The 112,723-nt window shown below is 74.6% G+C and carries 103 protein-coding genes (2 of these 103 cut by a window edge); 54 read left to right on the top strand and 49 right to left on the bottom strand.

Translation table 11 applies throughout. The annotated features are described in order from the left end of the window. Positions 1–629, top strand: the end of a protein-coding gene (gene hutU / locus ACFQ8E_RS12450; protein WP_430550872.1) for a urocanate hydratase. Its footprint begins 1,051 nt before the window's first position; the window shows 629 of its 1,680 coding nt (coding positions 1,052–1,680); its start codon lies beyond the left edge, outside the window; the stop codon is at positions 627–629. A gap of 2 nt (positions 630–631) precedes the next feature. Next, positions 632–1,909: an imidazolonepropionase gene (gene hutI, locus ACFQ8E_RS12455; RefSeq protein ID WP_430550873.1), complete on the top strand. Its 1,278-nt coding sequence runs from the start codon at positions 632–634 to the stop codon at positions 1,907–1,909. 185 nt (positions 1,910–2,094) lie between these two features. On the opposite strand, the gene ACFQ8E_RS12460 is transcribed toward hutI, so the two are convergent. Beyond that, the gene (locus ACFQ8E_RS12460) at positions 2,095–3,030 is read right to left on the bottom strand and encodes an arginase family protein (protein WP_430550874.1); all 936 of its coding nucleotides are present in this window, start codon (positions 3,028–3,030) and stop codon (positions 2,095–2,097) included. Between the two features lie 451 nt (positions 3,031–3,481). On the opposite strand from ACFQ8E_RS12460, the gene ACFQ8E_RS12465 reads away from it, so the two are divergent. Further along, a complete protein-coding gene (locus ACFQ8E_RS12465; protein ID WP_430550875.1) occupies positions 3,482–4,933 on the top strand; it encodes a dicarboxylate/amino acid:cation symporter in 1,452 nt (483 codons plus the stop codon). Positions 4,934–5,002: 69 nt separating this feature from the next. Here the strand turns inward: ACFQ8E_RS12465 and ACFQ8E_RS12470 are convergent, their stop codons facing one another. From ACFQ8E_RS12470 to ACFQ8E_RS12500, 7 genes are all read right to left on the bottom strand, one after another. Further along, the gene (locus tag ACFQ8E_RS12470) at positions 5,003–5,494 is read right to left on the bottom strand and encodes a hypothetical protein (protein WP_430550876.1); all 492 of its coding nucleotides are present in this window, start codon (positions 5,492–5,494) and stop codon (positions 5,003–5,005) included. Between the two features lie 73 nt (positions 5,495–5,567). Then, complete coding sequence (locus ACFQ8E_RS12475) at positions 5,568–6,266, bottom strand: response regulator (RefSeq protein ID WP_430550877.1); 699 nt, start codon at positions 6,264–6,266, stop codon at positions 5,568–5,570. Beyond that, positions 6,263–8,794, bottom strand: coding sequence for an ATP-binding protein (locus ACFQ8E_RS12480; RefSeq protein WP_430550878.1), 2,532 nt, complete (start codon positions 8,792–8,794; stop codon positions 6,263–6,265). The genes ACFQ8E_RS12475 and ACFQ8E_RS12480 overlap by 4 nt, the downstream gene beginning before the upstream one ends. Positions 8,795–8,796: 2 nt before the next feature. Continuing rightward, positions 8,797–9,423 (bottom strand): K(+)-transporting ATPase subunit C, encoded by a 627-nt coding sequence (gene kdpC / locus ACFQ8E_RS12485; RefSeq protein WP_430550879.1) that lies wholly within the window; start codon positions 9,421–9,423, stop codon positions 8,797–8,799. A 32-nt stretch (positions 9,424–9,455) separates the two neighbouring features. Beyond that, positions 9,456–11,654: a potassium-transporting ATPase subunit KdpB gene (gene kdpB, locus ACFQ8E_RS12490; protein WP_430550880.1), complete on the bottom strand. Its 2,199-nt coding sequence runs from the start codon at positions 11,652–11,654 to the stop codon at positions 9,456–9,458. Between the two features lie 2 nt (positions 11,655–11,656). Beyond that, on the bottom strand, positions 11,657–13,330 hold the full coding sequence (gene kdpA, locus ACFQ8E_RS12495; RefSeq protein WP_430550881.1) for a potassium-transporting ATPase subunit KdpA: 1,674 nt from the start codon (positions 13,328–13,330) through the stop codon (positions 11,657–11,659). Further along, positions 13,330–13,419, bottom strand: a complete 90-nt coding sequence (locus tag ACFQ8E_RS12500; RefSeq protein WP_430550882.1) for a potassium-transporting ATPase subunit F — start codon at positions 13,417–13,419, stop codon at positions 13,330–13,332. The genes kdpA and ACFQ8E_RS12500 overlap by 1 nt, the downstream gene beginning before the upstream one ends. Before the next feature lie 305 nt (positions 13,420–13,724). On the opposite strand from ACFQ8E_RS12500, the gene ACFQ8E_RS12505 reads away from it, so the two are divergent. Beyond that, the gene (locus ACFQ8E_RS12505) at positions 13,725–14,468 is read left to right on the top strand and encodes a class I SAM-dependent methyltransferase (protein ID WP_430550883.1); all 744 of its coding nucleotides are present in this window, start codon (positions 13,725–13,727) and stop codon (positions 14,466–14,468) included. 52 nt (positions 14,469–14,520) lie between these two features. On the opposite strand, the gene ACFQ8E_RS12510 is transcribed toward ACFQ8E_RS12505, so the two are convergent. Then, the gene (locus ACFQ8E_RS12510; protein WP_430550884.1) at positions 14,521–15,057 is read right to left on the bottom strand and encodes a DUF4822 domain-containing protein; all 537 of its coding nucleotides are present in this window, start codon (positions 15,055–15,057) and stop codon (positions 14,521–14,523) included. A gap of 171 nt (positions 15,058–15,228) precedes the next feature. On the opposite strand from ACFQ8E_RS12510, the gene ACFQ8E_RS12515 reads away from it, so the two are divergent. After that, positions 15,229–15,963: a hypothetical protein gene (locus tag ACFQ8E_RS12515; RefSeq protein ID WP_430550885.1), complete on the top strand. Its 735-nt coding sequence runs from the start codon at positions 15,229–15,231 to the stop codon at positions 15,961–15,963. 19 nt (positions 15,964–15,982) lie between these two features. Here ACFQ8E_RS12515 and ACFQ8E_RS12520 read toward each other — a convergent pair whose 3' ends face one another. Then, positions 15,983–17,695, bottom strand: a complete 1,713-nt coding sequence (locus tag ACFQ8E_RS12520; protein ID WP_430550886.1) for a carboxyltransferase domain-containing protein — start codon at positions 17,693–17,695, stop codon at positions 15,983–15,985. Beyond that, complete coding sequence (locus tag ACFQ8E_RS12525) at positions 17,696–18,472, bottom strand: LamB/YcsF family protein (protein ID WP_430550887.1); 777 nt, start codon at positions 18,470–18,472, stop codon at positions 17,696–17,698. A gap of 233 nt (positions 18,473–18,705) precedes the next feature. Between ACFQ8E_RS12525 and ACFQ8E_RS12530 the strand changes: the two genes are divergently transcribed. The 5 genes from ACFQ8E_RS12530 to ACFQ8E_RS12550 all read left to right on the top strand — a co-directional run bounded on the left by ACFQ8E_RS12530 (position 18,706) and on the right by ACFQ8E_RS12550 (position 24,457). Then, positions 18,706–20,874, top strand: a complete 2,169-nt coding sequence (locus ACFQ8E_RS12530) for a PASTA domain-containing protein (protein ID WP_430550888.1) — start codon at positions 18,706–18,708, stop codon at positions 20,872–20,874. Continuing rightward, entirely contained in the window at positions 20,871–21,440 is a 570-nt protein-coding gene (locus tag ACFQ8E_RS12535; RefSeq protein ID WP_430550889.1) for an aminoacyl-tRNA deacylase, read from the top strand. Before ACFQ8E_RS12530 ends, ACFQ8E_RS12535 begins: the two co-directional genes overlap by 4 nt. A 121-nt stretch (positions 21,441–21,561) precedes the next feature. Next, positions 21,562–21,930: an STAS domain-containing protein gene (locus ACFQ8E_RS12540; RefSeq protein WP_430550890.1), complete on the top strand. Its 369-nt coding sequence runs from the start codon at positions 21,562–21,564 to the stop codon at positions 21,928–21,930. A 4-nt stretch (positions 21,931–21,934) separates the two neighbouring features. Further along, complete coding sequence (locus tag ACFQ8E_RS12545) at positions 21,935–23,131, top strand: winged helix DNA-binding domain-containing protein (RefSeq protein WP_430550891.1); 1,197 nt, start codon at positions 21,935–21,937, stop codon at positions 23,129–23,131. Positions 23,132–23,179: 48 nt separating this feature from the next. Further along, on the top strand, positions 23,180–24,457 hold the full coding sequence (locus ACFQ8E_RS12550; RefSeq protein WP_430550892.1) for an FAD-binding protein: 1,278 nt from the start codon (positions 23,180–23,182) through the stop codon (positions 24,455–24,457). Positions 24,458–24,470: 13 nt separating this feature from the next. Here the strand turns inward: ACFQ8E_RS12550 and ACFQ8E_RS12555 are convergent, their stop codons facing one another. Next, a complete protein-coding gene (locus tag ACFQ8E_RS12555; RefSeq protein ID WP_430550893.1) occupies positions 24,471–24,896 on the bottom strand; it encodes a hypothetical protein in 426 nt (141 codons plus the stop codon). A 100-nt stretch (positions 24,897–24,996) separates the two neighbouring features. Here ACFQ8E_RS12555 and ACFQ8E_RS12560 point away from each other — a divergent pair, with 100 nt between their 5' ends. Genes ACFQ8E_RS12560 through ACFQ8E_RS12585 form a run of 6 tightly spaced genes read left to right on the top strand, consistent with a single transcriptional unit; the run spans position 24,997 to position 29,725 of the window. Further along, positions 24,997–25,299, top strand: coding sequence for an urease subunit gamma (locus ACFQ8E_RS12560; RefSeq protein ID WP_430550894.1), 303 nt, complete (start codon positions 24,997–24,999; stop codon positions 25,297–25,299). Further along, positions 25,296–25,826 (top strand): urease subunit beta, encoded by a 531-nt coding sequence (gene ureB / locus ACFQ8E_RS12565; protein ID WP_430550895.1) that lies wholly within the window; start codon positions 25,296–25,298, stop codon positions 25,824–25,826. Before ACFQ8E_RS12560 ends, ureB begins: the two co-directional genes overlap by 4 nt. After that, the gene (locus ACFQ8E_RS12570) at positions 25,823–27,532 is read left to right on the top strand and encodes an urease subunit alpha (protein WP_430550896.1); all 1,710 of its coding nucleotides are present in this window, start codon (positions 25,823–25,825) and stop codon (positions 27,530–27,532) included. Before ureB ends, ACFQ8E_RS12570 begins: the two co-directional genes overlap by 4 nt. After that, positions 27,533–28,228 (top strand): urease accessory protein UreF, encoded by a 696-nt coding sequence (locus tag ACFQ8E_RS12575; RefSeq protein ID WP_430550897.1) that lies wholly within the window; start codon positions 27,533–27,535, stop codon positions 28,226–28,228. It begins immediately after the preceding gene. Next, positions 28,221–28,946 carry an urease accessory protein UreG gene (gene ureG / locus ACFQ8E_RS12580; protein ID WP_430550898.1) on the top strand — a complete coding sequence of 242 codons (726 nt, stop codon included), beginning with the start codon at positions 28,221–28,223 and terminating at the stop codon, positions 28,944–28,946. Before ACFQ8E_RS12575 ends, ureG begins: the two co-directional genes overlap by 8 nt. Further along, a complete protein-coding gene (locus tag ACFQ8E_RS12585; RefSeq protein WP_430550899.1) occupies positions 28,943–29,725 on the top strand; it encodes an urease accessory protein UreD in 783 nt (260 codons plus the stop codon). Before ureG ends, ACFQ8E_RS12585 begins: the two co-directional genes overlap by 4 nt. Positions 29,726–29,746: 21 nt before the next feature. On the opposite strand, the gene ACFQ8E_RS12590 is transcribed toward ACFQ8E_RS12585, so the two are convergent. Both ACFQ8E_RS12590 and ACFQ8E_RS12595 read right to left on the bottom strand, forming a co-directional pair. Continuing rightward, the gene (locus tag ACFQ8E_RS12590) at positions 29,747–30,616 is read right to left on the bottom strand and encodes an EamA family transporter (RefSeq protein WP_430550900.1); all 870 of its coding nucleotides are present in this window, start codon (positions 30,614–30,616) and stop codon (positions 29,747–29,749) included. Between the two features lie 29 nt (positions 30,617–30,645). Further along, entirely contained in the window at positions 30,646–31,428 is a 783-nt protein-coding gene (locus ACFQ8E_RS12595; protein ID WP_430550901.1) for an alpha/beta fold hydrolase, read from the bottom strand. Between the two features lie 61 nt (positions 31,429–31,489). On the opposite strand from ACFQ8E_RS12595, the gene ACFQ8E_RS12600 reads away from it, so the two are divergent. Next, entirely contained in the window at positions 31,490–32,092 is a 603-nt protein-coding gene (locus ACFQ8E_RS12600; RefSeq protein ID WP_430550902.1) for a TetR/AcrR family transcriptional regulator, read from the top strand. Positions 32,093–32,136: 44 nt separating this feature from the next. Here the strand turns inward: ACFQ8E_RS12600 and ACFQ8E_RS12605 are convergent, their stop codons facing one another. Genes ACFQ8E_RS12605 through ACFQ8E_RS12620 form a run of 4 tightly spaced genes read right to left on the bottom strand, consistent with a single transcriptional unit; the run spans position 32,137 to position 37,221 of the window. Next, the gene (locus ACFQ8E_RS12605; protein ID WP_430550903.1) at positions 32,137–32,805 is read right to left on the bottom strand and encodes an ATP-binding cassette domain-containing protein; all 669 of its coding nucleotides are present in this window, start codon (positions 32,803–32,805) and stop codon (positions 32,137–32,139) included. After that, complete coding sequence (locus ACFQ8E_RS12610; protein WP_430550904.1) at positions 32,789–34,570, bottom strand: dipeptide/oligopeptide/nickel ABC transporter permease/ATP-binding protein; 1,782 nt, start codon at positions 34,568–34,570, stop codon at positions 32,789–32,791. Before ACFQ8E_RS12610 ends, ACFQ8E_RS12605 begins: the two co-directional genes overlap by 17 nt. Continuing rightward, positions 34,563–35,561 (bottom strand): ABC transporter permease, encoded by a 999-nt coding sequence (locus ACFQ8E_RS12615; RefSeq protein ID WP_430550905.1) that lies wholly within the window; start codon positions 35,559–35,561, stop codon positions 34,563–34,565. The genes ACFQ8E_RS12610 and ACFQ8E_RS12615 overlap by 8 nt, the downstream gene beginning before the upstream one ends. A 16-nt stretch (positions 35,562–35,577) precedes the next feature. Then, complete coding sequence (locus ACFQ8E_RS12620) at positions 35,578–37,221, bottom strand: ABC transporter substrate-binding protein (RefSeq protein WP_430550906.1); 1,644 nt, start codon at positions 37,219–37,221, stop codon at positions 35,578–35,580. A 260-nt stretch (positions 37,222–37,481) separates the two neighbouring features. Between ACFQ8E_RS12620 and ACFQ8E_RS12625 the strand changes: the two genes are divergently transcribed. From ACFQ8E_RS12625 to ACFQ8E_RS12635, 3 genes are read left to right on the top strand one after another with little or no spacing between them, the layout of a single operon-like run. Then, positions 37,482–38,411, top strand: coding sequence for an ABC transporter substrate-binding protein (locus ACFQ8E_RS12625; RefSeq protein WP_430550907.1), 930 nt, complete (start codon positions 37,482–37,484; stop codon positions 38,409–38,411). 5 nt (positions 38,412–38,416) lie between these two features. After that, on the top strand, positions 38,417–39,397 hold the full coding sequence (locus tag ACFQ8E_RS12630; protein WP_430550908.1) for an amino acid ABC transporter permease: 981 nt from the start codon (positions 38,417–38,419) through the stop codon (positions 39,395–39,397). Next, a complete protein-coding gene (locus ACFQ8E_RS12635) occupies positions 39,394–40,203 on the top strand; it encodes an amino acid ABC transporter ATP-binding protein (RefSeq protein WP_430550909.1) in 810 nt (269 codons plus the stop codon). Before ACFQ8E_RS12630 ends, ACFQ8E_RS12635 begins: the two co-directional genes overlap by 4 nt. 50 nt (positions 40,204–40,253) lie before the next feature. Here the strand turns inward: ACFQ8E_RS12635 and ACFQ8E_RS12640 are convergent, their stop codons facing one another. Then, entirely contained in the window at positions 40,254–40,682 is a 429-nt protein-coding gene (locus ACFQ8E_RS12640; RefSeq protein WP_430550910.1) for a hypothetical protein, read from the bottom strand. A 28-nt stretch (positions 40,683–40,710) separates the two neighbouring features. Beyond that, the gene (locus tag ACFQ8E_RS12645) at positions 40,711–41,451 is read right to left on the bottom strand and encodes a hypothetical protein (protein ID WP_430550911.1); all 741 of its coding nucleotides are present in this window, start codon (positions 41,449–41,451) and stop codon (positions 40,711–40,713) included. 121 nt (positions 41,452–41,572) lie between these two features. Between ACFQ8E_RS12645 and ACFQ8E_RS12650 the strand changes: the two genes are divergently transcribed. Further along, on the top strand, positions 41,573–42,106 hold the full coding sequence (locus tag ACFQ8E_RS12650; RefSeq protein WP_430550912.1) for an RNA polymerase sigma factor: 534 nt from the start codon (positions 41,573–41,575) through the stop codon (positions 42,104–42,106). Continuing rightward, the gene (locus ACFQ8E_RS12655; protein ID WP_430550913.1) at positions 42,103–42,882 is read left to right on the top strand and encodes a hypothetical protein; all 780 of its coding nucleotides are present in this window, start codon (positions 42,103–42,105) and stop codon (positions 42,880–42,882) included. Before ACFQ8E_RS12650 ends, ACFQ8E_RS12655 begins: the two co-directional genes overlap by 4 nt. A 30-nt stretch (positions 42,883–42,912) precedes the next feature. Here the strand turns inward: ACFQ8E_RS12655 and ACFQ8E_RS12660 are convergent, their stop codons facing one another. The 3 genes from ACFQ8E_RS12660 to ACFQ8E_RS12670 form a co-directional block, all read right to left on the bottom strand. Next, positions 42,913–43,968, bottom strand: a complete 1,056-nt coding sequence (locus ACFQ8E_RS12660; protein WP_430550914.1) for an excalibur calcium-binding domain-containing protein — start codon at positions 43,966–43,968, stop codon at positions 42,913–42,915. A gap of 105 nt (positions 43,969–44,073) precedes the next feature. Continuing rightward, positions 44,074–45,264, bottom strand: coding sequence for an MFS transporter (locus tag ACFQ8E_RS12665; RefSeq protein ID WP_430550915.1), 1,191 nt, complete (start codon positions 45,262–45,264; stop codon positions 44,074–44,076). Beyond that, positions 45,261–45,917 (bottom strand): GntR family transcriptional regulator, encoded by a 657-nt coding sequence (locus ACFQ8E_RS12670; RefSeq protein WP_430550916.1) that lies wholly within the window; start codon positions 45,915–45,917, stop codon positions 45,261–45,263. Before ACFQ8E_RS12670 ends, ACFQ8E_RS12665 begins: the two co-directional genes overlap by 4 nt. A 103-nt stretch (positions 45,918–46,020) precedes the next feature. Between ACFQ8E_RS12670 and ACFQ8E_RS12675 the strand changes: the two genes are divergently transcribed. Then, positions 46,021–49,743, top strand: coding sequence for a TM0106 family RecB-like putative nuclease (locus ACFQ8E_RS12675; RefSeq protein WP_430550917.1), 3,723 nt, complete (start codon positions 46,021–46,023; stop codon positions 49,741–49,743). On the opposite strand, the gene ACFQ8E_RS12680 is transcribed toward ACFQ8E_RS12675, so the two are convergent. Together ACFQ8E_RS12680 and ACFQ8E_RS12685 are read right to left on the bottom strand one after the other, a co-directional pair. After that, entirely contained in the window at positions 49,740–50,525 is a 786-nt protein-coding gene (locus tag ACFQ8E_RS12680; RefSeq protein ID WP_430550918.1) for a hypothetical protein, read from the bottom strand. The genes ACFQ8E_RS12675 and ACFQ8E_RS12680 overlap by 4 nt on opposite strands. 119 nt (positions 50,526–50,644) lie before the next feature. Further along, complete coding sequence (locus tag ACFQ8E_RS12685) at positions 50,645–50,848, bottom strand: transcription antiterminator/RNA stability regulator CspE (RefSeq protein WP_079576569.1); 204 nt, start codon at positions 50,846–50,848, stop codon at positions 50,645–50,647. A gap of 280 nt (positions 50,849–51,128) precedes the next feature. Here ACFQ8E_RS12685 and ACFQ8E_RS12690 point away from each other — a divergent pair, with 280 nt between their 5' ends. The 3 genes from ACFQ8E_RS12690 (at position 51,129) to ACFQ8E_RS12700 (ending at position 54,404) form a co-directional block, all read left to right on the top strand. Beyond that, a complete protein-coding gene (locus ACFQ8E_RS12690; RefSeq protein WP_430550919.1) occupies positions 51,129–51,983 on the top strand; it encodes an aldo/keto reductase in 855 nt (284 codons plus the stop codon). A 161-nt stretch (positions 51,984–52,144) separates the two neighbouring features. Then, on the top strand, positions 52,145–53,434 hold the full coding sequence (locus ACFQ8E_RS12695; protein ID WP_430550920.1) for an ABC transporter substrate-binding protein: 1,290 nt from the start codon (positions 52,145–52,147) through the stop codon (positions 53,432–53,434). 340 nt (positions 53,435–53,774) lie between these two features. Beyond that, complete coding sequence (locus ACFQ8E_RS12700; protein WP_430550921.1) at positions 53,775–54,404, top strand: hypothetical protein; 630 nt, start codon at positions 53,775–53,777, stop codon at positions 54,402–54,404. A 152-nt stretch (positions 54,405–54,556) separates the two neighbouring features. On the opposite strand, the gene ACFQ8E_RS12705 is transcribed toward ACFQ8E_RS12700, so the two are convergent. The 4 genes from ACFQ8E_RS12705 to ACFQ8E_RS12720 are packed head-to-tail and all read right to left on the bottom strand — an operon-like array spanning position 54,557 to position 58,862. After that, positions 54,557–55,342 (bottom strand): ABC transporter ATP-binding protein, encoded by a 786-nt coding sequence (locus tag ACFQ8E_RS12705; protein ID WP_430550922.1) that lies wholly within the window; start codon positions 55,340–55,342, stop codon positions 54,557–54,559. Then, positions 55,339–56,319, bottom strand: coding sequence for an ABC transporter ATP-binding protein (locus ACFQ8E_RS12710; protein ID WP_430550923.1), 981 nt, complete (start codon positions 56,317–56,319; stop codon positions 55,339–55,341). The genes ACFQ8E_RS12705 and ACFQ8E_RS12710 overlap by 4 nt, the downstream gene beginning before the upstream one ends. A 1-nt stretch (position 56,320) precedes the next feature. After that, a complete protein-coding gene (locus ACFQ8E_RS12715; protein WP_430550924.1) occupies positions 56,321–57,322 on the bottom strand; it encodes a branched-chain amino acid ABC transporter permease in 1,002 nt (333 codons plus the stop codon). A 13-nt stretch (positions 57,323–57,335) separates the two neighbouring features. After that, entirely contained in the window at positions 57,336–58,862 is a 1,527-nt protein-coding gene (locus ACFQ8E_RS12720; RefSeq protein WP_430550925.1) for a branched-chain amino acid ABC transporter permease, read from the bottom strand. Between the two features lie 240 nt (positions 58,863–59,102). On the opposite strand from ACFQ8E_RS12720, the gene ACFQ8E_RS12725 reads away from it, so the two are divergent. From ACFQ8E_RS12725 to ACFQ8E_RS12750, 6 genes are all read left to right on the top strand, one after another. Then, positions 59,103–61,328, top strand: coding sequence for a S9 family peptidase (locus ACFQ8E_RS12725; protein ID WP_430551038.1), 2,226 nt, complete (start codon positions 59,103–59,105; stop codon positions 61,326–61,328). Between the two features lie 184 nt (positions 61,329–61,512). Then, complete coding sequence (locus ACFQ8E_RS12730; protein WP_430550926.1) at positions 61,513–62,535, top strand: 3-oxoacyl-ACP synthase III; 1,023 nt, start codon at positions 61,513–61,515, stop codon at positions 62,533–62,535. Between the two features lie 2 nt (positions 62,536–62,537). Next, on the top strand, positions 62,538–65,306 hold the full coding sequence (locus tag ACFQ8E_RS12735; protein ID WP_430550927.1) for an alpha/beta fold hydrolase: 2,769 nt from the start codon (positions 62,538–62,540) through the stop codon (positions 65,304–65,306). After that, a complete protein-coding gene (locus ACFQ8E_RS12740) occupies positions 65,303–66,343 on the top strand; it encodes an NAD-dependent epimerase/dehydratase family protein (protein ID WP_430550928.1) in 1,041 nt (346 codons plus the stop codon). The genes ACFQ8E_RS12735 and ACFQ8E_RS12740 overlap by 4 nt, the downstream gene beginning before the upstream one ends. A 139-nt stretch (positions 66,344–66,482) precedes the next feature. Next, entirely contained in the window at positions 66,483–67,754 is a 1,272-nt protein-coding gene (locus ACFQ8E_RS12745; RefSeq protein ID WP_430550929.1) for an anion permease, read from the top strand. Next, entirely contained in the window at positions 67,751–68,062 is a 312-nt protein-coding gene (locus ACFQ8E_RS12750) for a hypothetical protein (protein ID WP_430550930.1), read from the top strand. Before ACFQ8E_RS12745 ends, ACFQ8E_RS12750 begins: the two co-directional genes overlap by 4 nt. An 82-nt stretch (positions 68,063–68,144) precedes the next feature. Here the strand turns inward: ACFQ8E_RS12750 and ACFQ8E_RS12755 are convergent, their stop codons facing one another. The 5 genes from ACFQ8E_RS12755 to ACFQ8E_RS12775 form a co-directional block, all read right to left on the bottom strand. After that, on the bottom strand, positions 68,145–69,032 hold the full coding sequence (locus tag ACFQ8E_RS12755) for a CHAD domain-containing protein (protein WP_430550931.1): 888 nt from the start codon (positions 69,030–69,032) through the stop codon (positions 68,145–68,147). Between the two features lie 41 nt (positions 69,033–69,073). Then, positions 69,074–69,889: a class I SAM-dependent methyltransferase gene (locus tag ACFQ8E_RS12760; RefSeq protein ID WP_430550932.1), complete on the bottom strand. Its 816-nt coding sequence runs from the start codon at positions 69,887–69,889 to the stop codon at positions 69,074–69,076. A gap of 83 nt (positions 69,890–69,972) precedes the next feature. After that, positions 69,973–71,232, bottom strand: a complete 1,260-nt coding sequence (locus ACFQ8E_RS12765) for a glycoside hydrolase family 3 N-terminal domain-containing protein (protein ID WP_430550933.1) — start codon at positions 71,230–71,232, stop codon at positions 69,973–69,975. After that, complete coding sequence (locus ACFQ8E_RS12770) at positions 71,229–71,693, bottom strand: SRPBCC family protein (RefSeq protein ID WP_430550934.1); 465 nt, start codon at positions 71,691–71,693, stop codon at positions 71,229–71,231. The genes ACFQ8E_RS12765 and ACFQ8E_RS12770 overlap by 4 nt, the downstream gene beginning before the upstream one ends. A gap of 39 nt (positions 71,694–71,732) precedes the next feature. Continuing rightward, entirely contained in the window at positions 71,733–72,650 is a 918-nt protein-coding gene (locus tag ACFQ8E_RS12775) for a winged helix-turn-helix transcriptional regulator (protein WP_430550935.1), read from the bottom strand. 132 nt (positions 72,651–72,782) lie between these two features. Between ACFQ8E_RS12775 and ACFQ8E_RS12780 the strand changes: the two genes are divergently transcribed. Then, on the top strand, positions 72,783–74,033 hold the full coding sequence (locus ACFQ8E_RS12780; protein WP_430550936.1) for an MFS transporter: 1,251 nt from the start codon (positions 72,783–72,785) through the stop codon (positions 74,031–74,033). Here the strand turns inward: ACFQ8E_RS12780 and ACFQ8E_RS12785 are convergent, their stop codons facing one another. Together ACFQ8E_RS12785 and ACFQ8E_RS12790 are read right to left on the bottom strand one after the other, a co-directional pair. Further along, on the bottom strand, positions 74,034–75,164 hold the full coding sequence (locus ACFQ8E_RS12785; protein WP_430550937.1) for a threonine aldolase family protein: 1,131 nt from the start codon (positions 75,162–75,164) through the stop codon (positions 74,034–74,036). Next, entirely contained in the window at positions 75,161–76,213 is a 1,053-nt protein-coding gene (locus ACFQ8E_RS12790; RefSeq protein ID WP_430550938.1) for a LacI family DNA-binding transcriptional regulator, read from the bottom strand. Before ACFQ8E_RS12790 ends, ACFQ8E_RS12785 begins: the two co-directional genes overlap by 4 nt. A gap of 123 nt (positions 76,214–76,336) precedes the next feature. Here ACFQ8E_RS12790 and ACFQ8E_RS12795 point away from each other — a divergent pair, with 123 nt between their 5' ends. Together ACFQ8E_RS12795 and ACFQ8E_RS12800 are read left to right on the top strand one after the other, a co-directional pair. Further along, entirely contained in the window at positions 76,337–77,494 is a 1,158-nt protein-coding gene (locus ACFQ8E_RS12795; RefSeq protein ID WP_430550939.1) for a Gfo/Idh/MocA family protein, read from the top strand. Beyond that, positions 77,491–78,579, top strand: a complete 1,089-nt coding sequence (locus tag ACFQ8E_RS12800; protein ID WP_430550940.1) for a Gfo/Idh/MocA family protein — start codon at positions 77,491–77,493, stop codon at positions 78,577–78,579. Before ACFQ8E_RS12795 ends, ACFQ8E_RS12800 begins: the two co-directional genes overlap by 4 nt. A gap of 67 nt (positions 78,580–78,646) precedes the next feature. Here the strand turns inward: ACFQ8E_RS12800 and ACFQ8E_RS12805 are convergent, their stop codons facing one another. Together ACFQ8E_RS12805 and ACFQ8E_RS12810 are read right to left on the bottom strand one after the other, a co-directional pair. Further along, a complete protein-coding gene (locus tag ACFQ8E_RS12805; protein WP_430550941.1) occupies positions 78,647–79,801 on the bottom strand; it encodes a ScyD/ScyE family protein in 1,155 nt (384 codons plus the stop codon). A 128-nt stretch (positions 79,802–79,929) separates the two neighbouring features. Continuing rightward, on the bottom strand, positions 79,930–81,213 hold the full coding sequence (locus tag ACFQ8E_RS12810; protein ID WP_430550942.1) for an endonuclease/exonuclease/phosphatase family protein: 1,284 nt from the start codon (positions 81,211–81,213) through the stop codon (positions 79,930–79,932). Between the two features lie 134 nt (positions 81,214–81,347). On the opposite strand from ACFQ8E_RS12810, the gene ACFQ8E_RS12815 reads away from it, so the two are divergent. After that, positions 81,348–82,271, top strand: coding sequence for a ribokinase (locus ACFQ8E_RS12815; protein WP_430550943.1), 924 nt, complete (start codon positions 81,348–81,350; stop codon positions 82,269–82,271). A 101-nt stretch (positions 82,272–82,372) separates the two neighbouring features. After that, positions 82,373–83,248 carry a VOC family protein gene (locus ACFQ8E_RS12820; RefSeq protein ID WP_430550944.1) on the top strand — a complete coding sequence of 292 codons (876 nt, stop codon included), beginning with the start codon at positions 82,373–82,375 and terminating at the stop codon, positions 83,246–83,248. A 25-nt stretch (positions 83,249–83,273) separates the two neighbouring features. Here ACFQ8E_RS12820 and ACFQ8E_RS12825 read toward each other — a convergent pair whose 3' ends face one another. Next, the gene (locus tag ACFQ8E_RS12825) at positions 83,274–84,077 is read right to left on the bottom strand and encodes a class I SAM-dependent methyltransferase (protein WP_430550945.1); all 804 of its coding nucleotides are present in this window, start codon (positions 84,075–84,077) and stop codon (positions 83,274–83,276) included. A 150-nt stretch (positions 84,078–84,227) separates the two neighbouring features. On the opposite strand from ACFQ8E_RS12825, the gene ACFQ8E_RS12830 reads away from it, so the two are divergent. The 4 genes from ACFQ8E_RS12830 to ACFQ8E_RS12845 all read left to right on the top strand — a co-directional run bounded on the left by ACFQ8E_RS12830 (position 84,228) and on the right by ACFQ8E_RS12845 (position 87,253). After that, positions 84,228–84,746 carry a histidine kinase gene (locus tag ACFQ8E_RS12830; protein WP_430550946.1) on the top strand — a complete coding sequence of 173 codons (519 nt, stop codon included), beginning with the start codon at positions 84,228–84,230 and terminating at the stop codon, positions 84,744–84,746. A gap of 76 nt (positions 84,747–84,822) precedes the next feature. Then, a complete protein-coding gene (locus tag ACFQ8E_RS12835; protein ID WP_430550947.1) occupies positions 84,823–85,662 on the top strand; it encodes a DUF4097 domain-containing protein in 840 nt (279 codons plus the stop codon). A gap of 32 nt (positions 85,663–85,694) precedes the next feature. Beyond that, a complete protein-coding gene (locus ACFQ8E_RS12840) occupies positions 85,695–86,489 on the top strand; it encodes an ABC transporter ATP-binding protein (RefSeq protein ID WP_430550948.1) in 795 nt (264 codons plus the stop codon). Next, positions 86,489–87,253, top strand: a complete 765-nt coding sequence (locus ACFQ8E_RS12845) for an ABC transporter permease (protein WP_430550949.1) — start codon at positions 86,489–86,491, stop codon at positions 87,251–87,253. Before ACFQ8E_RS12840 ends, ACFQ8E_RS12845 begins: the two co-directional genes overlap by 1 nt. A 79-nt stretch (positions 87,254–87,332) precedes the next feature. On the opposite strand, the gene ACFQ8E_RS12850 is transcribed toward ACFQ8E_RS12845, so the two are convergent. The 4 genes from ACFQ8E_RS12850 to ACFQ8E_RS12865 all read right to left on the bottom strand — a co-directional run bounded on the left by ACFQ8E_RS12850 (position 87,333) and on the right by ACFQ8E_RS12865 (position 92,026). After that, positions 87,333–88,550 carry an NAD(P)/FAD-dependent oxidoreductase gene (locus ACFQ8E_RS12850; RefSeq protein ID WP_430550950.1) on the bottom strand — a complete coding sequence of 406 codons (1,218 nt, stop codon included), beginning with the start codon at positions 88,548–88,550 and terminating at the stop codon, positions 87,333–87,335. 162 nt (positions 88,551–88,712) lie between these two features. After that, the gene (locus tag ACFQ8E_RS12855; protein WP_430550951.1) at positions 88,713–89,138 is read right to left on the bottom strand and encodes an Hsp20/alpha crystallin family protein; all 426 of its coding nucleotides are present in this window, start codon (positions 89,136–89,138) and stop codon (positions 88,713–88,715) included. A 55-nt stretch (positions 89,139–89,193) separates the two neighbouring features. Beyond that, positions 89,194–90,594 carry an APC family permease gene (locus tag ACFQ8E_RS12860; protein WP_430551039.1) on the bottom strand — a complete coding sequence of 467 codons (1,401 nt, stop codon included), beginning with the start codon at positions 90,592–90,594 and terminating at the stop codon, positions 89,194–89,196. Between the two features lie 67 nt (positions 90,595–90,661). Then, on the bottom strand, positions 90,662–92,026 hold the full coding sequence (locus tag ACFQ8E_RS12865; protein WP_430550952.1) for an MFS transporter: 1,365 nt from the start codon (positions 92,024–92,026) through the stop codon (positions 90,662–90,664). An 87-nt stretch (positions 92,027–92,113) separates the two neighbouring features. Here ACFQ8E_RS12865 and ACFQ8E_RS12870 point away from each other — a divergent pair, with 87 nt between their 5' ends. Next, a complete protein-coding gene (locus tag ACFQ8E_RS12870; RefSeq protein ID WP_430550953.1) occupies positions 92,114–92,812 on the top strand; it encodes a GntR family transcriptional regulator in 699 nt (232 codons plus the stop codon). Positions 92,813–92,829: 17 nt separating this feature from the next. On the opposite strand, the gene ACFQ8E_RS12875 is transcribed toward ACFQ8E_RS12870, so the two are convergent. Then, positions 92,830–94,014 (bottom strand): FAD-dependent oxidoreductase, encoded by a 1,185-nt coding sequence (locus ACFQ8E_RS12875; protein ID WP_430550954.1) that lies wholly within the window; start codon positions 94,012–94,014, stop codon positions 92,830–92,832. Positions 94,015–94,179: 165 nt separating this feature from the next. Here ACFQ8E_RS12875 and ACFQ8E_RS12880 point away from each other — a divergent pair, with 165 nt between their 5' ends. Genes ACFQ8E_RS12880 through ACFQ8E_RS12910 form a run of 7 tightly spaced genes read left to right on the top strand, consistent with a single transcriptional unit; the run spans position 94,180 to position 103,241 of the window. Beyond that, the gene (locus ACFQ8E_RS12880) at positions 94,180–95,796 is read left to right on the top strand and encodes an ABC transporter substrate-binding protein (protein WP_430550955.1); all 1,617 of its coding nucleotides are present in this window, start codon (positions 94,180–94,182) and stop codon (positions 95,794–95,796) included. A gap of 8 nt (positions 95,797–95,804) precedes the next feature. After that, positions 95,805–96,737 (top strand): ABC transporter permease, encoded by a 933-nt coding sequence (locus tag ACFQ8E_RS12885; protein ID WP_430550956.1) that lies wholly within the window; start codon positions 95,805–95,807, stop codon positions 96,735–96,737. Beyond that, on the top strand, positions 96,737–97,654 hold the full coding sequence (locus ACFQ8E_RS12890; RefSeq protein ID WP_430550957.1) for an ABC transporter permease: 918 nt from the start codon (positions 96,737–96,739) through the stop codon (positions 97,652–97,654). The genes ACFQ8E_RS12885 and ACFQ8E_RS12890 overlap by 1 nt, the downstream gene beginning before the upstream one ends. Next, complete coding sequence (locus ACFQ8E_RS12895) at positions 97,641–99,314, top strand: dipeptide ABC transporter ATP-binding protein (RefSeq protein WP_430550958.1); 1,674 nt, start codon at positions 97,641–97,643, stop codon at positions 99,312–99,314. The genes ACFQ8E_RS12890 and ACFQ8E_RS12895 overlap by 14 nt, the downstream gene beginning before the upstream one ends. Before the next feature lie 59 nt (positions 99,315–99,373). Further along, a complete protein-coding gene (locus ACFQ8E_RS12900; protein ID WP_430550959.1) occupies positions 99,374–100,840 on the top strand; it encodes an LLM class flavin-dependent oxidoreductase in 1,467 nt (488 codons plus the stop codon). After that, positions 100,833–102,206, top strand: a complete 1,374-nt coding sequence (locus tag ACFQ8E_RS12905; protein ID WP_430550960.1) for an NtaA/DmoA family FMN-dependent monooxygenase — start codon at positions 100,833–100,835, stop codon at positions 102,204–102,206. Before ACFQ8E_RS12900 ends, ACFQ8E_RS12905 begins: the two co-directional genes overlap by 8 nt. Before the next feature lie 27 nt (positions 102,207–102,233). Continuing rightward, positions 102,234–103,241 (top strand): aldo/keto reductase, encoded by a 1,008-nt coding sequence (locus ACFQ8E_RS12910; RefSeq protein WP_430550961.1) that lies wholly within the window; start codon positions 102,234–102,236, stop codon positions 103,239–103,241. Positions 103,242–103,251: 10 nt separating this feature from the next. On the opposite strand, the gene ACFQ8E_RS12915 is transcribed toward ACFQ8E_RS12910, so the two are convergent. After that, on the bottom strand, positions 103,252–104,085 hold the full coding sequence (locus ACFQ8E_RS12915; RefSeq protein ID WP_430550962.1) for a sulfurtransferase: 834 nt from the start codon (positions 104,083–104,085) through the stop codon (positions 103,252–103,254). A gap of 152 nt (positions 104,086–104,237) precedes the next feature. Here ACFQ8E_RS12915 and ACFQ8E_RS12920 point away from each other — a divergent pair, with 152 nt between their 5' ends. Next, positions 104,238–105,362, top strand: a complete 1,125-nt coding sequence (locus ACFQ8E_RS12920; protein ID WP_430550963.1) for an FAD-dependent oxidoreductase — start codon at positions 104,238–104,240, stop codon at positions 105,360–105,362. Here the strand turns inward: ACFQ8E_RS12920 and ACFQ8E_RS12925 are convergent. From ACFQ8E_RS12925 to ACFQ8E_RS12940, 4 genes are all read right to left on the bottom strand, one after another. Beyond that, positions 105,359–106,195: an MBL fold metallo-hydrolase gene (locus ACFQ8E_RS12925; protein ID WP_430550964.1), complete on the bottom strand. Its 837-nt coding sequence runs from the start codon at positions 106,193–106,195 to the stop codon at positions 105,359–105,361. The genes ACFQ8E_RS12920 and ACFQ8E_RS12925 overlap by 4 nt on opposite strands. A 205-nt stretch (positions 106,196–106,400) precedes the next feature. Then, positions 106,401–106,538, bottom strand: coding sequence for a hypothetical protein (locus ACFQ8E_RS12930; protein WP_430550965.1), 138 nt, complete (start codon positions 106,536–106,538; stop codon positions 106,401–106,403). Positions 106,539–106,697: 159 nt separating this feature from the next. Further along, positions 106,698–107,336, bottom strand: coding sequence for a response regulator (locus ACFQ8E_RS12935; RefSeq protein ID WP_430550966.1), 639 nt, complete (start codon positions 107,334–107,336; stop codon positions 106,698–106,700). A gap of 28 nt (positions 107,337–107,364) precedes the next feature. Then, a complete protein-coding gene (locus tag ACFQ8E_RS12940) occupies positions 107,365–108,891 on the bottom strand; it encodes a sensor histidine kinase (RefSeq protein WP_430550967.1) in 1,527 nt (508 codons plus the stop codon). A 193-nt stretch (positions 108,892–109,084) separates the two neighbouring features. Here ACFQ8E_RS12940 and ACFQ8E_RS12945 point away from each other — a divergent pair, with 193 nt between their 5' ends. The 4 genes from ACFQ8E_RS12945 to speB all read left to right on the top strand — a co-directional run. Further along, positions 109,085–109,876 (top strand): DUF4352 domain-containing protein, encoded by a 792-nt coding sequence (locus ACFQ8E_RS12945; RefSeq protein WP_430550968.1) that lies wholly within the window; start codon positions 109,085–109,087, stop codon positions 109,874–109,876. Positions 109,877–110,004: 128 nt separating this feature from the next. Further along, on the top strand, positions 110,005–110,388 hold the full coding sequence (locus ACFQ8E_RS12950) for a DUF4440 domain-containing protein (RefSeq protein WP_430550969.1): 384 nt from the start codon (positions 110,005–110,007) through the stop codon (positions 110,386–110,388). A 58-nt stretch (positions 110,389–110,446) separates the two neighbouring features. Continuing rightward, positions 110,447–111,496: a LacI family DNA-binding transcriptional regulator gene (locus tag ACFQ8E_RS12955; RefSeq protein WP_430550970.1), complete on the top strand. Its 1,050-nt coding sequence runs from the start codon at positions 110,447–110,449 to the stop codon at positions 111,494–111,496. A gap of 138 nt (positions 111,497–111,634) precedes the next feature. Beyond that, positions 111,635–112,723, top strand: partial view of an agmatinase gene (speB, locus tag ACFQ8E_RS12960; RefSeq protein ID WP_430550971.1) — the 5' portion only. It continues 195 nt past the right edge of the window; the window shows 1,089 of its 1,284 coding nt (coding positions 1–1,089); it begins with the start codon at positions 111,635–111,637; its stop codon lies beyond the right edge, outside the window.

Raw genomic sequence — 112,723 nt, forward strand, 5'->3', positions numbered from 1 at the left:
ACATCCGGCCGCTGTTCGCGCAGGGCAAGGGTCCGTTCCGCTGGGCCGCGTTGTCCGGCGACCCGCGCGACATCGCCGCCACCGACCGGGCCGTGCTCGACCTCTTCCCGGACGACGACCACCTGCACCGCTGGATCCGCGCCGCCCAGGAGCGCGTCGCGTTCCAGGGTCTGCCCGCCCGCATCTGCTGGCTCGGGCACGGCGAGCGCGACCGCGCGGGGCTGGCGTTCAACGACCTCGTCGCGTCCGGCCAGGTGAGCGCGCCCGTCGTCATCGGGCGCGACCACCTCGACTCCGGCTCCGTCGCCTCCCCGTACCGGGAGACAGAGGGGATGGCCGACGGCTCCGACGCCATCGCCGACTGGCCGCTGCTCAACGCGCTCACCGCCGCGTCGTCGGGGGCCACGTGGGTGTCGCTGCACCACGGCGGAGGCGTCGGGATGGGGCGGTCGATCCATGCCGGGCAGGTGTCGGTCGCGGACGGCACCGACCTCGCGGCGCAGAAGCTCGCGCGGGTGCTCTCCAACGACCCGGGGCTGGGCGTGCTGCGGCATGTCGACGCCGGCTACGAGGACGCCGCGGCCGCCGCGTCGCGGGGCGGGCTGCGCGTGCCGATGCGAGAGTCGTAGGCATGCGCGAGGTGGAGCACCCGGGCGGGTCGCACCCGGCCACGCTGATCCTGGGGATCGGCGAGCTGACGACCAACGACCCGTCGCTCGGCGACGCCGGCGACCCGACCGGCCTCCTCCGCGACGCCGCGCTGCTGCTCGACGGCGGCCGCGTGGCCTGGGCGGGCCCGGAGAGCGCGTGCGCAGACGGCGTGGAGCAGGCGCTCGGCCGCGCGCCGGACCGCGTCGTCGGGGTGGACGGGCGCGCGGTGGTCCCCGGCTTCGTGGACTCGCACAGCCACCTGGTGTTCGCCGGCGACCGGTCCGCGGAGTTCGAGGCGCGGATGGCCGGCCGGCCGTACGCGGCGGGCGGGATCCGCACCACGGTCGCGGCGACGCGGGCGGCGTCGGACGACGCGCTGCGGGCCGGGCTCCGCCGGCACGTCGACCAGGCGCTGACGCAGGGCACCACGACCCTCGAGACCAAGAGCGGCTACGGGCTGAGCGTCGCCGACGAGGAGCGTGGCGTGCGCCTCGCGCGCGAGGTCACCGACGAGGTGACGTTCCTCGGCGCGCACGTGGTGCCGCCCGAGTTCGCCGGCGACGCCGGAGGGGCCGACGCCTACGTCGACCTCGTCGTCGGGGACATGCTCGCCGCCTGCGCCCCGCACGCGCGCTGGGTGGACGTGTTCTGCGAGACGGGTGCCTTCACGCCCGAGCAGTCGCGTCGCGTGCTGGAGGCCGGCGCCGCCGCGGGCCTCGGCGTGCGCGTGCACGCGAACCAGCTCGGCCCGGGGGAGGGCGTGCGGCTCGCCGTCGACCTGGGCGCCGCCGCCGTCGACCACTGCACGTACCTGTCCGACGACGACGTCGCGGCGCTCGCGGGCTCGTGGTCGGGGTCCGGTGACGCGCAGGGGACCGTCGCGACGCTGCTGCCGGGCGTCGAGTTCTCCACCCGCCAGCCGTACCCCGACGCGCGCCGCCTCCTCGACGCCGGCGCCGTCGTCGCGCTGGCCAGCGACTGCAACCCCGGCTCGTCGTACACGAGCTCGATGCCGCTCATGGTGGCGCTCGCGGTGCGGGAGATGGGCATGACCGTCGCCGAGGCCGTCTGGGCCGCCACGTCCGGCGGCGCCCGCGCCCTGCGGCGCGACGACGTGGGGCACCTCGCGCCCGGCGCCCGCGCCGACGTCGTCGTCCTCGACGCCCCCAGCCGCACGCACCTCGCCTACCGCCCCGGCGTCCCGCTGGTGCACGGGGTGTGGCACGCCGGCCGGGAGGTCGTGCACCCGCCGAGGTAGCTCCCTTCCCGCCGAGGTAGTCCAGGTCCTCGCGAGGTAGCTCCCTTTCCGCCGAGGTAGCCCCGTTCGTGGGGGATAAGGGAGGTTTTGTCCCTTGAGTCCGAACTACCTCGGCGCGGATCGAACTACCTCGGCGAGGACCTGACTACCTCGCGAGGATCTGGACTACCTCGGCGGGAAGGGGGCTACCTCGGGCGGAGGGCGACGCCGGCGAGGACCTCCAGCACGCCGAGGGCGGCGAGGCGGACGGTGCGGCCGTCGGGGGAGTCGGCGGTCGCGTCCACCTCGGCGAGGTCGACGGAGCGGACGCGCGGGTCGGCGGCCGCGGCGCGGACGAGGGCACGCAGCTCCCAGGCGGCGAGCCCGCCCGGCACGGACGCGGGGCAGCCGGGGGCGACGGAGCGGTCGCAGACGTCCACGTCGACGTCCAGGTGCACCGGCCCGCCCGCGGCGCCGGCGACGTCCAGGGCCTCGCGGACGACGTCGGCCAGCCCGGCGGCGCCGTTGCCGCGGGCGCGCAGGTCGTCGAGCGTCACGACCGTGATCCCCAGGTCGCGCGCCCGGCGCGCGTAGGCGGCGCTGTTGGCGAAGTCCGCGATGCCGACCTGGACGACGCGCGCCGGGTCCAGCCCGGCCTCGACCAGCCGCCGCACCGGCGAGCCGTTGGAGACGCCGTCGCGCAGGTCGTAGTGGGCGTCGAACGTGACCAGCCCGGCCGTCGGGAGGTCGTCGCCCCACGCGCCGAGGGCCACCGGCACGGTGAGCGCGTTGTCTCCGCCCAGCGCGACGACGGCGCGGGCGCCCGCCAGCGCTGCCCCCACCGCGGCCCGCGCGCGGGCCTCGCCCTCCGGGCCGTCGGGCTCGTCGACGTCGCCGTGGTCGACGACGTCGAGCTCGCCGAGGTCGACCGGCACGCCGTCCGGCCCGGTGATCAGCGCGGGGCTGTAGCGGCGCAGCGCGTCGCGCACCGCGGCGGGCGTCGCGTGCGCGCCCGTCGTCGACAGCGAGGTGCGCCAGGTGGGGACGCCGACCAGGGCCAGGTCGGTGCGCGAGCCCGTCGGTGCAGGCCAGCGGCCCGCGCGGGGCCAGAGCGGGTCGTGGGGCAGGGGAACGGAGGTCACCTGCCGACCGTACGACCACGATGAGGTGCCTCACATACCCAGGGCATCTCCTGTGATTCGTGGTGGGTCGCTGCTAGGGTTCGATATTCGTAGGTTCGATACCTTCGTTCGATCATGTCGATCATTCGATCGCCTGATCCTCCCCTTCCTCGATCGTGCATGGAGCTCCCGTGACCGTCAGCGTCCCCGAGAGGACCGACCTCACCGCGCGTCTCGACGTCGACTTCCGTCGCGTCGCCAGTGCGCTGTGTCGGTGAACCCTCCGCGTCGCTGACCGCGCGCTGACCGTCGTCGCCGCCGACGACGCCCCGCGACACGCACCCGCCCGAGAGTCACGGGCCCGTGGCGTGTCACCGCACCTCCGTGCATCCCCCCGATCACCCGGACGGCAGCGTGCTGCCGCCGTCCACACCCCGGCGCCCTCCGGCGCCCGAGGCGAAAGGTTCCTCCCGTGTCCTCCGCAACCAAGGTCCCCGGCGCGCAGCCGCGCGAACGCAAGGGGCTGCGCTTCCCGTCGTTCTCGGTCCAGATCCTGCTGGGCCTCGCGCTCGGCGTGCTGCTCGGCTGGCTGGCGCTGTCCCTCGGCCCGCAGGCCGACGGCGAGACGCCCAACGGCCTGACCACGACGCTCGACACCATCGGCTCGTCGTTCGTCACCCTGCTCAAGGCGATCGTGCCGCCGCTGATCTTCACGGCGATCGTCGCGTCGATCGCCAACCTGCGCACCGTCACGAACGCGGCCCGCCTGGCCGGTCAGACGCTGCTCTGGTTCGCCATCACCGCCGCGATCTCCGTGGCGATCGGCATCGGCCTGGGCCTCGTGTTCCAGCCCGGCCACAACACCACGCTGTCGGTGGCCGACGGCGCGGAGCCGTCCAGCACCGGCACCTGGATGGACTTCCTCAACGGCCTCATCCCGACCAACGTGCTCGGCCTGGGTGCCTCGACGTCGGTCGAGGCCGGCGCCGACGGCGCGCTGAGCGCCGAGACCGGCATCAGCTTCAACGTGCTGCAGATCCTCGTCGTCGCGCTGGTCATCGGCATCGCCGCGCTGAAGTCGGGCGCCAAGGCCGACCCGTTCCTCGCGTTCAACAGGTCCGCGCTCTCCATCGTGCAGAAGGTCCTGTGGTGGATCATCCGCCTGGCGCCGCTGGGCACGATGGGCCTCATCGGCAACGCCGTCGCCACCTACGGCTGGGAGTCGCTGCGCTCGCTCGCCTCGTTCTCCGTGGCGATCTACGTGGGGCTCGCCCTCGTGCTGTTCGTCGTCTACCCGGTGCTGCTCAAGGCCAACGGCCTCGGCGTCGTCGCCTGGTTCAAGGGCGCCTGGCCCGCGATCCAGCTCGCGTTCGTCTCCCGCTCGTCGGTGGGCACGATGCCCGTGACGCAGCGCGTCACCGAGCGCAACCTCGGCGTGCCGAGCGAGTACGCGTCGTTCGCCGTGCCGCTGGGCTCGACGACGAAGATGGACGGTTGCGCCTCGATCTACCCGGCGATCTCCGCGATCTTCGTGGCGCAGATCTTCGGCATCGACCTGTCGGTGACCGACTACCTGCTCATCGCGTTCGTGTCCGTGGTGGGCTCCGCCGCGACCGCCGGCCTCACCGGCGCGATGGTCATGCTGACCCTCACGCTGTCCACCCTGGGCCTGCCGCTGGCCGGCGTGGGCCTGCTGCTGGCCGTCGACCCGATCCTCGACATGGGCCGCACCGCGGTGAACGTCGCGGGGCAGACGCTGGTCCCGACCATCGTCGCCAAGCGCGAGGGCATCCTCGACCTCGAGCAGTACCGCGCCGCGTCGTCGGAGCACCTGTTCGACGAGGACGAGGCTGAGCAGGACGGGGTGCAGGACGGCGTGCAGGACGACGCCCGCGAGCCGGTCGGCGCCGGCGCGAAGGCCTGACGCCCCACAGCACGTGACGGAGGCCCGGCAGGGGACACCTGCCGGGCCTCCGTCGTGTCCCGGGACGGGCTACCGCAGGAGGTCGGCCGCCTCGACCAGCCCTGCGCACGGGATCGCGAGGACGTCACCGCGCCGCAGGTCGCGGGGCAGGCGGACGACCGGCCCGCTGCGGCCCGGGGCCGGGTGCACGGTGAACGGGCGCAGCGGCTCCGGCGACGACCGGCCGACGAGCCGTGCGTGGTCGAGCAGGGCGGCGCACCCGCCGAGGTCGGCGTCGAGCCAGGCCTGCCGCGCGTCGTCCCCGAGCCTCGGGACGGCGTCCACCACGTGCGCCAGCACGACCGTCCGCGGCGCGGCGTCGCCCCAGTAGCGGTCGACCCGCGTGACGTCCGCGCCCACCGGGACGTAGACGCGCGGGGTGGGGTAGTGCTCGGCGAGCCGGGCCAGGCTGGTGCGGTCGACGAGCACGTCGTCGCCGGTGAGCTCGGTGCCGTCGGGCCACCCCTCGAGCGCTGCGTGCCGGGGGTGGACCAGGGTGGTGAACAGCGTCGTGAGGCTCATGCCTCCGGTCTACTGCGGCTCGGGCCCGCGGGACCCGGACCTCACGGAACGCATACGGGGACGGGGCCGATCCTCACGACCGTCCGCCGTCCGGGTCGAAGCGGTACCCCATGCCCGCCTCGGTGACGAGGTAGCGCGGCGCGGCGGGGTCGGGCTCGAGCTTCTTGCGCAGCTGCGCGACGTACAGGCGGAGGTAGCCGGTGTCGGTCACGTGCTCGGACCCCCAGATCTCGGTGAGGAGGGTCTGGCGGGTGACCAGCTTGCCGGGGTTGCGCACCAGGCGCTCGAGCATCTGCCACTCGGTGGGCGTGAGGCGCACGTGCTCCGACCGCCCCTCGCGGTCGCGCGTGACGCTGTGCGCGGAGAGGTCCACGGTGACGTCGCCGAACCGCACCACGGGGTCGGAGTCCTCGTGCGCCACGCGCCGGGTGAGGGCGCGGATCCGGGCCAGGAGCTCCTCGATGGAGAACGGCTTCGTCACGTAGTCGTCCGCGCCGGCGTCGAGCGCCTCGACCTTGTCCGCCGCGCCCGTGCGCCCGGACACCACGAGGATCGGGGCGTCCGACCAGCCGCGGACGGCGTGGATGACGTCGATGCCCTCCAGCTCCGGCATGCCCAGGTCGATCATGAAGACGTCCGGCCGGTGGTCGATGGCGCGGGCGATGGCCTGCGTCCCGGTGGTCGCCGTGACGATCTCGTACCCCTGCGCGGTGAGCGTGATCCGCAGGGCGCGCAGGATCTGGGGGTCGTCGTCGGCGATGAGGATCTTCACGGGGCGCTCGCCTCCGGGTGGTCGGGCTGGTCGGGGTCCTCGGGGTGGTGCGTCGTCCCCGCGGCGGGGAGCGCGACGACCATGGTGAGGCCGCCGCCGGGGGTGTCCTCCGGGGTGAGCGTGCCGCCCATGCCCTCGACGAACCCCTTGGACAGCGCGAGGCCGAGCCCCAGGCCGGTCGTGTTGTCCGTGTCGCCGAGCCGTTGGAAGGGCACGAACACGTCCTCGCGCCGGTCGGCGGGGATGCCGGGGCCGTGGTCGACCACCCGGATCTCGACGGTGCCGGCGAACGTGCTGGTGGAGACGCGCACGCGCCGCCCGGCAGGCGAGTGCCGCAGCGCGTTGGCCAGCAGGTTCACCAGCACGCGCTGGAGCAGCACGGGGTCGGCGGCGACGCTCGGAGCCGTGAGGTCGAGGTCCAGCTCCACCTCGCCGGGGCCGACGCCGAGCTCGTCGAGCGCGGGCAGCACCACGTCGGCGGTCTCGACGGGCGCCGTGGAGACGGCGAGGACGCCCGCCTCCAGGCGGCTCACGTCGAGCAGGTCGGTGATGAGGGTGGCCAGGGCCGTCAGGCTCTCGTCGGCCGTCTCCAGCAGCTCGTCCCGGTCCGCCTCGCTCAGGGCGCCGCGGGCGGAGCGCAGCCCGCTCACGGCGGCGGCCGCGGAGCTGAGCGGGCGGCGCAGGTCGTGGCTCAGCGCGGACAGCAGGGCGCTGCGCACGCGGTCGGACTCGGCGAGCTGGTCCACCTCGCTCGCCACCTCGGCCAGGTCGCTGCGCTCCAGCGCGGCCTGGAGCTGGACCGCGATGACGTGCAGCAGGCGGCGCTCGGAGGCCGCGAGGTCGCCGCCCGACAGCTCGAGGACGGCGCGGTCGCCGACGTCGATGGTGGTGCGCGGGCCCGCCGGGTCGTCCTCGCCGTCCGCGGCCAGCACCGTGCCGCCGGCGACGAGCCGCGCCCCGGCGAGGCCGAACGCCTCCCGCGCCCGGCTCACCAGCGCCTGGACGGCGTCCTGCCCGCGCAGCACGCTGCCGGCGACCGTCGCCAGCACCTCCGACTCGGCCGCGGCCCGGTGGGCGGCGCGCGTCGTGCGGGCGGCGCGGTCCACGACGACGCTCACCAGCACGGCCGTGACGACGTACAGGACGAGCGCGACCACGTGCAGCGGCTCGCCCACGGTGATGGTGTGGATCGGCTCCACGAAGAAGTAGTCGAGCGTGATGCCGGACAGGATCGCGGCGTACACCGCGGGCCCCGCGCCGCCGACCAGCGCCACCACGACGACGAGCAGCTGGTAGGCGAGGACGTCCGAGACGATGGACTCCGCGCTGCGGAGCGTCACCAGGCCCCACGTCAGCAGCGGCCCGCCGAGGATCGCGAGCAGGAAGCCCGCCAGGCGACGCTTCGCCGACAGCGCGCCGCCCATCCGGGGCAGGCGGGCGCGCCCTCCGGCGGCGGCGTGGTTGACGATGTGGACGTCGATGTTGCCGGCCTCGCGTGTCACGGTCGCGCCGATGCCGGGCCCGCTCAGCGCCGCGGCGACCCGGCCGCGGCGGGAGACGCCGATGACGAGCTGGGTCGCGTTGACGCCGCGCGCGAACTCCACGAGCGCCGTCGGGACGTCGTCGCCCACCACCTGGTGGTAGGTGCCACCGAGCTCCTCGACCAGCATCCGCTGCCGCGCGAGCGCGCCGGGGGTCGCGCCGCGCAGCCCGTCCTGGCTCGTGACGTGGACGGCGAGCAGGTCGCCGCCGGCCGACCGCGCCGCGATCCGCGCCCCGCGCCGCAGCAGCGTCTCGCCCTCGGGGCCGCCGGTGAGCGTCACGACGACGCGCTCCCGGGCCTCCCAGGTGGAGTCGATCCCGTGCTCGGTGCGGTAGTGCTGCAGCGCCGCGTCGACCTCGTCGGCCAGCCACAGCAGCGCGAGCTCGCGCAGCGCGGTGAGGTTGCCGAGGCGGAAGTAGTTCGACAGCGCCGCGTCCACCCGCTCGGCCGGGTAGACGACGCCGGACGAGAGCCGGTCGCGCAGCGCCTGCGGGGCGAGGTCCACGACCTCGATCTGGTCGGCGGCGCGCAGCACGGCGTCGGGGATGGTCTCCTGCTGCGCCACCCCGGTGATCTTCTGGACGACGTCGTTGAGCGACTCGATGTGCTGGATGTTGACGGTCGAGAGGACGTCGATGCCGGCGTCGAGCAGGGCGTCGACGTCCTCCCACCGCTTCGCGTGCCGCAGGCCGGGGGCGTTGGTGTGCGCCAGCTCGTCGACCAGCGCGACCTCCGGCCGCCGCGCGAGGACGGCGTCGAGGTCCAGGTCGGTGAGCTCGACGCCGCGGTGCACGACCGTCGCGCGCGGCACGACGTCCAGCCCCCGCGCCATCGCGGCCGTCGCGGCGCGCCCGTGCGTCTCCACGAGCGCGACCACGACGTCCCTGCCGTCGTCGCGCAGCCGCTTGCCCTCCTCGAGCATGGCGTAGGTCTTGCCCACGCCCGGCGCCGCGCCGAGGAGGACGCGCAACCGTCCGCGAGCCATGCTCACCTCCCGAGCTCGGCCGTGCGCTCGTCGAGGGCCACGTTGAGCTCCAGCACGTCGACCACGGGCTCCCCGAGGTATCCCAGGGCGCGACCCTCAGTGTGCCTCGCCACGAGGGCCGTGACCTCCTTTGCCGGCAGGTCGCGGGCGGCGGCGACCCGCGCGACCTGGAGGTCGGCGTACTCCGGGCTGATGTGCGGGTCCAGCCCGGACCCGGACGCGGTGACGGCGTCGGCCGGGACGTCGGCCGGGTCCACGCCCTCGAGCGCGGCCACGGCCGACCGCCGTTCCTCGATCGCGGCGACCAGGTCGGGGTTCTCGGGGCCGAGGTTCGACCCGGACGACGCGGCGCCGTCCCAGCCGTCGCCCGCGGCCGAGGGCCGTGGCTGGAAGTACTGCGGCAGGGGCTCGCCGTCGGCGTCGGCGAAGCCCTGGCCGATCAGCGCGGACCCGACGACGGTGCCGTCGCCGTCGCGCACGAGCGAGCCGTCGGCCTGCGCCGGCAGCACGAGCTGCCCGACGCCGGTGATCGCCGCCGTGTAGCCGACGCCGAGCAGCAGCGTGAGGGCGATCATCGCCCGGACCGCGACCCCGAGGGTGCGGCCGGTGCTGCGGGTGGTGGCGTTCATGGGTGCCTCTTCTTCTTCCTGCTCGGTCCTGCTCAGAATCCCGGGACGAGGCGCACGACGAGGTCGATGAGCCAGATGCCGACGAACGGCGCGACGATGCCGCCGAGCCCGAAGACCAGGAGGTTGCGCCCGAGGGTCTTCGACGCGTCCATGGGCCGGTACCGCACGCCGCGCAGGGACAGCGGGATGAGCAGCACGATGACGAGCGCGTTGAACACGATGGCCGACACGACGGCGGACGACGGCGAGCTGAGGCCCATGACGTTGAGCGCCTCGAGCCCGGGGAACACGCCCATGAACATCGCGGGGATGATCGCGAAGTACTTGGCGATGTCGTTCGCGATGGAGAAGGTCGTCAGCGCACCGCGGGTGATGAGCAGCTGCTTGCCGATCCGGACCACGTCGATGAGCTTGGTGGGGTCGGAGTCGAGGTCGACCATGTTGCCGGCCTCCTTCGCGGCCGACGTGCCCGAGTTCATCGCGACGCCCACGTCGGCCTGCGCGAGCGCGGGGGCGTCGTTGGTGCCGTCCCCGGTCATCGCGACGAGGCTGCCGCCCTCCTGCTCGCGCCGGATGAGCTCCAGCTTGTCCTCGGGCGTCGCCTCGGCGAGGTAGTCGTCCACGCCGGCCTCGGCGGCGATGGCCGCGGCGGTCAGCGGGTTGTCGCCGGTGACCATCACGGTGCGGATGCCCATCGCGCGCAGCTCGGCGAAGCGGTCGGCGATGCCCTCCTTGACGACGTCCTTGAGGTGCACGACGCCGAGCACGCGCCCGGCCCCGTCCGGCGCCCGGACCGCGACGACCAGCGGCGTGCCGCCGGACCGCGCGACCCGCTCCACCGCGTCCTCCACCTCCGCGACGACCGGCGCGGAGGGAGCGCCGCCGTCGGCCAACCACGCCATGACCGCGCTGCCGGCGCCCTTGCGGATCTGCGTGCCGTCGGGCTCGTCGAGGCCGGACATCCGGGTCTGCGCGGTGAACGGCACGACCTCGCCGGGCACCGCGGTGCTCTCGTGGCCGCTGCCCACGTCCACCCCGGCCTTGACGGCGAGCGCGACGATCGACGCGCCCTCCGGGGTGGGGTCCGCGAGGGACGAGAGGGCGGCGGCGCGCACCAGGTCGCGGGCGTCGACGCCGGCCAGCGGCAGGAACTCGCTCGCCTGCCGGTTGCCGTAGGTGATGGTGCCGGTCTTGTCGAGGAGCAGGGTCGTGACGTCGCCGGCGGCCTCGACGGCGCGGCCGGACATCGCGAGCACGTTGCGCTGCACGAGGCGGTCCATCCCGGCGATGCCGATGGCGGACAGCAGCGCGCCGATCGTCGTCGGGATCAGGCACACCAGCAGTGCCACGAGCACCGCCACGCTCACGGGGCTCGCCGCGTACGACGCGATGGGGTTCAGGGTGAGCGCCACGACGACGAACACGATCGACAGCGACGCGAGCAGGATGCTCAGCGCGACCTCGTTCGGCGTCTTCTGCCGGCTGGCGCCCTCGACGAGCGCGATCATCCGGTCGACGAACGTCTCGCCGGGCTTCGAGGTGATGCGCACGACGATCCGGTCGGACAGCACCCGCGTGCCGCCGGTGACGGCGGACCGGTCGCCGCCGGACTCGCGGATCACGGGCGCGGACTCGCCGGTGATGGCGGACTCGTCCACGGACGCGATGCCGTGCACGATCTCGCCGTCGCCCGGCACCAGGTCGCCCGCGGAGACCACGACGACGTCGCCGAGGTCCAGGTCGGCCGACGACACGTCGTCGAGCGCGGCGCGCAGGGCACCCGGGTCGGCGGCGGTGTCGTACCCGGCGACGCGGTGCGCGACGGTCGCCGTCCGGGTCTGGCGGAGCGTGTCCGCCTGGGCCTTGCCGCGGCCCTCCGCGACCGACTCGGCGAGGTTCGCGAACACCACGGTGAGCCAGAGGAACAGCGCGATCACCGCGGTGAAGGAGCCGGGGACGACGGTGCCGCCCGAGGTCACGGGCCCGCCGAGGAACGGCTCGACGACGGCGAGCACGGTGGTCAGCGCGGCGCCGACCCACACCACGAACATCACGGGGTTGCGCCACATCTGGCGCGGGTCGAGCTTGCGGAACGCGCCCGGCAGGGCGGTCCGCACCTGGGCCCAGGAGAAGGCCCCGCCCGGCGTGCGGGAGGTCGTCGAGGACGAGGGATCGGGTGACGACGGGGAGTCGGTCGCGGTGGTGAGGGGAGTGGTCAGTGGGGTGGACATGGTCAGACGAGCCCTTCCGCCAGGGGACCCAGCGCGAGAACGGGGAAGTAGGTGAGCGCGGTGAGGACGACGACGACCCCGACGAGCAGCCCGACGAACAGCGGGCGGTGCGTGGGCAGCGTCCCCGCGGTGGCGGGCACCTTGTCCTGCCGGGCCAGCGACCCGGCAAGGGCGAGCACGAGCACGATCGGCACGAAGCGCCCGAGCAGGATCGCGACGCCGAGCGCCGTGTTCAGCCACGGCGTGTTCGCCGTCAGGCCGGCGAAGGCCGAGCCGTTGTTGTTGGCGGCCGAGGTGAACGCGTACAGGACCTCGGACATGCCGTGCACGCCCGGGTTCCAGATCGACGTCGAGGTGACGCTCTCGCGCAGCGGCGGGATCGCGAAGCTCAGCGCGGTGCCCGCCAGCACGAGCGTGGGCGTGACGAGGATGTAGAGGCTCGCGAGCTTGATCTCGCGGGGCCCGATCTTCTTGCCCAGGTACTCGGGCGTGCGGCCCACCAGCAGCCCCGCCACGAAGACCGCGATGACGGCCAGCACGAGCATGCCGTAGAGCCCCGACCCGACGCCGCCGGGCGCGACCTCGCCGAGCATCATGTTGAGCATCGGGACCATGCCGCCCAGCGCGGTGAACGAGTCGTGCATCGCGTTGACGGCGCCGGTCGACGTCGTCGTGCTGGTCGTCGCGAAGAGCGTGGTCCCGACGATGCCGAACCGCGCCTCCTTGCCCTCCATAGCGCCCCCGGCGAGCTGCGGGGCGGTGCCGTTGCCGGCCGACTCGAGCGCCGTCAGCGCGGCGAACGAGGCCACGAAGATCACGCCCATCGCGGCGAGGATCGCGTACCCCTGCCGGAGGTCGCCCACCATCCGCCCGAACGTGCGGGGCAGCGAGAACGGGATCGCCAGCATGAGGAGGACCTCGACGAGGTTCGTCCACGCCGTCGGGTTCTCGAACGGGTGCGCCGAGTTCGCGTTGAAGAACCCGCCGCCGTTGGTGCCGAGCAGCTTGATGGCCTCCTGGGAGGCGACCGGGCCGCCCGGGATGCTCTGGGCCCCGCCGGCGACGGTCGTCACGTCGGTGAAGCCGGCGAAGTTCTGCACGACGCCGCCGACGATCAGCACCACCGCGCCCACCACCGAGATCGGCAGCAGGATGCGCAGGCAGCCTCGGACCAGGTCCACCCAGAAGTTGCCGATCGTGCCCGTGCGGCGGTGGGCGAACCCGCGCACCAGCGCCACGGCCACGGCCATGCCGACCGCCGCGGAGACGAAGTTCTGCACCGCCAGCCCGGCGAGCTGCACGGTGTACCCCAGCGTCTGCTCGGGGGAGTACGACTGCCAGTTCGTGTTCCCCACGAACGACGCGGCCGTGTTGAACGAGAGGTCCGGGGACGGCGCCGGCAGCCCCAGCGAGTACGGCAGCCACTGCTGCGTGCGCTGGAGCGCGTAGACGATCAGCAGCCCGACGACGGAGAACGCCAGCACGCCGCGCGCGTACGCCTGCCAGGTCTGGCCGGACCGCGGGTCGACGCCCAGGACTCTGTAGAGGCCCCGCTCGACGCGCCAGTCGCGGGGGGTGGTGTACACGGTCGCCATGTAGTCCCCGAAGGACCGGTGGACGGCGGCCAGGACGAGGGCGACGGTCCCGAGCGCGAGGACCGCTCCGACCCAGCCCATCAGAACCTCTCCGGCTTCACGAGGGCCACCACGAGGTAGACCAGCGCGGCCACGCCGAGCGCCGCGGCGAGGAGCTCGACGACGATCACAGCTTCTCCACCGCCTTCGCGATCCCGGCCACCAGCGCGAACAGGGCGATCACGCCCAGCACGTAGACGACGTCAAGCACCAGCACGTCCCCACTTCGAGTTCGACGGCCGGCCTCCGGAAGGGGGTCGGGCCGGGCGCCCGTCCCGGGTGCCGACGGCGATGCAACACCTGCCGGAGGCGCCTGAGGCCCGTCCTCACGGGATCCATACGGCGCCCGGGCGCACCCTGACGGAAGCCCTACGGGCGAGGGCGCCGCCGCGGAAAAACGGGGCCGCGCGCCGGTCGGCCGTGGCAGGGTGCGCGCATGGACTCCGTCGACGACGACACCCGGGCCGCGTGGGCCATCGCCTCGCGCAAGTACACCGACGAGTACGAGGACCACCTCGAGCTGGCGCGCACGGTCGAGCTGCTGCCCGTGGAGGTCGCCGTGCTGGGGGAGATCGTCCCCGGGGCCGACGTCGTGCACCCGATGAGCGGCAACGGCCTGGACGACGTGGCCCTCGCGCGCCTCGGGGCGCGGTCGGTGCACGGGCTGGACTACAGCCCGGCGCCGGTGGCGAGCGCGCAGCGCCGGGCCGACGAGCTGGGCCTGCCCTGCCGCTACACGCGCGCGACGCTCCCCGACAGCGGGCTCGACGACGGGTGCGCGGACCTCGTCTACACCGGCAAGGGCGCGCTCATCTGGGTCGCGGACCTGCCGGCGTTCCTCGCCGAGGTGCGCCGGCTGCTGCGGCCGGGCGGGTGGTTCTTCGTGTACGAGGCCCACCCGCTGGTGCCGCTGTGGGCATGGGACGAGGACGAGGCCCGGGTGCGCCCGGACCGGGGGTACTTCGAGGCGTCGCACGTCAACGACACGTTCCCCGGCCACGGCGCGGTGGAGCGGCAGCGCACGCTCGCCGAGACCGTCATGGACTGCCTCCGCGCGGGGTTCGAGATCGAGCACCTCGAGGAGCACCCCGAGCCCTTCTGGCGCCCCGACGGCATCGACGCCGCCGCCTGGGACGGCCGCGTCCCGAACGCGTTCAGCCTGCTCGCGCGGAGGCCGTGAGCACGACGCCGCGCCCGCCCCCCTGGTGGGCAGCGGGCGCGGCGGGGGCGGTTCAGGAGGCCGCCGGCTCCTCGTGGTCGGTCGGGGTGTGGACGATGTCGTAGTAGACGTCCGCGTTCCCCTCCTCGGGGAACACCCGGTAGGTGAACTCCTCGTCGGTCAGGGTGACGATGTCGGAGTCGCGCTCGAACTGCACCTCGCCGGCGTCGTCCTTCGCGACGATGTGGCGGGTCGTGCCCTCCTCGTCGACGGTCCAGTCGCCCTGCATCTTCGGGCTGTCGTCCAGGTTGTACATCGTGAAGGTGCCGTCGGCGTCGAAGTAGGCCCAGCCCACGAAGGTGCTGACGTTCTCGTCGTCGAGGGCGACGTCCTCGCCGTCGGCGTCGGTCGCGCCGGTGGTCTCCCACGCGGTCGACGCGAGCACGTCCGACGGCGTCTGCGCCTCGTCCGCCGTCGCGGCCTCGTCCGCGGCGACGGTGCCGGAGCCCGCCGCGTCGGCCTCGCCGGTGCTGCAGGCGGTGAGGGCACCCAGCGCGATCAGCGCCGAGAGGGCGATCGTGGCGGGCTTCGTCGACTTCGTGAGCTTCATGGGAGCTGTCCTTCTCTCGTGGCCGGGGCCGTGGTGCGCGTCCCGGGAGGTCGGTGCGTCGGATCCATCGTGGTTCCGGGCGCCGGCCGCCCACATCGCCTGGCGGGCTCGACGGAGATCAGCCGAACGGATGAGGCGGGAGCGCTCCGCCGGTCTGCCAGGATGTCGCCCGTGGTGAGCCATGTGGCGCGGTACCGGGCCGGGGAGCAGGACGACGTGTGGCGCGACCTGCGGGCCCTGGGCCTCCGGGTCTTCGACGAGCCGCACCGCGAGGACGCGCTCGCCGTGGCGCGCGAGATGGCGCTGCGCGCGCGACGCAACGTCGAGGTGCTGGTGGAGCGGCTGGAGGCGGACGGGTTCGCCGCCGCCTGCAACGACGACGACGCGACGCCCCGCCCTGCGCACGTGCCCCCGGGGCCCGACGCGGAGGCCCTGGCGGCCTGGATGGAGGAGGAGCTCGCGCCGTTCCCGATGACGGTCGCGGCCTGGGTGCGGCACGTCGGCGACGTGTGGCTCGTCGGGGACCACCCGCGGTGGCCCGAGAGCGTGCTGGCCGACCCGCTCGTCGTCGAGCTGGAGCACTCCACCCATGGCGGTGGCGCGCGCGGGTACTACGCGCAGGAGTGGAGCCGGTGGCGCGCCGACCCCGACCCGGTGCAGGCCTTCCAGGTCGACTTCGCCCCCGACGCGCTCCACAAGGCGAACATCAGCGGTGACGGCCCCTACGGGATCCTGCTGCCCGGCGAGGGCGTCGACGGCCGCGTGGGGCCGGCCCTCTGGTTCGTGGACGACCTCAACACCGCCTTCGCCGCCGGCGGCTTCCCGGAGGAGCTGCGCGAGGAGGGCTACGTCGACCCGCCCGCCGGGCTCCGCGAGACGCTCGCCCGGGACCTCCTGCGGCTCTGAGGCCCGCAGCCGCGGGACCTCACCGGCGCGGGCGCGCAGGCACGAACCGCAGCAGCGCGCCCGGCGGCAGCTGGCCCAGCAGCCACAGGTGGGTCGACGCCACGGCCGCGATCACGGGGTAGCCGCCCGTGAGCGGGTGGTCGACGCCGAACAGCACCGGCAGGCCGTCCGGCGGCACCTGCAGCGCGCCCGTCACGCAGCCCTCGCTGGGCAGCTCGCGGGCCCGCGCGTCGGCCGTCCGGGTCAGGGGCGCGCCGTCCAGCCGGAGGCCCACCCGGTCCGCGCGGTCGGTCACCCGCCACTCCTGGTCGAGCAGCGTGGCGTGGTCCGCGAACCAGTCGTCGTGCGGGCCCCGCACGACGGGGAGCGTCGTGACCTCGCCCGGCGCGGGCAGCGTCGCCGGGTCCGGCGCCCCGACGTCGTCCACCGCCACCGCCGGGATCCCGTGCGCGGGCGTCCGGCCCCGCCCGACACCGACACCCGGGCCGGAGGCGCGCCCACCGCGCAGAGGCGTGCCCGGGGCGAGGGGGACGGGGCCCAGGTGGGCGAGGGTGTCGGTGGCGCGCGAGCCGAGCACGGGCCACGCGTCGATCCCGCCGCGGACGGCGACGTACGTGCGGTGACCGCGGGCGGGGGCGCCCAGCGCGAGCTCGTCGCCGTCGCGCAGGCGGAACGCCCGCGCCAGGGGTGCGCGGCGGGCGTCGTCCGGGTGGTCGCCGCGGTGCACGACGGCGCCCGCGTCCGCCCCGGCGAGCGCGACGACGACGTCGGCGCGGGCACGCAGCCGCAGCCCGCCGCCCACGGCCTCGACGGCGGACGCCCCGGCCGGGTTGCCCACCGCGCGGTTAGCGGCGCGCAGGCTGCGGGGGTCGGCCGCGCCCGACGCGGACACGCCGAGGTGCGCCAGCCCAGGGCGGCCGAGGTCCTGCACCAGCGCCAGCAGCCCCGGCGTCACGACCTCCAGCGCCGTGGCCGACGTCGGCGCGGCGGCCCCGGTTCGCGTCGGCGGTCCGGTCCGCCGCGCCGGGCCGGAGCTGCCGCCGTGGACCGGCCCGGCGCCCCGGACCGACTCGCGCACGGCGACGAACCGGACGCGGTCGCCGGGAGCCCACGGGGTGGGCGGGTCGCGGTCGGCGTCCCAGGTGACGACGTCGGTACGACCGACCAGCTGCCACCCGCCCGGGCTGGCGCGGGGGTAGACGCCCGAGTACGGGCCGGCGAGCGCCACGGAGCCGGCGGGCACCCGGGTGCGCGGCGACTCGCGCCGCGGCACGACGAGCCCGGCGTCGTCACCGGTCAGGTAGGCGAACCCCGGGGCGAAGCCGACGAACCCCACGACCCACGACGCCCCCGTGTGCCGCAGCACCACCTCCTCCGGGGCGCACCCGAGCAGCCGCGCGACGTCGGCCAGGTCCTCGCCGTCGTACACCGTGGGGATCTCGACGAGCCGCCCGCCGGCCGTCGACCCGGCCCCGTCCCCGGCCGTGCGACCGCCCGCGGACGCCCGCGCGCGCAGCTCGTCCGCGAGGCGTGCCGCGGGCAGCCGCCACGGGTCGAACGGGACCAGCAGCGTGCGCGCGCCGGGCACGGGCTGCCCGACGCCGGCGACGGGGTCGTCGCGCAGCGACGCGTCCAGCGCGAGCGCGTGCGCGAGGCCGTCCACCTCGACGAGCAGGGCGTCGTCGCGCACGGGCAGGACACGCACGGGCAGGACGCGCGCCGGCCCGCTCACTCAGGCTCCCGTCGTCGCCGGGGCGAACGGGGCGAGGGTGATGCCCGCGTCGTCGAACACCGCGCGGACCCGCCGCGCCATCGCGACCGCGCCCGGGGTGTCGCCGTGCACGCACACGGAGTCTGCGGGCACCCGCACCACGCTGCCGTCGACGGCCTCGACCACGCCCTCGGTGACGAGCCGCAGCATCCGCCGGGCCACGACGTCCGGGTCGTGCAGGACGGCGCCCGGCTCGCCGCGGGGCACCAGCGTGCCGGCGTGCGTGTAGGCGCGGTCGGCGAACGCCTCCGCGGCGGTGGGCAGGCCCGCGGCCTCGGCCGCGGCGAGGGAGAGCGTGCCCGGCAGCCCGAGCAGCACGAGGGCCGGGTCGACGGCGGCGACGGCGGCGGCGACGTCGTCCGCCACCCGCCGGTCCACGGCCGCTCGGTGGTACAGCGCGCCGTGCGGCTTCACGTAGGTGACGCGGGTGCCCTCGGCGGCGGCCAGGGCCTGCAGCGCGCCGATCTGGTAGACGACGTCGGCCCGCAGCTCGGCCGACGGGACGTCGATGTCGCGTCGTCCGAAGCCCGCGAGGTCGCGGTACCCGACGTGCGCCCCGACGGCCACGCCGCGGACGGCGGCCAGGCCGACCGTGCGCCGGATCGTGGCCGGGTCGCCGGCGTGGAAGCCGCACGCCACGTTGGCCGACGACACGACGTCGAGCATCGCCTCGTCGTCGCCCAGGGTCCAGCGGCCGAAGCCCTCGCCGAGGTCGCTGTTGAGGTCGACGGTGGTCATGCGTCCAGTCTGCCGCGCGGCACCTCCGCGGGCGGGGCCGTATCACCGCGCCGGACGGTTGCTCCGGTCATGGTGTGCGGATGAGCGGTGCGTGAACTCTTGTCGCAGGGGTGGCAGGAGCGTGGAGCGTGACGCACAGTAAAGGGACGGTCCTGTCGCCCGTGTCACACGACGACCCCGGGGTGTGACAGGATCCGAGCGCTGAGCAGTGCCGATGGGGGAGGTTCGTCGTCGTGAGGTCTCCGAAGGACACCGGACGGGGCGTGCGTGTCGGCAGGTTGCTCGCGACGGCGACGGCGACGTGCGTGCTCGCGACGGGGTTCCTCGCGGCCCCCGTGGCCGGCCTCCCGTGGAACGACGGCCGCCTCCAGACCCTCGCCGCCGACCAGCACACCCCCGACGTCGGGGCCGGCAGCCCGGTGGGCGAGGGCGTCTCCGTGGGTGTGGTCGGGACGCCGACGTCGACCGGCCCGACGACGCTCCAGGAGGTGCTGGGCGTCCTCGAGCGTGCGGAGCTCGCCAGCCAGGACGCGGGCCGGAGGGTGACGCCCGCCGTGGACCAGGCCGCCGCCGAGCTCGGCATGCTGCTCAGCACGTACCTCGCGCAGCAGGCCGCCAGGTCGTCCGACCGCCCGTTCGCGGCCGCGGACGTCGTGCCGCCCTCGCCGGTGCTCCCGGCCCCAGCCACCGAGCCGGACGCGACCGAGCCGGACGCGACCGAGCCGGAGGCGGTGGCCGTCGCACGCCAGGTCGCGATCGACCCCGCCGACGAGCCCTCCCCCCTGGCCACGGGGGAGCAGCCGGACGCCGCGCAGCCGGACGCCGAGCAGCCGGACGGGGAGCCGGCCGACGAGAGCGCGCACGACGGCGACGAGGTGACGTTCGACGACCTCGTCGTCGCCGCCACCCGCCTGGCGACGCTGCTGGACCCGGCGACCACGACGCTCGAGGCGGGCATCCTGCCGGCGGGGGCGGACGGCACGGTCGCCGCGCGCGCCACGCTGACGGCGAGCCTGCTCGAGGTCGTCGACCGCTACGGCCGGAGCACGGCGGGCTACGCCAACGGGCGCATCCCGACGTCGGCGCTGTGCCCGCTCGACTTCGCTCCCGGACACATGCTGCGCTGCGACGCCGCCGAGCAGCTCTCCGCGCTCAGCAAGGAGTACGAGAAGGAGTTCGGGGTGCCCATCCCGATGACCGACTCGTACCGCTCGCTGGAGCTCCAGATCCGCGTCAAGGCCACCAAGGGCTGGCTCGCGGCGACGCCGGGCACGTCGAACCACGGCTGGGGCCTCGCCGTCGACCTGGGCTACCCGATCTCCACCTTCACGTCCGCCGAGCACGCGTGGATGCGCGTGCACGCCCCGGACTACGGCTGGGACAACCCGTCGTGGGCGCGCCTCACGGGCTCGAAGCCCGAGCCGTGGCACTTCGAGTTCTTCGCCGCCGGCCCCGTGCCCGACCGGGCGTGGGAGTCCGACGACGTCGCGACCGGCGGCGGCCCGTCCCCCGCCGAGCGCGCGGACAAGGGCGCCGCGTCCGGCAAGGGCTCGAAGGCAGGGACCACGGGCGGCTCGAAGGACGCCAAGGACACGTCCAAGGACAGGTCCAAGGACAAGGACAAGGCTGCCGACGAGCCAGGGAAGTCGTCCGGCACCGACCCGAAGGGCTCGGGCAAGGACAAGGGGTCCGACGACGGTGCGGGCTCCGGCAAGGGCGACGGCGGGTCGGGCTCCGGGTCGGAGACGCCCGCGAAGGTGAGCGTGCCGAACCTCGCCGGCGAGACGCTCGCCACGGCCGAGAAGAAGCTCAAGGCGCTCGGGCTCAAGGTGACGACGAAGGAGAAGCCGGACCCGAAGGCGCCCGAGGGCACGGTCGTCGAGACGCGGGGCGCGGGCACGAAGGTGTCGAAGGGCTCGACCGTCACTCTCGTGGTCTCGAGCGGCCCGCCGGCACCGGCCACGGTGAAGGTCCCGAACGTCACCGGGTGGACCGTCGCCGACGCGCGGGCGAAGCTCAAGGGCCTCGGGTTCGTGGTGGCCCTGGACCCGGCGGACGGCGTCGAGGACGGCGACCTGGTGGTCGCCACGAAGGGAGCGGGCAGCGCGGTGCCGAAGGGCTCGACCGTCGTCCTGTCCTGGGGCGACGCGGAGTCCGTCCCGGACGTCGCCGGGAAGTCGGTCGCCGACGCGCGGGCGGAGCTCGAGGCGCTCGGGTTCGACGTGAGCACCGACCCCGTGGAGGGTGTCGGGGACGACGACGTGGTCGCGAAGACCGTGGGCGCGGGGACGGTGGCGCTGACGGGCTCGACCGTCACGCTCGTGGTCACCGTCGACGGCTCCTCGAAGGACCCGGACGCCGAGGACACCGAGGAGTCCGCGGACGCGACGGACGCCGGGTGACGGTCGGGGGGCCCGCCGAGCCGCCCACCGAGACCCCCGGAGAGCGGCGGACGCGCGAGGCGCTGGAGGCGTCGGGGATCGCGTTCGACATCGTCCGGCACGGCCCGGTGCGCTCGCTCGCGGAGGCTGCGGCCGCGCGCGGCGTCACGCCGGCGCAGGTGGTGAAGACGATCGTCGTGCGCCGCGGGGACGGCGACTTCCTGTTCGTGCTGGTGCCGGGCGACCGCACCATCGCGTGGCCGCGGCTGCGGTCGCTGCTCGGGGTGTCGCGGCTGTCGATGCCGGACAAGGAGGTGGCGCGCGACGTCACCGGGTACGAGCGCGGCACCATCACGCCGTTCGGCTCGCTCACGGCCTGGCCGGTGGTCGCGGACTCGCGCATCCCGGAGGCGGGGCCGGTGTCGGTCGGGGGCGGTGGGCACGGGGTCTCCGCGACGGTCGACGGCGGTGAGCTGGTGCACGTCCTCGACGCCCGGGTCGCGGACGTCACCGACCTGGACGACCCTGGACCGGCGGGCCCCGCCCGCGCGGCGCCGGCCGGACCGGCGTCGACCCGCCAGGATTGAAAGGATGCTGGACGAATCCGCCTGACGGGGGAACACTCGACGCGGGCCGTTCGCTGTACAGAGAGGACGCAGACGGCGTCCCCAGGCCGCACGGCCCCACGCACGGGAGCATCACGACCACATGGACATCGACAGCAGCAGCGATCCGGGCCCGAGCTCGGGGATCGCGTCCCGTACCACCGACCAGGCGACGGTCCTCACCCTGTGGGGCGAGGTCGACGCGGCGCTGCGCGAGGCGGCGAGCGACGCCATGGCGGCGCTGGCGGCGCGGGGCAGCGCGCACCCCATCGTGCTGGACACCCGGGACGTCACGTTCATCGACTCGTCCGGGGTCGCGTTCATCCTGCAGGTGTACATGCTGGGCCAGGAGACCGGCACGTCCGTGAGCCTGTACCAACCGTCCGAGGCGGTCGCGGAGGTGCTGGACATGGTCGGCATGGGCGGCCGCATCCCCCTCGCGGAGGCGGCGCCCGCCGGCCGGGCCGGCTGAGCGGGTGGCCGCCCAGGTCGACAGCGGCGTCGACGAGAGCACCGTCCGGGCCGCGCGCCTCGCCGCCACCGGTTTGCGCGAGCAGCGCCTGCCCGACGCGCCCGCCGTCGTGGACGCGCTCCTCGCGGTGCAGGGGCAGGAGCTGCAGCCCGCGTTGTGGGGCCTCTCGCGGCGGGTGACGCCGTCCGCGCGCCCCGGCCGCGCCGCCCTCAACGCGGCGCTCGCCGACGGCGAGCTGCTGCGCACCCACCTGCTGCGCCCCACCTGGCACCTGGTGCGGCCGCGCGACGCGCGGTGGCTGCTGGAGCTCAGCGCGCCGCGCGTCGAGAGGCTGATGGCGTCGACCGAGCGGTCGTGGGACCTCGGCGACCTGGGCCCGGGCACGGACGCGGTCGCCGCCGCGGTCGCGGACGGGCCGCGCACGCGCGCGCAGATCAAGGCCGAGCTGGTCGCCCGTGGCGTGCTCGACCCCGACGCGCCCGGCCTCGCGTTCACCCAGATGCTCATGCACGCGGAGCTGCAGCGCCTCGTGATCAGCGGGCCGCCGCCCGTCGGCAAGGAGCTGCAGCACCAGTCGTACGCGACCTTCGACGACCGCGTGCCCGCCGGCTACGGCCCGCTGGGCGAGCGGTTCGACGCCGAGGCGGCCGTCGTCGAGCTGTGGCGCCGCTACCTGCCCGGCCGCGGCTTCGCGACCCTCAACGACCTGCGGCTGTGGGCCGACGTCACCGTCCGCGACCTCGCGCCGGCGCTCGCGGCGCTGACGGACGCGGGGGAGGTGGTCCAGGTGGCGGGCACGGGCGACCTCGACGGCCTGACCCTCGTCGCGACGGCCGCCACCGCCGCCCGATGGGCCGGCGGGGCGCCCCCGGCCGACCAGGGGGCCGACCCGGGGGCCGACCCGGGGGCCGACCGGGCGGCCGAGGACGGTCCGGTCGCCGACCTGCTGCAGGCCTACGACGAGCTGCTGATGTCGTACCGCGAGACCCGGCACGTCGTGCTCGACCCGGCCCTGCCGCCGCAGGACCGCGCCGGGGCGTACGTGCACTCGGCGGCGGTGGACGGCGTCGTCGCCGGGCGCTGGCGCTGGCCGGCGGGCGTCGGGCAGCGCGTCGACGTGCAGTGGCTGCGCGACCCGGCCCCGGCCGAGCGGGCCGCGCTGGACGCCGCCGTCGCGGACCTCGACGCGTACCTGGACTGAACCTGGACCGGGCCGCCGCGCGCGCCGTCCGGATGGCAGGGTGGTGCCGTGCATCTCAACTGGGCCGGCAACCTCACGTACTCCGCACGCACCGTCGTGCGCCCCGCGTCGCTGGAGGAGCTCGCCGACGTGCTCACCGCCGGCGGACCGGTGCGCGCGCTGGGGTCGCGCCACTCGTTCAACGACGTCGCCGACACGGACGGCGTGCACGTCCAGGTGGACGGTCTCGACGACGGCCGCCCCGCGGTGGAGCCGCTGACCGGTGACGACGGGGCCGAGGGCGACGTCGTGTCCGTGAACGCGGGCCTGCGCTACGGCGAGGTGTCCCGCGCCCTGCACGCCACCGGACGCGCGCTGGGGAACCTGGCGTCCCTGCCGCACATCTCGGTGGCGGGTGCGGTCGCCACGGCCACGCACGGCTCCGGCGACACGAACCAGAGCCTCGCGAGCGCGGTCGAGGGCCTGGAGATCATGACGCCGGGCGGCGAGCTGCGGCGCATCACGCGCGCGAGCGACCCCGACGTCTTCCCCGGCACGGTCGTGTCGCTCGGGGCGCTGGGCGTCGTGACGCGCGTCGAGCTGCGGACGGTCCCGGCGTACCTGGTGCGGCAGGACGTCGCGGCGGAGGTCCCGTGGGACACGTTCGTCGCGAGCTTCGACGCGATCACGTCCGCCGCGTACTCGGTGAGCGCCTTCACCAGCTGGGACGAGCCGGCCGTCCGCCACGTGTGGTTCAAGTCCGTGGCCCGCGCCGACCGGCCCGAGGTGCGCGGGCTCGCCCCCGACTTCCTGCGCTGGTCGGACGTGCCGGTGCACCCGCTGCCGGGCGTGGACCCGTCGGCGTGCACCGAGCAGCTCGGCGTGGACGGGCCGTGGCACGAGCGGCTGAGCCACTTCCGGCTGGAGTTCACCCCGTCGGCCGGCGACGAGGTGCAGTCCGAGTACCTGCTGCCGCGCCGCAACGCGGCCGCCGCGATCGAGGCGATGCGCCGCCTCGGCCCGACGGTGGCGCCGCTGCTGCAGACCAGCGAGATCCGCACCGTCGCCGCCGACGACCTGTGGCTCAGCCCGTTCGACGAGCCCTCGGTGGGCTTCCACTTCACGTGGCTGCCGCGCGAGGACGAGGTGCGGGCCGTGCTGCCCGCCGTCGAGCAGGCGCTGGTGCCGCTGGGGGCCCGGCCGCACTGGGGCAAGGTCAGCACGCTCGACGCGCCGACGACGACGGCGATGTTCCCCCGGTTCGACGACTTCCGGCGCCTCGCCGCGCGGTTCGACCCCGAGGGCCGCCTGCACGGCGGGCTGGTGGGCCGCCTGCTCGCGTCCTGACCTGCCCGGCAGGTCAGTCGTCGTCGCGGTTCTCGCGGACCTTCTCCACGCCCTCCTTGAGGAGGAAGAGCGGCAGGACGAAGGCCGCGAGCATGCCCGCCAGCCACACGATGACCGGGCCGATGATCCAGCCGGCGACGCCGCCGACGTCGAGCCCGTCGGTGAAGACCACCGCCACGATGAGGGCGACGAACGTCGAGAGCAGGCCGACGCCGCCGACGAGCGCGGGGGCGTTGTTCCGGGCTGCCTTGGTGAGGAACGGGGAGATGATCGCCTGCGCCACGGCGAAGATGACGATGGCGAGGATGAAGCCGAGCGGCTCCGACCAGTTGATGGAGAACGTCTGCAGGTCGAAGGCGGCGAAGATCCCTGCGGCGACGAGCACCCCTACCGTCGCCGCCAGCAGAAACACGGCCGTGCGGAGCAGGAACCTGATCATCTTCGGAGCATATGGAGACGCTGGCCACACGGCACCTCGGGGGTTTGCCGGGGGGTATACCGAACGTGTAAGAGAGGAGAGAACTCCAGAGAGGTGATTGATGCAGCTGTTGCCGTCCGACACGGAAAAGCTCCTGCTGAGCGTCGCGGGCATGGTGGCCCGTGACCGCCGAGAGCGAGGGGTCCTCCTCAACCATCCGGAGGCCGTGTCGTTGTTGTCCTGCTGGGTGATCGAGCGCGCGCGGGAGGGCGCACGGGTCGCCGACCTGATGAACGACGGCCGCACCGTGCTCGGCCGCCACGAGGTGATGGACGGGATCCCGGAGATGATCCCCAACCTCCAGGTCGAGGCCACCTTCCCCGACGGGCGCAAGCTCGTGACGATCACGGAGCCGATCCAGTGATCCCCGGCGAGATCCGCACCCGCCCCGAGCCGCTCGAGCTGAACGCGGGCCGCGAGCGCCAGAGCGTCGTGATCCTCAACGGCGGCGACCGCCCCGTCCAGATCGGCTCCCACCTGCACCTGCCCGACGCGAACCCGGCGCTGCGCTTCGACCGTGAGGCCACCCGCGGGTTCCGCCTCGACGTGCCCGCGGGCACGTCGGTCCGGCTGGAGCCGGGCGTGAGCCGCACGGTGCACCTCGTCGCCCTCGGTGGTCGGCGCTTCGTGCCCGGCCTGCAGATCCGCGACCTGTCGCGCGAGCCGGAGTCCGTCGAGCGCGAGCCGCGACCGGTGGTGCCGTTCGGCACGCCCGGCGTGGACGTCCCGGAGCCGCAGAACGCGTCGGCCACGCCGATGCGCGTGGGCGAGGTCGAGGCGCACGACGGCGACCCGGCCGACGTCGAGCCCACCGATCCTGAGTCCAGCCCTCCCACCCACCCGACCAACGGCCCGACGAACGGCCCGACGACCACGGAGGAGGACCGGTGACCCAGATCGACCGGCGCGCGTACGCGCAGCTGTACGGCCCGACGACGGGCGACCAGGTGCGCCTCGCGGACACGGACCTGTGGATCGAGGTCGAGCAGGACCTCACCGCGGGCGGCGACGAGCCGACGTTCGGCGGCGGCAAGACCATCCGCGAGTCCATGGGCCAGGGCGTCACGCTGCGCTCCGAGGGCGCGCCGGACCTGGTGATCACCAACGTCCTGATCCTCGACCACTGGGGCATCGTGCGGGCCGACGTCGGCGTGCGCGACGGCCGCATCGTGGCGATCGGCAAGGCCGGCAACCCCGACGTCATGGACGGCGTGCACCCCGACCTGCGGATCGGGCCGAGCACGGACGTGATCGCGGGCGAGGGCAAGATCCTCACCGCCGGCGCCGTCGACACGCACGTGCACTTCCTCAGCGAGATCGAGATGCGCGAGGCGCTCGTCACCGGCACGACGACGGTGGTGGGCGGCGGCACCGGCCCGACCGAGGGGTCCAAGGCCACCACGGTGACGCCGGGCGCCCGGTCGCTCGCGATGATGCACCGCGCCCTGGACGACCTGCCGCTCAACGTGCTGCTGTTCGGCAAGGGCAGCACCGTCTCGCAGGACGCGCTGGCCGAGGAGGCCCTCGCGGGCGCCGGCGGCTACAAGGTGCACGAGGACTGGGGAGCCACCCCGGCGGCCATCGACGCGGCGCTGCGCGCGGCGGACGAGTTCGGGCTCCAGGTGGCCCTGCATGCCGACAGCCTCAACGAGACCGGGTACGTGCAGCACACGCTTGAGGCGATCGGCGGGCGCGGCATCCACGTCTTCCACGCCGAGGGCGCGGGCGGCGGGCACGCGCCCGACATCATCGTCACGGCGGGGGAGCGCAACATCCTGCCGGCGTCGACCAACCCGACGCTCCCGTTCACCGTGAACACGGTGGACGAGCACCTCGACATGCTGCTGGTGGTGCACCACCTCAACCCGCGCGTGCCGGAGGACCTCGCCTTCGCCGAGTCGCGGATCCGCGCGTCGACGATGGCTGCCGAGGACGTCCTGCAGGACATGGGCGCCCTGTCGATCACGTCGACGGACGCGCAGGCCATGGGCCGCATCGGCGAGCTGATCTGCCGCACCTGGCAGGTGGCGCACGTGATGAAGAACCGGTTCGGCACGCTCGGCTCCAGCCTGCCGGCGGACAACGAGCGAGCCCGCCGGTACGTCGCGAAATACACGATCTGCCCGGCCGTGGCGCACGGCATCGACCACGAGGTCGGCTCCGTCGAGGCGGGCAAGCTGGCCGACCTGGTGCTGTGGGACCCGGCGTTCTTCGGCATCCGCCCGGCCGCCGTCATCAAGGGCGGCGCGATCGTGGCGGCCCCTCTCGGCGACCCGAACGGGGCGGTGCCCGCCCCGCAGCCGGTGTTCATGCGCCCGGCGCTCGCCGCCCAGGCGTCGTCGGCGCCGGGCCTGGCGGTGACGTTCGTGGCGCAGGCGGCGCTGGACGACGGGCTGGAGGAGCGGCTGGGGCTGCGGCGCCGGCTGGAGGCGATCCGGCCCACCCGCGACGTCACCAAGCTCGACATGCCGAACAACACGGCGCTGCCGCGCATCGACGTCGACCCGGAGACGTTCGCCATCAGCATCGACGGGGAGCCCGTGCGGGCCCAGCCCGTGGACGTGGTGCCGCTGGCCCAGCGGTACTCGATGTTCTAGATGGCGACCGCCGCCGCCCCCGCCGGGGCGGCCGGCCTCGGCGCGCTGCTGCTCGCCGACGGCCGGCTCCCGGTGGGCGGCCTCGTGTACTCGGCGGGCCTCGAGCCCGGTCTCGCGGATGGCATGCCGCAGGCCGACGTGCCCCGCTACCTGCGCGCCCGGCTGCGCACGGTCGGGCTCGTGGACGCCGCCGCGGCGGTGCTCGCGCACCGTGCCGCGACGTCGGACGCCGGGTTCGGGCTCGACGACGTCCAGGAGGCGCTCGCGGCCCGCACGCCGAGCGCGCCCCTGCGCGACGTGCAGGGCGTGCTCGGCCGCGGCCTCGCGCGCCTCGGCGAGCGGCTCCGTCCGGACCACCCGGCCACCGTCGCGCTGCGCGCGCTGGGCCGGGCGCCGCTGCGGCCCGTCGCGCTCGGGTGCGTGGCCGCCGCACTCGGCGTCGACGCGGAGGCGACCGCACGGGCGAGCCTCTACGACGACGCGCAGGCCGTGGCGTCCGCGGCGCTCAAGCTCGAGCCCGGCGACCCGGCGGACGCGGCGGCCTGGGTGCTCGCCGCCGAGCCGGATGTCGCCGCCCTGGTGCGCGCCGCCGTCGCCGTCCCGCACCCCGACGACCTTCCCGCGACCACCGCCCCCCAGGCGGAGGGCTGGTCGCTCACCCATCAGCACAGAACCAGGAGAATCTTCGTTGCCTGAGAACCACACCCCCACCCACGACCACGCCGCACCCGCCCGGGCGCTGCGCCTCGGCGTCGCCGGCCCGGTCGGCGTCGGCAAGTCCACGATCCTCGCCACGCTGTGCCGCGAGCTCGCGGACGAGCTGAGCATGGCCGTCGTCACCAACGACATCTACACGGACGAGGACGCGCGCTACCTGCGGTCCGCCGGCGTGCTGCCGGTCGAGCGGATCCACGCCGTCGAGACCGGCGCGTGCCCGCACACCGCCATCCGCGACGACGTCACGCCCAACCTGCTGGCGGTCGAGGACCTCGAGGAGCGGTTCGCGCCGCTCGACCTCGTCGTCGTGGAGAGCGGCGGCGACAACCTCACCGCGACCTTCAGCCCGGCGCTGGTGGACGCGCAGATCTTCGTGCTCGACGTCGCGGGCGGCGGCGACGTGGCCCGAAAGGGCGGCCCCGGCATCGAGCGCGCGGACCTGCTGGTCGTCAACAAGACCGACCTCGCCCCGTACGTCGGCGTGGACGCGGAGCAGATGGTCGCGGACGCGACGTCGGCCCGCGACGGCCGCCCGGTGCTCGCGCTGAGCCAGCGCGACCCGGAGTCCGTGACGCGCCTGGGCGACTGGGCGCGCGAGGTGCTGCGCAGCTTCCGCGCGGGTCGGCACGTGGCGCAGGACCCGGGCCCGATGGCGCCCCACACCCACGCCGACGGCACCACGCACGCGCACGCGTGACCGCGTCGACCGGCACCGACCGCGGCACGGCGCGTGATGCGGCGGAAGGCTCGACGGGCACGGCGCGGGTCACCGTCGAGCTCGTGGACGGGCGCGCCCGCCTCGTCGAGCTCGTCGGCAGCGTGCACCTGCGCCCGCGGCCGGTGCTGGTCGACGGCCCGCTCGCGCGCGTGGCGCTGGTCGGCACGTTCGCCCTGCTGCTCGCGGGCGACGACGTGCGGGTCGAGCTGCGCGTGGGCGCGGGCGTCGTGCTCGAGCTCATCGAGCCGTCCGGCGTCGTCGCGTACGACGTGCGCGGCGGCGACGGCGCGTCCTGGGCCGTGCACGCGACGGTCGGCGAGGGCGGCGCGCTCGTGTGGAAGGGCGCGCCGTTCGTCGTGACAGCGGGGGCCGACGTCGAGCGCGGCACCGCCGTCGAGCTCGCCGCCGGCGCCCGGGCGCTGATCAGCGAGACGCTGGTGCTCGGCCGCGCGGACGAGCCCGGCGGAGGCCCGCTGCGGTCCCGGTTCCGGGCGCGGCTGGACGGCCGACCGCTGCTGGTCGAGGACCTCGACCTGCGCGACCCGTGGCTCGCCGCGTCGCCCGGCGTCGTCGGCGCGCACCGCGTCGTCGCCTCCGTCATGCTGCTCGGCACGCGGCCGGACGCCGCCGACGGGGAGGGCGAGACGCTCCTCGCCGGCCCGGGCGCGCTGGGGCGCGTGCTGGCGCCGCACGCGCACGAGGCGGACGCCGTCGTCGACGCGACGTGGGCGCGGTGGCGCCTGCTCGTCGCGGCCTGACACCGGGTACGACGCGACCTCTCAGAGCGCGAGCAACGCGATGCCGGCCACGACGACGAGCGACCCGACGATCTTCACGGCCGGCCGCGGCTCCTTGAACAGCCACCACGCGAGCAGCGTGCCCACGACGATGCTCGACTCGCGGGCCGGCGCCACCAGGGCGATCGGCGACGTCTGCATCGCGACCAGCACGAGGATGTACCCCAGCGGCGACAGCACCGCGACCAGCGCGATCGCCCGGACGTGCTGCCGGCTCATGCGGACCGCCTCCGCGCGGCGGCCGCGGTCGCGCAGCACCGGCGCCAGCGTGAGCGACTGCCACACGGCGTTGCACGCGAAGTAGGCCACCGGGTCGAGGGCGAGCGTCGTGACGGCGTGCCCGTCCCAGAGCGTGTACGCGGCGATGGCGGCGCCGGTCGCGAGACCCCAGCGGACCCCCGCGAGGCCTCGCGACGCGTCCACGCCCGACGCGCCGGAGCTCGCGACCACCGCCACGCCCGCGATCACGACGAGGCCGCCCACCACGTTGACGGCGTCGACGTGCTCGCCGAGCACCACCAGCGCCACGAACATCGTCAGCAGCGGGCCCGTGCCGCGCGCCGTGGGGTAGACGATGCCCAGGTCGGCGCGGGCGTAGCCGGTGTTGAGGGCCACACCGTAGAGGTTGTGCAGCACGCCGGAGACCGCACCGGCGAGCAGGAGGGCGCCGAGGTCGGGCCAGCCGTCGCGGGCCAGGATCACCAGGCCCACCGGCACCCACAGCACCGCCGACGCCGTGGCGTAGAGCCAGACGAAGACGCGCGAGTCGCCGGTGACGCTCTTGGCGGCGACGTTCCAGATCGCGTGCAGCACCGCCGCCGTCAGCACGAGCGCGATGGAGGCCGGGGTCACCGGGTGACCGTACCCGCCGACCCTGCTCGCTACGTCGTCGTGACCGTCGCCGTGCCGGTGATCCACGCGGCGAGCTGCCGCGGCGCGTCGAGGTGTGCCAGGTGACCCTGCCCGGGGAGCACGTGCGTCGTCGCGTGGGGAACGACCCGTCGGACGTCGTCGAACGTCGTCCCGTACGGCGGTCGGCCCCGGTGGGCCCCGCCGACGACGAGGTCGACGCGGCCCGCCCGGCCCGCCAGCCCCTCCGGCAGGGCCGTGGCGTTCAGGGCGGCGGTCTCGGCGTGCACCGGTGCGGCGAGCCGCGTCATCGTCGCCCAGGCGGTCGGGTCGGCCCGCAGGGCCGCGACGTCCTGGGCCTCCAGGCGGGAGATCCGGCCGAGGACGATCTCGACGGTGGCGTCGTCGTCCTCGTCCGCCGCGGCCTGCCCGAGCGCGGCGAGCGCGTCGGCCCCGAACGGCCGGGCGACCGGGTCGTAGGCGACGACGTGCGGCACCGGCTCGTTGCCCGCGAGGTGCAGCGCGATCAGGCCCCCGTAGCTCCAGCCGAACAGCGTGCGGACGCGCGTGAACCCGCGGAGCACGGCGGAGAGGTCGTCGAGCTCGGTCCGCAGCGAGTAGCCGGTAGGGAGGGGGCTCGACGGGTGCCGGCCCCGGCGGTTCACGACGGCGACCGTCGCCCAGCCCTCCAGGGCCCGCGCGACCGGGCCCCAGAGGGCGGCGTCGCTCAGGACCCCCGGGACCAGCACGATCGCGTCGTCGTCGGGCTCCCCGTAGACGTCGACGGCGACCCGGCCGCCGTCCCGCACGGTCACCCATTTCTGTAGCGTTCGCTCCATAACTCGGATTCTGCATCGATCGCTCTAGAATCACAAGGTGCCCACCCGAGCCGCCGGACGCCCCCGTACCTTCGACCGCGACCTCGCGCTGCGGGACGCGGCGCGTCTCTTCTGGCGGCACGGCTACTCCGGCACGTCGACGCGCATGCTCACCACGGCCCTCGGGATCTCCAGCTCGAGCCTCTACGCCGCCTTCGGCTCCAAGGAGCGGCTGTTCGACGAGGCCGTGCGCGCCCACACGGGCCGGTACGGGGACGTCTACGCGCGCGCCGTCCAGGAACCGGACCTGGCCGGGGTGATCGAGCGGGTCCTCGTCGGCTCCGTCGACGAGTTCACCCGGCCGGACGACCAGCCCGGGTGCCTCACGACGAGCGCCGCGATGGCGGACACGTCGGCGACGCTGGACGTCCGGGCCTTCGTCGTCGAGGCGCAGGGGGCCGACGAGGCGCTGCTCCGCGCCCGGGTCGAGCGGGCGGTCGTGGACGGCGACGCGCCGGCGGGCACGGACGCGGGGACCCTGACCGGGCTGGTCCAGACGCTCTGGCACGGCCTCGCGGTCCGCGCCGAGCTGGGTGCCGGCCGCGAGGAGCTCCGCGCTGCCGCCCGCCTCGCCGCGGCGCGGCTCGCGCCGCCGACGTAGCGATTCGTCGCCGTCAGCGCGCAGGACGACGACGATTCGCTACGTCACCTGGCTACGTCACCTGGCAGCAGCACCCGCTCGTCGGCGAGCGCGTCGACCAGCGGGTGGTCGTGGGAGACCAGCAGCACGCCGGCGCCGGCGGCGGCGAGCTCCCGCAGCACCTGCGCGACGGCGGCGGTGGTGGCGGCGTCGAGCATGGCGGTGGGCTCGTCGGCGACGAGGTAGCGCGGCGCGGCCAGCAGCGCGCGGGCGAGGCAGGCGCGCTGGAGCTGGCCGACGGAGACCTGCGCCGGGAGGCGGCCCAGCAGGTCCGGCGTCAGGCCGACCCGGCGCGCGGCGCCCGCCACCCGCGCCCGCCCGGCCGAGGCACCGCGCTCGCGGCGCGGCAGCGGCTCCGCGACGATCGCGCCGAGCGTCAGCCGCGGGCTCGTCGCCGCCCACGGCGACTGGTGCAGCAGCCCGACGACGCCGGTCATGCGGCCCCGCCGCGTCGGCACGGGCTCGCCGTCCACGAGGACGGCGCCCTCCTGCGCCGGCTGCAGCCCGCACAGGATGCGCCCGAGCGACGACTTCCCCGCCCCCGAGGGGCCGGACAGCCCGACGATCCGCCCCGGCTCGACGGCGAGGCTCACGCGGTCCAGCACCGGGGTGCCGGCCGGGCGCGGGGCGCCGGCGGGGTACCAGCAGCTCACGCCGTCAGCGACGAGCGCCATCAGGCACCTCCTCCTCGACGACGTGCGCGGCCTGGCCGGCGGCCCCGAGCCGGTCGGCGAACGACGTCGCCGGGTCGAGGTCCGTCAGCTCGGGCGGGGTGCCGGGGACGGGCACGAGCCCGCGCGACGGCAGCGCACCGAGCAGCGCGGCCGTGTAGTCGTGGCGCGGCGCGCGCAGCACGGCGCCGGTGCCGCCCTCCTCGACCACCCGGCCCGCGTACATGACCGCGAGCCGGTCCGCGACGCCCGACGTCTCCAGCGCCTGCAGGTCGTGGGTGACGAGCAGGACGGCGGTGCCGGCGTCGGCGACCTCGCGCAGCAGGCCCAGCACCTGCGCGGCGAGCTCGGGGTCGAGGCCCGCGGTGGGCTCGTCGGCGAGGAGCACGGCCGGGTCGCCGGCCAGCGCCGCGGCGAGGGCGGCGCGCTGCGCCATCCCGCCGGAGAGCTCGTGCGGGTACCGGTCGCCGTCGTCCGGACGGAGCCCGACGCGGGCCAGCAGGTCGGGCACGGTCGACTCCGGGTCCTCGGACGCCGCCCCGAGCGCCGCGAGCGTCTCGGCGAGCTGCGCGCCGACGGTGCGCACGGGGGTGAACGAGGCGGCGGCGGACTGCATCGACAGCCCCACCACCCGACCCCGCAGGTCCCGCCAGCGGCGCTCGGGCGCGCCGAGCAGCTCGTCGCCCGCCACCCGGACCGACCCCGTGGCGCGGGTGCCGGGCGGCAGCAGCCCGCACAGCGCCGACGCGAGCACGGACTTGCCGCAGCCCGCCTCGCCGACCAGCGCGGTGATCTCGCCGGCGCGCAGCGTCAGGTCGACGTCGGTGGCGGCGTGCACCCACCGCCCGCCCGCGGGCAGCCGCAGCGTGAGGCCGCGCACCCGCACGACGGGCGCGTCGTCCGCCGTCGCCGTGGGGCGGTGAGCGGGCGTCCCGCCCCCTCGAGGCCCGGACAGGGGGCCGGACGCCCGCTCGCGGCGATCGACCGGCTGCCGGGCCGCGCGCGCGACGCCGGACACGGCCAGCGTGGTCAGCACGAGCACGCCGGCGGGGAAGGCGAGCGTCCACCAGGCTCCGGTGAGCACGTCGCCGCGGGCGATCTCGAGCAGGGTGCCGAGGCTCGCACGGTCGGGCGGCAGGCCCAGGCCGAGGAAGCTCAGCGTGGCCTCGTGCCAGACGGCGTGGGGCACCAGCATGACCAGCGCGACGAGCGCCTGCGGGGACGCGGCGGGGACCAGGTGCTCGCGGGCCACCTGCCTGCGGGTGGCGCCCGCCAGGTACGCGGCGTCGACGTACGCCGACGACCGCACCGCCAGCATCTCGGCCCGCACCACGCGCGCGACCTGGGGCCAGTGCGTCACCGCGATCGACGCCATGATCGCGACGAGCGAGCCCGGGAAGAACGCGACGACCACGATGCCGAGCAGCAGGTGCGGCAGCGCGTTCACGCCGTCCGTCGCCCGCATCACGGCGGCGTCGACCAGGCCGCCGCGCGCCGCGGCGACGGCCCCGACGGTCACGCCCACCGCGACGGCGACGGCGGCGCACCCGAGCGCGACGACCAGCGACACGCGCAGCCCCTGCGCCACGCGCACGAACAGGTCGTGGCCGGAGTGGTCGGTGCCGAACGGGTGCGCGAGGCTCGGCGGTCGCAGCGCGGCGCCGAAGTCGACCGACGTCGGGCCCGCGAGCAGGGGCACCAGGACGGCGTACGCGACCAGGAGCGCGAGGAGGATCGCGGGCGGCAGGAACCGGCGGGCGTCACGCATCGACGACCACCCGCGGGTCGAGCAGCAGCTGCGCGACGTCGGCGAGGTAGGAGCCGATCAGCACGGCCGCCGTCGTCACGACCGTCAGCGCCGCGAGGAGCGCCAGGTCGAGCGCCTGCGCGGACGACACGACGGCGCCGGCGATGCCGGGCCAGCCGAAGACCTCCTCCACCAGCACGGCCCCGACGACGAGCTCCGGCACGCGCGCGCCCACCACCATGACGAGCGGGCCGAGCGAGACCGGCAGCACGTGCCGGGTCAGCACCGTGCGCGGGGGCAGGCCCCGGGCACGCGCGCCGCGCACGGCGTCGGACGCCGCGGCGCGGGCGGCGGCGGTGCGGACGCCGAGCAGCATCCAGGGCAGCATCGTCGCGGCGAGCACCGCGGCCGGGAGGGCGAGGTGCGCCGCCACGCCCGCGACGGTCGGCAGGGCGCCGGGCTCGGCGACGCCCGCCACGGGTGCCGCCCGGAGGGTGACCGCGAAGACCAGCACCGCGCCGAGCGCCACGACGAACGGCGGCACGGACTGCAGCAGCACGGCGAGCCCGCTGAGCGCGGCGTCGAGCCGCCCGCCGGGCCGCGTGCCCGCGACCAGCCCCAGCACGACGCCCAGCACGAGGGCGATCGCCAGCGCCGTCCCGGACAGGAGCAGCGTCCACCCGACCCGCTGCGCGAACACGTCCGCGACCGGCATCGTGAACACGCGCGACCAGCCCAGGTCGCCGTGCAGCAGGTCGCCCGCCCAGGCGAGCCAGCCCTGCCACCACGGGAGGTCGAGGCCGAGCGTGCTGCTCAGCGCCGCCCGGTCGGCCGCCGACGTGTCCTGGTAGCGCGCGCCGAGGTACGCGGCGAGCGGGTCGAGCGGCGAGTGCTCGGCCAGCACGAACACCAGCGCGGAGACGGCGAGCAGCACGGGCACCCCGAACGCGGCGGCGCGCAGCGTGACGCGGCGCAGGTCGCCCGACCGGCGCGCGAGGGCCGCGGCCCTCATCGCAGGCCCCGGCCGCTCACCGCCGCCAGCCCGCGACGTGCCACCACGGGCCCCACGAGACGCCGTGCGCGTGCGGCTCCAGCACCAGCGGTCCGCGGTCCCAGCCGGTCCCGGCGTCGTCGTCCCGCGTCACGTACGTGTGCTCGACGAACGCGAGGAACACGTGCGTCGGGTGCTGCACGTACGCCTCCTGGACGGCCCGGTACGCGGCGGTGCGCTCGCCGGGGTCGAGGCTGGCGCGGGCGCGGTCGAGCTGCGCGTCGACGCCGGGGATCTCGACGTCCCCGGGGTTGTCGTAGGGGGACGTGTCGTCGGCGCGCGTGTGCAGCACGTCGAACAGCTGGGTGTCGAGGTCGTACGGGCGCTCGCCGCCGCCCAGCAGGATCGCGGCGTCCGCGAGGTGCCGGTCCAGCTCGGGCCAGTCGCCGCCGCGCAGCGTGACGTCGACCCCGATCGTCGCCATGTCGGCGGCGAAGGCGGCCGCCATGTCGCGGCGCAGGCTGTCGGACGCCAGGTAGTAGAGGTCGAACTCCGCCCGCTCGCCGGCCCGGGCGCGGACGCCGTCGGCGGCGGGCCGCCAGCCCGCGTCGTCGAGCAGCCGCTCCGCGCGGGCCCCGTCGAAGGGGAACGTGGCGTCGGCGGCGAACGCGTCACCGTAGACGGCGCTGACGGGCGTCGCGGCGGGGCTGCCGTGGCCGGCGAGCACGCCGTCCACGATCGTGGCCCGGTCGACGGCGAGGTTCATCGCCCGGCGCGCGGCGGGGTCGCTCGCGAACGCGTTCTCGACCGGCAGCGAGACGCCGCGCCAGTCCGCCGTCCGCACCGGCTGCACCCGCAGCCCGTCCTCGTCCTCGAACGACGCGGCCAGCACGGGCGGCAGCACCGTGCCGTCGACGTCGCCCGCCCGGACCCGCTGGGCGCGCGCGTTGTCGTCCGGCAGGTACAGCGTGACGAGCTCGGTGACCTGGGGCGCTCCGCCCCAGTAGCCGGGGTTGGCGGCGAACACCGCCTGGTCGGCGTCGAGGCGCGTGAGCAGGTACGGGCCGGTGCCCACCGGCTCGGTGTTGAGCGTGGAGTCGCGGGCCGGGCCGCCGTCGAGCCGCTCCGACGGCGCGATCCCCAGCGTCAGCCGCGACGCGAACGCCGAGTACGGGTGCGTGAGCGTGAACCGGACGTGCCGGTCGTCGGTCGCCGCGACCGACCCGATCATCCGGTACGCGCCCGCCACCTCGGACGCCGATTCCGGGTCGAGCACCGCCTCGTACGTCGCGACCACGTCGGCGGCGTCGAGGGTCGTGCCGTCGGAGAAGGTCACGCCCTCGCGCAGCGTCACGTCCCACACCGTGCTGTCGTCGCTCACGGCCGGCGCCTCGGCGGCCAGCGCGGGCTCCAGCTCGGGCAGGCGGTCGTCGCCCGACGACGCGGGGCGCAGCAGCCCGTCGTAGAGCGGGGAGACACCCAGCTCGCCGTACCCGTTGACCGGGTTGTAGCCGCCCAGCGGCTGCGCGTCGGCGAGCACCACGCGCGTGCCGTCGCCGCCGTCGTCGCCCCCGCCGCCGGCCGACGTCGCGCAGCCCGACAGGCCGACGGCGACGGCGAGGCCGCCGAGGGCGAGCCTCGAGGCGGGCGTGGCGAGGGACGACGGACGGGTGCGCGGCATGCATCACTCCTGGGACGAGATCGGGCAGGCGAGACGAGGCCGCGGCGGCGCGGCCGACAAGGGGGGCACCCGCTCGACCGGCGACGTCGCCGGTCCGGACCGCGCAGGAGGCGGGAGCCGGGGTGCGGTCCGAGTGTAAGGGTGGAGGCATGCCCCGGAACGGGCCCCGCGAGTCGGGTTCGTCACCAGGCGGTTTGGAGAATAATTCCTCGGGCTGCATACTCATGCATCGACCCCCCGCACGATCCTCGGAGCCCACCATGCGCACCCGCCACACCCTCGCGGCGACCGTCGTCACCTCGGCCGTCGCCGTCCTCGCCCTCACGGGCTGCACCACGGCCTCGCAGGACCTCGGCCAGACGCCGGGCGCGTCCGAGGACAGCACCTCCGCCGCCGTCGACCTCGACGCGATCCAGAAGGACGACGCCGTCGCCGCGCTGGTCCCGGACGCCGTGGCCGAGGACGGCAAGCTCACGCTCGGCTCGAACCTCCAGTACGCGCCGGTCGAGTTCCTCGACGCGGACGGCACGACGCCGGTGGGCATCGACATCGACATCGCGACGGCGCTCGCCAGGACGATGGGCCTGGAGCTGCAGGTCGAGAACGCGGGCTTCGACTCGATCATCCCCGCCATCGGCAGCAAGTACGAGGCGGGCATGTCGGCGTTCTCGGTCACGCCCGAGCGCCTCGAGACGGTCAACATGGTCAGCTACTTCACCGCGGGCTCGCAGTACGCCGTGGCGAAGGGCAACCCGGAGGGCGTCTCGCCCGACGACCTGTGCGGCGTGAGCGTCGGCGTACAGACCGGCACCATCCAGCAGGACGAGCTGGCCGAGCTCAGCAAGGCCTGCACGGACGAGGGCAAGGAGGCCGTCGACGTGCTGCCCTACGACTCGCAGTCCGACGTCACGACCAACCTCGCCGGCGGCAAGCTCCAGGCCATGTACGCGGACTCGCCGATCATCGCCTACGCCGTCGAGCAGACCGGCGGCTCCGTCGAGGCGCTGGGCGAGATCACGGACGCCGCACCGTACGGCGTCGTCGTCGCCAAGGACGACGAGGAGCTCGCGAAGGCCGTCCAGGCCGGGCTCCAGAAGCTCATGGACGACGGCGTGCTCGCCCAGGTCGCCGACACCTGGGGCTCCGGCGCGGCCGTGCTCGACACGGCCGAGCTGAACCCGGCAGGCTGAACCGCATGGAAGACCGACCGTCCGGCCAGCTGCCGGAGCCCCTGCACGCCCGGCCGGTGCCCCGGCCGGGCAGGTGGGTGTCGGCCGTGGTCGTCCTCGTCCTCGTGGCGATGGCCGTCAACGCGCTCGTCACCAACCCCAACTTCCGCTGGGACACGGTCTGGCTCTACCTGCGCGACGTCGTCGTCGTGCGGGGCGTGGGCTGGACGCTCGTCCTCACGTTCGGCTCGATGGCGATCGCCATCGTGCTGGCCGTGCTGCTGGCGGTGATGCGGCGCAGCGACAACCCCGTGATGCGGTCGGTGTCGTGGTTCTGGATCTGGTTCTTCCGCGGCACCCCGATCTACACGCAGCTCGTGTTCTGGGGCCTGCTGTCGGTGCTGTACCCGCGGCTGTCCCTCGGCATCCCGTTCGGTCCGGAGTTCTGGACCTTCACCACCCAGGACGTCATCACGGCGTTCTGGGCGGCGCTGATCGGCCTCGCGTTCAACGAGTCCGCGTACCTGGCGGAGATCGTCCGCGCCGGCCTGTCGTCGGTGGACCCCGGCCAGACGGAGGCCGCGAAGGCGCTCGGCATGAAGGACGCCAAGATCCTGCGCCGCATCGTGCTGCCGCAGGCGATGCGCGTCATCGTGCCGCCCACGGGCAACGAGACCATCTCCATGCTCAAGACGACGTCGCTGGTGCTGGCGATCCCGTTCACGCTCGAGCTCACCTACGCCACCAACCAGATCGGCAGCCGCATCTTCCAGCCGATCCCGCTGCTCATCGTCGCCGCGCTCTGGTACCTGCTCATCACGTCGGTGCTCATGATCGGCCAGCACTATCTCGAGCGGTACTACGGCCGCGGGTTCGACGGCGGCCGCACCGGTCGTGGTGGGCCCGGCGGGCGTGGCCCCCGGGCCGGCCGCAAGCCGCGCAAGCAGGACCTCATCGGCGCGTCCGGCACCACCAAGGACGACCCCTTCCTGGAGGTGACCCCATGACCGCGACGAGCGAGAGCGCGGGCGCGACCGGCGCCGTGATGGTCGAGGTCCGCGACGTGCACAAGGTGTTCGGCCGCGGCCACGACGGCGTGCACGTGCTCAAGGGCGTCTCCCTCGACGTCCCGCGGGGCTCGGTGACCGTGGTGCTGGGGCCGTCCGGCTCCGGCAAGTCCACGCTGCTGCGCTGCGTGAACGAGCTCGAGGAGATCACCGCCGGGTCCATCCACGTGGGCGGCGACCTCATGGGCTACCGCCGCGACGACAAGGGCGTGCTGCACCGCCTGCACCCCAAGGTGATCGCGAAGCAGCGCTCCCGCATCGGGATGGTGTTCCAGCGCTTCCACCTGTTCCCGCACAAGACGGCGCTGGAGAACGTCATGGAGGCGCCCGTCCAGGTGCGCGGGCTGTCCAGGGCGGAGGCCCGCCGCCAGGGTCTGGAGCTCCTCGACCGGGTGGGCCTCGGTGAGCGGGCGCAGTTCTACCCGGCGCAGCTGTCGGGCGGCCAGCAGCAGCGCGTCGCGATCGCGCGGGCGCTCGCCATGGATCCCGAGCTCATGCTCTTCGACGAGCCCACCTCCGCGCTCGATCCCGAGCTCGTGGGCGAGGTGCTCGCCGTCATGCAGGACCTGGCGCGCTCCGGCATGACGATGATCGTCGTGACGCACGAGATCGGGTTCGCCCGCGAGGTCGCCGACCATGTCGTCTTCATGGACGACGGCGTCATCGTCGAGGAGGGTGCGCCCGCCGACGTGCTGGACAACCCCTCCGAGCCGCGCCTGCGGGACTTCCTCGCCCACGTGCTCTGACGGGGGCTCTGGCGGGACCCTGACGGGGCTCTGGCGGGACGGTCGCGCCGTCAGACGGCCGGCGTCCACGGGGGCGGGCCCGGCCGGGCCAGGCGCGGGGCGCGCACCACGGCGACGACCCACAGGGCCAGAGCGGCCGCCGCGGCGAGGGCCCACCCGCCGACGACCTGGCGCGCGAGGTCGCGGCACGCCAGGCGGTCGGCGAGCGCGACACCCTCGTCCGTCATGTCGAGGCTGTCGTCGAGGAGTCCCGCAGCCGCCGACCCCGACATGCAGGTGACCCCGTCGATCAGGACGGGGGACAGCACCAGCCACCAGCCGACGCCGAGCACGGCGAACGCCAGCACCGTGACGGCGACGAGCCCGCCGCCGACGTGCCGGCGTCGGCGCACGGCGACGACGATCGTGACGACGGGGACGGCGACCAGCAGCACCGTCCACACGACGAAGACCGCCACGCCCAGCCGGTCGCTCGTCATCGGGCACCTTCCGTCGTCGGTCGGGGCGTCAGAGCACCGAGCAGACGCCGCCCCAGTCGGTGTGGCCGATGGTGACCTTCTTCCAGATGTGCGCGGAGTAGCCGCCGGCCGAGGTGCGCGTCTTGGAGATGGTGCGTGTGTCGCCGTTGCTCCACGTGCTGGTGCCGCCGGTCAGCCAGGTGGTGCCGGTGGGGCAGCCGCTCGCGCCGGACGAGACGCGGTAGATGCGCAGGAACCCGGTCACGGAGCCCGACCCGCGGTACTGCCACGACGCGTAGATGCGGCTGCCGCTCTTCGACAGGCACATGGTGCCCGGGCCGGACGTGGACGCGCACCGGTTGCCGGACGGCAGCGCCAGGGTGCTCGCCCCGGACGCCGCGGACCGCGAGGCCGTGTCGCCGGCGACGGCGGTCGCGGCGTCGCCGCAGTCCTCGAGCAGGTCGACGCGGTGCGTCGCGAGGTCGGCGGGCGCGCCCATCGCGACGTTGTAGTCGCGGTCGACCTCGTCGGAGATCGTGACGTCCTGCAGGGTGCACCCGCGAGCCTCCGAGTCGGCCGCCCAGTCGGTGGCCTCGGCGGCGGCGCGCTCCTGCGCGGCCCACGCCTCCCACTCGTCCGCGGGGCTGCCGGGTGCGGGCACGCCGGGCAGGTTCTCCTCCGTGGGCGCGGCCTGCGACGGGGCGACCGCCGTGAGCGTCACCCCCAGCGCGAGAGCGGCGACGCCCAGACCTGCGGCGATGTTCTTCCTGACGGTCCTGCCTCGGCTCATGTCGCTCCTCGGTTGGGCTCCGGCGCGCTGGTGCGGCGTCGTCGTCGACCCCCGCGGTGACTACGGTGTAGCACTCGGGGGGTTGGCGGCAACTCCACTGGTAGGACGGAAAGGTTTCATCGTGGACGACGCCCGCGCCCGTGAGCTGCTGACGCAGATGTGGGTGGAGCAGCACGAGGTGGTCACACGATTCGTGGCGCGTCGGGTGGAGGCGGGGCTGGTGGACGACGTCGTGTCGGAGACGTTCCTGGTCGCCTGGCGCCGTCTCGGCGACGTGCCCGACGACCCGAAGCCGTGGCTGCTCGGCGTCGCCCGCAACGTGCTCGCGACCCACCTGCGCACGCACGGCCGCTGGCGGGCCCTGGGCGTCCGGCTCGAGCGGGAGCCGGAGGCGGGCAAGGAGGGCACCGACGACCTCGCCGCCGACCGGACCGACCTGCGCCGGGCCTGGGAGATGCTCTCCGACGCGGACCGGGAGGTCATCGCGCTGGTCGCGTGGGACGGGCTCACCGCCGTCGAGGGCGCCAAGGTCCTCGGGATCCGGCCGTCCACGTTCTCCGTCCGGTTGACCCGGGCCCGGAAGCGGCTGCTGGCCTACTCGGGCCTGAAGCCCGACACCGCCGACGTCCTGCGCAACCTCCAGGAGGCGCGATGAAGTCCCCCATGATGGTCGACCTCGCCGACCTCGACCCGGCGCGCGACCTCCGCGCGCCCGGCCGCCCCGACGACGAGGCGCTCCAGGCGATCCTCGGCACGGCGCGGCGAGCCACCCCGATCCGTCGCTCCGCGCGCCCCGCCGTCCTGGCGGGTGCCGCGGCCGCCGCCGTGGTGGCGGTGGCCGGCGTCGCCACGGTGTGGTGGCCGGGGTCGCAGGCCGCGTACGCGTCGTGGACCTCCGTCCCCGCCACCGTGGCTCCGGACGCGATGGAGGCCGACGCGCAGGCGTGCGGCACGGTGGCGCACCGGATCACCGAGGGCGACGACGGCCCGCAGGTCGAGAGCGTGCCGATCAGCCCGGTCCTGGCCGAGCAGCGCGGCGACTACACGTACGTGCTGCTCACGGGCGACAGCGCCATCGGCGAGTGCCTGGTCACCACGCAGGCCTCCGGCGCGACCGACGTCGTCGCGGGGGACGCCGTGCTGAGGTCCGTGCCCGGCGAGCCCGGGCCGCGCGACGTCACGACCGTCCAGACCGGCACCGCGTCCTGGTCCGAGGGCGACACCGGCGACGGCGCGCTCACCTCCGCCTACGGGCGCGCTGGGTCCGACGTCGCGTCGTTCGCGCTCACCACCACCTCGGGCGAGCGCGTCGAGGCCACCGTCCAGGACGGCTGGTGGGCGGTCTGGGCGCCCGGGGAGGCGTCGCTGCGCCCCACCGCGGAGCTCACGTTCACCGACGGCGCCCGCGCGGAGGTCGTCGTCGGCCGATGAGCTCTCGCGGGTCCGTCCGGCCCGTCGCGCCTACTCGCCGTCCTCGCAGGCGATGCCGTTGCCGTTGGGGTCGAGCGCGCCACGGTAGGCGGGCTGGCCGTTCTGGATGGGCGCGGCGCCGGCCTGGCGGGCGGCGTTGCAGTCCCAGTAGAACCACGCGGAGTCCTGCTGCTGCTGCTCCTGCTGCTTCTGCTGCTCGGCCTGCTGCTGGTTCTGGGTCTGCTGGTCCTCGAACGCCTTCTTCTGGCTCGCGAGCTCGGTCTCCGCGGCCTCGGCAGCCTGCTCGCGCTCCTTCAGCGACTCCTCGCGCTTCTGGAGGTCGTCCTTCTGGGCGCTGAGGTCCTGGCGCTGCTGGTCCACCTCGGCCTGGGCCTGCTCGGCCGCGGCCTCCATGCGGTCGGCGTCCACGAGCGCCTGCGCGGCGTCCGAGCTGCGCACCATCGAGATGGAGACGCCGAGGATGCAGCCGAGGGCCAGGCACGCGACGGCGACGCCGGCGATCAGCGGGCCACCCCGCTTGCCGCGCCCGCGGGAGCCGGCGCGCGTGCGACCGGCCGAGAGCTCGGCCTCGGCCTCGTCCGCGGCCTGGCGCGCCGCCCGCCGCCCGCTGCTGGTGCGGATCCGGTCACCGACGGTGCGGAGCGCGGCGGAGACGGTCGCGACGGCTCCGCGGTCCTCCTCGGCGCCGGGGTGGCCGTACGGGGGAGCGGCGGCCGGGATCGCCGCGGGCGGCGCGGGCGGCGGGGGCGGCGGGGCCGAGACGGTCGCGACCGGGGCGCCGTACGTCGCCGTGGGCGCCGGGGGCGACGGCGGCTGCGGGGGCTGCGGGGGCGACGGGGGCTGCGGGGGCATGGCTGCGACGGTGGTCACGGCGGCCGGTGCGTACGTGACCGAGGCGGGTACGGGGGCCATGACGGTGGTCGCCTCGGCCGGGGTCTCGGGGCGCGCCGGACGCGCGGCGTCGTCCACCCAGTACTCCCAGCCCTGGGGTGCGGGCGGCCACGCGGGGTCGGGGACCCACCCCGCGTCGGGCCGGAACCCCGGGGGTACCCGCCATCCCGGGGGCGGGTTGAATCGCACAGCCATGACACTCCTTGGTCGTCGAGCGGCACCCACTATGTCGGAAACCGCCCTCCCCGGTCCATGCGCCCGCGATGCGTCAGGGACCGGGACGGGGTCGACGACGGCCGGTCAGGCCCCCGGGAGGTGCTTGCGGTAGTGCGCGACCACGACGCCCGTGGACACCGCGCCGAGCGCCACGAGGACGACGAAGAGCTGCGTCGTCGTGAACGGCGGGGTGATGGCGGCCATGATCGCGGGCGTGAGGAAGCCGGCGTACGCGACGGCGTAGAACACGCCCGTGAGGCCGGCGAGGTGGCGCGGCCCGGCGATGCGCTGCACCTCCAGGAGCCCTGACGACAGGCCGATCCCCATGCCCGCGCCACCCACGACGGCGGCCCCGACGCCCCACCACGGGGAGCCGGACACGACCACCGCGCCGACGCACGCCACCGCGAGCGTGAGGGCCCCGGCGGCGACGGCCAGCCCGCGCGCGGAGTCGACGGCGTCGAGCCGCTTGGCGGCGGGCTGCACCACGGCGGCCACGCCGAGCGCCACCACGGTGAGCAACGTGGCGTACGCCACGCCGAAACCCTGCGTCTGGTCGCGCAGCAGGACCGGCGCGTACCCGTAGGTGAGCGCCGCGACGACGAAGATCCACGGCGCGACGACCGCGACCACCCGCGTGAACCGGAGGTGGCCCGCCGGGGGCACCCGCAGCCCGCGCCACCACGGCCCGGCCTCGCCGCCGAACGCGTTCGACTCCGGCGTGCGGAGCACGACCAGCAGGAACGGTGCCGTGACGACCAGGTGCACCACGAACGGCAGCGCCTCGGGCCACGGGCCCCACTGCGCCAGCGCGCCCGCGACGAGCGCGCCCAGGGCGGACCCGAGCGTGAACGCGAGGGACGCGCGGCGCGCGCCCGAGCCGGCGTCCGCCCCTCGGTCGTAGGGCACCTGCGAGAGCTCCTTGATCCAGCTCGTGCCGACCGATGTCGCCGTCCCGACCGTGATGCCGGCGAGCAGCCGCCCCACGTAGATCGGGACGGGGCCGAGGACGCCGAGCGCGAGCACGGCGCTCGCGACCATGCCGCAGACGGTCCCCACGAGCATCACGGGGCGGCGGCCGAACCGGTCGGAGAGCGTCCCGGCGACGAGCAGCGCGGGCGCGAGGCCGAGCACGTACACGCCGAGGAACGCGTTGACGGTGGCGTCGCCGTACCCCTGCACCTCCTCGTACATGAGCAGCACGGGTGTGAACTGGTTGCCGGCCCACGAGGAGACGAACAGCGCGGCGAACGCGCCGAGCCACGGGCGCCTCACAGGATGCCCCGGTGCCGGCGGACGTGGTCGTGCAGCAGGTCGCAGTACGTGTCGGCGTCGCCCTGCTCGACGGCGGCGAGCATCGCCTCGTGCTCGGCGAGCGCGGCCGCGACCTCGTCCGCCCCGACGTGCAGGTGCTGGAACATGAGCCGCAGCTGCCGGTCGCGCAGCAGCCCCATGAACTGGATCGCCGTCTGGTTGCGCGACGCCCGGACGAGCACGCCGTGGAACGCCGAGTCGGCCACGACGAACGCCTGGACGTCGTCCGCGGCGGCCGCGCGTCGCTGCGTGTCGAGGTGCGTGCGCAGCTCGCCGACGACGGCAGCCGCAGGTCGCCCGTGAGCCAGCGCGCGGCGGGCGGTCGAACGCTCGACGGCCTCGCGCATCTCGAGCACGTCGCGCGCCTCGTCGGGGGCCATCGGCACGACGGCGGCCCCCCGCCGCGGCGCGACGGCGAGCAGCCGCTCGGCGTCGAGCCGCAGGAACGCCTCATGCACGGGGGTGCGGCTGATGCCGAGCTCCGCCGCGACGTCGCCCTCGGACAGCAGCACGCCGCCGGCCGCCTCCCCCGAGAGGATCTTCGCCTTGGTGTGCTGGTACGCGCGCTCGGCGGCGCTGAGCGGCGGCGCGGGGGGCGCGGAGGGTTCTGTCACCCGAGGCAACCTACGCTTGCATCCAACTTGCATGCAAGCGATCGAGCGGTGCCGGCCACGAGCCGGGCCAAGGACTGTCGGTCGCCGCTGGTAGACCGGGGGCATGTTCCTCCTGGACGCGGACCGCACCACGGACGGCGGCGGCGAACCCGCCGTCGTGCACTCCGCGAGCGATCTGGTGGTGGCCGCCGAGTGCGAGTTCCGGCTGCTGCGCCGCCTCGACGAGCTGCTCGGCCGGGTGCCGCGGCGCGAGCGCGAGGCCGACGTGATGCTCGAGCGGACCGCGGCCCTGGGCGACGCGCACGAGCGCCGGGTGCTGGACGAGTACGTGGCCCGGTTCGGGCGCTCGGACGGCGGGCCGGGCGGCGTCGTCGAGGTCGGGCCGCCGGCCCGACTCACGCGGGAAGGGCTGGAGGCGGCGCACGGCGCGACCCTCGCGGCGATCGAGGCGGGCGCGGACGTCGTCGCGCAGGCGACGTTCTTCGACGGCGAGTTCCACGGCCGGGCCGACTTCCTGGTCCGCGACCCGCTGGGCGACCTCGACGTCGGTCCGGGGCGTCCGGGGGAGCATGCCGCCGCCGCGCTGCCGCGCTACGCCGTCCTCGAGACCAAGCTGGCGCGGCGGGCCAAGGTGACCGCGCTGCTGCAGCTCGCGGCGTACGCCGACCAGCTCGCCGCCGCGCACGTCGACCCGACGGACACCGTCCACCTGGTGCTCGGCACCCGCGTCACCAGCTCCCACCGGCTCGCCGAGCTGTTGCCCGTGCTCCAGCAGCGGCGGGCCCGGCTGCGGGAGGTCGTCGCCGCGCACCGTGCCGACGACGGCCCCCTGGCCTGGGGCGACGAGCGGTTCACCGCCTGCGGCCGGTGCCCCGCCTGTGCCGAGGAGGCTGCCGCGCACCGCGACGTCCTGCTCGTCGGGGGTGTCTACGAGCAGCAGCGTGCACGCCTCCTCGCGGGCGGCATCACCACCATCGACGAGCTCGCGAAGGCCGAGGACCCGCCCGCCGGGATGCCGGCCCGCGGCTTCGAGCGCGTGCGCGACCAGGCACGGTTGCAGCTCGGCACGGGGGAGTGGGACGGCGAGGTGGGCTACGACGACCACGGCGAGCCCGCCACGATCCGCTGGCAGCTGCCCGACACGTCCGCGGTGCGCCGGCTGCCGCCGCCCAGCCCGGGCGACGTCTTCTTCGACTTCGAGGGCGACCCCCTGTGGTCCGACCCGCAGGGCGAGCAGTGGGGGCAGCAGACCGGGCTCGACTACCTGTTCGGCCTGGTCGAGCGGCCCGAGGCCGCGGGGGAGGCCCCGCCGTTCCGCGCGTTCTGGGCCCACGACCTGGCACAGGAACGGCAGGCCCTGGTCGACTTCGTGGACTACCTCGCCGAGCGGCGGCGACGGTACCCGGACCTGCACGTCTACCACTACGCGTCGTACGAGCGGGTGCACCTGCTGTCCATCGCCGCCCGGCACGGCGTCTACGAGGAGGAGGTGGACCAGCTGCTGCGCGACGGCGTGCTGGTGGACCTCTACGCCGTCGTGCGGTCGTCGCTGCGGATCTCCGACCGCTCCAAGTCGATCAAGAAGCTCGAGCCGCTGTACATGGGCGACGAGCTGCGGTCGGGCGACGTCACCACCGCGGCGGCGTCCATCGTCGCCTACGCCGAATACACGGCCCTGCGCGACGCCGGCCGTGGCGGCGAGGCCGACGCCCTGCTGCGCGACATCGCCGACTACAACCGGTACGACTGCGTCTCCACCCTGCGGCTGTTCGACTGGCTGCGCGGGGCGGCCGACGTGGTCGACGCCCGGGCCGCCGAGGGCGCCCCCTCGGCCGAGGCTGCGGTCCCGTCGCCGGTCGAGCCCACCGAGCCGGTCGAGCCCGCCCCCGAGACGCCGCGGCAGGCGGCGACGCGCGAGTCGCGCGAGCGACGGCTGGGCCTGGAGGCCGAGGTGCGCGAGCGGGTCGGCGAGGACCGCGGCGCCCGCGACGACGAGGCGCAGGCGCTCGCGATGATCGGTGCGTCGCTGGGCTACTGGCGCCGGGAGAGCAAGCCGTTCTGGCACGAGCACTACTCGCGGCTCGAGCTGCCGCCGGACGAGTGGCAGGGCCGCCGGAACACGTTTCACGTGGAACGCGCGACCGTGGTCCAGGACTGGCTCGTCGAGGACGGGCGGCGCGCGCCGGCGCGGGTGCTGGAGCTGGTCGGCCGGCTGTCGGAGGGCTCCGAGCTGGGCGCCGGCGCGGTGCCGTTCGTCCTCTACGACGACCCCGCGCCCGTCGCGGTGACCGTGCCGGCGAACGCCGTGCGCGGGTTCCACGGCGGCGCGACGATCGTCGACGCCGTCCGGCGGCAGACCGAGGCGGGTGAGCGCGACGTCCTGCTGCTGCGCGAGCAGGTCCGTGTCGGCGCGGAGACGTTCGACGCCCTGCCGATGGCGCTCACCCCGTCGAGCGGGCCGCGCGCCGACCCGCAGGAGCAGGCGCTCGAGGACCAGGCGACGCGCGCGCTCGCGGCGTGGGACGCCGATCGCGCGCTGCCCGACGGCCCGGCCACGGACCTGCTGCGCCGCCGGCCACCGCGTCTGACCAGGGGAGGGGCGCTGCCCGACGTCGTCGACGGCGACTTCACCACCGCGGTGCTCGCCGCGACGCGCGACCTCGACCGCTCCTACCTCGCGGTACAGGGGCCGCCCGGCACCGGCAAGACGCACGTCGGCTCGCACGTCGTCGCAGCGCTGGTCGCCGAGGGCTGGCGGGTGGGCGTCGTCGCGCAGTCGCACGCGGCGGTGGAGAACATGCTGCGCGCCGTCGTCGAGAAGGCCGGCGTCCCCGCCGAGCGGGTAGCCAGGAAGCGGCCGTCCGACACGGCCCCGCACGCCCCGTCGGACGCCGCGGTGTGCGCGGAGCTGCCGGGCGACGACCTGGCCGAGTTCTCCCGCCGCGGCCCGGGCGTCGTCGGCGGCACGGCCTGGGACTTCGCGCACCCCGGCCGCTGGCCGGACGACGACCTCGACCTGCTGGTCGTGGACGAGGCCGGCCAGTTCTCCCTCGCGTCCACGATCGCGGTCTCCCGGTCCGCACGTCGCCTGCTGCTCCTGGGGGACCCGCAGCAGCTGCCGCAGGTCAGCCGCGGGCGTCACCCCGAGCCCGTCGACCGGTCGGCGCTCGGCTGGCTCGCGGACGGCCGCGACGTGCTGCCGCCGGGGCTCGGCTACTTCCTGGCGCGGTCGTGGCGGATGCACCCCGCCCTCTGCGAGGCGGTGTCCCAGCTCGCGTACGAGGGGCGGCTGGGGGCCCACGAGACCGCGGCCCGGCGCCGGCTCGACGGCGTGGCCCCCGGAGTGCACCACGTGCCCGTCCGGCACGTGGGCCGCGGCGTCGCGTCGCCCGAGGAGGCGCAGGAGGTGGTGCGGCAGGCGGCAGGCGTCGTCGGGCGTGCCTGGACCTCGGGTGCCGGGCAGCCCGCACGCCCGCTGGAGCCGCGTGACGTCGTCGTGCTCGCCGCCTACAACGCCCAGGTGTGGGCCGTGCGGCGCGCGCTCGACGACGCCGGGCTCGACGGCGTGCGGGTGGGCACGGTCGACCGGTTCCAGGGCACCGAGGCGCCCGTCGCGATCGTCACGCTCGCGGCGTCCTCCCCGCACGACGTCCCGCGCGGCACCGGGTTCCTGCTGTCCCGGCACCGGGTCAACGTGGCCGTCTCCCGCGGGCAGTGGTGCGCGATCGTCGTGCGGTCGCCCGAGCTCACGGACTACCTGCCGCACACCCCTGAGGGGCTCGGCCGCCTCGGCGCCTTCCTCGGGCTGTGCGAGCGGGCGGTCTAGAACCCGCCGAAGTCGCCTCCGCCGAAGTCCCCGCCGAAGTCGCCGAAGCCGCCCGCGTCACCGCCGCCGTCGTACCCGGGGTCGGCGCCCGAGGCCTCCGAGTACCCGGCGTCGCCGCCGGCGTCCGCCCCTGCGTCGCCCCCGGCCTCGCCGCCCCCGGCCTCGCCGCCCTCGGCTCCCGCCTCGGAGCCGGCGTCGCCGGCGAAGTCCTGCGACGGGTCGCCGAAGGCCGGGCCGAAGAGGGCGTTCGCCACGGCCGAGCCGATGACCACGCCCGCGACGGTGCCGAGCAGGCTGGAGCCGACCATCGAGCCGAAGCCCGGACCACGCGCGCCGGAGCCGCCCTGGCCGCGGAACGACTGCTCCAGCGTGCCGGGCCGGCGCATCTCGGCCCGGGTGGCCATGCGGGCGAGGGACTGCGGGTCGTCGGAGGTGGCCCGCTCGTTCGCGGGGAGGTCGGAGCCGACGTCCTCGAGCACGCGGCGCCGCTGCTCCGGCGTCAGGCGGGCGAACGCCTCGGCGTGCGCCTGCTCGACGGCGTCCGGCGGCGCGGTGCGCAGCAGGTAGCGGTAGCGCTCGACGGCCACCTCGTCGGGGTCGCGGTGTGCGGCGGGGCCGCCGGCGCCGGGCCGGCCGGCGGGCTGCTGGCCGGGGTACGGCGCGTAGCCGTGCTTCCCCGGCGCCTCACCCGTGTGCGGCCGGGCGTCGTCGGGCCGGCCTGGCACGCCGTGGTACGTGCGCTCGTCGTGAGTTCTGCCGAGGAGTCGGTCGAGGAATCCCATGACGGTCCAACGATCGCGTCGGGGCGGGCGTTCCCGCCAACGACGACGGCCCGCACCCCGACGAGCGAGGTGCGGGCCGTGCGACTCACGCGGCCGGCGTCAGCCGGCCGGGAGCGAGATCAGAGCGGGCGGACGTTCTCCGCCTGCGGGCCCTTCGGGCCCTGCGTGACGTCGAACTCCACGCGCTGCTCCTCGTCCAGGGACCGGTAGCCCTGGGACTGGATGGCGGAGAAGTGGACGAACACGTCGGCCGAGCCGTCCTCGGGGGCGATGAAGCCGTAGCCCTTCTCGCTGTTGAACCACTTCACGGTTCCGGTGGCCATGCTTACTCCTTCAAGAGGTGTCGACGACCTCGACCGTCGAGATCGCGCATCACGGTGAATCGTCGTCAACTCTTGAGACCAAGGTCCGCCGGGTGACCGCACCAGTCCTTCCGATGCGATCGCCGTGGCGCGGACGGGAACCGTCCGGATCGAGCGAGGCACTGCAACGGGGACAACGGTACGCGAGCGCGAGCACGGGCACCAGTGTTGCCGCACGGGCTGTCCACAGGGTGGTCACCCCGGTGGACGCGAGGTCGGGGGCGGCCGATACAAAGGAGTCATGACCACTTCCCCCGTGCCCTCCCTGCCCCTGTCCGGCGACGTCGAGATCCCCCAGGTCGGTCTCGGTGTCTTCCAGGTGCCCGACGACGGCACCCAGGCCAACGTCGAGCAGGCGCTCGAGCTCGGCTACCGGCACGTCGACACCGCCGCCGGCTACTACAACGAGGCGGGCGTCGGCGCGGCGCTGCGCGCGTCGGGCCTCCCCCGCGAGGACGTCTTCGTCACCACCAAGCTCCGCAACGGCGACCAGGGGTACGAGCAGGCGCTGCGCGCGTTCGAGGACTCCCGCCGCGCGCTCGGCGTCGACCAGGTCGACCTGTACCTGATCCACTGGCCGGTGCCGAGCAAGGACCTGTACGTCGAGACGTGGCGCGCGTTCGAGAAGCTGCTCGCCGAGGGCGCCGTGCGCGCGATCGGGGTGTCCAACTTCCTGGTCGAGCACCTCGACCGTCTCGTCGCGGAGACCGACGTCATGCCCGCGGTGAACCAGGTCGAGGTGCACCCCACCTTCCAGCAGACCGCGGTGCAGCAGCGCTGCCGCGAGCTCGGCGTCGCCGTCGAGGCGTACTCGCCGCTCGGTCGCGGGGCCGACCTCGACGCGCCGGCCGTCGTCGCCGCCGCGACGGAGCTCGGCGTCACGCCCGCGCAGGTCGTGCTGCGGTGGGCGGTGCAGCAGGGGCGGATCGTCATCCCCAAGTCGCTGTCCGCCGAGCGGCAGGCCACGAACCTGGACGTCTTCTCGTTCGAGCTGTCGGCCGCGCAGGTGGCGTCGATCGACGCCCTGGAGTCCGGTGTCGAGGGGCGCACGGGGGCGGACCCGGCCACCGCGTCGTTCACGCAGTTCCGCGCCTGATGCGGGGCCGCGAGAGGCCGAGTGTGACCTAGATAACAGGTTCGTCACGATCTGCAGGGAGTGACCCGCGCGACACGTCGGCGACATACAGTCTCGCTACGTTCAGCGGCACTGAATGCGGTGTTGAGCCGCGAATGTCCTACCTCCAAAAGGGGAACAGCATGATCCGACGCACCACGGCCGCCAAGGGCTTGGCCCTCGCGGCAGTCCTCAGCCTCGGCCTCGCAGCCTGCGCCTCGTCCGACGGCGGGAGCGGCGACAGCAGCGAGGGCGGCGGCGGCTCGGCCGAGCCGTTGAAGATCGGCACGATCCTGCCGGTCACGGGCACCCTCGCCTTCCTCGGGCCGCCGGAGATCGCCGGCGTCGGTCTGGCGATCGACGACATCAACGCCGCCGGCGGCGTCCTCGGCAACGACGTCAGCGTCGAGTGGGGCGACTCCGGCGACAGCACCGACCTCTCGGTGGCGACCAGCACGGCGACCGACCTCATCGGCAAGGGCGTCTCCGTCGCCATCGGCGCGGCGTCCTCCGCGGTGTCCCTCGGCGTGGTCGACCAGTTCGCCGAGGCCAGCGTCATGCAGATCTCGCCCGCGAACACGGCGGCGGACCTGTCGGGGTACGGCGAGTTCTTCGCACGCACCGCCCCGCCGGACACCGTCCAGGGGCCGGCGCACGCCGACCTCATCATGGGTGACGGCCACTGCAAGGTCGGCTTCCTCGTGCAGAACGAGGCCTACGGCAACGGCCTGCGCGACTACATCCAGGAGGCGCTCGAGGCCGGTGGGTGCGAGGCGGTCTACGGCGGCAACGGCGAGGGCCACGAGTTCGCGCCGGGCGAGACGAACTTCGGCGCCCAGGTGACCGACCTGCTCGCGCAGAAGCCCGACGCCATCTCGATCGTCGCGTTCGAGGAGACCACCGCCATCGTCAACGAGCTCGTGGCGCAGGGCTGGGACTTCGACGGCACCACGTACTTCGTCGACGGCAACCTCTCCAACTACGGCGACGACTTCGACCCGGGCACCCTCGAGGGCGTCCAGGGCACGCTGCCCGGCGCGCAGGCCGACGACGCCTTCCGCGAGCAGCTGCAGACGTGGTACTCGGAGAACGAGAGCGGCGAGCTCAACGACTTCTCCTACTCCGCCGAGTCGTACGACGCTGTCGTCCTCGCCGCGCTCGCGGCGGTCAAGGGCGACGGCACCGACGGCGCCACGATCTCGAAGAACATCCGTGCGGTGTCGGGTGCCGACGGCGGCACCGAGGTCACGTCGTTCGAGGAGGGCGTCAAGGCGCTCGAGGCCGGCGACGACATCAACTACGTCGGCAAGTCCGGCATCGGGCCGCTCAACGACTCGAACGACCCGACGTCCGCGTTCATCGGCATCTACAAGTACGGCGCCGACAACACCTACACCTACCAGCGGCAGATCGAGGGCAAGATCGAGGAGTGATCCTCGCTCGCTGACCTCGGCACGACGACGGCCCGGACGCTCGCACAGAGCGGCCGGGCCGTCGTCGTGCCGAGGTAGTCCAGATCGTGCCGAGGTAGTCCAGATCGTGCCGAGGTAGCACGTGTCGTGCCGAGGTAGTTCAACTTTCCGCGAGGTAGTCCGAGGACGTTGTGCCAGATCTCTGCGCCTCAGACGCTGCCCACAGGCAGGGCTTGTCCACGAACAGCCGATCCGCGAGGGAGGAACGCCGCATTCGGCAGGGTCGTCGCGCGACGGTTCATCCATGAGAGAGGCCGAACACCTTCCTGCGATCAGGCGCATCACCGGAATCCTCGAGAGCATGAACGCTCCCGGCTCGCCGTTGCCCACGATGCTCTCGGCAGACGCCACGCACCCGCCCCTCGTGCCGGACGCGCTGGAGCTCGTCCCGGCCGACGACGTCGTCGTGCCGCCCTCCCACGAGGAGGCGATCCTCGCCCTGGTGCGCGAGGTGGCAGACGGCACCGCGGCGCCGCTGTGGTTCAGCCACGAGACCGCGGCGATGCTTCACGGGGCGTGGACGTATCGCACGCCGCAGCTCGTGCACCTCACGCGCGAAGGGAACCCCCACGTGGACGGGGAGGGCGAACCGTCGGTGCGTCGTCACCACACGCCGATGCCGCAGCAGGACCGGGCCGACGTCCGCGGCATCCCGGTGACGTCGCTCGCGCGCACGCTGGTCGACTGCATCCGTGCCCTCCCGCGCGACGGCGCGCTGGTCGCGTGCGACTCGCTGTTCCGCCGCGGTGCCGACCCGGCGGAGGTCTCCCGCATCGTGTCCGCGTCCCGGGGCAAGCGGGGCGAGGCCGCCGGGTGGATGGTCGTCCGGGTCCGGTGGGAGGAGCTGGACGACCTGGCGGCGCTGGAGCAGCGCCTGCGCCGCGCGTACCTCGTCGCTCGGCGTCGTGCCTTGCTCGGGCTGACCGCCTGAACGACGACCGATCCTCCCGCGGCAACGGCGGCGGCTGCTCTGTTGAGCGGCCGCCGCCGTACTCGCGAGGTGCCTCCCTGGCCGGGCCCGAACTACCTCGGCCCGAATCGAACTACCTCGGCGCGATGCGAACTACCTCGGCGGGGGTGGGGCTACTTCGTGTCCTCGGCGAGGGAGCCGAGGTACAGGGAGATGACCTTCGGGTCGGACTGCAGCTCGCGCCCCGTGCCGGTGTACGCGTCCTTGCCCTGGTCGAGCACGTAGCCGCGGTCGCAGATCTGCAGGCAGCGGCGGGCGTTCTGCTCCACCATGATGATCGACACGCCGGCCTTGTTGATCATCCGGGTGCGCAGGAACGTCTCGTCCTGACGCACCGGGGACAGGCCTGCCGAGGGCTCGTCGAGCAGCAGCACCGACGGGTTCATCATGAGCGCCCGGGCCATGGCCACCATCTGCCGCTCGCCTCCGGACATGGCGCCCGCCCGCTGGGTGCGGCGCTCGTGCAGCACGGGGAACAGGTCGCGGATGAACGACCAGCGCTCGTCGAAGACCCTCGGGCGCAGGTACACCCCCATCCGCATGTTCTCCTCGACCGACAACGACGGGAAGACGTTGTTGGTCTGCGGCACGAACCCGACGCCGCGCGCCACGAGGGTGTTCGCCTTCATCCCGGTGATGTCCTCACCGCCGAGGGTCACGGTGCCGGAGTGGATCTTGACCAGCCCGAACAACGCCTTGAGCAGCGTGGACTTGCCGGCACCGTTGGGGCCGATGATGCCGACCAGCTCGCCCTTGCCCACCTCGATCGAGCAGCCGTCGAGGATGTGCACCCCGGGCAGGTAGCCCGCGACGAGGTTGTCGGCCCGCAGCAGGAGCTCCTTCCCCTCGGGGACGCCGCCGGGGTGCGCGGGGGTCGTGAGTGTCGAGGTGTCGCTCATCGCTTCTCCTCCTCGGCCTCGAGGCGGGCCAGGATCTCGGGGTCGAGCAGGGAGTCGTCGCCCAGGTCGGTGTCGTGGTGGGCGCCGAGGTACGCGTCGACCACGGCCTGGTCCTGCATGACGGTCGCCGGCGGGCCCTCGGCCACGATCCGGCCCTCCGCCATCACCACCACCCAGTCGGAGATGTGCCGCACGGCATGCATGTCGTGCTCGACGAACAGGACCGTCATGCCCTCGTCCCGCAGCGCCTGCACGTGCCCCAGGAGGGACTGCACGAGGGCGGGGTTCACGCCCGCCATCGGCTCGTCGAGCATGATCATCGTCGGGTCGGTCATGAGGGCGCGCGCCATCTCGAGCAGCTTGCGCTGCCCGCCGGACAGCGACCCGGCGAAGTCGTCGGCCTTCGCGTCGAGCTTGAACCGGGCGAGGATCTCCATCGCCTTCTCGGTGGCGGCCTTCTCGTGCCCCTGCCAGGTGAACGGCAGCCAGGAGAGCCAGAAGCGCTCGCCGGGGTTCTTCGGGGACGCGAGCAGCATGTTCTGCAGCACCGTGAGCCGCGACAGCGCCTTGGTGAGCTGGAACGTGCGCACCATCCCCTGCTGGGCGACGCGAGCCCCGCTCTTGCCGGCGAGCGACTTCCCCTCGAAGCTCCAGCGCCCGCTCTCGGGGGTGTCGAAGCCGGTGAGCAGGTTGAAGAACGTCGTCTTGCCGGCGCCGTTGGGGCCGATGAGCGCCGTGATGGCGCCGCGCTGCACCTCGAGGTGTGCGACGTCGACCGCCGTCATGCCGCCGAAGCGGCGCACGACGTCGTCGGCCACGAGGATGGCGTCCGGCTTGGGTGCCCCGACGACGGGCTCGACCTGCGCGAGGTCGTCGCGCGCCTCGGTGGCGACGGCGGAGGTGGGGGCGACGGCGGCCGCGGCCGCCGCGTCGACGACGGACTCGGGCTGGTCGCCGGCTGTGGTCTCTTCGGACATGTCAGCGGACATTGAAGGCCAGCTCCTTCTTGTTACCGAGGATGCCCTGCGGCCTGAAGATCACGAGGAGCATGAGGGTGATACCCACCAGCATGCCGCCGATCTGCTCCACGTTGGTGGTGCTGATGATCTCTCCCACCCCGGTGTTCTCGGACAGGGCGCGCATCCCGGTGCGCATGAACATGTAGGCGCCGAAGAAGATCATCGCGCCGAGCACCGGGCCGAAGACGGTCGCGGCCCCGCCGAGCAGCAGCACGGTCCACACGAAGAACGTCATGGTGCGCCCCATCGCGTCCGGGGCGATGGTGATCGGCAGCACGTAGAGGACGCCGCCGAGCGCGCCGAGCATGCCGCCCAGCACCAGGGACTGCAGCTTGTACGAGTACACGTTCTTGCCGAGCGCCCGCACGGCGTCCTCGTCCTCGCGGATGCCCTTGAGGACGCGGCCCCACGGGCTGCGGGTGATGAGCCAGACGAACAGCAGGGCCAGGGCGACGACGCCCCACGCGAAGAGGCGCGTCCACCAGGAGTCGGAGCCGGTGTTGATGTACTCGAGCGGCCCGATCACCGTGCGACCGTCGGGCAGGGGCGACAGGTCCTGGAAGGTGCCCTTGTAGTTGCGGCCCTGGAGCCCGGAGGCCCCGCCGGTCCACTCCTGCAGCCAGGTGGACCGCCCGATCCACCGGATGATCTCCGCGGCGGAGATGGTGACGATCGCCAGGTAGTCGCCGCGCAGCTGCAGCGTCGGGATGCCGAGGACCAGAGCGAACAACAGCCCCGCGACCAGGGCGACGAGCAGCGCGACGAAGAACGGGGCACCGGCGATCGTCGCGATGCCGAAGCCGTACGCGCCGAGCAGCATGAAGCCCGCCTGGCCCATGTTGAGCAGGCCCGTGTACCCGAAGTGCAGGTTGAGGCCGATCGCCGCGACGGCGTAGGCCGCCGTCGTCGGGGCGATGAGCTCGGCGAGCGACTGGGTGAGGATTCTGAGGAACTCGTCCATGGTCGGTCTCCCTTCAGCCGATCCGCTCGCGGCGGCCCAGGATGCCCTGCGGCCTGATCAGGAGCACGAGGATGAGGATCACGAGCGCCGACGCGTACCGCAGGTCGCTCTGGATCACGAGGTTGGACAGCTCGACGACCAGGCCGATGAGGATCGACCCGACGAGGGCGCCGAAGGCGGTGCCGAGCCCGCCGAGGGTCACGGCCGCGAACATGAGCAGCAGCAGCTGTACGCCGAGCTGCCAGTTGAACGACCCGAACGAGATACCCCACATGAGCCCGGCCAGCGCGGCGAACGCGGTGGCGAGGATCCACACGACGCGGACCACCTTGTCGGGGTCGATGCCGGTGGCCGAGGCCAGGGCCGGGTTGTCGGACACGGCGCGGGTGGCCCGGCCCAGCCGGGTGCGGGTGAGGAAGAGCGCGAAGCCGATCAGGCACACCAGCGCGACCGCCATCGAGATCCACGACGTCGTGCTGAGGGTGATCCCGAGCAGCGTCAGGGGCCGCGGGTTGGCCGACAGGATGCGCTCCGACCCGCCGCCGATGAGCAGCTGGATCACGTACTGCAGCGTGATCGACAACCCGATCGAGACGATCATCAGCTGCATCACGGGAGTGCCTCTGCGGCGTAGCGGGCGCCAGATGGCCGCATCCTGCGCGACGCCGGTGAGGGCGCAGACGGCGATGGTCAGCAGGCCACCGACCCAGATCGACATCCCCATCTGGTTGATGGCGATGAAGCCGAGCGCGGCGCCGAGGGCGAACTGCTCGCCGTGGGCGAAGTTCGACATCCCGGTGGTGCCGAAGACGAGGTTGAGCCCGATGGACGCGAGCGCGAGCAGCAGGCCGAAGCGGATGCCGGAGCCGAACTGCTGCCACACCTGGCCCCAGGAGAACGCCCGCTCGGAGGCGTCGCCCTCCGGCGCCGTCGCGACGCCGTCACCCTCGGTGGTGGTGTCGGTGCCCGCGTCGGTGCCGTCGTCGCCGCCCGGTGCCGCCGTGGTGGCCTCGGCGCTGGGGCTCTCGGAGGCCACCGCCTCGCCGCCGACCCGGAAGGCGGCCCGTCCGGTGCCGCCGGTCTGGGCGGTGACCTGGAGCTCGGTCGACGCGCCTTCCGGCAGCTGCTCGCCCGCAGGCAGGGACGCGGGGTCGAGGGTGAGGATGTAGCGGCCGACCTCGGGCACCGCCACCGACACGGGAGCGTCGGCCGTGGTGGTGACGGTCTCGTCGAAGCCGCCGGGCCCGGTGATGGTCACCTCGGCGTCGGCGATCCGGTCGCCCGCGTCGTTCATGACGACGACGGCGACGCAGGCGGTCGAGTCGTCGGGTCTGCAGTCGGTCGCGACCGTGGTCGCGACCCTCGTGCCGGTGGTACTTCCTGTGCTGGTGCTGGTGACGGCGCTGCTGGTGTGCGCCACGTCTGCCCCCGGCGTCGCCTGCGCTGGTGGCGAGGCGAGCACAGCGGGTGCGAGGGCGATCGCGAGTGCTGCCACCGTGCGGCGCAGTGCGATCGCCCTGGTCGGTCGGTCCGTCGTCATCGGCCGGGTCCTCCGTGTGTCGATGTCGTTCCCCCGGGGGCGAGCCCGGGGTTCCGCCCGCTCACCCCGTCGATGCAGGGACACTAAAGGCCCCATGTATCCCCGGCGTTTCGCGAGCGTGCCGCGAGTGTAGCCACGAAAATGTGACCCAAATGACAGATCCAGGTCACAGTCCGGCATCACGCGGGCGGAATCCGTGCCTCGCCGCCGCGGACCTAGGCTGGCCGGGTGCCTGACGACCTGACCGCTCCCACAGACCTCGAAGCCTCCGACGACGCCTCCCCTGGAGCCGTCCCCGACCGCGCTCCCGTCGCGGAGCGCCGCCCCACGGTCCGCCGTCACCACGGCGACGAGGTCGTCGACGACTACGAGTGGCTGCGCGACAAGTCCTCGCCCGAGGTACTGGCGCACCTGGAGGCGGAGAACGAGTGGACGCAGGCGCAGCTGGCGCACCTGGCGCCGCTGCGGCAGGCGGTCTTCGACGAGATCAAGGCGCGCACGCTCGAGTCCGACCTGTCGGTGCCCGTGCGGATGGGCGGGGCCTGGTACTACACGCGCACCGAGGAGGGCCGGCAGTACCCGATCCACGCGCGCGTGCCCGCCGCGGGGGAGTGGGCGCCCCCGCGCATCGAGGCGGGCACGGTGCCGGCGGGCGAGCAGGTGCTGCTCGACCAGAACGCCGCGGCCGCGGGCCACGACTTCTTCTCCCTCGGCTCGTTCGACGTGTCCGAGGACGGCGCGCGGCTGGCCTACGCCGTCGACACCCAGGGCGACGAGCGGTTCACGCTGCGCGTGCGCGACCTGACCACGGGCACGGACCTGCCCGACGTCGTGGAGGACACGTTCCCGGGCGCCGTCCTCACGCCCGACGGCCGGTACGTCTTCTACCCCACGGTCGACGACGCGTGGCGGCCGTACCGGATCTGGCGGCACGAGGTCGGCACGCCGTCGTCCGACGACGTGCTGGTGCTGGAGGAGCCCGACGAGCGGTTCTGGATCGGCGTCGGGCTCACGCGCTCGCGCCGTTACCTGGTGATCGAGGCCGGGTCCAAGACGACCAGCGAGGCGCGCGTCCTGGAGGCCGACGACCCGACGGGCGGGTTCCGCGTCGTGTGGGAGCGTCGGGACGACGTCGAGTACACGGTGGAGCACGCCGTGATGGGGGACGGCGAGGGGCGCGACGCGCTCCTCGTGCTGCACAACGACGGCGCGGAGAACTTCGAGCTGGTCGTGACGGACGTCCCCGCGACGGGCGACGGCGCGACGGCGACCCCGCTGGACCCGGCGCAGGCGCGCGTCGTCGTGCCCCACGACCCGGACGTGCGGCTCGAGGGCGTGGACGCCTTCGCCCACCACGTGGTGCTGAGCCTGCGGCGCGAGGCGCTGCCGCGCGTCGCCGTCGTGGACCTTGCCGACACCGCGCGCACCACCGCGGACCAGCCGTGGACGGCGCGGGAGATCGACGTCGACGAGCCGCTGTTCTCCGTGGCCCTCGACGCGAACCCCGCGTGGGAGCAGCCGCTGCTGCGGGTGCAGCACACGTCGTTCGTCACGCCCGCCACCGTGGTGGACGTCGACCTCGCCACCGGTGAGCGGCACGTGCGCAAGCGGCAGCCCGTGCTCGGCGGCTACGACCCGGCCGACTACGCCCAGCACCGCGAGTGGGCGACGGCCGAGGACGGCACGCGCGTGCCGATCAGCCTGGTGTGGCGGCGCGACGCGGTGACGCTCGACGGGTCCGGGACGCGCGCCGAGCCCGCGCCGCTGCTGCTGTACTCGTACGGCGCGTACGAGACGAGCATCGACCCGTACTTCTCCGTCCCGCGCCTCAGCCTGCTCGACCGTGGCGTCGTCTTCGCCGTCGCGCACGTGCGCGGCGGCGGCGAGCTGGGCCGGCACTGGTACGACGAGGGCAAGCTCGCGGCCAAGGAGCACACCTTCAGCGACCTCGTCGCGTGCGGGCGGCACCTCGTGGAGACGGGGTGGACGTCGCCGGAGCGGATGGTGGCCGACGGCGCCAGCGCGGGCGGGCTCACCGTGGGCGCGGCGCTCAACCTCTCGCCCGACCTGTTCGCGGGCGTGCTCGCCGGCGTGCCGTTCGTCGACGCGCTCACCTCGATGCTCGACCCGACGCTGCCGCTCACCGTCGTCGAGTGGGACGAGTGGGGCGACCCCCTGCACGACCCGGAGGTGTACGCCCGCATGAAGGGGTACGCGCCGTACGAGAACGTGCCCGACGACGCGTCGGCCTACCCGCGGGTCCTGGCCACGACGTCCCTGCACGACACGCGCGTGCTGTACGTCGAGCCCGCCAAGTGGGTCGCGCGGCTGCGGGCCGCCGGCGCCCCGGCGCTGCTGAAGATCGAGATGTCCGCCGGGCACGGCGGCGTCTCCGGGCGCTACGCGCGCTGGGAGGAGATCGCGTTCGAGCACGCGTGGACGCTCGACGTCCTCGGCGCGGCGTGAGGGACGTCCGGGCGTCCGGTGTGCGTCCCGGGTGAACCCTGCGTGGCCGATCCCACATCGCGGGGTTGGAACGGCGGGCGGGCCTCGGACGTCGTAACGTCGCGGGGCCGGGGTCGTGCGGCCCCGCCAACTCGTCGCTGAGCCGGCTCCGTGCGGCACGCACGACCGGTCGTCTGGAGCTCGTGTGTCAGGAAACGCCACCACCAGGTTCGCAGGTGTCTCCCTGCTGGCCGTGACCAGCAGGATCCCGGCCGGGGTGCGGACCTCGGCCGCCGTGCAGCAGCGGCTCGCCCCCGCGCTGCGGCGCCTGCGGCTCCCCACCTCGCTGCTCGAGCGCGTCGCCGGCGTGCGGGAACGGCGCGCCTGGGCCGCCGACGAGGACGTGGACGACGCGACCGTCGCCGCCGGGCGCGAGGCGCTCGCCGTCGCCGGTGTCGAGGCCGCCGACGTCGGCCTGCTGATCAACACCTCCGTGACGCGCCGGCACCTCGAGCCGTCCGTCGCGGTGCGGCTGCACCACGGGCTCGGCCTGCCGTCGTCGGCCGTGAACTTCGACGTCGCCAACGCCTGCCTCGGCTTCATCAACGGCATGAGCCTCGCCGCCGGGATGATCGAGTCGGGGCAGGTCCGGTACGCCGTCGTCGTCGACGGCGAGGACGCCGACATCATCCACGACCGCACCATCGAGCGGCTGCTGCGCGAGGACCGCAGCCGCGACGACTTCATGCAGGAGTTCGCGTCCCTCACCCTCGGCTCGGGCTCCGCCGCGGCCGTCCTGGGCCGCACGGACGAGCACCCCGAGGGCCACCGCGTCCTCGGCGGCGTCACGCGCGCCGCCACGAGGTTCCACGACCTGTGCGTGGGCAGCACCGAGGGCATGTTCACGGACGCGAAGGCGCTGCTCGACGGCGGCCTCGAGCTCGTCGTCGACGCCTGGAAGGACGCCGTCGCGGACTGGGACTGGGCGACGATGGACCGCTACGTCACCCACCAGGTCTCGCGCGTGCACACCGACGCCATCGTCGAGGCCGTCGGTCTCGACCGCGCCAAGGTGCCCACCACGTACGAGCGCCTCGGGAACGTCGGCCCGGCGTCCGTGCCCATCACGCTGGTGGAGCAGCAGGACTCGCTGAGCGCCGGGGACCGCGTGCTGCTCATGGGCGTCGGCTCCGGCATCAACACGGCGATGCTGGAGCTCGCGTGGTGACGGTGGCGACCCGCACCGTGCCCTCCACGACCCCCCGCCCCGCCGACACCGTGCCGCCGGGCCTGCCCGGCCTCGACGCGCGCCACAGCCACGTGCTCACCGACGCGCGCGGCGCGTCGTGGCACTACCTCGACAACGGGCCCGAGCTCGCGGCGCGCGGTCACGAGCCCGTCGGCACCGTGCTCGCCGTGCACGGCAACCCCACCTGGTCGTACCTGTGGCGGCGGCTGGTCGCCGACGCGCTGGACGCCGCCGGCGCCGGCGCGCCCGCTTGGCGCGTCGTCGCCGTCGACCAGCTCGAGATGGGCCTGTCGCAGCGCACCGGGGAGCACCGGCCGCTCGCGCGCCGGGTCGCCGACCTCGGCGCGTTCACCGACGCGCTCGGCCTGACGGGGCCGGTCGTGACGCTCGGCCACGACTGGGGCGGCGTCGTCTCGCTCGGCTGGGCGGTCGACCACCCCGACCTGCTCGCCGGCGTCGCGCTGCTCAACACGGCCGTGCACCAGCCCGACGACGCGCCCGTCCCGGCGCCCCTGCGCCTCGCCCTCGCCGGGCCCGTGCACCGCCTCGGCACGCGCACCACCCGTGCCTTCCTGGAGACGACGCTGTCGCTGGCCCGCCCCCGGCTGGCCGCCGACGTCGCCGCCGCGTACCGTCTGCCCTACCTCGCCGCCGACGAGCGTGACGGCATCGAGGGCTTCGTCGCCGACATCCCTGTGGACGGCGCCCACCCCAGCGCGCCCGAGCTGGACCGCATCGCCGCCGGCGTCGCCCGGCTCACCGTGCCCGCCGTCCTGCTGTGGGGGCCGCACGACCCGATCTTCTCCGACCGGTACCTCGACGACCTCGTCCGGCGGCTGCCGCACGCGCACGTGCACCGGTTCGCCGACGCCGGGCACCTGATCGCCGAGGACGTGGACTGGACTCCTGCTCTCTTCCGGTTCCTGCCTGAGGTGCTGTCGGCGGAGGGGTCGGCAACCCCGGGCACGGATGCGTTCACGGGCCCCAGGGGGCCCTCCACTTCGGGAATTCGTACATCCGTGCCCGAGGTTCCCGACCCCTCCGCCTCGAGCATCACCTCGCCGTCCGCTTCGCCGGACGACTCCGCGACACCGTTCGTGCCGCTGTGGACGGCGCTGGACGCGCGGGCCGACGACGACGCGCCGGCGGTGCTGGACATGACGACCTCCACGACGGCGGACGGGCGGCCGTTCACCGCGAGCTGGCGGGCGCTGGACCGGCAGGTGCGGCGCATCGCGGCCGGGCTGCACGGCATCGGGGTGCGGCACGGCGACCGGGTGTCGCTGCTGGTGGAGCCGGGGCCGACGCTGACGGCGCTGGTGTACGCGTGCCTGCGGATCGGCGCGGTCGTCGTGGTGGCCGACGCCGGGCTGGGCGTGCGGGGCCTGACGCGCGCGCAGCGGGGCGCGTGGCCGCGGTTCGTCGTCGCGCAGCGCAAGGGCCTGGCCGCGGCACGGGCGCTGGGCTGGCCCGGGGTGCGGATCTCGGCCGAGCCGCTGGCGCCCTCCGTGCGCCGCGCGCTCGGGGTGACGCACGAGCTGGTCGACGTCGCCCGGGCCGGCGAGGGACGCCCGCTGCCGCCGGAGCCCGGACCCCAGGACGAGGCCGCCGTGCTGTTCACGTCGGGCTCGACCGGGCCGGCGAAGGGCGTCGTCTACCGGCACGCCGAGCTGTCCGCGCTGCGGGACGCGCTCGCCGCGCACTTCGACGTCCGCCCGGAGACGGGCCTGGTCACCGGCTTCGCCCCGTTCGCGTTGCTGGGGCCCGCCCTCGGCACGCGGTCCGTCACGCCCGTGATGGACGTGTCGTCGCCGGCCACGCTCACCGCGCGGGCCGTCGCCGACGCGGTGCGGGCCTCGGACGCGCGCATCGTCTTCCTGTCCCCGGCGGCGATCCTCAACGTCGTCGCGACCGCCGACGTCCTGGACGCCGGGGACCGGGAGGCCCTCGCGCGGGTGCAGACGTTCCTCTCGACGGGCGCCCCGATCTCGGCCGAGCTGCTGGGCTCGGCGGCCGAGCTCATGCCGTCCGCGACCCCGCACACGCCGTACGGGATGACGGAGTGCCTCCTCGTCACCGACATCGCGCTCGACGGGATCCGGGAGGCCGCCGGGGCGCCCGACGCCGGCGTCTGCGTGGGCCGGCCCGTCGGCGGCGGCGAGGTGCTGGTCAGCGCGCTCGACGACGACGGCGCGGCGACGGGCGCGCCGTCCGGGGCCCCGGGCGTGCTGGGCGAGGTCCTGGTGCGTGCCGGGCACCTCAAGGAGCGCTACGACCGCCTGTGGCTCACCGACGTCGAGGCCGAGCGCGACACCCCGCCGGGCCGGTGGCACCGCACGGGCGACGTCGGGCACCTGGACGACCGGGGCCGCCTGTGGATCGAGGGGCGCCTCGCGCACGTGCTGCGCACGGCCGACGGCCCCCTGGCGCCGGTGGGCACCGAGCAGCACGTGGAGCGGGTGCCCGAGGTCCGGCGCGCCGCCGTCGTCGGCGTCGGGCCCGCGGGGGTGCACCAGGCGGTGGCCGTGGTCGAGACGGTCGACGACGGTACAGGGCGGGCGCGCCGTCCCGGCCTGGCGCCCGACGAGCTCGCGGCCGCCGTCCGCGCCGCGTCGCCGGTGCCGCTCGCGGCGGTGCTGGTCGTGCCGCGCATGCCCACCGACGTGCGGCACAACTCCAAGATCGACCGCACCCGGCTCGCGTCCTGGGCCGACCGGGTGCTCACCGGCGGGCGGGTGGGTCACCCGTGACCGCCCCCGCGCCCCGTGGGACCGTCCTGGTGACCGGCGCGTCCGGGCTGCTGGGCGGCGCGGTGGCCCGCGCCCTGGTGGCCAGGGGCGACGCCGTGCGCACGCTCCAGCGGCGACCGTCCGGCGTCGACGGCGCGGCCGACGTGCTCGGCTCCGTCACCGACGCGGACGTCGTCGCGCGGGCCGTCGACGGGGCCGACGCGGTCGTGCACCTGGCGGCCAAGGTGTCGCTGGCGGGCTCGCCGGCGGAGTTCCACGAGGTGAACGTCGGCGGCACGCGGTCCCTGCTGGACGCCGCCGAGCGCGCGGGCGTGCGCCGGTTCGTGCAGGTGTCCTCGCCGTCGGTCGCGCACCTGGGGACCTCCCTGGTCGGGGCGCCGGCCACCCCGGCCGACCCGGAGGGGGCGCGCGGCGAGTACGCGCGCACCAAGGCCGGCGCGGAGGTGCTCGCCCTGGGTCGGGACGCCGCCGGCGCCGGACCCGGTCGCGGAGGGTTGCGCGTGGTCGCCGTCCGGCCGCACATCGTCTGGGGTCCGGGGGACACCCAGCTCGTGGAGCGCGTCGTCGACCGCGCGGCCCGCGGCCGCCTGCCGCTGCTGGGGCGCGGCGCGGCGCTCATCGACACGCTCTACGTGGACAACGCCGCCGACGGGATGCTCGCGGCCCTCGACCGCCTCGCCGACACGCCCGACGTCGTCGGCGGCCGGGCGTACGTGCTGACGAACGGCGAGCCACGCACCGTGGCCGACCTGCTGTCCGGCATCTGCCGTGCCGCGGGCGTGCGGCCCCCCGCGTGGCGCGTGCCCGCGGGCCTGGCGCGGTCGGCCGGCGGCCTCGTCGAGGCCGTCTGGCGGGTGCGCCCCGGTGCCGACGAGCCGCCCATGACGCGCTTCCTGGCCGAGCAGCTGTCCACCGCGCACTGGTTCGACCAGCGCGCCACGCACCGCGACCTGCGCTGGGTTCCCGGGGTGAGCGTCGACGAGGGGCTGCGCCGTCTGGCGGCGCACTACGGAGGCTCCGCGCCACCCCCGCGGTAGCTCTCGCGGACGCCGTCCGCCACGCGCGAGCACGACACGCCGCTGCCAGATGAACAACAGGTGAACAGTCCCGGAACAGTTCACCGAACGGCCCACCGGCGGTCGAAAACGCTCGGGTTCACCCCCCACGATGGGTGCCGTGACCGAGACGCTTCTGCTCGCGCTCGTCGTCGTGACCGCACTCGCCTTCGACTTCACGAACGGGTTCCACGACACGGGCAACGCGATGGCCACCTCCATCGCCACCCGAGCCCTCAAGCCCCGGACCGCCGTCGCGCTGTCCGCCGTCCTCAACCTCGTCGGCGCCTTCCTCTCCCTCGCCGTGGCCGCCACGATCGCCAAGGGCATCGTCGACGCCGGGGTGATCACCCTGCCCGTCGTGCTCGCCGGCCTGGTCGGCGGCATCGTGTGGAACCTCATCACCTGGCTGTTCGGCATCCCCTCCAGCTCCTCGCACGCCCTCGTGGGCGGCATGGTGGGCGCCGTGCTCGCCGCCGTCGGCACGTCGGGCGTGCTGTGGGAGGGCGTGATCGCCAAGGTGCTCGTGCCCGCCCTCATCGCCCCCGTGGTCGCCATCGCGGTGGCCGGCGTGGGCACCTGGCTCGTGGCCCGCCTGACGCGCGGCGTGCCGCAGGACGTGACGAACCGCGGCTTCCGCTGGGGCCAGATCGGCTCCGCGTCGCTCGTCTCCCTGGCGCACGGCACCAACGACGCGCAGAAGTCGATGGGCATCATCCTGCTCGCGCTCATCGCGGGCGGCGCCGTGCCGGCCGACTCCGGCGTGCCGTTCTGGGTCATCGTGTCCTGCGCCGTCGCGATGGCGGTCGGCACCTACCTGGGCGGCTGGCGCGTCATCCGCACGCTCGGCAAGGGGCTCGTCGAGATCGACACCCGCCAGGGCATGGCCGCCGAGACGTCGTCCGCCGCCGTCATCCTGCTGTCCAGCCACTTCGGCTTCTCGCTCTCGACGACGCACGTCGCCACCGGTTCCGTGCTCGGGTCCGGCGTCGGCATGCCGGGCGCGAAGGTCCGGTGGAGCGTCGCGGGCCGCATGTTCGTGGCCTGGATGGTCACCCTCCCCGCCGCCGGCCTGGTCGGCGCGCTGTGCCACTGGCTCGAGTCGTCCATCGGCGGCGCCGCCGGCACGATCGCCGTCTTCCTGCTGCTGGTCGTCACCTCGGCGGCCATCTGGGTCGCGTCGCGCCGCAAGCCCGTCGACCACACCAACGTCAACGAGGCGTGGGACGAGGAGAAGGGCGCGTCCGTCGAGCCCGTCGCCGCCACCACCGGCGAGGCCGGCGGCGAGCGCGTCGGGCCCGTGCCCGCCGTGACCACCGCCTCGTCCGTCGCGCCGGCCGTCGGCGCCGTGGGCACCGTCAGCGCCCCGTCCAACCCGAAGGTGGGAGCATGAACTTCATCGAGTGGGGCGCCCTCGGCCAGGTCCTCGTGGCCGGGCTGATCGTCGGCGCCGGTATCCCCGCGCTCTTCGCGCTCGGGCTGCGGCTGCTGGCCGGCACGACGTCGGCCGACCCGGTGGCGGCGCAGCCCGCGCCGTCGTCCGCTCCGCGCGGTGGCGACGCGAACGACGCTCCGACGTCGCGCGTGGTCGCCATCCCGCGCCCGTCGGCAGCCCGCCTCGCCGGCGCCATCGCCTGCATGGGCGTCGTGGTCGGCGCCATCGCCTTCGGCCTGGTCTTCCTGGTCTCCGGCGGCCACTGACCGTCACCTTCGAGCACGCGATCCGTACCGCCAACCCTCCGTCCGGCGGTACGGATCGCGTGCTCGAAGGTCTCTCGGCCCCTCAGCGGGCGGCCGCGGCCGCGGCGGCGAGAGCCTGCGCCGCGCGCTCGTCGCCCAGCTTCACGCACGCGGCGACGGCCGCGGCGGTCCGCGGCCCGGACAGGTCGAGCAGGGTCGCGCGCAGCACGTCCGCGTCGTGCACGGTGCCCAGCAGGTCCTGCAGCTCGCGATGGTGCGCGACGACGTCGTCCGCCCACCGGTCCGTGGCGCGGTCGCCGGAGCCGGCGAGCACCTCGGCGGCATAGCGCGCCCGCCGGGCCGCCTTGCGGAGCCGGTGCACGACGCCGGGCGCCGGCCGGTCGCCCGATCCGGGGTCACGCCACGCGGCCACCGGACCCGCGCGGCGCCCGACCCGGGCCAGCTCGCGCTCGACGCCGGGTCGCAGGGCCGTCGCGGCCGGCGTCCCGGGCCGGTCGGCCAGCGGGGGCGCGGCGGCGAGCACGTCGAGCCGCGCCGTGAGGTCCCGGCACCGGGCCGAGGCGAGCGCCGTCGCGACCTCCGCCCGGGCGGCGGCGTCGGCCGCGACTAGCCCGCCGTCGAGCGTCGCCAGCCCCGCGAGCACGTCCGGCGACGGGCGCTCGAGGTCCGCGGCGAGCGCCGCCAGGCCGGCGCGCCGCACCTCGGCGTCGCGCGCCGCGCCGAGGGTGCGCACCCACCAGGTGAGGGCCTCGACCGTGCCCGGCTCGGGCGCCGTGCAGCCCCGGAAGACGCGCAGCGTGGCACGCAGGCGCCGCACCGCCACGCGGGCGTCGTGCACCGCGTCGGGGGCGGCCTCCGGCGCACCCGACGCCCGCGCCGCGGCCGCCCGGACGTCGTCGTGCCCGCGCAGGACCGCCTCCGCGTGGGTGCGGATCGCGGCGGCGAGGACGTCGCCGGCGGTGCGGGTCATGCTCGATCCTCGCCCGCCGCCCGGGCTCCCGCCGCGCGAGGTCAGACGCGCACGGCGCCGACCGAGAGCGTGAACCCCTGCTGCACGAAGCGGCCGCCGGCGGCGTCGATCGCGGCGCCGAGCCCCGCGAGCAGGGGCTCGAGCCGCGCGGCCGGGAGCCGGGTGGCGACGCCGGTCGTGGGCACCAGGGCCAGCCACTCGTCGCGCGTGTAGGTCCGCTCCCAGGTGTCGCGCCGCTCGCTCGGCGCGGAGAACCGGCCGGTGCGGCGCAGACCGTCGGCCGCGGCCTCCACCATCTGCCGGTAGGCGGTCTCCGCCGACGCCGTCCCGGTGGCCGCCAGCGGGGAGCCCGGGAGCACCTCCCGGTACACCTCGGCGAACGCGACGGCCAGGTCGTGCGGCGGGTCGCCCGCGTTCCAGAACACCGTGAGCGCGCCGCCGGGGCGCAGGACGTCCGCGGCTCGGGCCGCCCCGGCGACGGGGTCCACCCAGTGCCAGGTCTGGCCGGCGGTCACGGCGTCGAACGACCGGCCGGACGGCGCCCACTCCTCGAACCGTGCCACTTCGACCTCGAACCCGTCGCGCCGCGCGACCTCCGCCATGCGCTCGTCGACGTCCACCCCGAGCACGTCGCAGCCGGCCGCGCGCAGCTGCCGCGCCACGATCCCGGTGCCCACGCCGACGTCGAGCACGCGCGGCACCGGGCCCGCGGCGGCGTCGCGCGCGGCGTCCGCGACCGCCGCGATCAGCGCGTCGGGGTAGCGCGGGCGGGCCCGGTCGTAGGCGGCGGCGTCGACGCCGAACGACGACGCGACCTGGCGGAGCTCTTCCGGGTCCAGCGAAGGAGTGGCGCTCATGCGGTCAGCCAAGACCCGCGCCGCTGCCCGGGTCAACGAGGTTCGCCGAGGGCGGACCACGGGCCTCGATGCGGGGGCGGGCGTCAGCCGGCCGACGCGTCCTTGGCGGCCAGCACCCGGCGCGCGGAGGCGTCGACCTTCTTCGCGAACGCCGGGTCGGTGCGGGCCTTCGCGACCAGGGCGTCCGCCATCGCGGGCGCGACGGACGGGTCCGCGGACGCGAGCACCAGGTCCACCCCGGCGTCGACGGCGTCCACGGCACGCTCGCCGGGGGACCGGTCCTGCACCTGGGCGGCGGCCGACACGTCGTCCGTCATGACGACGCCGTCGAACCCCAGGTCGCCGCGCAGGACGTCCCCCACGACGACGGGGGAGAACACGGCGGGAGCGTCGGGGTCGATGCGGTCGTACACCGCGCTCGACATCATCACGTAGCGCGCGCCCGCCTCGATCCCGCGGGCGAAGACGCGCACGGACTCGTCGTCGCGGGTGGTGACGTCGTCGGTCACCCGGGCGTCGGTGTCGGTGTTCTGCGTGACGCGGCCGAGCCCCGGGAAGTGCTTGATCACGGGCTCGACGCCGGCGGCCCGCTGCCCGGCGCCGAACGCGTTCGCGGAGCGCACCACGGACCGCGGCGTGTAGCCGTAGTTCCGGCCGAAGTAGCCGATGGGCGGGTTGTCCGCGGCGGCGTCCTCGTCGACGAGGTCCATCACGGGCGCCAGGTTGAGGTTCACGCCGGCGGCGGCGAGCTCGTCGCCCCAGCCCCGTGCGCGCTTCTCCAGCGTGGCCGGCTTCCACGTGGCCTGCTCGGTGGCCTTCGGGATCTCGGAGAACCCCTGGCCCCGCAGCACCTGGACCAGGCCGCCTTCCTGGTCGGTCGCGACGAGCAGCGGCGTGCCGTGCGTCGAGCGGCGGGACACGAGAGAGGTGTACTCGTCGACCAGCTCGCGGGTCGCGTCCACGCCCGCCGTGCTGCGGCCGTGCAGGAACACGTTGCCCACGTGCTTGTCGCGGACCGACTCGGCGCTGACGGCGGCCGGGTCGCTCACGGACACCCCGACCATGAGCAGCTGGCCGACCTTCTGCTCCAGGCTCCAGCCCGCCAGCACGTCATCGGGGTGCTGGCTGCCGGTGGGCTCCGGGGTGGGGGTCGGGGTCGAGCTCGGTGAGGCGCTCGGTGAGGCGCTCGGCGACACGGTCGAGGGGCTCGGCGACGGCGAGCCCTGGGCGGCGGACGACGCCGGTCCGGGCGACGGCTCGGTGCCCGCGCCGGAGCACGCGGCGAGCAGGACGGCGGTGAGGAGCGCGAGGGTGACGGCCGGCGCCGGCCGGCGGGAGGTCACGCGTGCCGGGCAGGCGCACCGTCGCGGTGGGCGAGGGTCGCGAGCGCGTCCTGCCAGTGCGCCTGCGAGTTCGTCGCGTGCTGGGCCGTGTCGATGTTCTCCTGCCTCACGGACACGACCGTACCCGTCTCGTCCGGTTCGAGAGTAATGCGAATCTCGTGGTAGTTGTCCTCGACGTCCGCGAGCTCCGCCAGCGGCGAGAAGTGGGTGAAGTGCAGCAGGCGGGGGCGGTCGACGGCGATCACCACGCCCTTGTCGGCGAACTGGCGGCCGAAGAAGTGACCCTCGAAGGTGATCGGGCTGCCCGGCCGGAAGTCGGTCTCGATGTTCGCGCCCAGCATCCAGCGAGCGCCGGGATGCATGAGCTCGGCCCACACCCGCTCCGGCGGCTGGGTCACGTGCACCGACGCCTCGGCGACGTGCGGGTAGCGGTGGTCGGACGGGATGTAGGGGCTGGTCATGGTGGGGGTTCCTTCCGCCGGCTCCGGTTCGTTCCGACCCTAACGCCGGGTCCTCGCCGCCGCCGTCCCCGTCCCCGCCGACGGGGTGGCCGCCAGCTCGCGCACGAGGTCGAGCACGTCGTCGACCGACTGGGCGGGGTCGGTGACCGGCGCCTGCACGTGCCGCACGACGCCGGACGGGTCCACCAGGAGCGTGACGCGCTTGAGCCGGTCGGACCCGCCGGCGCGGAACACGGGCAGGCGCAGCGCGGACGCCGCGAGCCCGTCCTGGTCCGACGCGAGCAGGTAGGGGAGCGCGGCGTGGGTGGCGAACGCGGCCTGCTGCTCGGGGTGCTGCGTGCTCACGCCGAGCACCCGCGCCCCCGCCGCCTCGAGGTCGGCGTGCCGACGCCCGTAGGTGACGCACTCGAGCGTGCAGCCGGCCGTGCCGGGCACGTCGCCCCAGCGCGGCGGGTAGCCGTGGGTGCCGGGAGCGTACGCGCCGGGGAAGAAGAACAGGGCGGTCCACCGGTCGGGGTCCACGAGCCGCACGGTGGAGCCGTTGTGCGCCGTGAGGGCGACGTCGGGCACCCGCGTGCCCTCGAGCGCGCGGGCCCGCGCGAGGTCGCCGTCGCCCAGCGCTCCGCTGACCTCGCCGTCGCCCAGGACGAACCGCGTGCCCCACTCCTGCAGGGCGAGCAGCACGGGCAGCAGGCCCTCGCCGCGGGCGGTGAGCCGGTAGTCGTGGCGCGGCGGGCGCGCGGAGTACGGCACCTTCTCCAGGACGCCGTGCTCGACGAGGCCGCCGAGCCGCTCGGTGAGGGCTCGGCGCGACAGCCCCAGCTCGCGGTCGAAACCCTCGAACCGGGTGACGCCGGCGGCGGCCTCGCGCACGATCAGCAGGCTCTGCCAGTCGCCGACGACGCCGAGGGACTGGGCGATGCCGCACGAGCTGTCGGCAAGGTCCTCGCGGCGCATGGGGGTCATCCTCTCGCCGGGCCGGGGTGCGCGTCCATCCCGCGCCATAAGGTAAGTTCCAATCTGGAACTTACAACGACGGTCACGCCCCACCTGTTCCCGGGGCGGCCGTCCACAGCGAGGAGGTGGCCGATGGCCACGAGTGCACGGCCGTTCTGGACCTACTGGGCCGCGAGCACCACCAGCGGCGTCGGCACCGCCGTCACGACCGTCGCGCTGCCGCTCGCCGCGGTGACCGTGCTCGACGCCGGCCCGGTCGAGACGGGCCTGCTGGCCGCGTCGTCGTACCTCGCCTGGGTGGTGCTCGGCCTGCCCGCCGGCGCGATCGTGCACCGGCTGCCGCTGCGCGCCACGCAGGTGGTGGCCGACCTGGTGCGTGCCGCCGCGATCCTCGCCGTCCCGCTCGTGTGGTGGCTCGGGGAGCTGTCGCTGGCCCACCTGGTGCTGGCGGCGCTCGCGGTGAACGTGGCCGAGGTGTTCTTCTTCACCGCCAACACGACCTTCCTGCCGACGGTGGTGCCGAAGCACGAGCTGACCAGCCGCAACAGCCTTGTCTCGGGCACGCAGGCCGCCACGCAGCTCGGCGGGCCGTCGGTCGCGGGCCTGCTGGTGCAGGCGGTCGGCGCCGTGCCCGCGCTGCTGGTGGACGCCGTGACGTACGTCGTGTCGGCCCTGCTGCTGCGGCGGCTGCCCGAGCGGCGCGAGCCCGCCCTCGGCGACGGGGAGACGCGGCCCGGGATGCGGCAGATGATCGCGGAGGGCTGGCGGTTCGTGGTGCGGCACCCGGTGATCGCGCCGGCGACGTGGTGGGCCTGCGTCGTGAACCTCGTGTGCGGCGTGCAGGCGGGGCTGTTCGCGCTCTACCTGGTGCGCGACCTCGACGCCCCGCCCGCGATGGTCGGCGTGCTGCTCGCCGCCGACGGCGTGGGCTCCCTGCTCGCGGCGGCCGCCACGCCGTGGCTCGTGCGGCGTTTCGGGTCCGCGCGGGTGCTGCTGTTCGACGGGCTGTTCGGGTTCGCCGGTGCGCTGCTGATCCCGCTCGGCGCCGGTGCCGCCGGGTGGCTCTGCTTCGCCGTCGGCACGATGGTGTTCGGGGCGTCCGTGGTGCCGGGGAGCGTCGTGACGCGCACCTACCGGCAGGTGGCCAGCCCGCCCGAGCTCCTGTCACGGGTGATGGCGACCGTGCGGTTCGTCTCCTGGAGCATGATCCCCCTCGGGTCGCTCGCGGCCGGCGTGCTCGCCGCGCACGTGGGGAACCGGGCCGTGCTGCTCGGGTCCGCGTTCGTGCTGCTGCTCGGGCCCGTCATCGTGGGCCTCAGCCCCGCGCGGCGGCTGCGGAACCTCGAGGACCACGACGCCGCGACCCTCGAGCTGTCGCGGTGATCAGGCGAGGGCGTCGGCGGCCGCCGCGACGAACGCGTCGACCGTCCCCGGCGCCGTGTCCCAGGCACACATGAGCCGCACCTCGACGCGGCCGGGCGTCTCGCCGTCGGCCCAGTCGTAGAAGCGCGCGACGGCGCGCAGCCGGTCGGCGGCGGCGCGGGGAAGCGTGGCGAAGACGGCGTTCGCCTCCGTGGGGCGGGTGACGCGCACGCCGTCCTCGTCCGAGCCGGGGAGGGCCTCGAGCCCGGCGCGCAGCCGGGCCGCCATCGCGTTCGACTGCGCGGCGTTGCGGTGCCACAGCGGCTCGTCGTCGGCCGGGTCGCCGGGCTCGCCGAGCAGGGCGAGGAGCTGCGCGGAGACGAACCGCGTCTTGGACGCCAGCTGCATCGTCGCCTTGCGCAGGAACGGCACGGCGGCCGACGCCGCCTGCCGCGCGCGGGCGGACGCGGCGTCCGGGGTGTCGTCGGGCCCGAGCACGAGCACGGCCTCGCCGAGCATGCCGCCGTTCTTCGCGGCCCCCAGCGACACGACGTCGACGCCGGCGTCGGTGGTGAGCGCCCGCAGCGAGCAGCCGAGCGACGCGGCGGCGTTCGCGAGCCGGGAGCCGTCCACGTGCACGGCCATCCCCAGGTCGTGCGCGACGCGGGTGAGCGCGCGCAGGTCGTCGAGCGGGTACACCGTGCCGAGCTCGGTGGACTGCGTCAGCGACAGGACGGCGGGGTGCGCGCGGTGCACGTCGTCGCGCTGCCCGGCCCAGCGCGCGACGTCGTCGGGCGTGATCCGGCCGTCCGTCGACGGGCAGGCGAGCAGCTTGAGGCCGCCGACCCGCTCGGGTGCGCCGTTCTCGTCCGTGTTCACGTGCGCGACGTCGGACACGACGACGCCGCCCCAGCGCGGCGACAGGGCGGTGAGCGACACGACGTTGGCGCCCGTGCCGTTGAGCACCGGGAACGCGAGCGCCCCGGTGCCGAAGACCTCACGGATGCGGACGTCGAACCGGGCCGTCCACGGGTCGTCCCCGTACGCGACGGCGTACCCGTCGTTCGCCGCGGCGACCGCGGCCAGGACGTCCGGGTGCGCGGGCGCGTAGTTGTCGGAGGCGAACGGCGGGAGGGTGCGGGGCTCGGTCACGCGCCCAGGGTAGGCGGGTCGGCCGGGCCGGCGACGCCGCCGGTGGACTCGCGCCACACGATGCGGTGGATCGGCGCGCCGGGCCCCGGGCGGGGTTCGCCCCGCACGGTCGCGACCAGCCGGCGCATCGCGGTGCGGCCGGCCTCGGGGAAGTCGACGGCGACGGTGGTGAGGGACGGCATCATCAGCGACCCCATCTCGACGTCGTCCCAGCCGGTGACGACGAGGTCCCCGGGTACCGACCAGCCGCGCTCGGCGGCGCCGCGGACCACGCCGGCGGCGAGATGGTCGTTCGCGGCGATCACGGCCAGGGGCGGTGCGTCGGCGGGGAGCCCGGCGACCGCGCGGCGCGCGTCGTCGCCCGACCAGGAGCCGCCGAGGACGCCGAGGGACACGACGTCGCTCGTGGCGGGGTCGGCGGCCGCGCGCGCGACCGAGGCGAGGTAGACGTCGCGCCGTGCCCGGGCGGAGGCGTAGTGGTCGGGGCCGCCGACGTGCACGAAGCGCCGGAACCCCGCGGCGACGAGGGCTGCGACGAAGACCTCGACCGTGCCGGCGTCGGCGAGCTCGCCCAGGCTGCGCATCTGCTCGTCGAACGCCGCCTCGGCGACGACGGGGGTGGCGTCGTCCGCCGGCGCGGACGGGTCGGAGAGCACCTCCGGCAGCACGGGCACCAGGGCCAGGACGCCCTCGTACTGGCGGCTCGCGGCGAGCTCGTGCACGCGCGTGGTGCGCTGCTCCACCGTGCCGTCGATCGTGTGCGTCTCCATGACGTAGCCCTCGGCCTCGGCCACCTCGCCGGCGCCGGTGAGCACCCGGAGCTGGTGGTCCAGGGTCGCTCCGGTCACCACGGCGAGCCGGCCGGACCGCCGCGTGCGCATGGACCGCGCGGCGAGGTTGGGCCGGTAGCCGACGGACTCGGCCACCTGGAGCACCCGCTCGCGGGTGGCCGCCGAGATGGTGCCGCGCCCGGTGAGCGCGTAGGACACGGTCGCCTGCGACACCCCGGCGAGGCGCGCGACGTCGCGGCTGGTGGGCGGGTGGGACATCGCCACAGTATGACCTCCCTCACCTCTCGCCTTGACAGGTCGACGGCCCTCCGGCCACCCTGATCACCGTCGCATGATACGTATCATGCCGGACCGCCAGCTCGCTGTTCCATCGGAGGAACCATGCTCACCATCGGGATCGTCGGCACGGGCGGGATCGCCCGGGCGCACATCGACGGCTACCAGCGCTTCGGGGAGGAGTGCGAGATCGTCGCGCTGTGCGACCCCGCCCCGGGGCGCGCCGAGGCCCTGCGCGCGGAGCTCGGGCTCGACGGCGCCCGCGTCTACACCGACGCCGCCGAGATGCTCGCCGCCGAGCAGCGCCTCGACCTCGTCAGCGTCGCGACGCCGCCGTCCACCCACGCCGCCCTGTCGATCCAGGCCCTGGAGGCCGGTGTCGACGTGCTCGTCGAGAAGCCGATGGCGCCGTCGCTCGAGGAGTGCGACGCGATGATCGCGGCCGCGAAGGACAACGGGCGCCTGCTGTCCGTCGTCGCGCAGAACCGCTTCCGCGACGACATCGCGACGCTCAAGGAGGTGCTCGACTCCGGCCTCGCCGGCCCGGTCACGCACGCGCAGGTCAGCTCCGCCTGGTGGCGCGGCACCGAGTACTACGACCTGTGGTGGCGCGGCACCTGGGAGCGCGAGGGCGGCGGCTGCACGCTCAACCACGCCATCCACCACCTCGACATGACCCTGTGGATGCTCGGTTCCCCGAAGGCCGTGACGTCGGTGCTCACCAACGCGGCGCACGAGAACGCCGAGGTCGAGGACCTGTCCGTGAGCGTGCTGCAGTACGACCGCGCGCTCGCCGAGGTCACCGCCTCCGTGGTGAGCCACGGCGAGGAGCAGGCCATCGTCGTGCAGGGCCGCGACGCCCGCGTCTCGCAGCCGTGGAAGGTCGAGGCGAACCTGGCCAACCCGAACGGCTTCCCCGCCGACGAGGACGACGTGGAGCGCGTCGCGCAGATCGAGGCCGTCGCGGCGGCGCACCGGCCGCTGGAGCACACCGGCCATGCCGGGCAGATCGCCGACATGCTCGACGCCGTGCGCGAGCGCCGTCGTCCCGCCGTCGACGGCGAGGACGGCCGCCGCGCCATCGAGCTGGTCACGGCGATCTACGAGGCGGGCATCGAGCGCCGCACCGTGGACCTGCCGCTGTCGCCGGACGACCCGTTCTACCGCACCGGCACCCTCGTGGAGCGGGCGCCGCGGTTCTTCGAGAAGACGGCCTCGGTGGGCGAGCTGCCGGGCGCGATCACCGTGGGGGCGAAGGCATGAGCGCGAACCCGACGGGCACCGCCAGCGGCGCCGCCTACGCGCCGAACCCCGTGCCCGCGCCCGTCGTCGAGCCGGGCGAGTTCGTCTTCGCGGCGACCAGCCTCGACCACGGCCACGTCTTCGGCATGTGCGAGGGGCTCGCGGGCGCCGGCGGCACGCTGAAGTGGGTGTACGACCCCGACCCGGCCAAGGTCGAGGTGATGCGCAGCAAGTTCCCCGACGTGCGGGTCGCGCGCAGCGAGGCCGAGATCCTCGACGACGCCGAGGTGCGCCTCGTCGCGGGCGCCGCGGTGACCTCCGAGCGCGCGCCGCTCGGGCTGCGGGTCATCGAGGCGGGCAAGGACTACTTCACGGACAAGGCGCCGCTGACGACGCTCGACCAGCTCGCCGCCGCCCGCGAGGCCACGGCCCGCACCGGCCAGAAGTACGCCGTCTACTACTCCGAGCGCATCCACGTCGAGGCCGCCGTGCTGGCCGAGCAGCTCGTCGACCGCGGGGCGATCGGCCGCGTGCTCCAGGTGATGGGCCTGGGCCCGCACCGCCTCGGCACCGGCCGCCCGGACTGGTTCTTCGAGAAGGAGAAGTACGGCGGCATCCTGTGCGACATCGGGAGCCACAACTTCGACCAGATGCTGCACTACGCGGGCGCGAAGGACGCGGAGATCAGCCACGCCGCCGTCGCGAACTACCACCACCCGGACCACCCGGAGCTGGACGACTTCGGCGAGGCCGGCATCGTCATGGACAACGGCGCCACCGGGTACGTGCGCGTCGACTGGTTCACTCCGGACGGCCTGAGCACGTGGGGCGACGGCCGCACGATCATCCTCGGCACCGAGGGGTACATCGAGCTGCGCAAGTACGTCAACGTCGGCACCGGCGAGGGCGGCGGGCACGTGTTCCTCGTCGACGGCGAGGGCGAGCACCACCTGGTCGCGGACGGTCAGGTCGGTTTCCCCTACTTCGGGCAGCTCATCCTCGACTGCCTGGAGCGCACCGAGAACGCGATGACGCAGGAGCACGCCTTCAAGGCCGCCGAGCTGAGCGTCCTCGCCCAGCAGCAGGCCCGGGTGCTCACGCCCTGACCCGACCGCGCTGATCGGGCCGGTCGGGACCTCGGTCCCGACCGGCCCGACCCGTGTCGCCACGGCGTCAGCGATGCCCGTGGTGGTGGTGCTTCGCGTGCAGGTCGATGCTGACGAGACGGCCCTGCGGCGGGTCGGTCGGCCCCGCCGTCGGGTCGAACGCGTTCGCCGTCGCGAGGAGGCCCTTGCCGGACCACTCGACGGCGCCGGGCACGTCGATCGCGACGACGGACCGCGGCCCGCCGTGCTTCACCGTGCTGATCCGGTTGCCGAACATCTCGGCGACGTACACGTCGCCCTTCGGCGAGACGGCGAGGTTCGTGGCGCTGAGGAAGCCGCCCGCGACCTTCCGCACCGACCCGGTCCACGGGTTCACCCGGTAGACCGACCCCCGCGCGCCGAGGCTCTCGTCCTCGGGCCCGCCGGGCAGCGTCGAGACGTAGAGCCGGCCCCACGGGCCGATCTCGACGTCCGTGGGGACCGGCTCGAACCAGTACGTCTCGCCGACGACGCAGTCCGGCAGGCCGAACATCGCCGCGGCCTCCGCGGTGACGACGGCCGGCTGGGCGGGCAGCACCGCGACGGTCCGCACGCGGCCGCGGTCGCTGACGGACAGGATCGCGTTCATGCCCGCGTCGGCGACGAAGGTCGTACCGCGGGCCTGCGTCGTCGCGTACGGGTGCGAGTCCTGGATGCCCTGGTACAGGACGGGGATGCCGTCCGGCGGCGCCTGGTCCAGGCAGGACTGGTCGACGTCCCGGAAGCCGTAGGTGACGTCGCCGTCCGGGTTGTTCGCGTTCTCGTACGCGCGGATGTCGGCGAGGGTGCGTGCCTGTCCGACCGGGTTGCCGTGCCGGTCGAGGCGCAGGGTCTTGATGCTCGAGGCCACCGGGCCCTGCTGGTCGTCGATGAGCGTCTCGGTGAAGGCGAGGCGCCGGTCGCGGTACGAGACACCGCCGACCTCCTCGCCGTTCGCGGACGCGTGGAGGACCGAGGTGCGGCCCCGCCGGTCGACCTCGGTGAGCAGGCCGGCGAAGTTCTGCGTGACGTAGTTCGTGCCCTTGGCGCCGGCAGCGGCGCTGAGGGGACTGACGAGGCCGGTGGCCACGTCGGTGACGGTCGGGGGCTTCGGTGCGGGCTTGCCGCCGTGGGCGGCGGCGGGGCCGGCGGCGAGCAGCAGCGCCGTCGCTGCTGCGGCGGCCGCGGTGAGGGCGCGTCTCATGGGATCTCCCGGGCTCGACGGTGAGGGACACAGCACCTTCGAGCGTGCGACCGCCCCGGGGCGCTCGCCAGCGACCCCGGGGCGCTGCCCGGGTGATTCCCCGGGCATCTTCCGGGCGGGGCCACGGCTCAGCCGGCGCGCAGGTCCACCCACACCAGCCGGTGGTCGCTGGACGGGAACGGGTAGGTGCCGGTGAGCCGCGACAGCGGGTCGGCCCGGGTCGGCCAGAACACGCCCGCGTCGCGCACCTTCAGGCCCTTCGACGGCAGCACGTAGTCGGCCCGCAGGTTGCCCGGGGCGGTGTCGGCGAAGTCGGCCGTGTCCAGGGCGGGGTCGCCCCGGTGGGTCGCGTTGGCGCCGCCCTGGAGGGCGGCCGCCTCGACGGCGCCGTCCGACGTCGGCCGCGGGTCGGTGATCCGCGGGTGGTCCAGGAGCTGGTCGACGGCCGCGTCCACGGAGTCGCCGTCGAACGGGTCGGCGTTCTGGTCGCCCAGGATCACGAACCGCGCGCCGGGCTGCAGCCCGCCGCGCCGGCCGTCGTCGTCGTAGACGTAGCGCGACGCCCTGCCGGGCGTCACGTAGTCGGCCCAGAAGCGGATCTCGTCGTGGTTGCGCCGGCCGTTGCGGTCCTCCGGCCCGTCGAACGTGGGCGGCGTCGGGTGCGAGGCCAGCACGTGCACGGTCTGGCGGCCCACGCGGACCGGCACGTCCCAGTGCGACTTGCTGGACAGCCGCACGACGTCGAGCTCCTCGGGGGAGTACCAGTCCGCGGGCTCGGGCGTGGCCGGGTCGTCGGGCAGCAACGCGCCCGGCATGTCCTTCCACAGGAAGTGCTGGAACGTCCGCACGCCCGACGTGTCGATCGGGTACTTGGACAGCACGACCATCCCGTACTGGCCCTCGAACTCCCCGAAGCCGAAGGCGTCGTTGCCGCCGCCCACCGTGCCGCTGTTGTCCAGGTCGAGGCCGCTGGGGATCCCCGTGTTCGACGGCGCGGTGTACGCGTAGCGGTAGCGCACCGGGTCGGCGCCGCCCTGCGACACCTCGAGGTAGTGCTCGCGGAACCCGTCCACGCTCGCGTGGTCGGCGTCGAAGTCGAACTCGTTGAGCAGGACGACGTCCGGGTCCGCGCGCTGGATCACCTCCGCGACCGTGCGCGCCTGCGGGTCGTCGCCCGTGGCCAGGTCGGCCCGCAGCTCGCCCTCCGTCGCGCGGTTCAGCGACAGGTTGTACGTCGCCACGCGCAGCGAGCGGTCGGGACCGTGCCCGCTGCCGTGCCCGCCGTCGTGCCCGCCGCCGCCCCCGTGGGCGCTCGCGGCGAAGGGGAGGAGGGCGGTGGGGAGGGCCACGGCCAGCGCCGTGGCGGCGGTGAGGGTGCGTCGTCGCAGGGTGGGCCTGGTGGGCGTGATCACGCGGTCGACGCTAGCGCCGGCCGGTGACGCGCGCCTCAACGGTGCGTGAACGTCGGTCGCGGAGCGAGCGCGGGCGCCCCGTGTGTCATCGTGTCCGGGGCGTGAGGGTCACGCACGACGGCGAGGTGACGAGAATGCGTTCGGTGACGCCATCGACCGCTCGCGTGGTGGTCGTCGGGTCCACCAACGCGGACCTGCTGGTCGGCGTCGCGGCGCACCCGGCACCCGGCGAGACGGTCCTCGGGCACGGCATGCGGGTCATGTCCGGCGGCAAGGGGGCCAACCAGGCCGTCGCGGCCGCCCGGCTCGGCGCGGACGTCGCGTTCGTGGGCGCGGTGGGCGACGACGAGTTCGCCGACGCGGCGCTCGCGGGGCTCCGGTCCGCCGGGGTGGACCTCGCGGCGCTGGCGGTCGTGCCCGGGCACCGGACCGGCATCGCGATCGTCACCGTGAGCGACGACGGCGAGAACTCCATCGTCGTCGTCCCCGGCGCCAACGCGGCCGTCGACGAGGCCGTGGTGGGTGCGCACGCCGGGCTGGTCGCGGCCGCCGGGACCCTCGTGCTGCAGGGCGAGATCCCGCGGGCCGCCATCGAGGCGGCGGCCCGCACCGCGCGCGGACGGCTCGTCGTCAACCTCGCCCCGGTGCTCGACGTCGACCCGGACGTGCTGCTGCGCGCCGACCCGCTGGTCCTCAACGAGCACGAGGCACGGCTGGTCGCCGCCGCGCTGGACGTCCCGGCGGGTGACGGCGAGGAGGCGCTGGTGCGGGGGCTGCTCGCGCGCGGGGTGCGGTCGGTCGTGCTGACGCTCGGGCCCCGCGGCGCGCTGGTCGGGCAGGGCGGCGACGTGACGGCGGTCCCGGCGCCGCGGGTGCGCGCCGTCGACACCACGGGGGCGGGCGACGCGTTCGTCGGCGCGCTCGCCCACGGGCTGGCGCGGGGCGACGGGCTCGTCGACGCCGCCCGGACGGCGGCCCGCGTCGGCGCGTACGCCGTGCGGTCGCCCGGCGCGCAGGCCTCCTACCCGTCGGCGGACGACGAGCTGCCCGCGGTGTGACGTGCGGTGGCGACATCGTGGCGACGTCGTGGCGACGTGGTGGCGACGAGACCGTCGCCGTCGTCGGGCGAGATGTCGGAGGGCCTGTGCAGGGTGGGTCCATGGTGCACACCTACCCGCACGGGGTCCCGAGCTGGATCGACCTGGAGGTCGCCGACGTCGACGCGGCGCTCGCGTTCTACGGCGCGCTGTTCGGCTGGCGGTTCACCGAGAAGCTGCCGCCGGGGGCGCCCGGGCGCTACGCCGTGGCGTCGTGGGACGGCACCGACGAGACGGCGATCGCCGCCGTCGCCACGCCCGACCCGGGGTACGACGGGGAGCCGGCGTGGCACACGTACCTCGCCGTCGACGACATCGAGGCCGCGGCGGCCCGCGTCGCCGAGCTGGGCGGGGTGGTGAGCTCGCCCCCGCAGCAGGTGGGCCCGCCCGGGCAGGCCGCGGGATGGATGGCGCGCATCGTCGACCCGGAGGGCGCGCCCAGCCGGCTCTGGCGGGCCGGCACCCGCGCCGGGGCCCAGCGCGTCAACGAGCCCGGCACCTGGAACTTCAGCAACCTGCTCACCCCCGACGTCGACGCCGCGCTGCGGTTCTACGGGCCGCTGCTCGGCTGGGAGCGCAGCGACGACCTGGGCGCCGGGATGGCGCGCGTGCGGGGGTACGGCGACCACCTGGCCCGCACCGTGGACCCCGGGATCCACGAGCGGCAGGAGTTCGTCCCGCCAGGGTTCTCGGACGTCGTCGCGGGGGTGCTGCCCGCGGACGGTCCGGCCCGCTGGTCGGTCGTCTTCGCGGTGGCCGACCGCGACGCCGCCGCCGAGGCCGCCGAGCGGGCGGGCGCCGTCGTGCACGCGACCCAGGACACCGAGTGGACCCGGGAAGCGACGATCCGCGACCCGTTCGGCGCCGACCTCGTGCTCTCCCAGTTCGCCCCGCCGCCGGAGTTCGTCGCCGCCGAGGCCGACGCCGGGAGGTCCTGAGCCGGCGGGGGACCGCCGGGGCGCGTCAGGGCCGGCGCGCCTGCACCCACATCACGGGCGTGTCCATGAACGTCGCGCGGCCGACCTCGCGCGCGTCCGCGAGCCCGGCGTCCGTCAGCAGGCGCTGGATGCCGCCGTCGGCGTTGTCCTCCCGGTGCTGGTTCGCACCGATCCCGCGGTGGTGCCGGTGGCCGCCGCGCCCGTGCTCGCCGTCCGCTGGTTCGCCGTGCCCGTGCCCGCCGCCGTGCCCGTGCCCGCCGTCGTGCCCGTGCCCGCCGCCGTGCCCGGGCGCGTCGAGGTCCGCGACGGTGACGGTGCCGCCGGGGCGCAGCACGCGAGCGAGCTCGGCGGCGAACCGGCGCTTCTCGTCCATCGGCACGTGGTGCAGGGCGAGGGAGGAGAGCACGTGGTCGACGGTGCCGTCGGCCGCGGGCAGCCGGTCGGCGAAGCCCCGCACGAGCGTGAGCGAGCCGCGACGCCCCACCCGCCGGCGGCGGGCCTTGCGCGCCGCGCGGCGCAGGGCGGCGCCGTCCGGGTCGAGGCCGGTCACCGCGGCGTCCGGTACCGCGCGCAGCACGGCGAGGGAGAGGTTGCCGGTGCCGCAGCCGACGTCGAGGACCCGCTGCCCGGCGGCGATCCCGGCGAGCTCGACGGTGCGGCGGTGCAGCCGCCCGGCGCGCCGCCACCAGCTCTGCACGTCGTACCAGGGCATCTTCCAGGCGCTGCTCATGCCGGGCAGGTAGGCGCGGTCCGTCTCGTCCGGGCGGACGTCGTCGAAGAGGCGCACGCCGCGCACCGTGGTGTCGGGGCCCTCCGGGGATCTGGTCACGACGCCACGCTAGTCCCGCGACCGGTGACGTGCTCCTGACCTGCGACGACGCGGGCACCCCGCCCCTCTGACACCAGTCGACATCAGCGTGACATCAGAAATGACGTCAAAGGTCTTGCCATGACACCACGGTGGTGTCATAGTGGAGCCATGGACCTCACGAGATATGTCGACGAGCTGCAGCAGCAGCTCGGCACCGCAGCCGCCGCCGGCGGGGACGAGGCGCGGGAGCTGGCCTCCCGCCTGACCGCCCCCCTCGACGCGGCCGCCCGGCTCGTGCTGCTCGAGGCGCTGTCGGACGCGGCGGGGGAGATCTCCGCCGAGCTGGCCCCCGGCTCGGTCGACATCCGGCTCCGCGGCGGCTCGCCCGAGTTCGTCGTCGCGGTGCCCACCCGGCCCTCCGCCGTCGCCGCCGCCCCCGAGGCGGACCACGCCCCGGCGGCGCCGGCCGCGGAGGCCGAGGGCGGCGCCACCACCCGCACCACCCTGCGCCTGCCGGACCACCTGAAGACGCAGGCCGAGACCGCCGCCGCCCGCGACGGCGTCTCCGTCAACACGTGGCTCGTGCGCGCGGTCGCCGCCGCGCTCGAGCAGTCCACCGGACGTCCGGCCGCGCAGGCCCGTCCGCAGCAGCGCGGCTCCGGCCGCGTCACCGGCTGGGTGCGCTGATCCCCTCGCACGGCCCCGCACCGCACCGCCCCCGTCCCCCCTGACACCACACCGACACCACTGTTGGAGCCCCGTCATGCCCACTTTCCCCGCCACCCAGCCCGTCCCCGTCCTCGTGGACGTGCCGTTCGCCAACGTGCACGTCGTCGCCGGGGAGCGTGACGACGTCGTCGTCACCGTGCTGCCCACCAACGCCAAGTCCGGCAGCGCCCGCGCCGCCGAGTCGGTCCGCGTGGACCGGGACGGCGACGCCGTCTCGATCACCTACCCCGGCTCGTGGAAGCAGTACGTGCTGCCCTTCGCGTCCGGCACCGCCGACATCACCGTCGAGCTCCCCGAGGGCTCGTCGCTGAGCGGCAAGGTCGGCTCGCTCTACGCCGAGGGCACGCTCGCCGCCGTCGACATGACGCTGTCCGCCGGCAACGCCCGCGTGGACGACGTCGAGCGGCTGGACCTCAAGCTCTCCGCCGGCTCCGCGACCGCGGGCCGCGTCACCGGCTCCCTCGACGTCAAGGTGAGCGCCGGGTCCGTCTTCGTGGACGAGGTCCTCGGGGACGGCACGATCCGCGCCAGCAACGGCACCACGACCGTCGGCTCCGTCACCGGCACCCTCGAGGTGCTCGGGGCGCACGGCGACATCGCCGTGAGCCGCGTGCGCGGCACCCTCACCGCGAAGTCCGCGCACGCCAGCATCCGGGTCAACAACCTGGAGTCCGGCGACGTCACCCTCACGTCCTCGTTCGGGTCGATCGAGGTCGGGGTGCCCGAGGGCACCGCCGCCTACCTCGACGTCTCGTCCGAGAACGGCTCCGTCCGCAACCTCCTGACCCCCACGGACGGGCCGGTCGAGGACGAGGCCACCGCAGAGATCCACGCCAGCACCGGCTTCGGCGACGTCGTCGTCCGCCGGCCGTGAACCACTCACCTCGCAGAATCGGAGAACCGGACATGACCACCGCCCAGTCCGACGGCGCGGCCCGCGCCGCGATCCACGTCCAAGGCATCGAGAAGTCGTTCGGCGAGCTGCACGTGCTGCGCGGGGTCGACTTCGACGTCGCCGCCGGGAGCATCTTCGCCCTGCTCGGGTCCAACGGCGCCGGCAAGACCACGCTGGTGCGCATCCTGTCGACGCTGCTCAAGGCCGACGCGGGCACCGCCACCGTGCACGGGCACGACGTCGCGGCGAAGCCCGGCGACGTGCGCGAGTCGATCAGCCTCACCGGCCAGTTCGCCGCCGTCGACGAGGTCCTCACCGGACGCGAGAACCTGGTGCTCGTGGCCCGGCTGCGGCACCTGCCCCACCCCGGGGAGATCGCCGACGACCTGCTCGCCCGGTTCTCGCTCACCGAGGCCGGCGGCCGCCGCGCGGGGACCTACTCCGGCGGCATGCGGCGTCGTCTCGACATCGCGATGAGCCTCATCGGCAACCCGCCGATCGTGTTCCTCGACGAGCCCACCACGGGACTCGACCCGCAGGCGCGGATCGACGTCTGGCAGACCGTCAAGCAGCTCGCCAGCAACGGCACCACCGTGCTGCTCACCACGCAGTACCTCGACGAGGCCGAACAGCTCGCCGACCGGATCGCGATCCTGCACCAGGGAACGATCATCCAGAACGGCACCCTCGCCGAGCTCAAGCAGCTCCTCCCGCCCGCCAAGGTCGAGTACGTCGAGAAGCAGCCGTCCCTCGAGGACGTCTTCCTCTCGCTCGTCGGTGCGACCGGTACCGAGAAGGAATCCTGATGACCACCCACGCCCTCGCCGACACCCGCACCCTCACCGGGCGCTCCCTGCGGCACATCCTGCGCAGCCCCGACACGATCATCACCACCGCGGTGACCCCGATCGCGATCATGCTGCTCTTCGTCTACGTCTTCGGCGGCGCGATCAACACCGGGTCCGACGAGTCGTACATCAACTACATGCTGCCCGGCATCCTGCTGATCACCATCGCGTCGGGCATCGCGTACACGTCGTACCGTCTGTTCCTCGACCTGCAGGGCGGCATCGTCGACCGCTTCCAGTCCATGCCGATCGGCCGGTCGAGCGTCCTGTGGGCGCACGTGCTCACGTCGGTCGTGGCGAACATGGTCTCGGTCGCCATCGTCATCGCGGTCGCGTTCCTCATGGGCTTCCGCACGGGGGCCTCCGTGGGTGCCTGGTTCGCGGTGGCGGGCATCCTCGCCCTGTTCACTCTCGCCCTGACCTGGCTGGCCGTGATCGCGGGGCTCTCGGCGAAGACGGTGGACGGCGCGAGCGCCTTCAGCTACCCGCTGATCTTCCTGCCGTTCATCAGCTCGGCGTTCGTGCCCACCGACACGATGCCCGGCCCGGTGGCCTGGTTCGCGGAGAACCAGCCCGTGACGTCCGTCGTCGACACCGTCCGGGCCCTGTTCGCGGAGCAGCCCGTCGGCAGCGACATCTGGGTCGCCCTCGCCTGGCTCGTCGGCATCCTCGCCGTCTCGTACGGCCTCGCGGTCGCGATCTACCGCCGCCGGATCGGCTGACCCGACAAGGAGCGCCGGCCGGGCCCCATCGGGCCCGGCCGGCGCTCCGTCGTGTCGGCGTCTCTGGTCGGGTCGCGCGTCAGGCGACCGGGACGACGTCGTGCGGCGCGGTCTCGCGCCGCGCGCGCAGCACCTCCTGCCGGCGCGGGTCGCCGATGAACGCCGGGTACCGGACGCTGCCGGGCCGGCGCGCCTCCCAGACGAGGCCCTGGACCGTGCTCCTGCACACGAGCTCCTTGAGCCAGGCCCCGGCGCGCGCGCCCAGCCGCCCGCCGAGGAACGCGCGCACGGGGACGTCGCCGCGCCGGGCGAACTGGAACAGCCCGGCGCCGCGGCCGAGGCTGAGGCACTGCCCGACGAAGCCGACCACGGCCGGCGCGGGCTCCGTCCCCGCGAGCCGGGCGAGCACGGTGTCCGCCGCGGCGCCGCCCAGCTGCCCGGCGGCCTGGCAGCTCATCCGGAACGGCAGGTCCGACGGCGCGGCCGCGTCGCCGGCGGCGACGATCCGCTCGTCGTCGACGCTGGTCAGGGTCTCGTCGGTGCGCAGGCGGCCCTCGGCGTCGGTGCTCAGGCCGCTGCGGGCGGCGAGGTCGGGGACGCCGAAGCCGGCCGTCCAGATCGTCACGTCGCTGGGGAGGTCGCGGCCGTCGGCGAGCTGCACGGCGTCGGCCGTCACGGCCGTCACCACGGCGGCGGGGCCGTCCACGACCGTCACGCCGAGGCGCACCAGCTGCGCGAGCACCGCCTGCCGGCCCTTCGGGTGCAGGTACGGGCCGGCCAGCTCGCCCGCGACGAGCGTCACGGTGCGTCCCTGCTCCGCCAGCTCCGACGCCGTCTCGATGCCGGACGGTCCCGCGCCCACCACCGTCACGTGCGCGTCCCGGCCCATGGCGGCCAGCTCGGGAGCCAGCCGGTCGGCCTCTTCCAGGCTCGCCAGCGGGTACGCGTGCTCTGCCGCGCCCGGGACCGCCGGGGCGGCGCTGGTGCTGCCCACGGCGTACACCAGGTAGTCGTAGCCGAGCGTGCCGCCGTCCGCGAGCACCAGCCGCCGCCCCGCCGCGTCGATCCGCTCCACGGTGGCGACCTCGAGCCGTACCGCGTCCGCCAGCACCCGCCGGTAGTCCACGACCGCGTCGTGGGACCCGGCGATCCGCTGGTGCAGCCGGATCCGCTCCACGAACGTGGGGCGCGCGTTCACCAGCGTCACGGCCACGTCGTCCCGCTTCGTCAGACGGTTCGCCGCCGTCACCCCGGCGTACCCGCCGCCCACCACCACGACCTGCGTCCTGTGCGACATCTCGTCTCCTCGGTCCGTCTTCGTCCGTCTTCTCATCGGTTGCTCACGGTGACGACGAGACGCGGGGCGCGGGCGTGACGGCGTCCTGTCCGGGGACGACGACGGCGCCCGGTCGCGGGTGCGACCGGGCGCCGTCGGGCGGTGCCTGAGATCAGCCTGGGATCAGGCGCTGGTGACCTCGATGCGCTGCGGCGTCGTGCCGGCGAAGACGCCGGCGACGGTGACCGTCAGGACGCCCGCGTCGTAGGACGCGGTCACGGCGTCGCCGTCCACGGCCTTCGGCAGGGTGACGACGCGGCGGAAGGCGCCGAAGCGGACCTCCGAGATGCGTCGGCCCTCGGACTCCTCCGAGCGCTGGTCCTTGCGCTCGCCGCGCACGACGAGCTTGCGTCCCTCGACCTCGACGGTGACGTCGTCGGCCGGGTTCACGCCCGGCAGGTCGAGGCGGGCGACGAGGTCCTCGCCGTCGCGGTACACGTCGGCGGCGGGCACGGGGCCTTCCGTCCGGGACAGGTCCGTGAGGCGCGGGGTCCACAGGTCGCGGAGCCAGGCGTCGGCGAACGGGGTGCGGGTCAGGGTGGTGGTCATGCTGTCCTCCTCCAGGTGAGTTGCTGCTGACCGGTTCAACTTGAGCCACCCCGACTCAATTTCCAGGTTCGCCGACGGCGGACGCGCCACGCCGCCTGCCGCGCACGACCATGATGACCAGGCCCAGGACGAGCCAGCCGGCCGCGACCTCCAGGGCGAGGTGGCTCGCCAGGACGAGCACGGTGACGACGATCGCCAGGCCGACGGCGGGGACGACCGTGTGCAGGACGCGACGGTCGGTGCGCCCGCCGACGACGTAGTAGCCGACCACGGCGACGTGCAGGAAGACGAAGGCGGTCAGGGCGCCGACCGTGACCATCGAGGACAGCAGGTCGAGGCCGTCGGGCCGGACCGCCGCCGCCACGGCGATGAGGAGCGTCGCGACCGCCGACACGAGGGTCGCCAGGCGGGGCACGCCGGTCCGGCGGCTCACGGACCCGAGCCGTGCCGGCAGCTGTCCGTCGCGCGCCATCCCGTACATGAGGCGGCTCACCGCGGCCTGTGCGACGAGCGCGGAGAGCACGGGACCGATGGCGCGCGCCGTCGTGACGGTGGTGCCGAGCCACGCCCCCATCTCCTCGCTGATCGTCGTGTAGAAGATCGTGCCCTGCTGCTCGGGTTTCGCGGCCAGCTCCTGGGGAGTCGCCGTCGTCAGGAGCGCCCCCAGGTACGTCTGGAGGACGAAGAGGGCCCCGGCGAGGACGAGGCAGAAGATCAGGGCCCGCCCGATCTGGCGCGGGGAGCCGGTGCTCTCCTCGGCGAACGTGGCGATCGCGTCGAAACCCAGGAAGGCGAGCGCCGCCACCGAGACCGCCCCGAGCGTGCCGGCGAGCGTGAACCCGTCCAGCCCGGTCAGGGGAGACAGCCACGGCCTCGCCGGGCCCTCGTGCACCAGCACGACGACCGCGCCGACGCAGAAGGCGGCGAGCACCACGATCTCCACGACCAGGGCGACGAACCCCACCGTGGCGGCGAGCCGGACCCCGCCGAGGTTCAGGCCCGTGATGAGGAGCACGGCGACGCCGGTGAACGCCCAGACGGGCACCGCGGGGAACAGGGCGTGGCTGGCGATCCCGCAGAAGAGCGCGGCCAGGCTCGGGATGAACAGGTAGTCCAGGCCGATCATCCACCCGGCCATGAAGCCCGGTCGCCGCCCCAGCCCCGCGGTCGCGTAGGCCGAGACCGACCCCGCCTTCGGGACCGCGACGGACATGCGGGCGTACGACCAGGCGGTGAACGCCATCGCCACGGTCGCGACCACGAACACGAGGGCGACCGCGCCGTTGCTGCGCGCGTCCAGCACGCCGAACGTGCCCATGGGCGCGGTCGGCCCGATGAACAGCAGGCCGTAGACGACGAGGTGCCGCAGGGACAGGCTCCGGTGGAGCTGTCCCTCGGGCGCGGCAGCGCTGGGAACGTCCTTCGTGGGGCGGGGGTCGGACGACGCGGGACTCAGCTCCTCGGCGGCTGGCGTGGGGACTGTGTCAGCGTAGGACGACAGCGACCGGGGAACCCTGCGCGGACTACTGCTGTCGGGCCACGGGCTCGGCCGGGGACTCGTCGAAGAGCGGCCAGTCGGCGTACTCCTGGCCCCCGCGGCGGGCGGGCGCCGTCTCGGGCAGGAGCAGCAGCGCGACGATCGAGCAGACGACCAGCACCGCCGTGTAGACCGCGACGAGCCAGAAGCCGCCGTCCGCGGCGACGAGGAGCGCCGTCGCGACCACCGTGAACGGCCCGGAGGCGACCATCGAGCCGAACTGCCACACCACCGAGACGCCCGAGTAGCGGACCGACGAGTCGAACAGCTCGGGGAAGAACGAGGCCTGCGGGGCGTACGTCCCGGAGTGGCCGAGGCCGAGGCCGGCGACGAGCAGCGCGACGATCAGAGCCAGGTTCTCCGACTGCACGGCGAGGAACGCCGGGACGATGAGGGCCAGGTTCAGCACCGCGAACCCGAGGAAGAGGGGGCGACGCCCGATCCGGTCGGTGAGGCGCCCCCACACCGGGATCATGACGATCTCCACGAGGATCGCGATGATCACCGCCTCGAGCACGAGGCCCGAGTCGTAGCCGTTGTTGTCGGCGTACGCGACCAGGAAGATCGTGTAGAAGGGGAACATCGCGGCCTCGACGAACTTGGCGAAGAAGCCGCCGACCACCTCGCGGCGACGGTGCGCGAAGAGCTGGCGCAGCGGCGCGTGGGACGCGGCCTTGCGGTCCCGGGCGGCCTTGAACGTCTCGGACTCGTCGACCCGGGAGCGGATGAACAGGCCGACGGCCACGACGACGATCGAGAGCAGGAACGGCACGCGCCAGCCCCAGGCGAGGAAGGCGTCCGGGTCCATCCACTGCTGCAGGCTCGCGAACAGCGCCGTCGGGATGAGGTACGCGACCGGTGAGCCGAGCTGGACGAAGCTCGCGTAGAAGCCGCGGCGGTCTCGCGGCGAGGCCTCGGCCGTGAGCAGGACGGCGCCGCCCTGCTCGCCGCCCACGCCGAAGCCCTGGATCAGCCGGACCACCACGAGGATGGCCGCCGCCCAGAGGCCGATCTGCTCGTACGTCGGCATGAGGCCGACGGCGAACGTGCCGAGCCCGGTGAGCAGGAGGGTGAAGACCAGGGCCTTCTTCCGGCCGAGGCGGTCGCCGATGTGTCCCCACACGAGCCCGCCCAGGGGGCGGGCGAAGAACCCGACGGCATAGGTCGAGAACGCGGCGAGGGTACCGACGAGCGGGTCCGTCTCGGGGAAGAAGATCTTGTTGAACACGAGCGCGGAGGCCGTGCCGTAGATGAAGAAGTCGTAGTACTCCGCGATCGTCCCGATCACGGAGGCGCCGACGGTCTTGCGCAACGTCTTCGGATCGACGGCGCGGGTCGGGGTGCTGCTCATGCTGCTGCCTCCTCGCAGTGGACCGGCGGCACGCTAGCATACTAGTGCGCTAGAACACGACGGCTGGAACTACGGCACAATCGGGCCATGCCGTCGTCGTCGCCGCTCCTGACCGCGCGGGTCCGTGGGGAGAACACCCGCCGACTCGTCCACACCTGGCTGCGCCGGCAGATCATCGACCTCGAGCTCGCGCCCGGCGCGCCACTGTCCGAGGCGGAGATCGGCTCGCGGCTCGGCGTCAGTCGCACCCCCGTGCGCGAGAGCCTCATCCTGCTGGCCGAGGAGGGGCTCGTGGAGGTCTTCCCGCAGCGCGGCAGCTTCGTGGGGCCGATCCGGTACGAGGACGTCGTCGCCGCTCAGTTCGTGCGCGAGGCGATCGAGTGCACGTCCCTGGAGGTCGGCGGGACGAACGTCGGCGCGGGTGACGTGGCCGAGCTGCGGGCGCACATCGTGCGCCAGGGCGAGGCCGACCGCGACGGGGACGCGTCGCGCTTCTTCGACCTCGACGAGGAGTTCCACCAGCTGCTGCTGCGCGCGTGCGGGCACGAGTCCGCGTGGCGCATCGTCGCGTCGGCCAAGGCCCAGATGGATCGTGCGCGGCGCCTCTCCCTGCCCGAGGGCGGCAAGATGACCGACCTCGTCGCGCAGCACGCCGCCGTCGTCGACGCGCTCGCCGCCGGGGACGTCCCGGCGGCCGTCGCCCGGCTGCGGGAGCACCTGCGCGTGGTGCTGCAGGACATCACGCACATCCAGGAGGAGCGGCCCGAGCTGTTCGCGCCGGCGTGACGGACCGACCTCGGCGGTCAGTCCTCCGGCGGCCGCCAGGCCATGACCGGGCGGAGGGCCCGCGGGCCCAGCGCCGCCGTCCACCGGCCGACGGCGCGCATCCCGGCGTCGCGGGCGACGGTGGCGGCGGGTGAGGTCCACAGGGTCGGGCCGGCGACCCGGGCGGACATCCGCATGACCTGCGCGACGCGCGGCCGTCGCTCGGCCGACCAGCGCAGCAGAGCGCCCGCGACGTCGTCGTCCGGGCGGACGCGCGCGCCGAGCACCACGCCGTCCTCGAGCGCCTGGCACCCGCCCTGCCCGAGGTTCGGCAGCATCGCGTGCGCGGCGTCGCCCACGAGCGCGACCCGGCCGGTCACGAGCGACGCCGGCGGAGCGGGCAGGTGCCGCAGCTCGTGCCGCAGCGCGGTGGCGTCGTCGACGGAGGCGAGCAGCGCGGGGACCGGGTCGTGCCAGTCGGCGAGGCGGGCGCGCAGCTCGCCGAGGTCGCGCGGGACGCCGACGGCGTCGGCCACCGAGACGTACACGTAGACCCGTCCGTCGGCCAGCGGCATGACCCCGGCGACGATCCCGCGGCCCCAGATCTCGGAGCCGACGACGCCCGGGACGCGCGGGGTCACGAACCGCCACGCCGTCGACCCGCCGGACACCGGGGCGGGAGCGCTCGGCCACCAGCGGGTGCGCGTGGCGGACGCGATGCCGTCGGCCGCGACGACGAGGTCCGCGTCGGCCTCCGTCGTCGTGCCCGCGTCGTCGGTCGTCGTCACGCGTGCCGGGCGGGACGTCGTGCCCGGATCCGTGACGGTCGCCGTCGTACGGAGCCGCAGCGCCCCGGCCGGAAGAGCGCCCGCGAGCAGCGCCACCAGCTGCGCGCGGTGGAGCATGAGCGTGCGGTCGCCGAACAGCGACGTCGCGCCCTCCGCGCGGCCGCGCACCAGCCACCGCCCGTCGGGACGACGCAGCCCGAGCTCGCCCTGCAGCGCGGCCAGGCCGCGCGTCGCGTCGCCGACGCCCAGCGCGTCCAGCGACCGCACCGCGTTCGGGGCGACGACGATCCCCGCGCCCACCGGGTCCAGCGACGTCGCGCGCTCGACGACGGTGACGTCCCAGCCGTGCCGCGCCAGCGCGACGCCCGAGGCCAGACCGCCGACGCCACCCCCGATCACCGTCGCCGTGCGACCGCCGTCCGTCGTGGGAGCCATGGTCACCGACGGTAGCCGGGTCCGCCCGGCGCGGAGCGTGGGACGCGCGTCTCAGATCGTGAGCAATCGCGGCCGACGATTGACTCCTCCGCCCCGCGGGCCCAGCCTCCTGCTCCGTCGCGCCAGGTGCTGGCGTGCGCACGCCCGAACCGCAGGAGGACGACCGTGTCGACGACCCACGGACCCCGACGGTGGCGCCTCGCCGCCGTCGCCGCACTGGTGACCCTGCTGGCCGCGGCCTGCGCCGGCGGCGGTGACGCCGCCGAGGAGACGGTGCCCGAGAGCGAACGGCCGGGCGGCACGCTGAGCATCGGGCTCAGCGCCGACCCCAACGGCGTCGACGCCGCCGTCGTCAACCAGGTGTGGCGCACGGTCGCGCGCGCCCTCACCGACTCGCTGGTGTTCTTCAACCCGGAGACCCAGGAGATCGAGCCGTGGCTGGCCACGGACTGGACGGTCGAGGACGCGCGGGTCTACACGTTCACCCTGCGCGACGACGTCACGTTCCACGACGGCACGAAGCTCACGTCCGAGGTGGTGAAGAAGAACTTCGAGAGCCTCGCCCGCCCCGGCATCCACTCCAGCGCGAAGACGATCGTCGAGGGCATCAAGGAGATCCGCACGCCGGCGGAGAACGTCGTGGAGGTGGAGTTCGAGAAGCCCAACGCGGCGTTCCTCGTGAGCCTGTCGCGGGCGCACGCCGGGATCGTGTCGGCCAAGACGGCGGAGCTGCCCGTCGAGGAGCGGCAGAAGTCGATCGACGGCAGCGGCCCGTTCTCCCTCGAGGAGTACACGCCCAACCAGCGGATCGTGCTCAAGAAGCGCGCCGACTACGACTGGGCCCCCGAGTACTTCGGCCGCAGCGGGCCGGCCTATCTCGACGAGGTGGTCTACAAGATCATCCCCGAGGACTCGGTGCGCAACGGCGCCGTCATCGCCGGGGACGAGCTGCAGTTCATCTACTGGGTCAACGCGAAGTACGTGTCCCAGCTCGAGGGCGCCGGCCTGACGATCACCGAGACGGTGAACCCGGCGACCGGCACGGAGTGGCCCGTCAACACGTCGTCGCCGTTCCTCCAGGACGTCCGGGTGCGTCAGGCGCTCCAGCACGGGATCGACCGCGAGGAGTTCACCAAGCTGGTCTCCGGCGGCTACGACAAGGTCGCGAAGGGGCCGCTCAGCGAGGCGAACCCGTACTTCTCCGACCAGTCGGAGTACCTCGCCTACGACCCGGAGCTGTCGAAGAAGCTGCTCGACGAGGCCGGGTGGAGCGAGGTCGGCGCCGACGGCATCCGGGTGAACGCCGACGGGGAGCGGCTGTCGCTGCGCTTCCCGCGCGACGGCGCCGCGGAGCAGGTCGTGCAGGCGCAGTGGAAGGAGCTCGGCATCGAGCTCGTGCTCGACCCGCCGCTCGACGCGGAGGCCAACGAGAAGCTGCTGTCCGGCGAGTACGACATCGCGTACTGGTACCACTCGACCCCCGACCCCGACGTCCTGCGGGCCAACTACGGCGTCGCGACCGGCTCGGACCGCTCGTTCATCGCGGAGGACGACAAGGCCGGCCAGCAGCTCGACGCGCTGCTGCAGGAGCAGAACACGCTCACCGACAAGGCGGAGCGCCAGGCCGTGGTCGACGAGGCGAGCCAGCTCCTCGTCGAGGACGCCTACGTGCTGCCGATCGTCAACGACACGGACATCTGGGCGTTCCAGCCCACGGTGCACGACATCCAGCCGGTCGGCCTCGACCAGTACCTGTACAACGCCTGGCTCTCCGAGAAGTAGGACCCGACATGGTGAGGTACAGCCTGCGGCGGCTGGCGTACGCGGTCGTGGTGGTGTGGGGCGCGTTCACCGGCGCGTTCTTCCTGCTCTACGTCGTCCCGGGCGACGCCGCGGGCGGCCTCACCATGGGCGCCTCCGGCGGCGACATCGAGACGCTCCTGGCCGAGCAGCGCGAGCTGCTCGGCCTGGACCGGCCCGTCCTCGTGCAGTACTGGGACGCGCTGTCCGGGGCCGTGACGGGCGACTTCGGGCAGAGCCTCTACCAGCGGCGACCCGCGGTCGACGTCTTCTTCGAGTCGTTCCCGGCGACGCTGCAGCTCGCGTTCGTCGGGCTGGCGCTGGCGGTGCTCCTCGGGGTGTCGCTCGCCGTGGTCATCGAGCTCACGAGCTGGCGCTGGATGCGGGAGCTGCTGATCTCGCTGCCGCCCGTCGCGGTGTCGCTGCCGCCGTTCATGGTCGCCCTGGTGCTCGTGCAGGTCGTGGCCTTCCGGCTCGGCTGGATCGACGCGTTCGGCGACGACTCGTTCCTCGGCCTCCTGGTCGCCTCCCTGTCGATCGCGGTGGCGGGCGGCGGCACCATCGCGCAACTCCTCACGGCGAACCTGCGCGGCGCGCTGTCCTCGCCGTACATCGAGACGGCGCGCAGCTGGGGCCTCAGCCGGTTCGACGTCGTGGTGCGGCACGCGCTGCGCAACGCGGCGCTGCCCGTCGTCACCGCGCTCGGCACCCTCGTCGGGGTGATGGTCGGTGGCACCGTGCTGACCGAGACGGTCTTCGCCCGCCTCGGCGTCGGGCGCCTCATCGTCGACTCCGTCAACGGCCGGGACATGCCCGTCGTCCTCATCGCCGTGACCGTGAGCGCGCTGATCTTCGTCACTGTCAACTTCCTCGTCGACCTGGTCTACCCGGTCATCGACAAGCGGATCCGATTGGACGGCTGATGAGCGTCATCGAACGCACGAGCGCGCTCGGTCGGGCGCCCGGGGGCGCGGCGCCGGCGGGGCCCGCGCGCGTCGGCCGGGGCACCCGGGCCCGGCTGTGGTCGCTCGACGTCCTGCGCACCCCGAGCCTCGTCGTCTCGTACCTGTGGCTGGTCGTGGTGCTGGTCGCGGCCGTCGCGCCGTCGGTGTTCGCGCCCGGCGACCCGCTCGCGCAGGACGGCGACGCCATGCTGCTCGCGCCCAGCGCCACCCATCTGTTCGGCACCGACGACCTCGGGCGCGACCAGTTCACGCGCACCGTGCACGGCACCGGTCTGTCCATCCAGGCCGCCGTGGTCGCGGTGCTCATCGGGCTGGTGGGCGGGTCCGTCGTCGGGCTCGTCGCGGGCGCCGTCCGCGGGTGGCTCGACAGCGTCCTCATGCGCTTCATCGACATCATGCTGTCGGTGCCGAGCCTCATCGTCTCGCTCGCGATCATCTCGGCGCTTGGCCACGGCACCATCAACATCGCGATCGCCATCGGCATCAACAGCACCGCGACGTTCGCGCGCCTCATGCGCTCCGAGGTGCTCAAGGTGAGCAACGCCCGGTACGTCGAGGCCTCCGTCTTCGCCGGCCACGGCTACGCCTACCGGCTGGCCCGGCACGTGCTGCCCAACGCGTCCCGGTCGGTGCTCGCCTTCGCCACGATGGAGATCGGCAGCGCCATCCTCACCGTCGCGTCCCTGAGCTTCCTCGGCCTGGGCGCGCCGCCCCCGACGCCGGAGTGGGGGCTGCTGGTGGCCGAGGGACGCACCTTCATCGCGACCCAGTGGTGGCTCAGCCTGCTGCCCGGGCTCGTGGTCGTCGTCTCCGTCCTGGCGGTCTACCGCATCGGGCGGTCGCTCAACCGAGGGAGGACCAGTGTCGTCGCCTGACACCAGCACCGAGCGCGAGCCGCTGCTCACGCTCGACGGCGTGAGCGTCGAGTTCGCCGTGCGCGGCCGCCCGGCCACGCGCGTCGTCGACGACGTCAGCCTCTCCCTGCAGCCGGGCCGCGTGCTGGCGCTGGTGGGGGAGTCGGGGTCGGGCAAGTCGACCCTCGGCCGCACGGTCACCGGCACGCTCGCCGAGAACGGACGCGTCGTCGGCGGCACCGTGACCCTCGGCGGGCGCGAGCTCACCGGCCTGCCGGAGCGGGAGCGCCGCGCGGTGCGCGGCAAGGAGATCGGCTACATCCCGCAGGACGCGCTGCTCGGCCTCAACCCGCTGCTGCCCGTCGGCGTCCAGGCGGGGGAGCCGCTGCGCGCCCACGGCCTCGCGACCAAGCAGGAGCGGCGCGAGCGGGTGATCCACCTCTTCGAGCAGGTCGGGCTGCGCGAGCCGGACAAGATCTTCCACGCCTACCCGCACGAGCTGTCCGGCGGCATGTGCCAGCGCGTCCTCATCGCCGCCGCCATGTCGACGCAGCCACGCCTGCTCATCGCCGACGAGCCCACGACGGCGCTCGACGTCACCGTGCAGCGGACCATCCTCGACCTGCTGGACGGCCTGGTGGAGGAGAACGACCTCGCCGTCCTGCTCGTCACCCACGACCTGGGCGTGGCGGCCGAGCGGGCGGACGAGATCGCCGTCCTCAAGGACGGTCGCCTGGTGCGCTCCGGCCGCACGCACGAGGTCGTCGCGCACCCCGGCGACCCGTACACGGAGCAGCTGCTGCGGTCGTCGTCGCTCGGGTTCTCCGGGGCCGACGCCGCGCGGGCCCGGAGCGAGCGGCGCCAGGAGCGGGTCCCCGCGGACGCGCCCGTCGTCGTCGAGGCGAGGGACGTGTCGAAGACGTTCCGCGCGCACCGCGGGCGTGCCGCCGTCACCGCCGTCAGGGACGCGAGCTTCGAGGTGCGGCGCGGCACGACGCTCGGCATCGTCGGGGAGTCCGGCTCCGGCAAGACGACGCTGGTGCGGCTGCTGGCCGGCCTCGGCGCCCCGGACGCGGGGACGATCACGGTGGACGGCCGGCCCGTCGTGCACCACCGGCGCGGGCGCGGCCAGGCGCCGCTCTACCGCACGGTCCAGATGGTCTACCAGGATCCGTTCGCGTCTCTCAACCCCCGCACCACCGTGCGGTCGATCCTCGAGGAGCCGCTCGCGGGCCACCGCATCGGCGGCAAGGAGGACCGTGCGCGGCGCGTCGACGAGCTGCTCGACGTCACGGGCCTGCCGGCGGCGCTCGCCGACCGGTACACCGCCGAGCTGTCCGGCGGGCAGCGCCAGCGCGTCGCGATCGCCCGCGCGCTCGCCCCCGGGCCCGAGGTGCTGGTGCTCGACGAGCCCGTCTCCGCCCTCGACGTCACCGTGCAGCGGCAGATCCTCGACCTGCTCACGTCGCTGCAGGACGAGCTCGCCCTGACCTACCTCTTCATCTCGCACGACCTCGGGGTCATCGCGGAGATCTCGGACGAGATCCTCGTGCTCCGCCACGGCGACATCGTCGAGCGCGGGCCCGCCCTCGACGTCATCACGGACCCCGCGACGGACTACGTCCGCGAGCTCCTCGCCGCCATCCCGGGGGCGGCCGACGCCGTCCCCGGCCGGTCGTGAGCGCCGCCCCGGGTCGCCGCGCACCACACCGTCACGCACCACCTCGAAAGGAACACGACATGGCAGAGCCGGCCCGTCGCCAGCTGCACCTCGGGTACATGTACTGGCTCAACGGCACCCACTGGGGCGGCTGGCGGCTGCCCGAGGCGGCGACGCCGGACGCCTTCGACCTCGAGTACCCGAGCCGGGTGCTGCAACTGGTCGAGGACGCGAAGTTCGACTTCTTCTTCCTCGGCGACACGCTGCCCGGCGACGTCTACAAGGAGCACTACGGGACGACGCACAACGGCGGCCGGCTGGAGCCGTTCACGCTCGCGTCGCAGCTGGCGCTGCAGTCGTCGAAGATCGGGCTGGCCGTCACGGCGCACCCGACGTTCTACGAGCCGTTCACCCTGGCGCGGCTCACCGCCTCGCTCGACCACCTGAGCCACGGCCGCCTGGCCTGGAACGTCGTGCTGGGGGCGAACGACCTCGCGGCCACGAACTTCAGCCTCCCGGACCTCGGCGGCGAGAGCCGCTACCGGCGCGCGGCCGAGTTCATCGAGGTGATCCGCCGCCTGTGGGACAGCATCGAGGACGGCGCGTACCTGCAGGACAAGGAGTCCGGCGAGTACCTGGACCCGACCAAGATCCACCGCCTGGAGCACCAGGGCGAGTTCTTCTCCGTGGCCGGGACGCTGCCGATGCTGCGCCCGCCGCAGGGGCACGTCCCCCTGCTCTACGCCGGGGCGTCCGAGCTGTCCCGCGAGCTCACCGCCCAGTACTGCGACGTCAACTTCACCGGTCCGCCGGACCTCGCGACGTCCGCGGCGTTCAACGCCGACATCCGCGAGCGCGCGCGGCGCCTGCGCGGCCGCGACGAGCCGATCTTCTTCATGCCGGGCATCACGCCCGTCATCGGGGACACCCGCGAGGAGGCGATCGACCTCTTCGACCGCCTCAACGCCGGCCTGCCGATCGACTCCGACCCCGTCGCCGGGGACCAGCCGGAGGAGTACTACGCGAGCGACCGCTTCCGTGCGCTCGCCACGCAGCGCGGCGGCCTGCCGCTCGGGACGCGCAGCCTGCGCGCGGTGGGGGAGCGCGTCGGCGCCGACCTGCGCCCGCTGGGGCTCGACGGCGTCGTGACGCCCGCGGTGGCGGCGTCGTTCAACGAGGCCGGACGCCGGCTGCTCGCGCTGGTCGCGGAGCGCACCGACCGCACCGTCGAGGCAGGCACCGTGCGCGGACGCGACCTGCTGCACAGCTCCCTCGGGGGCGGCTTCCCGCTCGCGATCGGCACGGCGAACGACGTCGCCACGACGCTGCTGGAGTGGTTCGACGCCGGCGCCGCGGACGGGTTCAACATCCAGTCGCCGTTCATGCTCGACCAGCTGGAGCGGTTCACGTCGCAGGTCGTGCCGATCCTGCAGGACAAGGGCGTGTTCCGCACCGAGTACGAGTCCGACACGTTCCGCGGGCACTTCGGGCTGCCGGTGCCGCCGAACCAGTTCGCCGCGCCCGCCGAGGAGGCCGCTCGTGGCTGACCGGAAGCTCCGCATCGGCCTGGCCGCGTACGGCACCGGCTGGGACCTCAACGGGTGGCGCCTGCCGGAGGCCGACAACCGCGGCCTCGTGGACCCGAGCGTGATCGTCGACGTCGCCCGCACCGCCGAGCGGGGGAAGCTCGACTACGTCTTCTCCGGCAGCGCGCTCGGCAGCGAGCCGGACCGGCTCAACCGCATCTACCGGTGGGACAACTTCGTCTACGCCGGGTACGCGGCCGCCGTCACGCAGCACCTCGGGTTCCTCATGTCGGTCAACAGCTCCTTCGAGCACCCGTACGCGACCGCCCGGCAGCTCGCGACGCTCGACCACTTCTCGCGCGGGCGGACGGCGCTCAACGTCGTCTTCGGCATCGACCGCGAGGGCGACCCGGCGCGCAACTTCGGCCGCAACCCCGTCCCGACCGAGGGCACCAAGTACGCGCGGGCCCGCGAGTTCACCGAGGTCGTCAACCGGCTGCTCTACGAGAGCTGGGACGAGGACTTCCTGCTCGACGACAAGGCGGACGACACCCTCGTCCGGCCCGGCAGCTGGCACCGCATCGAGCACAGCGGCGAGTTCTTCGAGGTGCGCGGGCCGCTCAACGTGCCTCGGCCCGTGCAGCAGAGGATCCCGAACGTCCACGTCGGGCTGTCCGAGGAGTCGCTCGCCTACGGCGCCGACCTGGCACAGATCCGTTTCTCGCCGTACTTCGGGCTCGACCGGGGCAGGGCCGAGTACGCGGCGCAGAAGGCCCGCGTGGCGTCGGCCGGGCGCGACCCGGAGAAATTCAAGATCGTCCCCGGCGTCACGGTCTACGTGGCAGGGACGGGCCGGGAGGCGCGGGCCAAGTTCCGGGAGGTCGTGGCGCTGCAGGCCGCCGAGGAGATCCCCGAGGTGTTCTCCAAGGCGCTCGGCGTCGACCTGTCCCGCGTGCGGGACTCCGAGCGGGTGCTCGACGTCGTCGACATCGACGCCCTCGAGCCCGACGCGCTCGAGGGCCTGTACCGCGGCCGCGTGCAGCGCGGCGCCGGCGACGTGCGCGACGACCGCCTGCTCCTGCGGCAGATCGTCGCGACGCAGCTCGGCGAGGAGGCCACCTTCCGCGAGCTGTACCAGTACGTGCTGCGCTCCTGCGAGGACCAGCAGCCCGCCGTCGTCGGCGACGCGCGCGACGTGGCCGACTGGATCGAGGAGAACTTCGCCGAGCGGGTGCTCGACGGCGTCCAGGTGTTCCCGCCGTACCACCGCGGCCCCGCGGACGCGTTCGTCGACCTCGTCGTCCCCGAGCTCCAGCGGCGCGGCCTCTTCCGCACCGAGTACGAGGCGTCCACCTTCCAGGGGCTCCTCGACACCGACAACGGCTGACCCACCCACCAGTTCGAGGAGACCGCTGTGCCCGCTTCCGCCACCCTTCCCGACGGCTACCGCACGCTCGGCCGCTCGGGCCTCGTCCTGTCGGAGCTCGCCGTCGGCGCCAGCACCTTCGGCCGCACCGGCATGCGCGCCGTCGGGCAGGACCAGGTGAACCGCATCGTCGACCGCGCCATCGACCTCGGGGTCACGTACTTCGACCTCGCCGAGGGCTACGGCGACCGCACCGGCCTGTCCGAGGAGCTGTTCGGCAACGCCCTCCGCGGCCGCCGCGAGCAGGTGGTCGTCGGCACCAAGTTCGGGCGCTCGCTGGCCGCCGACCGCGGGCCGTCGTACAGCCTCACCGGGGCGCGCAAGTACGTCGTCGCGTCCGTGGAGGACAGCCTGCGGCGCCTGCGCACGGACTACATCGACCTCTACCAGATCCACTTCCCGGACTCCCGGACGCCGATCGACGAGACGCTGTCGGCGCTCGACGTGCTGGTGCACGACGGCAAGGTCCGGTACGTGGGCGCGTCGAACTTCAAGGCCTGGCAGGTGGCCGACGCCGAGCACGTCGCGGCGGCGCGAGGGTACTCGCGGTTCGTCTCGACGACGGACGAGTACAGCCTGCTGTGGCGGAAGCCGGAGGAGGAGCTGATCCCCGCGCTGGAGCACTACGGGCTCGGGCTGCTGCCGTACTTCCCGCTCCAGAACGGGCTGCTCACCGGCAAGTACACGAGGGACCACGCGCCCGCGGACGCCAAGATCACGAACCTCAAGACGTACCTGCTCGGCGAGGCCCCCTGGGACGCGCTCGACCGGTTCGCCAAGTTCGCCGCCGAGCGCGGCGTGACGCCCAGCGCCGTCGCGATCGGGTGGCTGCTCGCGCAGCCCACCGTCGCCTCGGTGATCGCGGGCGTCACGGTGCCCGAGCAGCTCGACGAGAACCTGCTCGCGACGCGGTGGCGGCCGACCGCCGAGGACGACCGGGAGCTGCGGGAGCTGTTCCCCGGCACGCTGTCCGGCGGCCCGGGCCGGGTGGGCTGACAGCCCGACCTCAGGCGCCCTTCGCGACCGGACGGCGCTCGGAGACCCAGCCGGTGAACGACCCCGGGTACAGCGGCACGGTCACGCCCAGCACCGCGAGGGCGAGCACGTCGACCGTCGCCGCCACGCCGCTGCCGCACGACGCGACGAGCGGCGCTTCGCCCGCCGGTGCCGTGTCCAGGTAGGGCGCGTACCGGGCGCGGAGCGTCGCCTCGTCGGCGAGCCCGCCGCCGCGCAGCGCCCCGGCCGCCGGCAGGCTCACCGCCCCCGGGACGTGGCCGGTGCGCGCCCCGTCGCCGTCGTCGGGCGTGCCGGCGTGGGCCTCCGCGCCCCGCGCGTCGACGAGCCGGCCCCGGCGCGCGGCGTCGGCGGCGGTGTCGGAGCCGACCGTCGGCAGCGCACCGAGCGTGACGGTCGCGGTGCCGCCACCCTCCGCGGGGCGCTCCGTGGTGAGCGCGCCCCCGGCCGCGACCCAGGCGGCGCGGCCGCCGTCGAGGAAGCGGACGTCCGCCAGGCCGGCCCAGCGGAGCACCCACCACGCGCGCGTGGCCGTGGACGGGTGGTCGGCGGTGGCGACGACGACCGTGCTGGCGTCGTGCACGCCCCACCGTTCGACGAGGGCGCGGACCTGCGCGGCGTCGGGCAGCGGGGTCGCGCCCGTGCCGGGCCGCACCACGCCGGTGAGCTCGGCGAGGTCGACGGCGTGCGCGCCGGGGATGCGAGCGCCATCGCCGGGCGTCGGGGCCGTGCCGCCGCGGCGCACCTCGACGACGACGGTGGACCCGTCCCCGATCGCGGTGCGGAGATCGTCGGCGGTGACGACGGGCGGGGGAACGACGGTCATGGGGAGTCCATCCGTGTCGGGGGCGTGGCCGGGGGTTGTCTAGCGCCCGCGTCGGCGCCGGGCACGCCCGCCCCGGCGCCCTCCCGCATGGCGAGACACGGGCGACCGCAGCCACCCGGAATCCTGGTCGCGTGCGGCGCGTTCTGGGACACGTGACGACGACCGAGGACCTGCCGCAGGCTGCGGACGTCGTCGTGATCGGCGCGGGGCAGGCCGGTCTGTCCGCGGCGTATCACCTGCGGCGGCGAGGATTCGTGCCCGCGGTCGGCGCGGAGACCGGCGAGCGCACCTCCCTCGTGCTCGACGCCGAGGACGGGCCCGGCGGAGCGTGGCGGCACCGCTGGCGCTCGCTGCGGATGAGCACGGTGAACGGCATCCACGACCTGCCCGGCATCGAGCAGCCCGACGTGGAGCCGGAGGCGGCGAGCGTCGACGTGCTGCCCGCCTACTTCGGCGACTACGAGCACGAGCTGGGCCTCGCCGTCGTCCGACCGGTGCGCGTGCGCCGCGTCGAGGAGGAGGACGACGGCGGGCTGCTCGTCCGCTGGGAGGGTGGCGGCGGGTCCGGCGTCGTCGCCGCGCGGGCGATCGTCAACGCGACGGGCACGTGGTCGAAGCCGTTCTGGCCCGCCTACCCGGGGCAGGAGACGTTCCGCGGCCGTCAGCTGCACACCGCCGACTACGTGCGGGCGGAGGACTTCGCCGGGCAGCGCGTCGCCGTCGTCGGCGGCGGGATCTCCGCGGTGCAGCTGCTGGAGGAGGTCTCGCACGTGGCGGAGACGTTCTGGTTCACGCGCCGGGAGCCCGTGTGGCGCGACTCGTTCGACCCCGAGGACGGCTCGCGCGCGGTGGCGATGGTCGCCGACCGGGTCCGCGAGGGCCTGCCGCCGCTGAGCGTCGTGTCCGTCACCGGCCTGATCAAGACACCGTCGCTGCGGGCAGCCGAGACGCGCGGCGTGCTCCACCGGCGTCCCATGTTCACCCGGATCGAGCCCGACGGCGTCGTCACGCCCGACGGCGAGCTGGTCCCCGTCGACGTCATCTTCTGGAACACCGGCTTCCGCGCCGCCCTCGACCACCTGCGGCCGCTGCACCTGCGCACCGCGGGCGGAGGCATCCGCATGGACGGCACGCAGGTCGACGGCGAACCGCGCGTCCATCTCATCGGCTACGGGCCGTCCGCCTCCACCATCGGCGCCAACCGCGCCGGCCGGGACGCCGTCAACCGGATCGTGCGCTACCTCGACGCCACGGCGTCCGACGCCGCCGCGCGCTAGCCGCGCGACCCGCCGGCCTCGCGTCGCTGGGCGACGCTCCGGGCCTGCCCTTCGTGGATGTCGCTCACCCACTCCCAGCCGGGCTTGGCCCTCGGGCCGATTCGCGGGTCGTCGGGAGCACGGCCGTCCCGCAGGTCGTGCAGGTACGCGCGGTCCTGCGCGATCCGCGCACGCAGCTGGTCCGCCCCGCCGACGGACCCGTGCCCCGGGACCACGGCGTCGACGTCGCCGGCCACCCGTTCCAGGAGCTCCAGCCCGCGGAGGTAGTCGGTGATCGGGTCGTTGGTGTCGTCGAAGACGTCGAGCATCGGGACGAAGACGTCCGAGAGCATGTCGCCGGCCACGAGGACGCGGCGCTCCTCGATCAGCAGTGCCGCATGGCCGGGGGAGTGCGCCGGGTGCTCGACGACCCGGACGTGCGGGCCGTCCCACGGGATCCGCGTCGCCCCGTCCGGCAGGCCGGTGACGAGGCCGTACCCGTCCAGCGGCACGTCGTCCGCGATCTCGGGCGGCAGACCCTCGACGACGCGTGCCTCCCAGCCCGGGTCCGACAGCAGGCGTCGCAGCTCGGCCGCGCAGCGGGCCGTGCCGTAGCGGGGCGCGTCGCCGAGCTCGGCGTGCCAGAGCACGTGGTCCCAGTCGGGATGCGTCGCGAACCCCGCCACCACCGGCTCGCCCAGGTCGCGGAGGTCGTGCGCGAGGCACGCCATCTCGTCGTGGGTGAGCCCGGGATCGACGAGGAGCACGCCGCTCGGGCCTCGCACCACCACCGCGTTGTTCTGGAGCAGCCCGCTCTGGTGCGCCCACACACCGTCCGCGACCCGCGTCAGCACGGCGTCAGCCCAGGGCCGTCGACCGACGGCACGGTGTCCAGGATCGTGGTGGCCATGGTCGGTCTCCTGTCCGGTTGCCGCGGCGACGGCCCGGCCGGACGTCCCGCGTGTCGGTGGTGACCGACGGACGGGGCGAAACTCATTGCTGCACCGCAGACTCTGTGCGGTGTCCGAGGGCCGACCTCCGACGGGCCCACCCGAGTCGTCAGAGGTCGGCGCCGAGGGACAGCAGGAGGGGCAGTGCGACGACGACGGCGCCCGCCGCCGCGAGAATCACCACGATCGTGGCCAGGAACTTCCAGACGTTCTGGCTCCGAGTCCGGGCGGTCGGGATTCTCTTCATGGCGTGAGCGTAGCCAGCACCACGCCGGCCGTCCCGGGAACTGTGGGCATGGACCCGGCGGCGATCCATGCTCGACGACGGACGTCACGCCGTGATCTGCGGACCCGCCGCGTCGCCCTTGCGGTACGCGTAGCAGTGATGTCCCGGGACGGAGCGGCGTCACCCCGCCCGGTCTACCAGCAGGGCGAGCTGCACGCGGTTCACACCGAGCCGGGTGGTGGCTCGGGCCAGGTGCGTCTTGACGGTCGCCTCGCCGAGGAACAACCGCTCCGCGATCTGCGCGTTCGACAGGCCTTCGGCGACGCCCCCGGCGATCTCCAGCTCCCGCTCGGTGAGCTGCGCGAGCAGCTCGCGCGCCTCGCGGCGGCCCCGTGCGGCCGGCCGGGAGCCCACCTGCTCCATGACGACGCGTGCGGCCCGCGGCGAGAGCGCGCCCTCGCCCGCAGCCACGGAGCGGACGGCGGCGACGAGCTCGTCCGGGCCGGAGTCCTTCGCGAGGAATCCGGCGGCGCCTGCGTGGACGGCGTCGAGGATGGCCGACTCGGTGTCGAACGACGTCATGGCGATGACGCCGGGCGCCGAGGGCAGCGCGGCGGTGGCGGCGGTGGCGCGGATGCCGTCCACGCGCTCCATCCGGAGATCCATGAGGACGACGTCGGGGTGGTGGGCCTGCACGGCGGTGACCACCTCGTCCCCGTCGTTGGCCTCCGCGACGACGTCGAGACCGCTCTTCGTGAGGATGGTCCGCAAGAATCCGCGCACCATCGCGTCGTCGTCGACGATCATCACCCTGACCACACGCCGACCCTAGCCACTGCTGGTGACCTCAGTCGTCCGCGGTGACCACCCACGGGAGGTGGGCCCGCACCCGGAACCCGCCGTCGTCGGCCGGGGCGGCGTCGAACGAACCGCCGAGGGCACCGCACCGCTCTCGCATCCCGGGGATGCCGACGCCACCGCCGGGGACGCCGCCGCCCGCGGCACCGGGACCGTTGCGCACGACGACGTCGATCCCGGCACCGGGGCGTGCGCGCACGCTGACGTCCACCCGCGCCCCGGGAGCGTGCTTCGCAGCGTTCGTCAGCGACTCCTGCACCACGCGGTAGACGGCGCGGGTTAGGACGGGCGGCGCGGCGTCGGCGTCGGTGACGAACACGGTGGCGGTGACGTCGACGCCGCGCTCACGGGCGCCGTCGAGCAGTTCGGCCAGGTCGCCGAGGGAGGGCGCGGTACCCGAGTACTCCTCGGCGCCGTCACGCAGCGACCTGATGAGGGTGCGCATCTCCTCGAGCGCCCGGTGCGCCGACGAGCGCATGGACCGCGCCGCCTCCCCGACCTCCGGGTCGTCGGACGACACCTCGAGCGAGGCCGCCTCGAGGGACACGAGGGAGAGCTGGTGCGCGACCGTGTCGTGCATCTCGCGGGCGATGAGGTCGCGCTCCTCCTGCCGCGTGAGCTCGGTGCGCAGCGCCTCGGACTCGGCCCGGAGGTCGTCGGCGCGCCGCGCCTCCACGGTCGCCTGCTGCCGCGCCTCCTGGGCGGCGACGTCGGCGCGCTGCGCCACCTGGCGCGCGGCGTCGGCGTCGGCGTTCGCGGTGACGAGCCGCCGCAGGAGCCCGGCGCCGACCGAGACGGCGAGCCCGAGCACGCCCAGCACGATGTACCCCACCGGCGACATGTACGAGGTGGAGCCGTTCTCGAGCGCCACCGAGAAGACCACCTGCGGCGCGGTCGTGGCGTCGCGCCAGAAGGTGACGAGCAGGGCGAGGGCCGTCGCGCCGCCGCACAGCAGGCTGCGGCGCAGGTCCGTCCGCGCGATCACCCAGGAGAGCGCGATGAGCGGCGCGACGGCGCCCAGCGGCCCGACGACGCCGGCCGCCGCCGTCGCGAGGCACACCAGGACCGGGCGCGACGTCCGCCACCACATCGCGGCGGCGACCCCGACCGAGACGACGAACCACAGCAGCGACAGGGCGACGTCACCGCCGCCCAGGTCGTCCACCGGGGTGGCGAACGCGATCCCGACGATCGCGCAGGACCACGCCACGACCATCGCGCCGATCGTGCCCGCGACGCTCCAGAACCGTCGGCCGGGCGAGGGGCGCGACGCGGCCACGCCGGGGGCTGGGCGGGGCGGGGCATAGGGCTGCGCGACCGTGGGCTGCACCGCCGGGCCGTGGGGCGGCGGGCCGTAGGGCGACGGCGGGCCGTAGGGGGAGGCCCCGCGAGGGGCCTGGGCGTACGGCTGGGCGTACGGCGGCGCCGGCGGGGGAGGCGTGCCCGGTGCCTGACCACCGGGCGCGCCCGACGGCGGGCGGCCGTACGGGTCGGCGGGGCTCGGCGGCGGATTCATGCGGGCAGCGTACGGCGGTCGCCGGCCGGCCGCCGTCCCCCGATCGGCTCGACGGCGGGGGAAAGCCTTCCACCTTTCGGCTCGGCCGGCCGAGCCGAGAAGGGGATCCGCCGGGGTGCCCCCGCGCCGGACGATCGTCCCGTTCCGATCGACGCCCCGGCCCTCGTGGCACCGCACCCCCTCAGGAGTCCTCATGTCCACGCCTCACCCCGACCCCTCCCAGCAGCCCGTGCCGCAGCAGTACGCGCAGCAGCCCTACCCGCAGCAGCCGTACGGGCAGCCGCAGCCCGGTCAGCAGGCGCCCCACGGCGCGCCGCAGGGCTGGTCGCCGCAGCCGCAGATGCCGCCGGCGCCGGAGAAGCGCAAGAACTGGTTCGCCCGTCACAAGGTGCTCACCGGGCTCGGCGCTGCCGTGGTCCTCGTCGTCATCATCGCGAGCGCGAGCGGCGGGGGCGACGACGGCCCCGCCGTCGCCGACGTCGACCCCGCCGCGGCGCAGCAGGCGGAGGCGGCGACGGACGAGACCGCGGACAAGCCCGCCGAGGACGCGAAGGCCGAGAAGCCCGCGAAGGACGAGACGTCGAACGAGCTGCCCGCCGTCGGCGACAAGGTCCGCGACGGCAAGTTCGAGTTCACCGTGACCAAGCTCGAGGACGGCGTGCAGGAGGTCGGCGACGAGTTCCTGGGCGAGACGGCGCAGGGTCAGTTCGTGCTGGTCCACATGACGGTGGAGAACATCGGCGACGAGGCCCAGTACTTCGACGGGAGCAGCCAGAGCCTCGTCGACACGAAGGGGCGGACGCACTCGGCGGACTCCGAGGCCGGGATCTACCTCGACGAGTCCAACTCGTTCCTCAACGAGATCAACCCCGGCAACAAGGTCGACGGGGTCGTGGTCTTCGACATCCCTCAGAACGCCACCCCGGCGACGCTCGAGCTGCACGACTCGATGTTCTCCGGCGGTGTCGAGGTCGCGGTGAAGTGACGCCCGTGACGCGATGACCGTCTCTGCCCGCCGTCCGTCCCTCCCCGACGGCCGACGGGCAGAGGCTCGTGTCCGCGGGCGCGCGTACGGTCGATCTGTCGACGTACGACCCGCAAGGAGGCGACGCCATGACCACCGACCGCACGGACGCACCGGACGCCGTGGCCGCAGAGTTCTTCGACCGCTACCGGCAGGCGCTGCTGGACCGTGACGAGGCGGCGGTCGCGGACCTGTACGCGGTACCGGCCCTGATCCTGTTCCCGGGGCAGTCGCTGCCGGTGACGAGCCGCGCGCAGACGGAGCAGTTCTTCGGGTCGTCGTGGAGCCAGTACGAGGGCGTCACGGGTATGACGTCGGACGTGCGGGTCGCGGCCGCCACGACGCACAGCGTGTGGGCCGACGTGACGTGGCACCACGACGGGCCCGGCGAGGGCACCGAACGGTTCGTGTACCAGCTCGTGCGCACGGACGACGGGTGGCGCATCGCCGTGCTCACGCCGATGGACGCGTGACGCGGGCGGGAGGTCGGTACGCCCGTCCCTGACCGGTGCTCGCGGGTAGGGTCTGCGCATGACGAGCAGGTGGCGTGCCGCGGGGCCGGTCACGCTGAAGGAGGTCGCCGCCGCCGCCGGGGTCTCGGTCGCGACGGCGTCGCACGCACTGACCGGTCGCGGCCGGATGACCGATGCGACCCGCACCCGGGTGCAGCAGACGGCGGACGAGCTGGGCTACGTGGCGAACTCCCTGGCGCGCGGCCTGCGGACCGGTCGCGCCCAGGCGATCGGGATCCACCACCAGCACGCCGCGGCGGCCCTGGCGAAGCCGTACTTCCGCGAGTTCCTCGCGGGCGCCATCGAGACGGCGCACCAGCACGATCTCGACGTCGTGGTCCTCTCCTCCGACGCCTCCCAGCCTCGCGCGACGACCCCGCGGGTCGACGGAATCGTGGTCGTGGACCCGATCGGTGACGACCGGCGGGCCCGCGAGCTGATGTCGATGTCGGTCCCGGTGGTCGCCGGCGAGCACGTGCCGCCGCAGCTGTCGCGGTGCGCGGTGGTCGCGGCCGACCACGAGACGGCCGTCCGCACCCTGCTCGACGCCGCGGCGGCGCGCGGCGCCCGCCGCCCGCTGCTCGCCGCCCCCGACGCGCACAGCGGGTGGGGCATCCTGCTGCGCGACGTCGTGACCCGCTGGTGCGATGAGCGGGGCGTGACGCCGGTGCTGGTCGAGACCACGTTCGGCGAGCGTTCCGTGGCGCTCCACCGTGAGCTGCTGCGTCCGGTGCTGGCCGCTCATCCCGACGTCGACCTCGTGCTGGGGGCGTCGTCGTTCGTGGCCCGCGGTGCGATGGAGGTCCTCCGGGCGGAGGGCCGGGAACCCGGTCGCGACGTGCTCGTCGCCGCCTGCGCCGACGAGCCGGCTCTGCTCAGCGAGGACCCGCCGGTCTCGGCGATCGAGCTCCCGGCCCACGCGCTGGGGGTCGCCTGCGTCCAGCGCCTCGTCGCGCTGATCGAGGGCGAGGAGGATCCGTCGGAGGCGGTCGGGTCGGTGCGCACGGTGCCGGCGCCGGTGCACCTGCGGGAGTCCACCGCGGGGACGCCCGCTCGCGACGGCGTCTGACAAATCGTTTCACCACGGTTACGTCCGAGGTGCGGGCACGTGTCGCGGTCTCGAGCCGTGGCGCCTGGGGTAAAACGTGCGTTTCGGCTCCCCTCGAAGCCTGGATAAACGATTAGGCAGCGCCCTAGCGTCGCCGCCATGACCTCCGAGCACGACACCACCGACGGCGCCGACCAGGACACGACGGCCGGCGCGCACGACGACCACGACGGTCAGGACCACGCGCACGGCGGCGACGAGCACAGCCACGACCGGTGGCCCGAGGGCTTCTGGGAGCAGCCGCGCCGGCTGGGCGAAGGACTGGACGGGCACGGCGCCACGGACGACTACAACGAGGGCCGCACGCCCGGGTTGTTCCACGTCAACCGTCGCCACTCGGGCAGCCACTCGGGCATCCGCACGTTCGCCCGGCTCCCGATGGCGCTCACGCCGGAGGACCTCGTCGCCGCGGGCGTCGACGTCGCCGTGTTGGGGGTGCCGTGGGACTCGACGGCGGGCGGCCGGTCCGGCACGAACCACGGTCCGCTCGCGCTCCGGCAGGTCCCGTCGTTCGCCGGTTATGGCTTCCCGAGCAAGCACCTCGACGTGCGCGTCGACCCGTTCGAGGTCCTCACGATGTGCGACTACGGCGACTCGCCGATCCACGTCGGGAACACGGCGGGCACCTTCGAGTCGGTCCGGAAGTTCGTGGGGACCGTGGTCACGTCGGGCGCGATCCCGATCATCATGGGCGGCGACCACGCGATCACCTGGCCGTGCGCGACGGCGGTCGCGGACCACTACGGCTACGGCAAGGTCGGCATCGTCCACTTCGACGCGCACGCCGACGTCGGCACCGACATGAACGGCGCCCTGGCCTCCCACGGCACCCCCATGCGCAAGCTCATCGACTCCGGCGCGGTGCCCGGCAAGAACTTCGTCCAGGTGGGGCTGCGCGGGTACTGGCCGGACCAGGAGACGCTCGACTGGATGGACGAGCGCCAGATGCGCACCCACTTCATGGCGGAGATCGTCCGCGACGGCTTCGACAAGGTCCTCGAGCGCGCCGTCGACGAGGCCCTGGACCAGGCCGACCACCTGTACATCTCGCTCGACATCGACGTCTGCGACCCGGCGTTCGCGCCCGGCACGGGCACCCCGGTCGCGGGCGGCATCACCTCCATCGACGTGCTGCGGGCCGTGCGGCGGCTCTCGGCCGAGGTCGGGATCGTCGCGATGGACGTCGTC

Origin of the sequence: Isoptericola sp. NPDC056573 (assembly GCF_042793335.1) — a bacterium.
Classification (GTDB): domain Bacteria; phylum Actinomycetota; class Actinomycetes; order Actinomycetales; family Cellulomonadaceae; genus Isoptericola.

Bases quoted from the DNA above. Each gene is read 5' to 3' on its own strand.
- ACFQ8E_RS12655 (WP_430550913.1), top strand. From the start codon at position 42,103: ATGAAGTCCCCCATGATGGTCGACCTCGCCGACCTCGACCCGGCGCGC.
- ACFQ8E_RS12945 (WP_430550968.1), top strand. From the start codon at position 109,085: ATGTCCACGCCTCACCCCGACCCCTCCCAGCAGCCCGTGCCGCAGCAG.
- kdpA (WP_430550881.1), bottom strand. From the start codon at position 13,330: ATGGGCTGGGTCGGAGCGGTCCTCGCGCTCGGGACCGTCGCCCTCGTC.
- ACFQ8E_RS12660 (WP_430550914.1), bottom strand. From the start codon at position 43,968: ATGGCTGTGCGATTCAACCCGCCCCCGGGATGGCGGGTACCCCCGGGG.
- ACFQ8E_RS12715 (WP_430550924.1), bottom strand. From the start codon at position 57,322: ATGGACGAGTTCCTCAGAATCCTCACCCAGTCGCTCGCCGAGCTCATC.
- ACFQ8E_RS12775 (WP_430550935.1), bottom strand. From the start codon at position 72,650: ATGCGCCGCGAGGACCTTGCCGACAGCTCGTGCGGCATCGCCCAGTCC.
- ACFQ8E_RS12470 (WP_430550876.1), bottom strand. From the start codon at position 5,494: ATGAGCCTCACGACGCTGTTCACCACCCTGGTCCACCCCCGGCACGCA.
- ACFQ8E_RS12890 (WP_430550957.1), top strand. From the start codon at position 96,737: ATGAGCGTCATCGAACGCACGAGCGCGCTCGGTCGGGCGCCCGGGGGC.
- ACFQ8E_RS12710 (WP_430550923.1), bottom strand. From the start codon at position 56,319: ATGTCCGAAGAGACCACAGCCGGCGACCAGCCCGAGTCCGTCGTCGAC.
- ACFQ8E_RS12750 (WP_430550930.1), top strand. From the start codon at position 67,751: ATGAACTTCATCGAGTGGGGCGCCCTCGGCCAGGTCCTCGTGGCCGGG.
- hutI (WP_430550873.1), top strand. From the start codon at position 632: ATGCGCGAGGTGGAGCACCCGGGCGGGTCGCACCCGGCCACGCTGATC.
- ACFQ8E_RS12615 (WP_430550905.1), bottom strand. From the start codon at position 35,561: ATGAGGGCCGCGGCCCTCGCGCGCCGGTCGGGCGACCTGCGCCGCGTC.
- ACFQ8E_RS12640 (WP_430550910.1), bottom strand. From the start codon at position 40,682: ATGACGAGCGACCGGCTGGGCGTGGCGGTCTTCGTCGTGTGGACGGTG.
- ACFQ8E_RS12835 (WP_430550947.1), top strand. From the start codon at position 84,823: ATGCCCACTTTCCCCGCCACCCAGCCCGTCCCCGTCCTCGTGGACGTG.
- ACFQ8E_RS12720 (WP_430550925.1), bottom strand. From the start codon at position 58,862: ATGACGACGGACCGACCGACCAGGGCGATCGCACTGCGCCGCACGGTG.
- ACFQ8E_RS12645 (WP_430550911.1), bottom strand. From the start codon at position 41,451: ATGAGCCGAGGCAGGACCGTCAGGAAGAACATCGCCGCAGGTCTGGGC.
- ACFQ8E_RS12850 (WP_430550950.1), bottom strand. From the start codon at position 88,550: ATGTCGCACAGGACGCAGGTCGTGGTGGTGGGCGGCGGGTACGCCGGG.
- ACFQ8E_RS12690 (WP_430550919.1), top strand. From the start codon at position 51,129: ATGACCACTTCCCCCGTGCCCTCCCTGCCCCTGTCCGGCGACGTCGAG.
- kdpB (WP_430550880.1), bottom strand. From the start codon at position 11,654: ATGTCCACCCCACTGACCACTCCCCTCACCACCGCGACCGACTCCCCG.
- ACFQ8E_RS12575 (WP_430550897.1), top strand. From the start codon at position 27,533: ATGGCGACCGCCGCCGCCCCCGCCGGGGCGGCCGGCCTCGGCGCGCTG.
- ACFQ8E_RS12940 (WP_430550967.1), bottom strand. From the start codon at position 108,891: ATGAATCCGCCGCCGAGCCCCGCCGACCCGTACGGCCGCCCGCCGTCG.
- ACFQ8E_RS12505 (WP_430550883.1), top strand. From the start codon at position 13,725: ATGGACTCCGTCGACGACGACACCCGGGCCGCGTGGGCCATCGCCTCG.
- ACFQ8E_RS12770 (WP_430550934.1), bottom strand. From the start codon at position 71,693: ATGACCAGCCCCTACATCCCGTCCGACCACCGCTACCCGCACGTCGCC.
- ACFQ8E_RS12800 (WP_430550940.1), top strand. From the start codon at position 77,491: ATGAGCGCGAACCCGACGGGCACCGCCAGCGGCGCCGCCTACGCGCCG.
- ACFQ8E_RS12790 (WP_430550938.1), bottom strand. From the start codon at position 76,213: ATGTCCCACCCGCCCACCAGCCGCGACGTCGCGCGCCTCGCCGGGGTG.
- ACFQ8E_RS12605 (WP_430550903.1), bottom strand. From the start codon at position 32,805: ATGGCGCTCGTCGCTGACGGCGTGAGCTGCTGGTACCCCGCCGGCGCC.
- ACFQ8E_RS12620 (WP_430550906.1), bottom strand. From the start codon at position 37,221: ATGCCGCGCACCCGTCCGTCGTCCCTCGCCACGCCCGCCTCGAGGCTC.
- ACFQ8E_RS12630 (WP_430550908.1), top strand. From the start codon at position 38,417: ATGGAAGACCGACCGTCCGGCCAGCTGCCGGAGCCCCTGCACGCCCGG.
- ACFQ8E_RS12870 (WP_430550953.1), top strand. From the start codon at position 92,114: ATGCCGTCGTCGTCGCCGCTCCTGACCGCGCGGGTCCGTGGGGAGAAC.
- ACFQ8E_RS12830 (WP_430550946.1), top strand. From the start codon at position 84,228: ATGGACCTCACGAGATATGTCGACGAGCTGCAGCAGCAGCTCGGCACC.
- ACFQ8E_RS12875 (WP_430550954.1), bottom strand. From the start codon at position 94,014: ATGGCTCCCACGACGGACGGCGGTCGCACGGCGACGGTGATCGGGGGT.
- ACFQ8E_RS12625 (WP_430550907.1), top strand. From the start codon at position 37,482: ATGCGCACCCGCCACACCCTCGCGGCGACCGTCGTCACCTCGGCCGTC.
- ACFQ8E_RS12795 (WP_430550939.1), top strand. From the start codon at position 76,337: ATGCTCACCATCGGGATCGTCGGCACGGGCGGGATCGCCCGGGCGCAC.
- ACFQ8E_RS12700 (WP_430550921.1), top strand. From the start codon at position 53,775: ATGAACGCTCCCGGCTCGCCGTTGCCCACGATGCTCTCGGCAGACGCC.
- ACFQ8E_RS12885 (WP_430550956.1), top strand. From the start codon at position 95,805: ATGGTGAGGTACAGCCTGCGGCGGCTGGCGTACGCGGTCGTGGTGGTG.
- ACFQ8E_RS12855 (WP_430550951.1), bottom strand. From the start codon at position 89,138: ATGACCACCACCCTGACCCGCACCCCGTTCGCCGACGCCTGGCTCCGC.
- ACFQ8E_RS12755 (WP_430550931.1), bottom strand. From the start codon at position 69,032: ATGACCCGCACCGCCGGCGACGTCCTCGCCGCCGCGATCCGCACCCAC.
- ACFQ8E_RS12865 (WP_430550952.1), bottom strand. From the start codon at position 92,026: ATGAGCAGCACCCCGACCCGCGCCGTCGATCCGAAGACGTTGCGCAAG.
- ACFQ8E_RS12780 (WP_430550936.1), top strand. From the start codon at position 72,783: ATGGCCACGAGTGCACGGCCGTTCTGGACCTACTGGGCCGCGAGCACC.
- ACFQ8E_RS12705 (WP_430550922.1), bottom strand. From the start codon at position 55,342: ATGAGCGACACCTCGACACTCACGACCCCCGCGCACCCCGGCGGCGTC.
- ACFQ8E_RS12915 (WP_430550962.1), bottom strand. From the start codon at position 104,085: ATGACCGTCGTTCCCCCGCCCGTCGTCACCGCCGACGATCTCCGCACC.
- ACFQ8E_RS12555 (WP_430550893.1), bottom strand. From the start codon at position 24,896: ATGATCAGGTTCCTGCTCCGCACGGCCGTGTTTCTGCTGGCGGCGACG.
- ACFQ8E_RS12820 (WP_430550944.1), top strand. From the start codon at position 82,373: ATGGTGCACACCTACCCGCACGGGGTCCCGAGCTGGATCGACCTGGAG.
- ACFQ8E_RS12540 (WP_430550890.1), top strand. From the start codon at position 21,562: ATGGACATCGACAGCAGCAGCGATCCGGGCCCGAGCTCGGGGATCGCG.
- ACFQ8E_RS12685 (WP_079576569.1), bottom strand. From the start codon at position 50,848: ATGGCCACCGGAACCGTGAAGTGGTTCAACAGCGAGAAGGGCTACGGC.
- ACFQ8E_RS12480 (WP_430550878.1), bottom strand. From the start codon at position 8,794: ATGGCTCGCGGACGGTTGCGCGTCCTCCTCGGCGCGGCGCCGGGCGTG.
- ACFQ8E_RS12635 (WP_430550909.1), top strand. From the start codon at position 39,394: ATGACCGCGACGAGCGAGAGCGCGGGCGCGACCGGCGCCGTGATGGTC.
- kdpC (WP_430550879.1), bottom strand. From the start codon at position 9,423: ATGAACGCCACCACCCGCAGCACCGGCCGCACCCTCGGGGTCGCGGTC.
- ACFQ8E_RS12805 (WP_430550941.1), bottom strand. From the start codon at position 79,801: ATGAGACGCGCCCTCACCGCGGCCGCCGCAGCAGCGACGGCGCTGCTG.
- ACFQ8E_RS12900 (WP_430550959.1), top strand. From the start codon at position 99,374: ATGGCAGAGCCGGCCCGTCGCCAGCTGCACCTCGGGTACATGTACTGG.
- ACFQ8E_RS12840 (WP_430550948.1), top strand. From the start codon at position 85,695: ATGACCACCGCCCAGTCCGACGGCGCGGCCCGCGCCGCGATCCACGTC.
- ACFQ8E_RS12680 (WP_430550918.1), bottom strand. From the start codon at position 50,525: ATGGGATTCCTCGACCGACTCCTCGGCAGAACTCACGACGAGCGCACG.
- ACFQ8E_RS12675 (WP_430550917.1), top strand. From the start codon at position 46,021: ATGTTCCTCCTGGACGCGGACCGCACCACGGACGGCGGCGGCGAACCC.
- ACFQ8E_RS12815 (WP_430550943.1), top strand. From the start codon at position 81,348: ATGCGTTCGGTGACGCCATCGACCGCTCGCGTGGTGGTCGTCGGGTCC.
- ACFQ8E_RS12760 (WP_430550932.1), bottom strand. From the start codon at position 69,889: ATGAGCGCCACTCCTTCGCTGGACCCGGAAGAGCTCCGCCAGGTCGCG.
- ACFQ8E_RS12610 (WP_430550904.1), bottom strand. From the start codon at position 34,570: ATGCGTGACGCCCGCCGGTTCCTGCCGCCCGCGATCCTCCTCGCGCTC.
- ACFQ8E_RS12510 (WP_430550884.1), bottom strand. From the start codon at position 15,057: ATGAAGCTCACGAAGTCGACGAAGCCCGCCACGATCGCCCTCTCGGCG.
- ACFQ8E_RS12560 (WP_430550894.1), top strand. From the start codon at position 24,997: ATGCAGCTGTTGCCGTCCGACACGGAAAAGCTCCTGCTGAGCGTCGCG.
- ACFQ8E_RS12955 (WP_430550970.1), top strand. From the start codon at position 110,447: ATGACGAGCAGGTGGCGTGCCGCGGGGCCGGTCACGCTGAAGGAGGTC.
- ACFQ8E_RS12845 (WP_430550949.1), top strand. From the start codon at position 86,489: ATGACCACCCACGCCCTCGCCGACACCCGCACCCTCACCGGGCGCTCC.
- ACFQ8E_RS12525 (WP_430550887.1), bottom strand. From the start codon at position 18,472: ATGACCACCGTCGACCTCAACAGCGACCTCGGCGAGGGCTTCGGCCGC.
- ACFQ8E_RS12930 (WP_430550965.1), bottom strand. From the start codon at position 106,538: ATGAAGAGAATCCCGACCGCCCGGACTCGGAGCCAGAACGTCTGGAAG.
- ACFQ8E_RS12695 (WP_430550920.1), top strand. From the start codon at position 52,145: ATGATCCGACGCACCACGGCCGCCAAGGGCTTGGCCCTCGCGGCAGTC.
- ACFQ8E_RS12950 (WP_430550969.1), top strand. From the start codon at position 110,005: ATGACCACCGACCGCACGGACGCACCGGACGCCGTGGCCGCAGAGTTC.